The sequence below is a fragment of the Streptomyces sp. BJ20 genome, assembly GCF_022869105.1.
GTDB classification, from domain to species: Bacteria; Actinomycetota; Actinomycetes; order Streptomycetales; family Streptomycetaceae; genus Streptomyces; species Streptomyces griseoincarnatus.
The window spans coordinates 6,261,538-6,374,840 of sequence record NZ_CP094918.1 but is presented as its reverse complement, the minus strand read 5'-3'; the positions used below and the strand labels follow the sequence as shown (position 1 = coordinate 6,374,840).

Here is a 113,303-nt window from a genome sequence, read left to right as displayed (position 1 = left end):
GTACGGCTCTCCACCAGGGCGCGGATCTCCCGCTCGGCGGCGGTCAGCGCGCCCAGCCGGTCGTCGGCCTCCACGCCGTCCTCGGCGGCGGCGAGCGCCGTACGCGCGCGGTCGTAGCGCTCGATGGCGGGGGCGAGCAGCTTGTTGTCGAACGCCGGGTCGGTGGCCGGGCCTGCGGGCGGGCAGATCAGCTGCCCGTCGTCGTCCCGCGCCAGCTCCGCCTCCTCGGCGGCCTCCGCTCCGGAGCGGCCCTCGGGCGGGTCGATCCAGGCGAGGAGCGCCCCCAGGTGCTGGTCCTCCAGCGTGGACTGGCCGGTCGCCCAATGCCGTCCCAGCACGTCCGTCATCGCGAGCAGCAGACAGGATCCCGGCACCCGGGCCCGCTCCCCGAAGTGCGTCAGCCACCGGCCGAGCAGCGGCACCCTGGGCGGCGCCGGGAACGGCGTCTCCGGGTCCTGCTCCGCGGTGCGCCGGAACCGCATGGACCGGCCGAGGAGTCGCACCAGGTCGACGCCGGCCCGGCTGGGCACGAGCATCTGCGGCGCGTCCGCGCACAGCTCGACCTCGACCTTGACCCGCTTGCCCGTCTCCGGGTCGGTCTCCGAGCGCTCGGCGGCCTCCACGGCGTCCGCGAACCCGTCCACGTAGGGCAGGACGACGTCCGCGAGCTCGGCGAGGAACGCGAACCGCAGCTCGCGGTCGCGCGGCTGCGGTACCACCAGCAGCCGCGGCGCGTCCCGGTCGGTGCCCACCAGCGCGCCGAGCGGGGCGCCCGCCTCACCGGCGGTGATGAGCGGCACGAACACCAGCGGCCGCTCGGACAGATGCCGGTGCCGGACGGTCGCGGCGGGCTGCGCGCGGCCCGTGTCGACCGCTTCGAGCCGGGCGAGGGTGGAGATCAGCGACATCCGGCCACCTCCCGCGCCCCCTCGGCGGCCGACGCGAGCGCCTCCGCGCGCAGGGCGGCGGCCCGGCGCAGCGCGGCCACCGCCGGATCGTCGGGGTCGCCCGCCTCGCCGCGGGCCGCCGCCAGCACGTCCCCGACCGTGGTCAGGCCGCCCAGCTCCGCCCGCACCGGGCGGCCCAGGGAGGTCACGGCGCCGGCCGTGCGGGAGCGGTCACGGCAGTGGAAGGCCAGCTCGCACGCGGACAGGCACTCGGGCGCGTACGTCGCCGGGACGGACTCCACGGACCACTCGAGCTGCTCGGGCGGCAGCTCCGGGGCGAAGCACACACCCTCGGGCAGCGTCCCGGCGATCTCCTCGATGCGGGTGAGCCGGGCCAGCTGGCGCGAGGTCACCGCGCGCTGCTTGCGTACGTCCACGGCGGAGGCGGTGGGCAGGTTGGAGAAGTCCTTCGGGCACACCAGCAGCACACGGTGGCGCACCCGGGGTGGCGGGTCGAGCCGCTCGGCGACCCGCTCCAGCGCCAGCACGTACACCGCGGCCTGGCGGGCGGCCGCGCCGACCTTCGCCGGATCGGCGGCCCCGTCCAGCATGGGGAACGACTTGATCTCGACGACCGTCCAGCTGCCGTCCGGGTGGACCACGACCGCGTCCGGCTCCAGGAACGCGGGGGAGCCCGCCACGTCGAGGGCCAGCATCGGGTGGTCGAGGAGAGTCCAGGCGCCCCGCTCCGCGGCGGCCTCGCGCAGCGCTTCCTCCGTGCGCCGCGTGCGGCCCTCGGAGTCCTGTGCGCCAAGATCCGGCAGACGCGCGCCCATGGGCGGCTCGGCCGTACGGTCCAGTTTCTCGGCGGCGAGGCGCAGCAGCTCCGTGCCGCCGTCGGCCTTGACCTTCGCCTCGAAGGCGTTGCCCCGGACGAAGGCGAACTGCGACTGGCCGAAGACCGAGGGCGAGCCCAGCGAGCTCGCCAGCTTCGCCTTGTCCACCCCGGCGCCGTCGAGGATCGCACGCCGTCTGCAGCCCGGGTTGGCGGCGAGGGCGGCCAGGGCACGGGCGTCCAGCGCCCTGGGCTTCACCTCGGGACCGCGCAGCTCAGCGAGCCGGTGCCGGAGCCCCTTCTCCGGCGTCCGTGGGGGAGGCACCCGGTTCGGCTCCGTACCGCGACTCGGGCTGCCGCTGCCGTGGAATTCGCTCACCCGCGGAAGTCTGGCATCCGTCACTGACAATCACGGCATCCGTGCCGGACGAGACCGCGGGGACGGCCGTCGCACCGCTGCGGATCCGGGCCTTGACCATGTCCGCGTACCGCATCACATGGGGGGCCAGCAGGTAGCCCGCGCCCATCACGGCGGCGCCCGCGAGCGCGTCGAGGAAGTAGTGGTTGGCGGTGCCCATCACCACGATCGTGGTGACCAGCGGGTAGACGACCGCGGCCGTCCTGGCCCAGCGTCCGCGCCCGTACTTCCAGAGGATCACCCCGCACCACAGGGCCCATCCGACGTGCAGGCTGGGCATCGCCGCGTACTGGTTGGTCATGCCGCCGAGGCCGCGCGGGGCGCTCGCCTCGCCGCCCCACCAGCCCCACGAGCTGTAGTAGGCCATCGTGTCGACGAAGCCGTGGCTGGGGTCGAGCAGCCGGGGCGGGCAGGTGGGCAGCAGGGTGAAACCGATCAGGCCGATGAACGTCGACGTCATCAGCCAGGTCCTGGCCGCCCGGTAGCGCACGGCGCGGGAGCGGAACAGCCACACGAGGAGCGCGGGGGTGACCAGGTAGTGCAGGGAGGCGTACCAGAAGTCGGCGGGTATGCCGATCCACGGTTCGCGGGTGAACAGGCGGTTCAGCGGGTGCTCGGCGTTGAGATACAACGCCTTCTCTATGCGCAGCAGCGCCAGGCCGTGATCCACGGCGTCGGAGACGTCGCCGCGGACGACGAGGCGTCCCGCGGAGTAGCAGGCGTACACGAGGAGGATGAGCGGCAGCTCCGTCCACCAGCGCATCCGGGTCGCCGGGACCGCCTCGGTGCCCGGTGTCTCGGCGTGCGGCATCCGATCGCTCCCCCTTCGTCCTCGCGCTGTCCTGGTCGGCGGCCAGCCACTCTACGGTGTGTGCGCGTCTTCCCGCGTACACGGTCCTGGAACCGGGAAGACGTCTGGATCGCCCCCTGGGTTGCCCCCGACCAGGGTGAGCGATGATGGACGGGTCCCGCCTGTGAATTCCCGGAAGGTTCCCCATGGCTCCGCGCATCCTGCTGGCCCGGCACGGACAGACCGCGTGGTCGTTGTCCGGAAAGCACACCGGCAGGACCGACGTGCCGTTGCTGGAGGAGGGCCGCCAGGGGGCGAAGCTGCTCGGCGAGCGCCTGCACCGGCAGCCGTACGGCGGGCTGCCGGACGTCGAGGTGCGCACCAGCCCGCTGTCCCGCGCGCGGGAGACCTGCGAGCTGGCCGGTTTCGGCGACCGCGCCCGGCACTGGGACGCGCTCCTGGAGTGGGACTACGGCGCCTACGAGGGCATGACCCCGGCGGAGATCCAGGCGGTGCGCCCGGGCTGGCTCATCTGGCGGGACGGCGTCCCGGAGGGCGAGACGCTCGCGGAGGTGACGGCCCGCGCGGACGAGGTGGTCGCCTGGGCGCGCTCCGCCGACCGTGACGTGCTCGTCTTCGCCCACGGGCACATCCTGCGCTCGATCGGCGCCCGCTGGCTGGGCCTGCCGCTGGACTTCGCGGCCCGTATCCGCCTCCACCCGACGTCCCTGTCGGTCCTGGGGTGGGCGTACGGCGAGCCGGCCCTGGAGAGCTGGAACGACGTGGGGCACCTCGTCCCCTGACGGTGCGCCCACGCGGGACGGTGCGCCCACGCGCGCGTGACGCGCATCTCCTCGCGCGCGTCAGGCGCGTGACGCGGGGGCGCCCGTGGTGAGCAGCGACTCGACGCCGCTCAGGAAGGTCTCGCAGACCAGCTCGGGGTCGAAGAGGCAGCCCGCCGCCATCGCGCCGTCCCTGAGCATCACGAAGTGCCGTCCCGTCGCGTCGGCGGGTTCGAGCCCCGCGCGGCCGAGCAGCCCGGTGACGGTCTCCAGGAACCACTGCCGGTGCGCCAGCACGGCCCGGTGCACCGGGTGGTCCGGGTCGGGATACTCCGCCACCGCGTTGAGGAACGCGCAGCCGCGGAAGCCGGGGGAGCGGATGCCGTCGGCGATGGCCCGCGCGACCGCCCGTACGTCGTCCTCCGGCGAGGCGTCCGGCGACAGCGCGCCGGTGATCTGCGCCCGTATGCCCTGGTCCGCCTGGTCGAGGTAGGCGAGGACCAGCTCCTCCTTGCCGGTGAAGTGCCGGTACAGCGTGGCCCGGGTGACCTGGGCCTCCTCGATGACCCGGTCGACGCCCACGGAGTGGATCCCCTCGGCGTAGAAGATCTTCGTCGCTGTTCCGAGCAGCCTGGTCCGCGCCTCGGACGGCTTGCCGCTTCGTGTGCCCCGGCTCATGGGTGCGAGCGTACCAAAGGCGTGAGGGAGAACGTTCGGTCTTGACGGGCGGGCGGCGTTGGTCTTCAATCGAGGGAGACCGAACGTTCTCCATCACCTGCTTCGCCCATCGAGAGGCACTCCCGTGGACACCCTCGTCACCACCGCCCCGGCACCCGCACGCACCGCCGCTCCCGCGGCCCTGCGCCGGCTCTACTTCGTGCGCTTCGCCTTCGCCGCCGTCTGGGCCGCCCTGCTGTTCGCCACCGCCGACACCCTCGGTCCGCTCAGCGCGACGCTCCTCGTGATCTATCCGCTGTTCGACGTCGCCTGTGCCGTCGTCGACGTACGCTCCGCCGCCACGGACGGCGGTCCCGTACGGCACCTGTACCTGAACATCGCGCTCAGCGCCGCCACCGCCGTCGGCCTCGCCCTCGCCGCGACCTCCGGCATCCCGGCGGTGCTGCGGGTCTGGGGCGCCTGGGCGGTCACCGCCGGCCTGGTCCAGCTCGTGGTGGGCGTCGCCCGGCGCCGTATGGGCGGGCAGTGGGCGATGATCGCGAGCGGCGGCATCTCCACCTTCGCCGGTGTGTCCTTCGCCGCGCAGGCGGGCGGCGCCGACGCCTCCCTGAAGACCCTGGCGGGCTACGCCTTCCTCGGCGGCGTCTTCTTCCTCGTCTCCGCCCTCCGCCTGGGCCGCGCCGCCAAGGGCGCGTGACCCGCCCCGGACCCCGCGGGGCCCCGCCGGCGTTCCCCCTGCGCCGGCGGGGTCCCGCGACCTGCGACGTCACACCATGCGCGGCAGCGAGGCGTGGCGGTCCAGGAACTCCGAGACGCCGGGCGTACGGCGGTGCGGCAGCAGCACGCGCGAGGTGCCGGACAGCATCGAGCGGACGCGGGACGACTGGACCTCGCCCAGCAGGTCCAAGGCCCGCATCCCCGCCTGCGCGGCCTCGTCGGGATGTCCGCCGCGGGCCAGGTCGTCGGCCAGCTCCGCCGTGTACAGCGCGATGTTGCGGGTGAAGTGCGGGTCCTGGAGCTCCGCCGCCCGCCGGGCGTGCCGCGCCGCGCGCGTCCAGTCGCCCAGTGTGGACCAGCACTGCGCCTTCAGGCCCTCCAGCTCGGCCTCCCCGTAGAAGGTCATCCACTCGGGGTCCGCCTCCGCGGGCCCCCGGTCGAAGTACGCCTGGGCCCGGACCAGCGCCTGCTCGCACCCCGTCCGGTCGGCGAGCCCGGCCCAGCCGCCCGCCTCGCGCAGCGCCAGCAGCGACATCAGCCGGGGCGAGCCCAGCGGCCGCGCCGCACGCTGGGCAGCCTGCGCCGCCCGCACCGCCTCCCGCGGGCGGCCCGCGTCCCGGGCGAGGAACGCCGTGTTGCAGAACGCGTGCGCCTCCAGTGCCGCGTCGCCCGTCACCCGGGCGGTCGCCAGCGCCTCCGCGTAGTGCGAGCGCGCGTCGTCGAAGCGGCCCGAGTCGTGCGCCAGCCAGCCCACCGAGATGGCCAGCTCCCCGGCGCCCGCGTACAGCCGGTCCGCGGTGCGCTGCCGGGTCGTCCCGGCCTCCAGCAGTTCGTACGCGGTCCGCAGCGGGGCGGCCGCACGGCGGTACAGCCCGTCCGCCCCGTGGCGGTCGTCGAGCACCCGGATCCGGCGTACGGCCTCCTCCAGGGCGCACGCGTCCGACGTCCCCGCACGGCGCACCGGGCGCTGTGCCGCCGAAGCCTCCGGGGCGAGCCCGTACGGGCTCAGGACGGCGGCCACCGTGGCGCCACCGCCGGTCATGAATGCGCGACGCAGCACGTCGCTCTCCTCGTGGTCGTGCGGGTCGAACTCGTCGTACGGGTCGTACCTGTTGTGCGTCTCATACGGCTCGGACGCCCCGCTGGTCTCACTCGTGGCGTTCGCCGGGTTCTCGGGACGGGCCGCGGGCCGGTCCCCGGCGGCCCCGGCCCGGCGTCCGCGGACCGACGAGCGGGGCGCGAAGCCCAGGTCGGTCAGCGTGCGGCCGGGGAACATGTGCAGGAAGACCCGTTCGTAGGCGTAGTTGGGGCAGCGGATCTCGCCCGCCTCCACCCGGTGCACGTACCGCGCGTCACAGCTGACCCGCTCGCCGATCTCACGGGCGGCCCGCCGTACCGCCGCGGCGAACTCGGCCGGCGAGCGCGATCCGCGCAGGTGCCGGAAGACGAGATTCGGCCGCGACGGCCGAGCTGGCTGGGACGAGGGCACCGTTGACGACGCCATGGCCGGGTCCTCTCTGCGAACCGTCGAACCATGCCGGAGACGGGGCGGCTTGTCCGAGTGCCACCCTGTTTCCGGCGGGCATGAACGTACCTGCTGTGACGGGCTGGGTACGCTGAGTTTGGCCACATGCCGGACATGTCATCCGTGATCTGCCATGAAGTGCCATCCTTTGCGGCGTACTTCCGGCGTAGCCCTTGACGGAGCGGCTCGTTGAACTCTGTGGACCGGGAGCCCCCCGACTCCCGACCCCTCGTCCGAGCGTGATCCGTGTGGTGGAGGCCGGGATGATGACGACCAGCCGGAAGAACGACCCTCTCGAACCCGCCGGCCCGGACTGTGACGTGGTCACCGTCCCGGCCCGGCAGGGCCTGGAGGCGGTGGACATCCTGCGGCGCGGAGCCGGAGAGGCGGTGGGTCCGGTGCTGCACGACGGCGGGTGCGACACCCTCGGATTCCTGGTGCCGCCGGGCACCGCGGCCGCCTGGGACGTCCCCGGCAGCGTCTGTACGGAGACCGACGGCCGCGGCATCTGTCTGACGCCCGACCGCCCGGCGGAGGGCTCCGACTGGCTGGTGCCGCCCGGCGAGGCCGACCTGGCGACGGACCCCGCGGTGCTGCGCGAGGCCCTGGGGCAGGCGCAGCGGATGATCGAGGCGGCCGACAGCTGCAGTTGAGGGGCGGGCCGGGCAGCGGGCGACCCGGGCTCTAGGACTGGTGGAGGCATCGGTGGCGGTGGCGGTGCCGGTAGCGGCGGCGGTGCCGGTGCCGGTGGCGGCGGAAGGCGCGGTTCCTGAGGGCCCTGGGGCGGGCGGTGGGCGGCCGGGCTCCTGGCCTGGGGGCGGTGCGGGCGGTGGGCGACCGGGGTCCCGGCCCTGAGGGCGGTGCGGGTGGCGGGTGACCGGGGTCCCGGCCCTGAGGGCGGTGCGGGTGGCGGGTGACCGGGGTCCCGGCCCTGAGGGCGGTGCGGCGAACGGGCACCGGCCCTGGCGGAGGTGTGGGCGGCGGGCGGCCGGGCTCCCGGCCCTGGCGGAGGCGCGGGCGACGGGCCACCGGTGCCGGGCCCCGGCGGAGGCGCCGGCGGCGGGCGAACGGTGCCGGGCCCCGGCGGGGTGCGGACGCGCCGGCTGGGACAATTGGCCGCATGGCACGGGGCAGGAGCAGCGGACGGGGACAGGTGGCCGTCGAGGCCGTCACCGAGCAGGTCGACGGAGGGACCGCCCGGCTCGTCCCGGACCGCGACCGGTCACGCGCCTGGACGCTGCTGATCGACGACGCTCCCCAGTCGCACGTCGACCTGGACGACCCCTCCCGTCTGTCCTTCGAGTACCAGCGCCGCTTCGGGCACGTCGTCGACCTCGCCGCCCCGCCCGGCAAGCCCCTGCGGGCCGTGCACCTCGGTGGCGGCGCCCTCACCCTCGCCCGGTACGTCGCCGTCACCCGCCCCCGCTCCACCCAGCAGGTCGTCGAGCGTGACGGGGCGCTGGTCCAGCTGGTCCGGCGGGAGCTGCCCCTCGACCCCCGGGCGCGGATCCGGGTGCGCACGGCGGACGCCCGCGAAGGGCTCGCCAAGGTGCCCGACGGCTGGGCCGACCTCGTCGTCGCCGACGTCTTCAGCGGCGCCCGCACCCCGGCCCATCTGACCTCCACCGAGTTCCTCGACGAGGTCCGCAGGGCGCTCGCCCCCGGCGGGGTCTACACCGCCAACCTCGCCGACGGGCCGCCGCTCACGCATCTGCGCGGCCAGATCGCCACCGCCGCCGCCCGGTTCGCGGAACTCGCGCTGATCGCCGACCCGGCCGTGCTGCGCGGCAAGCGGTTCGGCAACGCGGTCCTGGTCGCCTCCGACGCGCCGCTGCCGCTCGCCGAGCTGACCCGCAGGGCCGCCTCCGACCCGCACTCCGGCCGGGTCCTGCACGGCCGGGACCTCACCGACTTCACCGGCGGCGCGGTCCCCGTGACCGACCTCGAGGCGGTCGCGTCCCCGGCGCCGCCCGCCGACGCGTTCCGCTGAACGCGCCCGAACCGGCTGGAGCGCACCGAACGCGGCCCCCGCGCGCGGAGCGCGCACTCACCCGCGCCGAACGCGGCTCCTACGCGGAGAGCGCGCACCCACCTGCGCTGAACGCGGCTCCTACGCGGAGAGCGCGCACCCACCCGCCCCGAACGCGGCCCCTACGCGCGGAGCGCTCACCCACCGCGCGGAGCGCTCACCCACCCGCGCCCAACGCGCCCCGCTGCGGCGTCAGTACGTGGCGACCTCCACCCGCGGCGGGCCGTCGTGCCAGGTGCAGAACACCGTCACCCGGTCCGCGCCCGAGGCGAACTCCACCCGGATCCACGTCTCCGTCTTCCACACCTGCATCGACCAGCCGGCCCCCGGCGTCGCCGACACCAGGGACGCGGACGCCTCCCCGATGTCGAACACCGCCCGGCCACCCCGGGTGTCGTAGCTCTTGACCTCGCCGGCAGCGGTCGTCTCCGGGGCCGACGGTGTCCTGGACGGGGAAGCGGTGCGCGAGGGCGTCGGGTCCGGCGGGGCGGACTCGCCGGCCGGAGTCCCCGACGGCTCGCGGGACTTCTCGGTCCGGCTGCTGTCCCCGTCCCCGTCCCCCGAGGGCCCGGGGGACGGGCGGCGCGTGGACGACGACACCGCCCGCGCCTTCTCCTCGCCCGCCGGGATCGGCAGGGCACGCGGCGGGTCGTAGGCCGTGCCCTCCATCACTGTGCTGACGCCCCACCACGACAGCGTGACCGCCGCGCCCGTGGCGAGCAGCCAGGCCAGTACGTGTAGGAGTCCTCTGCGCATCGTCGGCCCATAGTGCCCCACCCGCCCCACCCGTGTCGCGCCCCCCGACGGCCGGGACCGACCGTCCACAGGCCTTCGAGAAGCTCGTCCGGAGTTGTCCACAGGGCCCGGCCGCCCCCGCCCGGCATGGCGTACGGTGCGGCCCATGGCAAGTGTTCTCGTGGTCGAGGACGACCAGTTCGTACGCTCGGCGCTGATACGGCAGTTGACCGACGCCTCGCACACCGTGCGCAGCGTCGGGACCGCGCTGGAGGCGCTGCGCGAGGTCGCCCATTTCCGCTTCGACGTGGTCGTCCTGGACCTCGGGCTGCCGGATCTCGACGGCTCCGAGGCCCTGAAGATGCTCCGCGGCATCACCGACGTCCCGGTCATCGTCGCCACCGCCCGCGACGACGAGACGGAGATCGTGCGGCTGCTCAACGCCGGCGCGGACGACTATCTGACCAAGCCGTTCTCGGTGGAGCACCTCTCCGCCCGGATGGCCGCCGTGCTCCGCCGCGCCCGCGCCGGAGGCGGCGAGGCCGCGCCCTCCCCGGTGATCCGGGTCGGCGGCCTCACCGTCGACCCGCTGCGCCGCCAGGCCGAGCTGGACGGCGCGCGACTGGACCTGACCAGACGCGAGTTCGACCTGCTCGCGTTCCTCGCCGGGCGGCCCGGCGTGGTCGTGCCCCGCCGCGAGCTGCTCGCCGAGGTGTGGCAGCAGTCCTACGGCGACGACCAGACCATCGACGTCCATCTGTCCTGGCTGCGCCGGAAGCTGGGGGAGACCGCCGCCCGCCCCCGCTACCTGCACACCCTGCGGGGCGTCGGCGTGAAGCTGGAGCCCCCGGCCGACGCGGCCGGACCCCTGCACGCGCCCGGAGCGGAGCCGCCGCGATGAGATGGGCACTGGTGAAGGTGTCGCTGGCGGTGACCGCGATGGTCGTGGTGGCCTTCGCCGTCCCGCTCGGACTGGTCATCCGCGAGATGGCCCGCGACCGCGCCTTCGCCGGCGCCGAGCGGGAGGCGGCGGCCGTCGCCCCCGCGCTGTCCATCACCACCGACCGCGCCCAGCTGGAGCGGGTCGTCGCCTCGGCCGGCTCCGGCACCGCCATGGCCGTGCACCTCCCGGCCTCCGGCAGTGAACGGCCCCTGGACATAGGGCGGCGGCGGACCTCCGACGAGGACATCGCCGCCGTGCGGGAACTGGGCCGCGCCTCCACCTCCACCGTGCCCGGCGGCTCGGCGCTGCTCCAGCCGGTCGCGCTCAGCTCCGGCGAGATCGCCGTCGTCGAGGTGTTCGTCCCGGAGTCCGCGGTCACCAACGGCGTCGGCACGGCCTGGGCGGTCCTCGCGGCCGTCGGCGCCGCCCTGATCGTCGGCTCGGTCGCGGTCGCGGACCGGCTGGGCGTGCGCATGGTGCGCCCCGCCCAGCGGCTGGTCGAGGGAGCGCACGAACTGGGCGAGGGCAAGCTCGGCGCCCGCGTGCCCGAGGAAGGACCGACCGAACTGCGGCTGGCCGCCGTGGCGTTCAACTCCATGGCCGACCAGGTCGTCCAGCTCCTCGCCAACGAGCGGGAGCTGGCCGCCGACCTGTCCCACCGGCTGCGCACCCCGCTCACCGTGCTGCGGCTCAACGCCGCCTCCCTGGGCGACGGCCCTGCCGCCGAGCAGACCAGGGCGGCCGTGGAGCAGCTGGAGCGCGAGGTCGACACCATCATCCGCACCGCCCGCGACGCCAAGCCGCAGACGGCCGCCGCCGGACCCGGCGCGGGCTGCGACGCGGCCGAGGTGGTGCGCGAGCGGATGGCGTTCTGGTCGGCGCTCGCCGAGGACGAGGGCCGCAAGTGGCGGGTGGCCGGGGCGGACCGGCCGGTGCGCATCCCCGTGGCCCGCGCCGACCTGGCCGCGGCTCTCGACGCCCTGCTCGGCAACGTCTTCCGGCACACCTCCGAGGGCACCGCCTTCGCGGTCGACGTGCACAACGGCGAGGACGCGGTGATCGTCCTCGTGTCCGACGCGGGCCCCGGCATAACCGACCCCGAGGCGGCGATGGCGCGCGGCCGGGGCTCCGGCACGGACGGTTCCACCGGGCTCGGCCTGGACATCGTGCGCCGCCTCGCCGAGTCCACCGGCGGCGACGTGCGGATCGGCCGGTCGGTGCTCGGCGGGACCGAGGTGCGCATCTGGATCCAGCTCGACGGCCGCGACCGGTCGCCGCGGCGGCGCGGGCACCGGGGGAGCGTCCGCCGCCGCAGGACGGGCCGCGGCGCCCTGTCCTTTAACCGCTCCCGATCCCTTCCTTAAGCGGACCCTAAGGTTCCCTGCCGCCGTCCGGATCAGGCGGGTTGTCCGGTTCCGGCTCACTAGCGTGCTGCCGCACCCTCCCCCCACGAACGGCAACGAAGGCAGGCATGCGATGAGCACGCACCGGCGCAGGATCAGCGGCAGGAACAAGGCGATCGGCGCGGTGGCGGCCGCGGCCGTCGCCGCCGGCGGAGCGTTCCTGTTCACGAACACCGCACTGGCCACGGGCGGGACGGCCGACGGTTCCACGAAGGCGGCCGGCGCGGGCTTCGCCCCGTACGTCGACACCTCCCTCAGCCCGGCGTTCGACCTGCTGGCGAGCGCCGAGGCGACGGGCGTGAAGGAGTACTCCCTCGCGTTCGTCACCGACGGCGGCGGCTGCACCCCCAGGTGGGGCGGCACCGGCGGCCTGCGCGACAACCCGGTGGCCGCGCAGATCGGCGCGCTGCGTGAGACGGGCGGCGACGTCCGTGTCTCCTTCGGGGGCGCGGCCGGCTCCGAACTCGGCACCACCTGCGGCTCGGTGGAGGCGCTCACCGCCGCCTACACGGAGGTCGTCGACACCTACCGGCTCACCAAGGTCGACTTCGACGTCGAGGGCGGCGCGCTGCCGAACGCGGAGGCCAACACCCGCCGGGCGCAGGCGATCGCCGCCCTGCAGGAGTCCCACCCGGACCTCGACGTCTCCTTCACCCTCCCGGTGATGCCGGAAGGGCTCACCCAGGACGGTGTGAACCTCCTGGCCGACGCCAAGGAGAACGGCGTGCGCGTCGACGCCGTCAACATCATGGCGATGGACTACGGACCGGCGTACAGCGACGACATGGGCACCTACGCCGAACAGGCCGCCACCGCCACCCAGGCGCAGCTCAGGGACGTCCTCGGGCTCGGCGAGGCCGAGGCGTGGAAGACGGTCGCGGTGACCCCGATGATCGGTGTGAACGACGTCGTCACCGAGATCTTCACGGTCGAGGACGCCACCCAGCTCGTGGAGTTCGCCAAGGCCAAGGGGCTGGGCCGGCTGTCGATGTGGTCCGGCACCCGCGACCAGCAGTGCCCCGAGGGCGAGAAGCCGGCTGCCGACGCCACCTGCAGCTCGATACTCCAGGACACGTTCGCCTTCACGAAGGCGTTCGCGGCCTACAACTGAGCCACCGGGCCCTTGAGGCCACCGGGCCTCCTGAGGCCGCCGGGCCCCTGAGGCCACCCGGCCTCCTGAAGCCACCGGGCCTCCTGAGGCCACCGGGCCACCCGAAGCAGTCGAGCCACTTGAAGAAACGGGGAACGCGTGCCCCGGCCGGACCTCCCCCCACCCGGCCGGGGCACCCGTGCGTCCGGCGACAGGCCCGGAGCGGCCTGTGTGGCAGGGCCCGGACGCACACGGGCGGGGCGCGGCACCCTCCCGGGACCGCCGCGCCCCGCCCCCCCCGTGCCCCGCGCCCCGTTCCCTCCGGACCACGAGGACGGGTCAGATGCCCTCGGGGTCCGGAAGCTCACCGGCCTTGGCCGCACGCGCGTACCACAGCGCGCTCGACTTCGCCGTCCGCTTCTGGCTGACGTAGTCGACGTACACCGCGCCGAAGCGCTTCTCGTAGCCGTACGCCCACTCGAAGTTGTCCAGCAGCGACCACAGGAAGTAGCCGCGCACCTCGGCGCCGTCGTCGATGGCCCGGCGCACCGCGGAGAGGTGGCCGTGCAGGTAGGCCACGCGTTCCGGGTCGTGGACCTTGCCGTCGGCGTCCGGCTTGTCGTCGTAGGCGGCGCCGTTCTCCGTGATGTAGAGGGGCAGGCCGGGAGCCTCGCGGTGGTAGCGCATGATCAGCTCGTGCAGCCCGGTCGGGTCGACCGACCAGCCCATCTCGGTCTGCTCGCCCGGCGACTGGTGGAAGGCCACGTCGTCGGCGGCGGGCCACGGCGAGTGCTCGCTGGCCCCGTGACCGTCGGCGCGCGGGCCCTTGTCGTCGGGGTCGGCGGCCGACACCAGGGTCGGCGTGTAGTAGTTGAGACCGAGCGCGTCGATCGGCTGGTGGATCGTGTCCAGGTCGCCGTCCTGGATGCACGACCAGTCGGTCACCGAGGAGGTCGCCTCCAGCAGCGTCTCCGGGTAGGCGCCGTGCAGGATCGGGCCGTGGAAGATGCCGCCCGACAGGTCGTCGATCTTGCGGGCCGCCGCCAGGTCCGCCGGGGACCGCGGGTTCAGCGGGCGGACCACGGAGGTGTTGAGGCTGAGGGAGATCTGGTTGCGGGCCGGCATCACCGAGCGCAGCGCCTTGGTGCCGAGGCCGTGCGCGAGGTTGAGGTGGTGGGCGGCCTTCAGCGCGGCGGCCGGCTCGGTGCGGCCGGGGGCGTGCACGCCGGAGGCGTAGCCCAGGAAGGCGGCGCACCAGGGCTCGTTGAGCGTCATCCACGTCTCGACGCGGTCGCCGAGCGCCTCGCCCACGATCTGCGCGTATTCGGCGAAGCGGTAGGCGGTGTCGCGCTCCGGCCAGCCGCCCGCGTCCTCCAGCTCCTGCGGCAGATCCCAGTGGTAGAGGGTGACGGCCGGCTTGATGCCCTTCTCCAGCAGTTCGTCGACCAGCCGGCGGTAGAAGTCCAGACCGCGCTGCACGGCCGGGCCGCGGCCGGTGGGCTGCACCCGGGACCAGGACACGGAGAAGCGGTAGGCCTGGAGGTTGAGGTCGGCCATCAGCGCCACGTCGTCGCGGTAACGGTGGTAGTGGTCGACGGCGACGTCACCGGTGTCGCCGCCCGCCGTCCTGCCCGGCGTGTGACTGAAGGTGTCCCAGATGGAAGGGGTACGTCCGTCCTCCCGCACCGCCCCCTCGATCTGGTACGCGGAGGTCGCGGCGCCCCAGAGGAAGGCCGGAGGAAAGGTCACCGGGGTCGCCGGCGTGGCGGAGTCAGACATGGAAGCGCTCCCATAGAGGTCGCTAGGGGTCGTGGAAGACCGACGGATACATGAGAGGAAGGAAGGGGGCCGAGACGGCGGCGACCCGGCCCCACCGGATTCGGGTACGGGCGTCAGCCCTTGACCGCGCCCTGCATGATGCCGCCCACGATCTGCTTGCCGAAGATCGCGAAGACGAGCAGCAGGGGCAGCGTGCCGAGCAGCGCACCCGCCATGATCAGGGACTGGTCGGGGGTGTACCCGCGGCCGAGACCCGCGACGGCGACCTGAACGGTCGGATTGCCGGTCTGCGTCAGCACCAGGAACGGCCACAGGAAGTCGTTCCACGCCTGCACGAACATCAGCATGCCCAGCACGGCCATGGCCGGCCGCGCGGCGGGGAACACCACGTGCCACACCACGCGCCAGCTGCTCGCGCCGTCCACCCGCGCGGCCTCGATGACCTCGTCGGGCAGCGCCTGGAGCAGGTACTGACGCATGAAGAACACGCCGAAGGCGCTCACCAGCGACGGGAAGATGACCGCCTGGAGCTGGTCCGTCCAGTCCAGCTTCGCGACCATCATGTACAGCGGGATGATGCTGAGCTGCGGCGGGATCATCATCGTGCCGATGACCACCAGCATCAGGGCGTTGCGGCCCTTGAAGCGCAGCTTGGCGAAGGCGAACCCGGCGATCGTCGACAGCACCACGATGGTGACGGCGGAGGTGCCCGCCACGATGGTGGTGTTGAGGAACGCCTCGCCGAGGTTGGCGTCGTTCCAGGCGATCTCCAGGTTCTTGAACAGGTTGGAGCCGAACCAGAACGGCGGCGGGGTCTCCGCCAGGCGCTGGTTGTCGCGGGACGCGGCGATCGCGGTCCACACCAGCGGGAACAGCGACACGATCATGAACACGGCGAGGATCGCGTACGCGAGCGGCCCGCCGTGCAGGGTCCCGCCGGCCCGCGCCGACTTCGGCAGGCGCGAGCGCTTCTGCTCCTTGACGATCGGTGTCTCGGGGGGCGTCACAGTCGTCGTCACGGCCACACTCCTTAACTGCTGGCGCGCAGCCGGCGCGAGATGAGCTGGTTGATGAGGCCGATGACGATCAGGATCGCGAACATGGTCCAGGCGATCGCCGAGGCACGGCCCAGGTGCTGGTTGATCCAGCCCTGCTCGTACAGGTACAGGCCGAGCGTCTGGAACTGGTGCTCGGCGCCGCCCGAGGCGCCCTTGTTCGGGTCGAACAGCAGCGGCTCGCCGAAGACCTGGCTCGCGCCGATGGTCGAGACGACGACGGTGAACAGGATCGTGGGACGCAGCGAGGGCAGCGTCACGTGCAGGAACTGCCGCCAGCGGCTGGCGCCGTCCAGCGCCGCCGACTCGTACAGGTCCTGCGGGATCGCCTGCATCGCGGCCAGGTAGATCAGCGCGTTGTAGCCGGTCCAGCGCCAGATGATGATGGTCGAGACGGCTATCTGGCCGGGCCACTTGTCGTCCTGCCAGCCGATCGGGTCGATGCCCACCGCGCCGAGCGCCCAGTTGATCATGCCGTAGTCACGGCCGAAGAGCAGCACGAACACCAGGGTCGCGGCGGCGATCGAGGTGGCGTACGGCGCGAGCATCGCGACCCGCCAGAACGTGGACGCCCTCAGCTTGTAGTTGAGGATGTGGGCGATGCCCATGGCGATCATCAGCTGCGGAACGGTGGAGATGATGCCGATGGTCAGCGTGTTCTGCGCCGCGTTCCAGAAGAAGTCGTCGTCGAAGATCCGTGTGTAGTTCTTCAGACCGACCCAGTTCATGTCGGTCGGCGCGGTCAGCTCGACCTGGTGCAGCGAGGCCCAGCCGGTGTAGATCAGCGGGAACAGGCCGAAGGCCGCGAACAGCAGGAAGAACGGGGCGACGAACGCGTAAGGGCTCCAGCGGGCGTCGCGCTGCCAGCGGCGCGACAGCTTGGCCCTGCGCCGGCCTTCCTTGTCCGGGGAGTGGCTCCCGGGCGTACGGCCCGGGGCCGCGCCCCCCTTGACGGGGGACGCGGCGATGTCGGAGCGGGTGGCCATGCGGGTCACTGGTCCAGGTTGTTGTCGATGGTCTTGGTGGCCGTCTCCCACGCCTCGTCGGCCGACTTGCCCTTGGTGACGAGGATGACGCCGTTGTCGGTCAGACCCTGCTGGATGATCTGGTCCTTCGGGCCGATCACCTGGACCGGGATCTGCTTGGCGGCCTCGGAGAAGATCTCACCGATCGGCGCGTCACCGGTCATCTCGTTGGTGGCGCCGGTCACCTCCGGGCTGTCGTACGCGGCCGGGGCGCTCGGGAAGGAGCCCTGGACCTTGAACAGCTTGGCCTGCTGCTCGGGCGCGGTCAGCCAGGCGACCAGCTTCTGCGCCTCCTCGACGTTCTTGCCGCTCTTCGGCACGCCCAGGAAGGAGCCGCCCCAGTTGCCGGACTTCGGGGCCACGGCGACGTCCCACTTGCCGGCCGCGTCGGGCTTCGACTTGCCCTTGATGTAGCCGAGCATCCACGGCGGGCAGGCGACGGTGGCGAACTTGCTGTTGGCGATCGTGGTGTCCCAGGCGGGCTGGAACTGCGTCTGCGACTGGACCAGGCCCTTCTCGGCGGCCTCGGCGGTCAGGTCGAAGGCGTCCTTGACGGCCGGGTTGGTCTTGTAGATGACCTCGCCGGAGGCGTCGTAGAACTTCTCCTTCTCACTGCTGAGCACGGCGTTCAACAGGCCGCCGGGGGAGTCCATGAAGAAGGTGTCCTTGCCGGCCGCCTTCTTGTACTTCTCACCGGTGGCGATGAACTTGTTCCAGTCGCCCGCCCAGAGCTTGCCGACCTCCGCGCGGTCGCTCGGCAGCCCGGCCTTCTCGAAGAGGTCCTTGCGGTAGCAGATGGCCATCGGGCCGACGTCCGTGCCGAGACCGATGGTCTGGCCGTCCTTGGTGGTCGCCTGCTCCCACTTCCAGGGCAGCCAGCCTTCCTTCTTCACACCCTCGACCTTGGACATGTCCGTGAACTTGTCCGCCTGGGTGCCCACGACCTCGGCGATGTTGGCGACCTCGACGGCCTGCACGTCCATCAGCCCGCTGTTGGTGGTCAGGTGGTTGACGAGAGCGGGGTAGTAGTTCTCGTTCCGCTCGACCACGTTCTCCTGGATCTTGATGTCCGGGTTGAGCTTCTCGTACTCGGCGTAGAGGCCGGCCTCCTTGAAGCCCATGGTGCCGAACAGGCCCAGGGTGATCGTGGTCTTGCCCTCGCCGGACGAGGAACCACCGGAGCTGTCGTCGCCGCCGTCGTCGGCGCAGCCGGCCAGCAGCCCGGTGCCCAGCGACACGACGGCCGCGACGGCCAGCGCCTTGCGGGCGAAGGGCTGCCCCCCGCCCGACCGCTGCCTGGTGAGGGGCAGGGTACGTGCTCGCATTGCGTCCTCCTGTTGCCCTGACGTGCCGACCCCCCGGCCAACGGCGTTGTTGACCCGTATTCTGCGCGTTGCGGCTCGGGCGGGGAACGTGCGGGTTGTGTATGTGTCAGGTACTGTGGGAGCGCTCCCACAAGTGATGTGTTGAAGAGTCGCGGGTCCGGGCGGGGGTGTCAAGGGAACAGACACGGCAAAGTGCCTTCAGTTATCTGCCCGTTAACTTGACCCGGAGGTCCGCCCCCTCGGAACGCCGGGGTCCGCGCGGACGCCCTCGCGGGTGGTCACCGTCACTGCCGGGGCTGTTACATTCCAGGCCAGGGTGACACAGAAGGAAGGCGGGGGCGGATGGCAAGCCACGGAGTGCGGGGCCGAAGCGGTGGCCGCCCCACCCTCGAAGAGGTGGCAGCGCGGGCCGGAGTGGGCCGCGGCACCGTGTCGCGCGTGATCAACGGCTCCCCCCGGGTGAGCGAGGCCACCCGCGCCGCCGTCGAGGCGGCCGTCGCCGAACTGGGCTACGTCCCCAACACGGCGGCCCGCGCGCTGGCGGCCAACCGCACCGACGCCATAGCGCTCGTGGTGCCCGAGCCCGAGACCCGGTTCTTCACCGAGCCCTACTTCTCCGACATGCTCCGCGGTGTCGGCGCCGCGCTGTCCGACACAGAGATGCAGCTGCTGCTGATCTTCGCGGGCAGCGACCGGGAGCGGCAGCGGCTCGCCCAGTACCTGGCCGCGCACCGCGTGGACGGCGTGCTGCTGGTCTCCGTGCACGCCGACGACCCGCTGCCCGACATGCTGTCCCAGCTGGAGATCCCCGCCGTGATCAGCGGTCCCCGCTCCGCGGACGAGACGCTCACCTCGGTGGACTCCGACAACTACGGCGGCGCCCGGCAGGCGGTGGAGCACCTCATCTCCCGCGGCCGTCGCACCATCGCCCACATCACCGGCCGCCTGGACGTCTACGGCGCCGAGCGCCGCGTCGACGGCTACCGGGACGCGCTGCGCGGGGCGGGTCACCCGGTGGACGACCTGCTGATCGAGCCGGGCGACTTCTCCGAGGACGGCGGCCGCCGCGCCATGGAGGCCCTGCTGGAGCGCCGCCCCGACCTGGACGCGGTCTTCGCCGCCTCCGACGTCACGGCGGCCGGCGCCCGTCAGGCGCTGCGCGAGGCGGGCCGCCGCATCCCGGACGACGTGGCGCTGGTCGGGTACGACGACTCCGCGATCGCCCGGCACATGGAGCCGCCGCTGACCAGTGTGCGTCAGCCGATCGAGGAGATGGGCCGGGCGATGACCGACCTCCTGCTGGCCGAGGTCGCCGACCGCCGCCCGTCCGCGACGCGGGAGCTGGAGCGGCGTCAGATGGTGCTGGCGACGGAACTGGTGGAGCGCGCGTCGTCCTGAGCGCGCCTGTCCGGCCGGGACGCGGGGGACGCCGCCCGCGCCCCGGCCGGAAACGCCGGAAGCCGCGTACGCGAGCACCACAACCTCACACAGCTCGAGGTGTGCGGCCGGTCCGGCGTCGACGCCGTCAGCTACAGCCGCATCGAGAAGGGCCACTCCTCGCCCCTGCTCGACACCCTGATCCGCATCGCCGACGCCATCGACGTCCCACTCGCCGACCTCGTGCGCTGAGCGACCCGCAGCACCATGGCGGCTCCCAGTGACGGGCACTGGGAGCCGCGGTCTCGCCCTGGCGGGCCGGTTGGTCTCAGGGCTTGCGCAGGACTACGAACCCCCGCACAGGCCGCGGTTCCTGCGGGCTGCGGGACTCCGGCTGCTGCGCGCGCTTCCACACCGCGACCAGCTCCGCGTACCGCGGGTCGATCCACTCGGACATGGCCACCTCCAGCCGCTCAGGCTACGGGCTCACACGACCGGGGGTTCCGGTTTCGGCATCGGTCGGACGGTGCAGTCCGGTGCGTGCTGGCACTTCGCCGCGACCGGGACGAGCGTCTCGCCGAACGGCGGCCCCCACAGCTCCGGGTCCGCTTCCCAGCCCAGCGCGGCGATGGCCTCGCGGGTCCGGTCCAGGATGGACGGGTCGTAGTTGGTGGGGTCGTAGCCGGGGTAGTGGTGGACGAACATGCCGCCGAGGTTGGTACACAGCTCGGCGTACATGGCCGTGTGCAGGATCAGGGCGTGCCAGCCCTCGTCGACGATCCGTGACGGCGCCAGCCCGGTGCCCGGATTGCGAGAGCAGGCCGCGACGAACTTGATGCCCTCTTCGACGATCCGGCCGGCCATCTCCTCGCTCATGCCGGGGTTGGCGTCCATCACCGTGCTACGGCAAGACGCGAACCGCTCGTCGGCGATGAGCATGCGCGCGAGGACGGGCAGGGCGGGGTTATCGGGCGGGTCCATGGGGCCCGGAGGTAAGGTCACAATCATTCTCCTTCGCTGATCGCGGATGGGGATGGCCCCGCCTGGCCGGGTGTTCTTCGCGGGATTCAGCGGCCGGGCGGGGAGTTTCTACGGGCGCCGTCCCTGGCGAATCAGCCGGTACAACGCCAGGCCGATCTCGCAGCGGCTCACCTCGTCCGTGCACTGCTCGCACAGCGGTGCGTGCTCGAACAGGCCCCGGTGCGCCCAGGCCGCGGCGCAGCGCAGGCAGGCGCGCGGGAACCAGGAATCTCCCGCCAGGGTCTTCTGCTCACCGAAGTCGATGGCTGTCTCAGCGTTCAGGGGCCCGGTCTCGCACCAGATGCAGTCGGCGCCGCGCAGCTGGTCCTCGGTGGCGTCCTCGGGAGACGGCAGTAACAGGACGGCCAGGACGTCGGCGGCCACTTCGAGTAAGGCGGCTCTGGGGGATCCTGACGGCGGGGGCGCTGCGGCGGTACGGTGCGTCACGTCGACTCCTTGGCGGTCGGCCGGCCCCGGGGCCGTTCGCGCGGTCGCCGGGGCGCTTCCCGACTATGGAATCGCCGAGCTACACAGAGTGACAGGGACGGTGCGTCCTACTTTCCCGACGCTATTCGCTGACCCCCAGGAAGTCCGCCAGCGCCCCGAGCCCCGGCGGATGATGGGGCAGCGCCCACAGATCACGCACGATCGCCACGGCCAGCGTGTGGTGCTGCATCCAGGCAGGCGCCACCCGCCGCAGGGATTCCAGGGTCTTCACCGCCCCGGCCGCATCTCCGATATCAGCGTGAGCACGGGCGACGTCCAGCAGCAGCCACGTTCGCCACGACGGGGGAGTGTCCTTGCTGAGTCGCATCCCCTTGGCGAGCGCCAGAGCGTCACGCGGATGCCCGTACTGGACAGCAAGCCGCACCCGTTCGACACGGACCGACGAAGGGCTGAACACGCTCACCATGCGTTTGTCGCCGCCGTCCGGCATCTTCGAGACGCGGGCGGCTTCCTTCTCGGCTGTCTCCATCATCGCGGCTGCGCGCTCGTAGTCGCCGCTACGAGCAGCTGACGTGGCGGCGCTCATGGTCAGCCCGCCCCAGACCTTCAGGCCGTCGGCTGTACCAGTGAGGCCAAGGTCGGCCATGTTGTCGGCAGCTCGGAGCGCGATGCCCAGCGCGTCCGCCAGACGGCCTTGCCTCTGGTACGTCCACGCCGTGGAGTTGACGATCATCGGCAGCAGCAGCGGATCAGACGACTGTTCGGCAGCGTCTATGGCCCGCTCAAGACTGATCAGAGCAAGGTCCGTCTTGCCCATCCGCACGGCTACGTGCCCGGCCAACTGAAGCACCTTGCCCAGGGCCGCGTAACCAGCTCCGCGCTCATCCTCGCTACCCGATGCGGCGGCAGAGCGCGCATCAGAGATCAGGTCGGGAATGGCTTTCATCACCGTGTCGAACTCAGCGGCGTGGTACTGCGTCCAGCCGTCGGCGATCTGCCCGCGTAGCCCATCCAAGGTGAAGTCCGGCCCTGGCGGCGGCGGTTCCGGTCCCCAGAGAGCAGGCATGATGGCCCGGCGCACAGCCACGAACTGCGGCCCGTCGTTCTCACCGGACGAGGAGACTGCGGGCGGATCACCCAGCAGCGTGGTCAGCTCCACGCCCAGCCCGTTGGCCAGGGCGTGCAGCGTCGGTAGCCGCGCGGAGTGCTTGCGGCGCTGCTCAAGTTGGCGGATCACGTCGACGGAGACGCCCGAGCGGGAGGCCAGCTCCTCTTGGGTGAGGGAGGCCAGCCGGCGTAGGCGGCGGAGGGTGCGCCCGAGGTCGTCGTTTGCCACGTTGCCACGGTACGCCGCAGGACCAGGGGCAGAGCTCCCCACCAGGAGGTTGGGCCAGGCATGACGAAACGACCCCGCCCTCCCACAGGGGAGAGCGGGGTCGTGATCACCGCGCGAAGAGGGCTGTCGCACCTGCGCCCGCCACACCGGCGAGGACGCCGATGGTGGGGAGCGGCCAGCGGGCTCGCTCGAGGGTGCGGAGCCTGGTCTCGTGGTGGGCGACGTCCTTCCCGAGACGTCACCTGGTACGTGGTGTCCCCCGACTTCTTCGGGCGGGGAACGATGCTCGCCCTGGAGGGAAGATATGGCCCGAATCGGGCGGCTGACAGGGCTCCGTGTTCCCACAAGTTCCCAAAGTCCGGGCATGACGAAGGGCTGACCCGTTTGCACAGGTCAGCCCTTGATCATTCAGGGTGAGTGACGGGACTTGAACCCGCGACATCCTGGACCACAACCAGGTGCTCTACCAGCTGAGCTACACCCACCACGGCCTGTTTCCGGGAGGTCAGTGACTTCCCCGACCGGCCGAGAAAAAGTGTACAGGGTCCGAAGGGGTGCTCGCGCACGCCTTTCCGCGCCGCTCCCCCGAGCCCCCTCGACGGCCCTAGTGAGCAGGCAGGACGTGCTTCGCCGCGATCTTCTTAGCGGTGTCGGAGTCGGGTCCCGGCTGCGGCACGAAGACGGCCTCGCGGTAGTAGCGCAGCTCCGCGATGGACTCGCGGATGTCGGCGAGCGCCCGGTGGTTGCCGTTCTTCTCGGGGCTGTTGAAGTACGCCCTCGGGTACCAGCGGCGGGCCAGCTCCTTGATGCTGGACACGTCGACGATCCGGTAGTGGAGGTAGCTCTCCAGGGTCGGCATGTCGCGCAGCAGGAAGCCGCGGTCGGTGCCGACGGAGTTCCCGCACAGGGGCGCCTTCCCGGGCTCCTTGACGTGCTCCTTGATGTACGCGAGGACCCGCTGCTCGGCGTCCTCGAGCGTCGTGCCGTTCGGCAGCTCGTCGAGCAGCCCCGACGCGGTGTGCATCGCGCGCACCACCTCCGGCATCGTCTCCAGGGCCCGCTCCGGCGGGCGGACGACGATGTCGACACCCTCGCCGAGCACGTTCAGCTCGGAGTCGGTGACGAGGGCGGCCACCTCGATGAGCGCGTCGTCCGACAGCGAGAGGCCGGTCATCTCGCAGTCGATCCACACCATGCGATCGTTCATGTGTCTCACCCTACGGTGCGTGACGCCGGGCGTGACCAGGTGGTGAAACGGGGATTCCCGCGATCTTCCGTACGGCGGTGAGGTCGCCCGGCGCAGGGGTGAGGGCCGGGGGCACACGGCCTCCGGCCCTCACGACGGTCACCTCAGGGCGCGCTGCGCTGCCCCGGGACGCCCGGCGCCGACGCGGTCAGGGGCGACCCCAGCGCGCCGGCCGCCGCCGACCGGCGCGCCTGGTGCGGGACCCCTCCGTCCGAGTGCAGCTGCTGCGGCATCGAGTGCCCCGCGGGCTCCGGCCGGCCGGCCGGGACGCCGCCCGCCGGGGCGCCCTGCGCGGTCCCGTCGCCCTGGCCCCGCTCGGCCTGCGGACGCCGTGCCCGGTACGCGGCCCGGTAGGCGGCCGGGGACGAGCCGAGCTGGCGCCGGAAGTGGCCGCGCAGCGCCACGGGAGAGCGGAAGCCGCAGCGTCCGGCCACCTCGTCGACCGAGTAGTCCGACGTCTCCAGCAGGCGCTGCGCCTGGAGCACCCGCTGCGTGATCAGCCACTGGAGCGGCGCGCTGCCGGTCAGCGAGCGGAACCGGCGGTCGAAGGTACGGCGGCTCATGTACGCGCGGGCGGCGAGCGTCTCCACGTCGAACTGCTCGTGGAGGTGCTCCAGTGCCCAGGCGACGACCTCGGCGAGCGGGTCGGCGCCGATCTCCTCCGGTAAAGACCGGTCGAGATAGCGCTCCTGGCCGCCGCTGCGGCGCGGCGGGACCACCAGGCGGCGGGCGAGCGCGCCGGCCGCCTCGTTGCCGTGGTCCGTGCGCACGATGTGCAGGCACAGGTCGATGCCGGCCGCGGTGCCCGCGGACGTCAGCACGTCGCCGTCGTCCACGAACAGCTCGCGTGGGTCGACGTGCACCGACGGATAGCGCTTGGCCAGCGTCGGCGCGTACATCCAGTGGGTGGTCGCCGGACGGCCGTCCAGCAGTCCCGCCGCCGCGAGGACGAAGGCGCCGGTGCACAGCCCGACGATGCGGGCGCCCTCCTCGTGGGCCCGGCGCAGCGCGTCCAGGGCGTCGTCCGGCGGCGGGGAGGTGATCGATCGCCAGGCCGGCACCACGACGGTGCCCGCCCGGGATATCGCCTCCAGGCCGTGTGGCGCGGTGAGTTCCAGGCCCCCTGTGGTCCGCAGCGGGCCTTCTTCGCCGCCGCACACCAAGAGGCGGTAGCGCGGCACGCCGGCGTCCTGGCGGTCAACCCCGAACACCGACAGCGGTATGGAACTCTCGAAAATGGGGCCGCCGCTGAACAGCAGCACCGCGACGATCTCCTTGCGGCGGCGCCCGGAGAGTTTCCGGGCCGCGTTTTCCGGCGCGGCAGTGGAGTCGTGGCTCATCCTGCTAAGCCCCCCTCGGTGGTCGCGGCTCCTCGGTTGTGTCGCTCCTGCACGTTTCCCCTCGGTCCTGCACGAGTCCCCCGCCGTAAGACAGTCAAGATCGAATCTACTGTGTCCCGTCGCGCACCGGTGGCCAGTTCGGCACCCGGTGCATTGTCGACTTGACAACTTGGCGTAAAGCATTCGATCACGAAGCGTTGCACTCGCGCGCCGTGCAGGGAAGTGCGCCTCGTCGCGGTGGCCAAACCGCGTAGGGTGCGCGGGGCCCGCGAGGTGCTTTCCGTGCAGGTGGAACGGGGGTTGGGGGGTGGTCATGCCACCGGGTGCGCCACAACCGGAAGTTGGCTGAAAAGAGACGGGCGGGGGTGCGGAAACCGGTCAACCGGCCGGTGAGTCTACGGCGTCCTGCGGGGCGCGCGCCCGCGCGTGGGGAGGGGCGCCGACGCGCCGGGAGAGGGGGCCGGCGCCGAGGTGCGGGGGCCGGCGTCGAGATGCCGGGGACGCGGCAGGGCGGCCAGGCGCCGGGAGCGGCGGATCAGCATGCGGGACGCGGCCGCGACGGCTGCCAGGCCGCAGGCCACGCCGGCCGCTGTGAGGAAGGGCGCGCCGCGCCACAGGAGGACCGCGGGGGCCAGCAGGCACCCGAGCGCCGCCCAGCGCAGGAGATCGTCCTCAGGGGGCCGGACGGGGGCGTGGGCGGGGCGGGGCATCGGGGCGCTTCCTGTCGTGGGGGAGTCGTCGTGGTTCCACCATCCCAACGTGCGGGCCGCCCGTCGGTCACCGTGCGAGGCGCCCGGTGCGGATGGTTCAGATGTCAAGCGAATACCCCGCAAACCGCCTGTACAGGCCAGCAACCGTTGCGTCGTGGGCGGACCCTCGTGCATGCTCCGGGGAACCCGCCTCCCGGTTCGCGCGGGATCTGGGCCAAGGAGGCGTGCCGCCGTACCCTTGGGGGTATGGGGTTGGGAAGACACTTCCCGGACACAGCTCCGCCGCACACTGTCGTCCCCGTAAAAGGATCACTACCCCGAGACAGCCATGGCCGGTCACGAATTCTTCGAACCCGCGGACCGCAAGCGGCCGGTCGCCGATCCGACGGCGTCCGAACCCCTGGCGGCGGAGGACTCGCGCCATGCGCGCGACCCCGCCTTCCGGCACGGGGTGGTGGTCGGCTTCGACGGTTCCACGTCCAGTGAACGAGCCCTCGCGTACGCCATCGGCATGGCGCGCCGCTCCGGGTCCGGGCTGATCATCGTCCATGTGGCGAACCGACTGCCCACCACGGTGTGGGCGGGGTGCGAGCCGCCGGTCTTCGTGGACGTCCCGGACCACCGTACGGAGGTGCTGGGGCTGGAGCTCGCCTGTGCGGACTATCTGGCCGAGGTGCCGTGGATCCTCGTCGAGCGGGGCGGGGACATCTGCCACGAACTCGAAGAGGTGGGGCGGGAGTACGAGGCCGACGCGATCGTCGTGGGTTCCACCCACGGGCTTGTGGGACGGCTTTTCGGGTCGGTCGCGGGGAGGCTGGCGAAGCGGGCGCAGCGGCCGGTTGTCGTCATTCCATGACGTGAGGCGGGCCCCCATGTGTTGAGTGGCAACACATGGGGGCCCGTTCCTGTTCGCACGGCCTGTGCGGGTGCGTGGGGGCTGATCGCGCAGTTCCCCGCGCCCCTTCGGGGGCGCTGACCCTGAGGCGTGTCCTATTCGACCGTGACCGACTTCGCCAGGTTGCGGGGCTTGTCGATGTCCCGGCCGAGGGCCAGGGCCGTGTGGTAGGCGAGGAGCTGGAGGGGGATGCCCATGAGGATCGGGTCCAGCTCGTCCTCGTTCTTGGGGACCACGATCGTGTGGTCCGCCTTCTCCTGCTCCTGGTGCGCCACGGCGACGATCCGGCCGCTGCGGGCCTTGATCTCCTCCATGGCCGCGCGGTTCTTCTCCAGCAGGTCGTCGTCCGGGACGATGGCGACCGTCGGGAGGGCCGGCTCGATCAGGGCCAGCGGGCCGTGCTTCAGCTCGGAGGCCGGGTAGGCCTCGGCGTGGATGTAGGAGACCTCCTTGAGCTTCAGGGAGGCCTCGCGGGCCACCGGGTAGCCCCGGACGCGGCCGATGAAGAGCATCGAGCGGGCCTCGGCGTACTCCAGCGCCAGCTTCTTGATCTGCTCCTCCTGCTCCAGCATCTCGGCGATCTGGGCGGGGAGGCGGCGCAGACCCTCGATGATCCGCTTGCCGTCGCGCACGGAGAGGTCACGGGTGCGGCCCAGGTGCAGGGCGAGCAGCGCGAAGGCGACCGTGGTGTTGGTGAAGCACTTGGTGGAGACGACGCAGACCTCCGGTCCCGCGTGCACGTAGACGCCGCCGTCGGCCTCGCGGGCGATCGCGGAGCCCACCACGTTGACCACGCCGAGGACCCGGGCGCCCTTGCGCTTCAGCTCCTGCACGGCGGCCAGCACGTCGTACGTCTCACCGGACTGGGACACCGCGACGTACAGGGTGTCGGGGTCGACGACCGCGTTGCGGTAGCGGAACTCGGAGGCCGGCTCGGCGTCGGCGGGGATGCGCGCGAGCTCCTCGATCATCTGCGCGCCGATCATGCCGGCGTGGTACGAGGTGCCGCAGCCGAGGATCTTCACACGGCGGATGCGGCGGGCCTCGCGGGCGTCCAGGTTGAGGCCGCCCAGGTGCACGGTGGAGAAGCGGTCGTCGATCCGGCCGCGCAGGACGCGGTCCACGGCCTCGGCCTGCTCGTGGATCTCCTTGTGCATGTAGGTGTCGTGGCCGCCCATGTCGTAGGAGGCGGCCTCCCACTCCACGGTGGTGGGCTCGGCGGTGGTCCGCGTGCCCTCCGTGGTGTAGGTGCGGAAGTCGTCGGCCTTGAGGGTGGCCATCTCGCCGTCGTCGAGGGTGACTATCTGGCGGGTGTGGGCGACCAGCGCGGCGATGTCCGAGGCGACGAACATCTCCTTCTCGCCGATGCCGAGGACGACCGGCGAGCCGTTGCGGGCGACGACGATGCGGTCCGGGAAGTCGGCGTGCAGCACGGCGATGCCGTAGGTGCCCTCGATCAGGCGGACCGTCTCACGGACCTTGTCCTCGAGCTTCTCGGCCTGCGAGCGGGCGATGAGGTGGACGAGGACCTCGGTGTCGGTCTCGGAGAGGAACTCGACGCCGTCCGCCTCCAGCTTGCGGCGCAGGTCACCGGCGTTGTCGATGATGCCGTTGTGGACGACGGCGACCTTGCCCTCGGCGTCCAGGTGCGGGTGGGCGTTCACGTCGGACGGGGCGCCGTGGGTGGCCCAGCGGGTGTGGGCGATACCGGTGGTGCCCTTGAAGCGCGCCGGGACCTTGGCCTCCAGGTCGCGCACCCGGCCCTTGGCCTTGACCGTCTTCAGGGTGCCCGTCTTCGGGGAGGTCACGGCGATGCCCGCCGAGTCGTAGCCGCGGTACTCCAGACGCTGGAGGCCCTCGAGCAGCAGGGGGGCGACCTCACGCCTGCCGATGTAACCGACGATTCCGCACATACAGGTATGTTCCTAGCCGTAGACGATGCGGCGCAGCTGCCGGAGCGAGAGCTCGGGCGGCGCCACCGCGCGGTATCTCAGGTCCGCCTCGATCCGTTGGAAGATCGTCGCGTTCACCAGGCCCTGGGCCTGGAGCTCGCGGTGGCGGCGACGGACGTACTCCTCGGTCGTCTCGTCGAAGTAGGCGAGCACGTCCTGGATCACACGCAGCGCCTCGCCCCGGCTGAGGGGCGTGGACCGCGTCAGATGATCGACAAGTTCGTCGTGCACCCGATGATCCTGAGGTACCGACGGCCGTTTCGCAAGAAACGTGCCCGATTTCGGGCAGGGTGGAGTAGGTGGCCCCTACATCCGCTTCAGGACGGCCTGCTTGGCGAGGGCGAACTCCTCGTCGGTGAGGATCCCGGACCGGTGCAGCTCGCCCAGCTCCCGCAGTCGGCGCAGCAGCGCGTCGTGGTCGTCCTCGGCGGGGCCGGGCGGCGCGGGCCGGTCGGTCTCGGGTTCGCGCGGGCCCTCCAGGGCCGGGGCGGCAGGGGTGGACGGGTGCGGCAGACGGGCCTGCACGGCGGCGGCCACCAGCGCCATCAGCGGGTCCTTCTTGAACCCCCACAGCTCCACCGCGTTCGGGTCGTACTTGGCCGGGACCTTGGTGGGGGCGTGCCGCACGAGGAAGCGCAGATGGCCGTTCTCCAGCCCGGCCGCCGGCTGCCAGTCCACGCCCTCCAGGCCGGCCACCGCCAGGGTGCGGGGTCCCGCGGCGGCCTTGGCGTCCTCCGTCTTCCAGTTCCACTCCAGCCGGACCCGCTCCCCGTCGAAGCTCACCGTGCCGTCCCCGGCCGACACGGACAGCGGCAGGGGCGGGCCGGGCAGCAGATAGCCGGTCACCGGTCCGGAGGGGATCTGCTCCAGCAGCAGCGCGGTGCGGACCTCCTCCGTGAAGTACTCCGCGACGCCGTAGCGGTCGGACTCGACGGTGAGCTGGTACGGGTCGTGCGGTTCGGTGAGGCGGCCACCCGTCGCGTGCAGCAGCGGGTCGGCGCCGTCGCGCAGCCGCAGCCTGAGCCGGCCCGACTTCTTGCCCTGCTCCAGGGAGACGCCCGCCAACGCCTCCAGCGGCAACGCCAGTTCACCCAGCGTGCGGCGGAGCAGGCCGACGTTCTTGTCGCGGCCGGGGGTCAGGCGCAGGGTTTCGCCGTCGAACGTCCACGTGCCGTCCTTCTGGATGATTTCCGCCATGGGGGGATTGTTCCATCGCCACGTTCCCTGGCGGGGGCGGGAGTTGGAGGAGGTGTGGCTGGGGAGGGCGGGTGCCCGGCCGTGGGTGGGGGCCGGGCGCGCCCGCGCGGAGGAGCCGCATGCCGGCACAGCCCCGCGCCCCTGATGGACGTCGCACCTGAGGGTGTGACGAAGCCCCCGGAGGACCGTACTCCGGGGGCTCGTCCGTCCGATGCGGTCAGAAGGCCGCCAGGGGGTTCTTCAGGGTGCCCACGAGCTGGAGGGCGCCCGAGGGGTCCGCCAGGTCGACCATCTGCTTGTTGTCGCGCAGCTGGAGGCGGTTCAGGCAGGACAGCGCGAACTCCGGGGCGAACAGGTCGTACCGGGCGAACTTGTCCGTCAGCTCCGGCACCGACGCCTGGTACTCACGGGTGACCTCCGCGACCGTCCGCCAGAAGCCGTCCTCGTCGAGAACGCCCTCCTCGGCGAGGTTCGCCGCGAGGAAGCGGAAGAAGCAGTCGAAGACGTCCGTGAAGATGGACAGCAGCTTGGTGTCGTCGGGGACCTCGACGCGGATCCGGGACACCTCCGGCGGCAGTACCGCGTCCGGGTCCATCACCGCGATCTCCTCGGCGATGTCCTTGTAGACCGCGCGCTTCACGGCGCCGTCCTCCAGCACCAGGATGACGTTCTCGCCGTGGGGCATGTACACCAGGTCGTAGGCGTAGAAGCTGTGCAGCAGCGGGACGTAGTAGGCCCGCAGGTAGCGCCGCAGCCACTCGGCCGGGGTGAGCCCGGAGCGCTCGATCAGGGCGGCGGCGAAGGACCGGCCCTCGTGGTCGACGTGGACCAGGGACGCCATGGTGGCGAGCGACTCGCCGTCCTCCAGGGACGTCACCGGGCTCTCCCGCCACAGCGCCGCCAGCATCTTGCGGTACGGCGAGTAGCGGTCGGTGGCCTGCTCGTACTCCAGGTGCCGGTACCCCACGGCGGCGCGCTCCCGGATGATCGACAGTCCCGTGGACCGCAGCACCGGGTCGTTGTCGATCAGGCGGGCCAGCCAGTCGTTGATGGCCGGGGTGGCCTCCATGTAGGCGGCCGACAGGCCCCTCATGAAGCCCATGTTGAGGACGGACAGGGCCGTCTTCACGTAGTGCTTCTCCGGATGGGAGCGGTTGAAGAAGGTACGTATGGACTGCTGCGCCAGGTACTCGTCGTCGCCCTCGCCCAGCAGCACCAGGTGCCGGCGGGCGACCTCGGCGGCGAAGGTGACGGACAGCTTGTTCCACCACTGCCAGGGGTGGACGGGGACCAGCAGGTAGTCGGCGGGGTCCAGGTCCTGCGCGCGCAGGACGTCGTGGAACCGGTCGACGGTCTCCTCGCCCAGCTCCTGGCGGACGAACGACTCGTACTCGATGCCGACGCCCGCCGTGAACGCGGCCCGCGAGCGGTGGGCGGCCAGCCACACCAGCCGCACCGGGTTCGCGGCCTCCGGGGCGTACTGCCGGTACTCGTGGACGCCGAAGCCGAGCCTGCCGTTGTTGGCGACGAAGCAGGGGTGGCCCTCGGTCATGCCGGTCTCGATCGCCTGGAACCCGGCGTCGACCAGCTCGGCCGAGGTGACCTCCGGCTTGGTCAGCTTGTAGCAGGTGCCGGAGAGGGTGGAGGAGATCTCCTCCAGGTACACCGGCAGGATCTCGTCGCTCAGCCCCAGGGACTTCTGCAGCTCGATGAAGAAGTCCAGCGCGGCGAGCTCGAGTTCGACGCCGTCGCGATGACGGGTGATGGAGCCGGCGTCGACCTGCCAGTGGTCCAGGCCGCGAAGCTTCGCGGTGAAGGTGTAGCGGGTCTCGCCGTCGTCGCTGCGGACGACGTACCGGCCGTCGCCGGCCGGCTCCGGCGTGACGAGCCGCTCGTGCGCGAACTCGGCGAGCGCCTTGCGGATCAGCAGACGGTTGGCCCGCGCCCAGCGGTGGGGGGACAGGTGCGCCACGGCGTCGGACAGGGTCATGCGGAAGCTCCTCGGGCGGCCTCGAACTGTTCACGCGTGCAGAAGCTCAGCAGCGCGCGCTTCTCCGGCTTGTCGATCTCGCGCTCGGGTTCAAAGCCCACGGCCTCGTTCAGAGCGTGCACGGCCTTGTTGCCGACGTCCGGCTCCACCACGACCCGGCGGGTGGCCGGGTCGGCGAACAGCTCCTCCATCACGGCGGTGATGACGGCGCGGGTGAAGCCGTGGACGGGGCGGTCGGTGGGGGCGACCAGGAAGTGCATGCCGACGTCACCGGGCTCGGGCTCGTAGAGCCCGACGAGTTCGACGTGCCGGGGGTCGTACTTCTCCATCAGGAAGGCGGGCTCGCCGTCGTGCAGGCCCAGGTAGGCGTGGTGGTGCTCGTGGGCGGCGATGCGCATGTACTCGCGCTCGACGTCCTCGAGCCTCGCGTCCTGCATCATCCAGAACGCGGCCTTGGGATGCGTCACCCAGCGGTGCAGCAGCTCCGCGTCCTTCTCCGGGTCGAGCGGGCGGATCGTGAACGTACCGATGGTGCTCATACGGCGAACTCCTGGAAGGCGATGCTCTTCTCGACCGGGTAGTACTCGGTGCCCAGCAGCTCGCGGATGATCGAGGCGTTGCGGTAGGCGCCCATGCCCAGGTCGGGGCTGGTGATGCTGTGCGTGTGCACGCCCGCGTTCTGCAGGAACACGCCGCGCCCGGTGACGTCGATCGCGTAGTTGCGGGCGACGTCGAACCGGCCGTGGCCGTCGAAGCGCAGCCGGTCACGCACCGGCTCCAGGAAGGCGGGCTGCTCGTAGTGGTAGCCGGTGGCCAGCACCAGGCCCTCGGTGGCGATCTCGAAGTCCTTGCCCTGCTCGTCCTGGCGGAAGCCGAGCGTGTAGGTGCCGTCCTGGTACCGGGCGGTGGTGAGCGAGGAGTTGGTGAGCAGCCGGGTGGGCACGCCGCGGCCGCCGCTCTCCACGTTCTTCTGGTACAGCAGGTCGAAGATCGCGTCGATCAGCTCCGAGTTGATGCCCTTGAACAGGCCCTTCTGCTGCTTCTCCAGGCGGTAGCGGGTGTCCTCGGGCAGCGCGCGGAAGTAGTCGATGTAGTCCGGGGACGTCATCTCCAGGGTCAGCTTGGTGTACTCCAGCGGGAAGAACCGCGGGGAGCGGGTGACCCAGTTGAGCTGATAGCCGTGGGCGTCGATCCCGGAGAGCAGCTCGTAGTAGATCTCGGCGGCGGACTGCCCGCTGCCCACGATCGTGACCGACTTCTTCTCCAGCAGCTCCGCCTTGCGCCGCATGTACTGCGCGTTGTGGAAGAGGCCGCCCTCCAGCCCCCGGCACGCCTCGGGCACGAACGGCACGGTGCCGGTGCCGAGCACCAGGTGCCGGCCGCGGTAGGTCGTACCGGTGGACGTGGCCACGACGTACACCTCGGCCGTCTCGTCCCACGTGACCTCGGTGACGGTGGTGCCGAAGCGGATGCTGCTCAGCTGTGCGGCGGCCCAGCGGCAGTAGTCGTCGTACTCGACGCGCAGCGGGTAGAAGTTCTCCCGGATGTAGAACGAGTACAGCCGGCCCTTCTCCTTCAGGTAGTTGAGGAAGGAGTAGGGGGAGGTCGGGTCGGCGAGGGTGACCAGGTCCGACATGAACGGCGTCTGCAGGTGCGCGCCGTCGAGGAACATCCCCGCGTGCCACGCGAAGTCCGGCTTGGACTCCAGGAAGACCCCGGCGAGTTCGTCGACGGGCTCGGTCAGGCAGGCCAGCCCAAGGTTGAACGGGCCCAGCCCGATGCCCACGAAGTCGTAGGTCGGTTCCGTGGTGTCAGCAAGCGCGGTCAAGGGACTCTCCCAGGTACTGCTCGGCGTGGCCGGCGATCAGGTCGAGGACGGCCGTGATGTCGGCCGTCGTGGTCTCGGGGTTGAGCAGGGTGAACTTCAGGTAGTGGCGCCCGGACACCTTGGTGCCCGCGACCACCGCGTCGCCGGAGGCGAACAGGGCCTTGCGGGCGTACAGGTTGGCGCGGTCGATCTCGCCCGGGTCGGTGACGGCGGCCGGGATGTAGCGGAAGACCAGGGTGGAGAGGCTCGGCTCGACCACCACGTCGAACCGGGGGTCGGCGGCCAGCAGCTTCCAGCCCTCGGCGGCGAGGTCGCACACCTCGTCGAAGAGCGCGCCGATGCCGTCGGCACCCATCACGCGCAGCGTCATCCACAGTTTCAGCGCGTCGAAGCGGCGGGTGGTCTGGAGGGACTTGTCGACCTGGTTGGGGATGCGCTCGGTCACCATGCGGCGCGGGTTGAGGTACTCCGCGTGATAGGTGGCGTGCCGCAGCGTGGCCGCGTCGCGCACCAGCACGGCCGAGGAACTGACCGGCTGGAAGAAGGACTTGTGGTAGTCGACGGTGACGGAGTCGGCGCGCTCGATGCCGTCGATGCGGTGCCGGTACTTGCGGGAGGCGAGCAGTCCGCAGCCGTAGGCGGCGTCCACGTGCATCCAGGCGCCGTACTGCTCGCACAGGCCGGCGATCTCCGGCAGCGGGTCGATCGAGCCGAAGTCGGTGGTGCCGGCGGTGGCGACGACCGCCATCGGGATCAGCCCCGCCTCGGCGCAGCGCTCCAGTTCGTGGGCGAGGGCGACGGTCTGCATCCGCTTGTCGTGGTCGACGGGGACCACCACCACGGCGTCCGGGCCGAGGCCGAGCAGCTTCGCGGACTTCTGCACGCTGAAGTGGCTGACCTCGGAGGCGAAGACGCGCAGCTTCGTCAGCTCCTCCGTCTTGGTCTCCTCCCGCGCCAGCAGCAGCGCCTGGAGGTTGGACTGGGTGCCGCCTGAGGTGAACACGCCGTCGGCGGCGGGGCCGAGGCCGATGCGGGCGGCCGTCCAGTCGATCAGTTTCCGCTCGATCAGGGTGCCGCCGGCCGACTGGTCCCAGGTGTCCAGGGAGGAGTTGACGGCGGAGAGCACCGCCTCGCCGAGCACGGCCGGGATGACGACCGGACAGTTGAGGTGGGCGAGGTAGCGGGGGTGGTGGAAGTAGACCGCGTCCCTGAGGTAGACGTCCTCCAGCTCGTCCAGCGCCGCGGTGGTGTCGCGCAGCGGCCGGTCGAGGTCGATCGCGTCGATGCGCGGGGCGAGGTCGTCGGCCGTGACGCCGGTGAACGGCCGGTCGGTGGCGGCGAGTTTGGCGGCCACCCGCTCGACTCCTTCGGTCACGGAGCGTCGGTAGTGCTCCGCGGTGGTGTCGTTGAGCAGGTGCGAGCGCATGTGGGGGTCCTCCGGTGGGGACGGTCCGGTGCGGGGAGAGGTCCAGTGCGGTTGAACTTAGGTTAGCCTAACCAAACTTTTCCGAGGGTATTCCCGCTTCCTTCGTGACCGTCGTCACGTCCTCGGCGGGACGCTGCGGAGCGTCAACTCGCTTGTGGCTCAGACCTGTTCACGGAGCTGTTCCTCCGTCAGGCCACGCCGCCAGTAGCCCACGAACGTCACCCGCCGGCGGTCGACCCCACGCTCACGGACGAAGTGCCGGCGCAGCTGCTTGACCCGGCCGGACTCCCCGGCGATCCACACGTAGGCACGCTCGGGGGAGGGGAGGGCGGTCTGCCGGACGGCGTCCAGGGCCGTCGGGGTCTCCGGTGCGGTGACGCCCTCCCGCACGAACCAGGTGATCTCCGCGTCCGCCGCGGTCGGCAGCTCCTGGACGTCCCCGGCGTGCGGCACCTCGAGCCAGACCTGGGCGCGGATGCCGGCCGGGAGGGACTCCAGGACGGCGGCCGCGGCGGGCAGGGCGGTCTCGTCCGCCCACAGCAGCACCGTCGAGGCGTCCTCGGGAGGGCGGAAGCGGATCGCGCGGTTGTCCGCGATCGCGGGGCCGAGCAGCAGCACCCGGTCGCCCGCGGCGGCGCGGGCGGCCCAGCGGGACGCGGGACCGGCCTCGGCGGACGGGCCCGCCTCGCCGACGCCGTGCAGCACGAAGTCGACGTCGATCTCGGCGGTCCGGCCCAGGGCGTCCGCGCGCAGCGCCCGCAGCGTGTACGAGCGCATCACCGCCCGTACGTCGTCGGGCAGTTCGCGCCAGCCCTGCCACCAGTCGTCACCCAGCTCCAACGGCACGACCGGCGCGTCCTGCCCCGGGTGGGGCAGGAACAGCGACAGGGACTGGTCACGCCCGTCGGAGCGGAAGTCGCGCAGCTCCGGCCCGGTGAAGGTGACCCGCACGAGCGACGGGCCGAGCCGCCGCGTCCCGGCGACCTGAAGGGCGAAGAAACGGAACGGGGCGGCCACGGCAGTCGTCACGGCGTACTCCTGCGAGTCGGGGGCGGCTGAACCTTGCGAGGGGGCCTGTGAGAGGGGCCTTGCCAGGGGGTCAGCTGACCTTCCTGGCCTTCTCGATGGCCTCGGCGAGCGCCTCCACCGGCGCCACGCACTTGTCGTAGGACAGGATCGGCTCGGTGGAACGGGCGATGACCTGGCCGGCCTTGACGGCGGGCAGCTGCTTCCAGGTCGCCTCGGTGATGTCGGCGGGCTGGATGGCCGAGGAGCGGTCGTCCATCATGATCACGTCGGCCTTGTGCTTGTCGACGTTCTCCCAGCTCAGGCTCTCGAACCAGCCGCCGGTGGCCTTCTTGGCCGCCTCCGTCGGCTCCACGAAGTTCACACCGAGGGCCTTGAAGTACTCCAGGTCGATCGAGAGGTTGCTGCCCGAGACGTAGAACAGCTCGGGGCTCGCGGAGCCGACCAGCACCTTGATCTCCGGCTTGGCCTTGGCGGCCTTGCGCAGCCGCTCCGAGGCCGCCTCGAACCGCTTCTTGGCCTCGGTGACCTTCGCGGCCGTCATGTCGGCGCCGAGCGACTCGGCCAGCTCCCACATCCGCTGGAGCGGGGCGGTGAGCTGACGGTCGAACACGGAGATGCCGACGCTGGGGGCGAGCTTGGCGATCTTGTCCTTGGACGCCTCGGGGACGTACCAGAGGGTGCCGGCGTCGTCGAACATCGTGGAGATGAGCACGTCGGGCGCGAGGGCCGCGTACTTCTCGACGTTGAACTGGTCCCAGACGTTGCCCAGGACCGTCACCTTGCTGACGTCCATGTCGCCGGCCTGGACGTCGGCCTTGCCGTCCTTGGTCGTGGTCGGGCCGAACACGCCCTTGACCTCGATGCCGTAGTCGTACAGCGCGGCGGCCACGCCCGTGAACGCGACGATGTTCTTCGGCGCCTCGCCCAGCTTCACCGTGGTGCCGCGGTCGTCCTTGAAGCTCCAGGGGCCGGACTTGGCGGCGCCCTTCGTGTCCGCGCCGCCGTCCTTCGCGTCGTCGTCCCCGCAGGCGGTGAGCACGGCACCGAGGCCCAGGGCGCCGCCGGCGGCGAGCAGTCCACGACGGGAGAGGCGGGCGGTTGTGGCGTTCGGCATGGAAGGGTCTGCTTTCGTGCGTACGGGACCGATGTACAAACAGCGTTAGGTTAGCCTAACCAAACGATCTGTCCAGAGGGCGTCCCGCATCCATGTCCGGCATGCGCCGGTTCCACCCCGTGATCCGGGTCACCCGGCGGCACGGCGACGGCCCGCGCCGGGAGCGGCGCGGGCCGTCACTGAGAAGGGGGCAGGCTCAGCCCGCCAGGCCCAACTCCCGCGCGATGAGCATCCGCTGGACCTCGCTGGTGCCCTCGCCGATCTCCAGGATCTTGGAGTCGCGCCACATCCGGGCCACCGGGTACTCGTTCATGAAGCCGTAGCCGCCGTGGACCTGCGTGGCGTCGCGGGCGTTGTCCACGGCCACCGTGGAGGAGTAGAGCTTGGCCAGCGCCGCCTCCTTCTTGAACGGCTCGCCCGCCACCAGCCGGCTCGCCGCGTCCCGCCACGCCAGCCGCGCCGTGTGCGCCTTCATCTCCATGTCGGCGATCTTGAACTGGATCGCCTGGTTGGCTCCGATCGGACGCCCGAACGCGTGCCGCTCCCTGGCGTACTTCACCGACTCGTCCACACAGCCCTGCGCGAGCCCCGTGGCCAGCGCCGCGATGGCGATGCGGCCCTCGTCGAGGATGCGCAGGAACTGCGCGTAGCCGCGGCCCTCCTCGCCCAGCAGGTTGGCCGCCGGGACGCGTACGTCCTGGAAGGACAGCTCACGGGTGTCCGAGGCGTTCCAGCCGACCTTCGAGTACGGCGCCGCCACCGTGAAGCCCGGGGTGCCGGACGGCACGATGATCGCGGAGATCCGCGGCTTGCCGTCGGGCCCCCGGCCGGTGACGGCGGTGACGGTGACCAGACCGGTGATGTCCGTGCCGGAATTGGTGATGAAGCACTTGGTGCCGTTGATCACCCACTCGCCCGTCGCCTCGTCGAGACGGGCCGTCGTGCGGGTCGCGCCCGCGTCGCTGCCGCCGTCCGGCTCGGTGAGGCCGAACGCGCCGAGTATCTCCCCCGAGCACAGCCGGGGCAGCCACTCACGCTTCTGCTCCTCCGTGCCGAACAGGTGCAGCGGCATCGCGCCCAGCGAGACGCCCGCCTCCAGGGTGATGGCCACCGAGGAGTCCACCCGGGCCAGTTCCTCCAGGGCGACGCCGAGCGCGAAGTAGTCGCCGCCCATGCCGCCGTACTCCTCCGGGAACGGCAGACCGAACAGGCCCATGCGGCCCATCTCCCGCACGATCTCGTACGGGAACTCGTGCCGCTCGTAGAAGTCGCCGATCTTCGGCGCCACCACGTCGTGTGCGAACTCCTCGACCGTGCGGCGGAGTTCCTCGAGTTCGGGGGAGAGCTTGTGGTCCATGTCGTCACTGCTCCTGGTGGGAGAGGGCTCGTACGGTGCGGGACGGGCTGGGTCGGCCCAGGTGGGCGGCCATCCAGACGCTTGTGGCGACCAGACGGCCGAGATCGACGCCGGTGTCGATGTCGAGGCCCCGCAGCATCCACACGAGGTCTTCGGTGGCGAGATTGCCGGTGGCGGACTTCGCGTACGGGCAGCCGCCCAGCCCGCCGGCCGAGGCGTCGACCGTGGCGACGCCCTGCTGGAGCGCGGCCAGGGTGTTGGACAGCGCCTGGCCGTAGGTGTCGTGGAAGTGCACGCCCAGCGCGGGGACGGGCACGCCCGCCTCCGTGAGCGCGGCGATCAGGGCCGTCACATGACCCGGGGTCGCCACCCCGATCGTGTCGCCGAGGCTCAGCTCGTCGCAGCCCATGTCGAGCAGCGCCCGGCACACCCGCACCACCTGGGGGGCCGGGACCGCGCCCTCCCAGGGGTCGCCGAAGCACATCGACAGATAGCCGCGCACATGGACGCCCTGCTCCTTCGCGCGGGCCACCACCGGCTCGAACATGGCCAGCGCCTCGTCCACCGTGCGGTTCAGGTTGGCCTTGGCGAAGGACTCCGTGGCGCTGGCGAACACCGCCACCCGGCGGGCGCCCAGCGCCAGTGCGCGGTCAAGGCCGCGCTCGTTGGGCACCAGCACCGGCAGCTCGACCGGCAGGTCCGAGACCGCCGGGTACAGCTCCTCGGCGTCCGCGAGCTGGGGCACCCACTTCGGGTGCACGAAGCTCGTCGCCTCGATCGTGGTCAGCCCCGTGCCGGCCAGCCGGCGGACGAACTCCGCCTTCACGGCCGTCGGCACGGTCGCCTTCTCGTTCTGCAGGCCGTCGCGGGCGCCCACCTCGTGGATCCGCACCCGCGCGGGCAGCCCCTCGGTTGGCACGGCCATGGGCAGGCCCAGCTCGCTCGCGTTCATGCCGTCTCCCCTTCCGCCGGTGCCGCGGTCTCCACGGGCGCGATGACCGCGAGCACCTGGTCCATGGCGACCGTCGTGCCCGGGGACACGTCCAGCTCCGTGACCGTGCCGGCGTGCGGGGCGGAGATGACGTGCTCCATCTTCATCGCCTCCACCACCAGCAGGCTCTGGCCCGCGTCCACCTCGTCGCCGACGGCGACCTTCACCACCGTCACCGTGCCCGGCATCGGCGCGGTCAGCGAGTCGGCGCCCGCCTGACCCGCCCGGGTGAGGGACGCGGCGACCGGGTCGTGGTCCCGCACCTGCCAGGCGTCGCCGTCCCGGCCCAGCCAGGTGCCGTCCGGCAGAGCGGCGAAGGTGTACGCGACGCCGTCGAGCGCGCAGGTGAACCGGTGCCCCTCCAGCGGCCCCGCGGACGCCCGCACCGGGGTGTCCGCGCCGGGCAGCAGCAGCTCCGTGCCGCCGTCGGCCGCGGCCCGCACCCGCACGGTCACCGGGTCGTGGCCCGCCGCCCGCAGATGGTGCGCCGTCCAGGCCCGGCCACCGCCCATCCGCCAGCCGTCGGCGGCGTCGAACGGGTCACGCCAGCCGGGTGCCGCGGCGGGTTCGAGGGCGGCCTGGCGCAGCAGCGCCGCCGCCGCGTACACCTCGGCCGGCACCTCGCCGCCGACCAGGGAGTCCGCCTCCCGCTCCACCAGACCGGTGTCCAGCTCGCCCGACACGACCGCCGGGTGCGCCAGCAGCCGCCGCAGGAAGCCCGCGTTGGTCTGCACGCCCAGTGTCACCGTCTCCGCGAGCGCCGCCCGCAGCTTGCGCAGCGCGGTCGCCCGGTCGGGGCCGTAGGCGATGACCTTGGACAGCATCGGGTCGTAGAGGCTGCCGACCTCCGTGCCCTCGGACAGCCCGGAGTCGGTGCGCACGCCGTCGCCCTGCGGCTCGCGCAGCCGCAGCACCGTGCCGCCCGAGGGCAGGAAACCGCGCGCGGGGTCCTCGGCGCACAGTCGCGCCTCCACCGCGTGCCCGGTGAGCCGTACGTCGTCCTGCCCGAACGCCAGCCGCTCGCCCGCCGCGACCCGCAACTGCCACTCCACCAGGTCGAGCCCCGTGATCAGCTCGGTGACCGGGTGCTCCACCTGGAGCCGGGTGTTCATCTCCATGAAGTAGTACGCCGACGGGTCGTCGCCCGGGACGATGAACTCGACCGTGCCCGCGCCCCGGTAGCCGCAGGAGCGGGCCGCCTGCACGGCCGCCTCGCCCATCGCGGCCCGCGTTCGGTCGTCGAGGAGGACACTGGGCGCCTCTTCGACGATCTTCTGGTGCCGCCGCTGGAGCGAGCACTCGCGCTCGCCCAGGTGCACCACGTTGCCGTGGCCGTCGGCCAGCACCTGGATCTCGATGTGCCGGGGCCGGTCGATCCACCGCTCCACCAGCAGCGTGTCGTCGCCGAAGGAGGCGCGGGCCTCACGCCGGGCGGCGGCGATCTCGTCCGCAAGACGCGTCTCGTCCCGCACCAGCCGCATGCCCTTGCCGCCGCCGCCCGCCGACGGCTTCAGCAGCACCGGCATGCCGATCTCCCGGGCCGCGTAGACGAGCTGCTCGTCCGTCAGCCCGCTGCCGCTGGAGCCGGGCACCACCGGCACCCCGGCCGCCTTCACCGTCTCCTTGGCGCGGATCTTGTCGCCCATCAGGGCGATGGCGTCCGCGGGCGGGCCGATGAACGCCAGTCCCGCCGCCTCGCAGGCCCGCGCGAACTCCGCGTTCTCCGCGAGGAAGCCGTACCCCGGGTGCACCGCACGCGCGCCGGTGCGGGCGGCAGCCTCCAGCAGCCGGTCCGCCGACAGGTAGCTCTCCGCGGTCGGCGCCGGGCCGATCCGCACCGCCGTGTCGGCCTCCCGGACGTGCCGGGCGCCCGCGTCCGCGTCGGAATACACCGCCACCGAGCGCACGCCCAGCGACCGCAGCGTGCGCACGACGCGGACGGCGATCTCGCCCCGGTTCGCCACCAGCACCGTGTCGAACATCTGATCAGTCATCGTCAGGGGTCCCCTCACATCCGGAAGACGCCGAACTGGGGGTCACCCAGGGGCGCGTTGGCGCACGCGGTCAGGGCCAGCCCCAGCACCTGCCGGGTGTCCATCGGGTCGATCACGCCGTCGTCCCAGAGGCGGGCCGTCGCGTAGTAGGCGTTCCCCTGGCGCTCGTACTGGGCGCGGACCGGGGCCTTGAAGGCCTCTTCCTCGTCCGCGGGCCAGTCCTCGCCGCGCGCCTCCAGCTGGTCCCGCTTGACGGTCGCGAGCACCGAGGCGGCCTGCTCGCCGCCCATCACCGAGATCTTGGCGTTCGGCCACATCCACAGGAAGCGGGGGGAGTAGGCCCGGCCGCACATCGAATAGTTGCCCGCGCCGTAGGAGCCGCCGACCACGACGGTCAGCTTCGGCACCCGCGTGCAGGCGACGGCCGTGACCATCTTGGCGCCGTGCTTGGCGATGCCGCCCGCCTCGTAGTCCTTGCCGACCATGAAGCCCGAGATGTTCTGCAGGAACAGCAGCGGGATGCCGCGCTGGTCGCACAGCTCGATGAAGTGGGCGCCCTTCTGGGCCGACTCGGAGAACAGGATGCCGTTGTTGGCGACGATCCCCACCGGGTGGCCGTGGATGTGCGCGAAGCCGGTGACCAGGGTCTGCCCGTACTCCGCCTTGAACTCGGCGAACCGGGAGCCGTCGGTGATCCGGGCGATGATCTCGCGGACGTCGTAGGGGGTGCGGGAGTCCACCGGCACCGCGCCGTACAGCCCCGCCGGGTCCACCTTGGGCTCGGCGACCGGCTCCACCCGCCAGGGCAGCTCGCCGCGCCCGGGCAGCGTGGAGACGATCTGGCGCACGATCCTCAGCGCGTGCGCGTCGTCCTCGGCGAGGTGGTCGGTCACCCCGGACACCCGCGAGTGGACCTCGCCGCCGCCCAGCTCCTCCGCCGTGACCACCTCGCCGGTGGCCGCCTTCACCAGCGGCGGGCCGCCGAGGAAGATCGTGCCCTGGCCCCGCACGATCACCGCCTCGTCGCTCATGGCGGGCACGTACGCGCCGCCGGCGGTGCAGGAGCCGAGCACCGCCGCGATCTGCGGGATGCCGGCGCCGGACATGCGGGCCTGGTTGTAGAAGATGCGGCCGAAGTGGTCCCGGTCCGGGAAGACCTCGTCCTGCATCGGCAGGAACGCCCCGCCGGAGTCCACCAGGTAGACGCAGGGCAGCCGGTTGTCCAGGGCCACCTCCTGCGCGCGCAGGTGCTTCTTCACGGTCATCGGGTAGTACGTGCCGCCCTTGACCGTGGCGTCGTTGGCGACGACCACGCACTCGCGGCCCGCGACCCGGCCGATCCCGGCGATCACCCCGGCCGCCGGCGCCTGCCCGTCGTACATCCCGTCGGCGGCCAGCGGGGCCAGCTCCAGGAAGGGCGAGCCGGGGTCCAGGAGGGTGTCCACCCGGTCGCGCGGGAGCAGTTTCCCGCGCGCGGTGTGACGGGCGCGCGCCCGCTCGCCGCCGCCGAACGCCGCCGCGGCCAGCTTGCCGCGCAGCTCCTCGACGAGGGCGCGGTGCGCCTCCTCGTTGGCCCGAAAGGCCTCCGACGCGGGATCAGCCGCGCTGTGAAGCTCCGGTGCCTCATGCATCCTGCGGGTCCCCTCACCTTGTTAATGAGCGTTAACGCATTTCCTCCAGGTTAACGACCGCTAACCTCCCTGTCTAGAATCGTCTTCATGGCCACCAGAACCGACGCCCCCACCCGCCGCGAGCAGATCCTCAAGGAGGCCGCGCGGCTCTTCGCCGAACGGGGCTTCCACGGGGTCGGTGTCGACGAGATAGGCGCCGCCGTCGGCATCAGCGGACCCGGGCTCTACCGGCACTTCGCGGGCAAGGACGCGATGCTGGCGGAGCTGCTCGTCGGCATCAGCGAGTCGCTGCTGACGGGTGCGAAGCGGCGGCTCGCCGAGGCGAACGGGGCGGGCGGGGTGGCTCCCGGGGCGGTCCTCGACTCGCTGATCGAGGGGCACATCGACTTCGCGCTCGACGACCGCCCGCTCATCACCCTGCACGACCGTGAGCTGGACCGCCTCCGGGACGCCGACCGCAAGCTCGTGCGCCAGCTCCAGCGGCAGTACGTCGAGCTGTGGGTGGCCGTGGTGCGCCGCCTCTACCCGGACCTCGCCGAGCCCGCGGCCCGCTCGGCGGTCCACTCGGTCTTCGGCCTCCTCAACTCCACGCCCCACCTCACCCGCCCGGGCTCCCTCCCGGACCGTGCGGGCACGGCGGAGCTGCTGCACCGGATGGCGCGGGGGGCGTTCGCGGCGGCGGGCGCCTGAGTCTCCGCGGGGCCGCCTTCAGGGCCCCCCGGAGTGACGAGCGTTACGGGGCGTCCGGTCTGGACGGCTGTGGATACTCGCCGGTACCTTGTTCTGAGCAAGCGCTTAGCCATGCGGGCCGCAGCCATCAATTGAGGAACCCCGACGGCGAGCGCCCAGGTACGCGAGAGCGGCGCCGGTTCAGGCGCAGGGATTGGGGTGGCGGACAGTGCGCCGTACGGTTTTCAACGAGGATCACGAGGCGTTCCGGGAGACCATCCGCGCCTTCATCGAGGCCGAGGTCGTCCCCGTCTACGACGAGTGGTTCGCGGCGGGCCAGGCGCCCCGCGACTTCTACTACAAGCTCGGTGAGCTGGGCATCTTCGGCATCAGCGTGCCGGAGGAGTACGGCGGCGCGGGCATGGACACCCACAAGTTCGAGGCCGTCCTCTACGAGGAGACCGCCCGCGCGGGCGTCCAGTTCGGCGGCTCCGGCGTGCACGTGCTGCTCGCCCTGCCCTACATCAAGATGCTGGCCACGGACGAGCAGAAGAAGCGCTTCCTGCCGAAGTTCGTCTCCGGCGAGGAGATGTGGGCCATCGCGATGACCGAGCCGGGCACCGGCTCCGACCTCGCGGGCATGAAGACCACCGCCAAGCTGAGCGAGGACGGCACCCACTACGTCCTCAACGGCGCCAAGACCTTCATCACCGGCGGCGTGCACGCCGACAAGGTGATCGTCTGCGCCCGCACCGCGGCCCCCACGGCCGAGGACCGCCGTCACGGCATCTCCCTGTTCGCCGTCGACACCAAGTCCGAGGGCTACTCTGTCGGCCGCAAGCTCGACAAGCTCGGCCTGAAGACCTCCGACACCGCCGAGCTGGCGTTCGTCGACGTCAAGGTCCCCGTCGAGGACCTCCTCGGCGAGGAGAACAAGGGCTTCTACTACCTCGGCCACAACCTGGCCTCCGAGCGCTGGGGCATCGCCTTCGGCGCCTACGCCCAGGCCAAGGCCGCCGTCCGGTTCGCCAAGCAGTACGTGCAGGAGCGCACCGTCTTCGGCAAGCCGGTCGCGCACTTCCAGAACACCAAGTTCGAGCTGGCCGCCTGCCAGGCCGAGGTGGACGCCGCCGAGGCCGTCGCCGACCGCGCCACCGAGGCCCTGGACGCCGGCGAGCTGACCCCCGCCGAGGCCGCCAGCGCCAAGCTGTTCTGCACCGAGGTCGCCCACCGCGTCATCGACCGCTGCCTCCAGCTGCACGGCGGCTACGGCTACATGAACGAGTACCCGATCGCCCGCCTGTACGCGGACAACCGGGTCAACCGGATCTACGGCGGCACCAGCGAGATCATGAAGTCGATCATCGCCAAGGACATGGGTCTGTAAGGTCCCGGAAATCCCTGCCGTATACAACTGATTCCATGAGTCAGGCTCTTCAGGAACTCCTCGATCTGCTCGACCTCGAGCAGATCGAGGAGAACATCTTCCGCGGCAGCTCGCGCAGCGCCGTCGTCCCCCGCGTCTTCGGCGGGCAGGTCGCGGCGCAGGCGCTGGTCGCGGCCGGGCGGACCGTCCCCGAGGACCGACCCGCCCATTCCCTGCACGCGTACTTCCTGCGCCTCGGCGACCCCGGCGCGCCGATCGTCTACACCGTCGACCGGATCCGCGACGGCCGCTCGTTCACCACCCGGCGGGTGGTCGCGGTCCAGCACGGCAAGCCGATCTTCCACCTCTCCGCGTCCTTCCAGACGTACGAGGAGGGCCTGGACCACCAGGACCCGATGCCGGCGTCCCCGGACCCGGACGCGCTCCCCACCTCGGAGGAACGCCTGCGCGGCTACGCCCACCTCGACCCCGAGGTCGTCGACCGCTTCCTCGAGGCACGCGCCGCCGTCGACCTGCGCTACGTCGACGAGCCGCCCTACGGCCGCTTCGGCGAGCCCCGCGAACCCCACTCCCAGGTGTGGTTCCGCACCAACGGCAAGCTGGCCGACGACCCTCTGCTGCACGTCGTCCTCGCCACGTACGTCTCCGACATGACGCTCCTCGACTCCGTCCTGCTCGCCCACGGGCGCGGCGGCTGGGCCGTCGGCGACGTGGTCGGCGCGTCCCTGGACCACGCGATGTGGTTCCACCGCCCGTTCCGCGCCGACGAGTGGCTGCTGTACGACCAGCAGTCCCCCTCCGCCCACGGCGGCCGGGGTCTGGGCCAGGCGCGCATCTACACCCAGGACGGCAGGCTGGCGGTCTCGGTCATCCAGGAGGGCGTGGTCCGGGTCCCGCGCGAGGACTGACGGCCCGGGTGGAAACCCCGGTGACCTCACCGGGACGGCGGCCTACGCTGCCCCGGTGGGCAAACAACAGCAGCGCAGACTGCGCACACTCGTCGTCGATGGCGCGGTCCGGCGCTGGACCGTCCGCCAGCGGGTGCTCCCCGCCTACGACGACTGCCGGCTGTCGCTGTCCTTCTTCACCGAGGGCCACCGCGCCGGGGCCGGACGCAGGCTGACCCTGGTGTTCGCGCCAGGACCGCTGCGGATCGTGTCCGACACGACGTACTTCGAGGCCGGAACGGTGGTACGGCTCCCCGACCGCGAGTACCTCAACCTCCACGAGCCCGGGACGGCCCGACGCCTGCTGCACGCGGCGGCGCCCGCCCTGGACCGCCACCCGGCCGTGCGGGACGTCGAGGTGGACGGCTGGCCGTACTTCGACCGGGTGGTGGACGGCCGTCCGGCGGCCGGGGCTCAGCTCAGCCCCGCCTCCGCCAGCAGGTAGGCCGTCATCGGGTCGTAGTGGCGGGGGCTCGTCACATGGTCGTCCAGGGGGACCGTCACCTGGACGGTGCCCTCGGCCTCCGCGAGGAACAGCGCCGGGTCGTTGCAGTCGGCGTACCCGACGGAGTCCACGCCGTACTGGCCGGCGGCGCCCGCCCAGCCGTGGTCGGCGACCACCAGGTCGGGCAGCGGTCTCCCCTCCCGCTCCAGCGCCGTGAGGATGGTCTTCATCGGGGCGCCCGAGTGGGTGTGCCACAGCGTGGCCCCGTGCTCCAGCACCGCCACGTCCGCGAACTGCATCACGTAGCCCTCCTCCGTGGTGAGCCCGTCCGGGATCACCACGATGTCGCAGCCCGCCGCCCGCAGCGCGGCCGCCGTCGCCCGGTGCACGTCCAGCAGGCCGCCCGGGTGTCCGGTCGCCAGCAGCACCCGTTGCCGGCCCTCCGCCGCTTTGCGCAGCCGCCCCGCCATCCGCTCCAGGCCGTCGACCGTCAGCTCGGGGTCGATGGTGTCCTGCCCGTACCGGTGCTCCGGGTCGTCGTTCACGCCGACCCGCTCGGCCATCACCGCGAGCACGTCCTGCTCGTCGGTCCAGCGCTCGCCGAGCTCCAGGCCGAGCCAGTAGTGCCGGTCGCCGTTCGCCAGCTTCCGGTAGTGGGAGAGGTTGTTCTCGCGCGGCGTGGCGACCTCGCCCGCGATGCGGGTGGCGACCAGGTGTTCGACGAGTTCGGCGCGGCTGGGGGTCCCGGGTATCGGCATGCGTCCATTGTGAGGCAGGGAACAGGGGGCGTCCCTGGCGTATCGCGCGCTGGGACGTGCGTCACGTACTCAGCCGGCTCCGTACGGCTACTCACGCCGTCGGCGCGAAGGGATGCTCACGTCCGCCCCAAGGCGAACCACAGCTCCATGCGGACGTCCGGGTCGTCCAGGTCCGCGTCCAGCAGGGCCGCGCAGCGGGCGATCCGCTGCCGGACCGTGTTGCGGTGGACGTCCAGGGCGACCGCCGTGCGGTCCCAGCTGCCGTGGAGGGAGAGCCAGGTGCGGAGCGTGTCGACCAGGGCCGGGGATTGCTCTATGGGGGCGAGGAGCGCGCGGGCGTGGGCGTCCGCCTCCGCCGGCGGGACCAGGTCGGTCAGCGCGGTCGGACGGTCGCCGTGGCGGAGCAGCGGGGCGCGGGTGGCGCGGGCGCGGGCCAGGGCGCGGGCGGCCTGGGTGTCGGCGGCCGGCCAGTCCCGGGGGGCCGCCGCCGCGCTGACGCCGAGCGTCCAGCCCGGCACCCGCTCCACCGCCCGCCCGTCGGGCACCAGCACCCGCACCACCTCGCCCGCCACGTCCACCAGGGACGAGCCGAGGGCGGCGCCCAGCGCGGAGGCGGTCACCGCGTCCGGCGCCGCCCGCCCGTCCGGCCTGCCGTGCACGACCCGCCACCGGTCCCCGCCGAGCAGCGGCGCCACCTCCGCGGGCGCCGCGCCCAGCAGCAGCCGTACCAGCGCGGAGGAGCGGCCGGCGCCCGAGCCGCTGTGCCGTTCGCCGGTGAGCAGCGAGAGCAGCACGGCCGCGACGGACGCGATGGTGTGGTCGCCCGCGTCCCGCTGCGGGGCGGCCGTCCCGAGCACGAACCCCTCGCCGTTGCCCAGCGCGTGCGCGACCAGCCGCACCCCGGCCACCGTGTCGGACGCGGAGGAGGGACGGGCCGCGAGGTCGGCGTGGAGGTCGCCCGGGCTGCCGGCCGGGGCGTCCGGGCCGGATCCGACCCGGTGTCCGGGCGAGGACGCGCGCGTGTGCCCGGCCGAGGGCGGGCGCGGGCCTTCGGGCGACGGCGTCCGGAGGTGTCCGGTTGACCGCGGGCGCACCACCTCGGCGAGTTTCGCCAGCGCCGTCCGCACCTCCTCGCCCGGCTCCGGCCCCGCGCCCGCGAGCCGTGTGCCCTCGGGGCCGTACAGCACCGCGTGGCCGCCCAGGCGGCGCGCGAGCTGCTGGAGGACGGAGGGGACCGGGTCGGGGCGGGCGGCGGCGGTGGCCAGGCTCTGCTGGGCCTCCGTGACCCGCCGCAGCTCGGCCGTGCGAGCCTGCGCCATCAGTTGCCACAGCGCCCGCGCCACCGCCGAGAACGTCGTCCGGGGCGGGACCTCGACGAGCGGCAGGCCGTGCATCTCACACGCTTCCACCAGCGCCCCGGGCACCGTGTCGTGCACCGGCGCGACACCGAATCCGAGGGCCGCCCCGCCCGCCGCGACGATCCGCGACACGTACGCGTCGAAGTAGCCCGCGCCCGCCCCGTCCGGGACGTGCACACCCGCCGACAGCAGCAGTTCGCCGCCCAGCAGGTACGGGTAGGGGTCGGCCATCTCCGAGGTGTGCGCCCAGTGCACCACGACCGCCGGGTCCGCGGGCCCCGCGATCCGGCGCAGGCCCAGGTCCGCGCGGGCCAGCAGCGCGTCCAGGGGGACGGGAGGGGTGGGCGGAACAGCGGGGTCCGGCATGGTGGACGTTTCCTCCATCCCAGGATGTCGATCTGGATGAAACGTACACTTCGCAGTCGCTTTTCGGCCACCTAGGGTCGGGTCACCGGCAACCCGCGGGTACGGGCGGATGTCCCCGCGCGGCGCCGGTGAGCACGATCCGTCTGCACGACACGCCACCGACAGTGCGCGAAGGAGGCCCCCGCATGGCCGTGGACTACCTGGTCATCGTCGTCTATCTGGCCGGCATGCTGGCCATGGGCTGGTGGGGCATGCGCCGCGCCAAGTCCAAGAGCGAGTTCCTGGTGGCCGGCCGGCGGCTCGGCCCCGCCATGTACTCGGGCACCATGGCCGCCATCGTCCTCGGCGGCGCGTCCACCATCGGCGGGGTGGGCCTCGGCTACCAGTACGGACTGTCCGGCGCCTGGATGGTGTTCACCATCGGGCTCGGCCTGCTCGCCCTGAGTGTCTTCTTCTCCGCCCGCATCGCCCGGCTGAAGGTCTACACCGTCTCCGAGATGCTCGACCTGCGCTACGGCGGCCGGGCCGGCGTCATCTCCGGCCTCGTCATGTGGGCGTACACCCTGATGCTCGCGGTGACCTCGACGATCGCCTACGCAACGATCTTCGACGTCCTCTTCGACATGAACCGCACCCTCGCGATCGTCCTCGGCGGCTCGATCGTCGTCGCGTACTCCACGCTCGGCGGCATGTGGTCGATCACGCTCACCGACATGGTGCAGTTCGTCGTGAAGACGATCGGCGTGCTGCTCCTGCTGCTGCCCGTCGCCGTCGTCAAGGCGGGCGGCTTCAGCGAGATGAAGGCGCAGCTGCCCACCGAGTACTTCGACCCGCTGGGCATCGGCGGCGAGACGATCTTCACCTACGTGCTGATCTACACCTTCGGCATGCTCATCGGGCAGGACATCTGGCAGCGCGTGTTCACCGCCCGCAGCGACCGCACGGCCCGCTGGGGCGGCACCGTCGCCGGCACCTACTGCCTCGCCTACGCCGTCGCCGGCGCGGTCATCGGCACCGCCGCCAAGGTGCTCTACCCGAACCTGGCCAGCGCCGACGACGCCTTCGCCACCATCGTCAAGGACGAGCTGCCCATGGGCGTGCGCGGCCTCGTGCTGGCCGCCGCCCTCGCCGCCGTGATGTCGACGTCCTCCGGCGCGCTGATCGCCTGCGCCACCGTCGCCAACAACGACATCTGGGCGCGGCTGCGCGGCATCGTCCGCACGGAGGGCGATCAGCACGACGAGGTGAAGGGCAACCGCGCCTTCATCCTGCTGATGGGCCTCGCCGTGATCGCCACCGCCATCGCCCTCAACGACGTCGTCCAGGCGCTGACCGTCGCGTACAACCTGCTGGTCGGCGGGCTGCTCGTGCCCATCCTGGGCGGGCTGCTGTGGAAGCGCGGCACCGCGCAGGGCGCCCTCGCCTCCGTCGCCGTCGGCGGCCTCGCCGTGATCGGCCTGATGGCCGCGTACGGCATCCTCGCCAACGAGCCCGTCTACTACGGCCTCCTCGCCTCCCTCGCGGCCTACGTCGCCGTCTCCCTCGCCACCCGCCCGACCGACGCGGCCGTCCTCGCCGCCTGGCGCGAGCGTCTCGCCGGACGCGCCCCCGAGCCGGGCACGTCGTCCGAAACCGTGTCCGAACAGGTCCCGGCCGCCCAGTAGCATCGTGGGCAGTCCGCACATACGCGACGAAGCGTAGGAAAGAGAGCAGTCCTTCATGAGCAGCAACGAGACGCCCCGCGGCCCCGTCGACTCCTCCCGCGTGCCGCGCTACGCCGGCCCCGCGACCTTCGCCCGGCTGCCCCGCCTCGACGAGGTGGGCCGCGCCGACGTCGCCGTCGTGGGCGTGCCGTTCGACTCCGGCGTCTCGTACCGGCCGGGCGCCCGCTTCGGCGGCAACGCCATCCGTGAGGCGTCCCGGCTGCTGCGCCCCTACAACCCCGCGCAGGACGCCTCCCCCTTCGCCCTCGCGCAGGTCGCGGACGGCGGCGACATCGCGGTCAACCCGTTCAACATCAACGAGGCCGTCGAGACGATAGAGGCCGCCGCCGACGACCTCCTCGGCACCGGCGCCCGCCTGATGACCCTCGGCGGCGACCACACCATCGCGCTGCCGCTCCTCAGGAGCGTCGCGAAGAAGCACGGCCCGGTCGCGCTGCTGCACTTCGACGCGCACCTCGACACCTGGGACACCTACTTCGGCGCCGAGTACACCCACGGCACGCCGTTCCGCCGGGCCGTCGAGGAGGGCATCCTCGACACCGAGGCCCTCTCGCACGTCGGCACCCGCGGCCCGCTCTACGGCAAGCAGGACCTCACCGACGACGAGAAGATGGGCTTCGGCATCGTCACCTCCGCGGACGTCTACCGCCGCGGCGCCGACGAGGTCGCCGACCAGCTCCGGCAGCGCATCGGCGACCGCCCGCTGTACATCTCCATCGACATCGACTGCCTCGACCCCGCCCACGCGCCCGGCACCGGCACGCCCGAGGCGGGCGGCATGACCTCCCGCGAGCTGCTGGAGATCCTGCGCGGCCTCGCCTCCTGCAACCTGGTCTCCGCCGACGTCGTCGAGGTGGCGCCCGCGTACGACCACGCCGAGATCACCTCGGTCGCCGCGTCCCACACGGCGTACGAACTGACCACGATCATGTCCCGCCAGATCGCGGAGGCCCGCGCCAAGTGACACACGACCACGACCTGGAGCTCCGTCCGACCGCCGCCCAGACGGAGGCGGCGCTGAACCCCCCGCCCGGCCGCACCGGCGGAGACCTGGTCGTGGAGACCCTGGCCGGGCTCGGCGCGACCACCGTCTTCGGCCTGCCCGGCCAGCACGCCCTCGGCATGTTCGACGCGCTGCGCCGCTCCGACCTGCGCTACATCGGCCTGCGCGTGGAGAACAACGCGGGCTTCGCGGCGGACGCGTACGGCCGGATCACCGGCGAGGCGGCCCCGCTGCTGCTGTCCACAGGACCCGGCGCCCTCACCTCGCTGGCCGCGCTCCAGGAGGCGGCGGCCGCGTCCGCGCCGGTGCTGGCGATCAGCAGCCAGGTGCCGACCGCCGGCCTCGGCGGCGGACGCCACGGCTATCTGCACGAACTCCCCGACCAGTCCGCCTCGTTCCGGGGCGTCGTGAAGTCCGTGCACACGGTCCGCACCGCCTCCCAGATCCCGTCGGCGATCGCGGAGGCGTGGAAGTCCGCGCTCACCGTCCCGCACGGGCCCGTGTGGGTGGAGATCCCGCAGGACGTGCTGCTCGCCGAGACGATGCTGCCGGTGGTGACGGCGATGGACGCCACCCCGGACGAGCTGCCCCCGCGCCCCGAACTGACCGCGCTGGCCGCGCACCTGCTGTCCGGCGCGGAACGCCCCGCGATCGTCGCGGGCGGGGGAGTGATCCGCTCGGACGCCTCCGGAAAGCTGCGGCAGCTCGCGGAACGCCTCCAGGCGCCGGTGGTGACCACCCCCGGTGGCAAGGGCGCCTTCCCGTGGACCCACCCGCTGTCCCTCCAGTCCTGGATCGAGGACCGCCACACCACCGACTTCCTCGAGGACGCGGACGTCCTGCTCGTCGTCGGCTCCGGACTCGGCGAACTCTCCTCGAACTACCACACGTTCAAGCCGCGCGGCCGGGTCGTCCAGATCGAGGCCGACCTCGGCAAGCTGGAGTCCAACCACCCCGGCATCGGCGTCCACGCGGACGCCCGCCTCGCCCTCCAGGCGCTCCTGGAGACCGTCGAGCCGCGCGCGGACGAGACCGCCCCCGCGCGGGTGCGGGAGCTGCTGGACCGGGTGCGGGCCCGTATCGACGGGCAGGACCTGGCGCTGGAGCAGCAGGTGCTGACGGCCGTGCGGCGCGCCCTGCCGACCGGTTCGCCGTCCTTCTGGGACATGACGATCCTCGCCTACTGGGCGTGGTCCGCGTTCGACGCGATGGGCCCCAACCACCTGCACTCGGCGCAGGGCGCCGGCGGCCTCGGCTACGGCTTCCCCGCCGCCCTCGGCGCGGCCGTCGCCGACCCCACGCGTCCGGTGCTGGCGGTCTCCGGCGACGGCGGCGCGCTGTACTCGATCGCCGAGCTGGCCACGGCCCGCCAGTACGACCTGGACGTCACCTGGCTGATCGTCGACGACGGCGGCTACGGCATCCTGCGCGAGTACATGACGGACGCCTTCGGCGAGCCCACGGCGACGGAGCTGACCCGCCCGGACTACGTGGCCCTCGCCGAGTCCTTCGGCGTCCCGGGCCTGCGCACCAGCCCGGACATCTTGGAGGAGGACCTCGCCAAGTCCCTCTCCACCCCGGGCCCGTCGGTGGTCGTCCTCCCGGCGGTGCTCCGCATGTTCGCGCCGACGCACCTGGGGAGCTGAGGCGCGGGCTCCTGCGAGATCGCCCGCAGCCACGCGGAGGGCGGTGGTGTCCGGTCCGGGGCAGCAGGCGCCCGGGCCCACCCCGTCGATCCGGCCGCCGAAGGCGCCCGGGTCCACAGGCCGTGGAAGCGGGGCGGTTCTCAAGGCCTCGGGCTCCCCGGCCAGGCCGCTGACGTGTGCGGCCACGATTCTGAGCACGGAGAGGGACCGCGGTGGGGAGCGGTCAGGCGGAGACGGAGAGGCTTCCGTCCTTGACCGCGGTGACGAACGGCGTCCAGCCGGCCGGCCGGAAGAGCAGCGCGGGGCCCTCAGGGGCCTTGGAGTCGCGGACAGGGACACCTGTGGGGTGGTCGTCCAGGACCTCCAGGCAGCTGCCGCCCTGGTCGTTGCTGTAGGAGGACTTTCGCCAGCCCTCCAGTGCTCCTGCGTTCGGTATCGCTCGGTCAGCCATGATGTCCGTAGTCCCTCGCTGTTGCCCTGAGCAGAGCCAGTGATTCCTTGAGCGGCAGCGCGTTGCCCAGTGCGAAATCGTAGCGATGCTGCAGTTCCTGAACGACTGATGGGCTGTCGTGGATCTTCCCCATGTACAGGCCCTCCCCGTAGGCCACGGGCGGCTGATCCTCGAACCACATCAGCGTGAGCATGTTGCTCAGGAGGGGATGCATGCCCAACGTGAACGGCAGAAGGTGAAGCTGGATCCGCTCGGCCTCGGCGAGTCTGACGAGGTGGTTGATCTGCTCCGCCATGACGTCCGGGCCGCCGATCCGGCGTCGTAGCACCGCTTCATCGAGGAGCGCCCACACTACGGGTGTCACTGGGTCGGCAAGGATTTTCGCGCGCTCCAGGCGTGTGACAAGGCGTCTGTCACGCTCCTGTTCACTCGCCGGAGGGAACGGCATGCTCAGAACCGCACGTGCGTACCTTTCCGTCTGGAGGATGCCGGGAACGAACGACAGGGCGAACTCCCTGATCATCGTCGCCTGCTGTTCGAGCTGACGGGCCGCCTCGAAGTACCCCGCGACAGCGGCGTCCTCGTCCGGCAGGAAGCTGCTCAGCACATCGCCCGTGTTCAGCGCCCTGTCGAGGCGTCTCGCGTCCTCCTTGGACGGGGTGCGCCGGCCCGCCTCGATGTGTGCGATGTGCGAACGCGTCATGACGGCGGCTGTCGCCAGCTCCTGCTGTGTCAGCCCCGCCGCCTCGCGCTGCGTCTTCAACCACTCCCCATAGATGTTGCTCAACGTCAACTCCCGTGTGACAGATGCGTTGTCACATCCGACCCTCTGGCGAGCCTAGCCCGACCCGTCTCACTCTGTGAGTGGATCGCTACACAGCGACGTCCATGCACATCAACCTGCCTCGGGCACGGAAGACCCCCGCGACCGCTACCGACGGCCCGGGGGCATGGCCCTCAACCGCAACGGAGTTGAAGACGTGTTGCACCGTATCGCCTGTCTCCTCGAGCCGCTGCTGCGGCTCCTGTGGCCCGCCTCCGGGTGCCACCGGCACGGAAACCGGCACCGCGCCGGGGGAGCGGCGCCGGTCCCCGAGCCGGCCGCCCCCGTCGCACCCGGTCGCCGCCCTTCCCCGCACGAGGCCCCCCTCCGCGGCGAGGACTCCCGGCTCGTCCGCCCCTACCTCCTCGCCCGTGAACGACGTGCGCAGGCCAGGCAGCAGCGCGCCCGGCGCCGGACCCTCTGGCTCGCCGTGCACGGCATCGACGTAGGGCCACGGCGTATCCACGGTGTCGACGTCGGCTCCCGCCGCGTGCGGGGCAGCGAGGTGACCGCCGCGTGATCCACGAGAGCCGAGACGTCACCGCCACCCCGGCGACCCGGCCCCGCCTCCTCCCCTGGTCCAACCTCGACGGCAACCCCTGCTACCTCGTCACCGACGACACCGGCACCGGTCGTCTCTCGCGCCTCGCCGACGAGATCGAAGCCGTCCAGCTCGGCATGGCGGACGACCTTCTCGGCCACGCCGTCGACCTCCTGGGCGACACCAGGGCCACCGCGCCCCAGCTCCGTTACCTCGCCGCCTGCCTGGCCGAGGCGCTCCACGACGTGCACCGCATCGCCCGCAGCAGGGGAGCGCGTCTCCCCGTGCCCCCCGGCGACGAGGAAGACCTGGACGCCGTACCGGAAGGGGGCCCGGGCAACTGACCCACCGCTGGGGCGGGCCGGCCGCCCTCTCCGTCTGAGGGAGGCCGGCCGAGGTGAGGCCTACCAGATCGACTCGACCCACTCCGGGTGGTCGATGAACGGGTTGCGGTTGTGCTGGTACGACTCGAAGATCACGTCGTTGCGGCGCTGCTCGAAGGAGTCCGGCGGGTCCTGCTCGTGCCACTCCTTGAGCACGGAGAGCTTGCCGATGTACGGGGCGGAGCCGTTGCTCACGCTGTTGTTGGGCTCCAGGTCGGGCCAGCCGTCGGTGCCCTCGTAGCGGACCGCCATGTAGAGGATCATGCGGGCCACGTCGCCCTTGACGGCGTCGCGGGGCTCGAAGGAGTCGGAGTCGGTGAGGCTGCCGCCGCCGTTGGTGACGGCGCTGCCGCCGTTGTCGAAGTCCTTGTTGCCGCGGATGCTGTTGACCTGGACGTCCGACGGGCGCAGATGGTGGATGTCGGTGCCGGGGCCGGTGGAGGTGCCGAAGTCGCCGTGGGACTTGGCCCAGACGTGCTCGCGGTTCCAGTCGCCCACGTCACCGCCGTTGAGCGACTTGCTGCGGGAGGCGCCGGAGTACAGCAGGATCACGTTCCCGCTGTTCGACGGGTCCTCGTCGGTCTCCTTCAGGGCGTTCCAGACGGCCGAGTACGAGAGCTTCGTCTGGTCGCTGATGATCGAGTGGAGGGCGGACTTGAGGGCCTCGCCGGTCTTGCCCTCGGCGCCCTCGTAGTAGTCGGCGTAGGCGGTCACCGCGGCCACGCGGCCCTGGGCGGCGGGTGCCTCGTGGGCGGGGGCCGAGGCGCCGGCGGTGGCGGGGGTCAGGGCGGGGACGGCGAGTCCGGCGAGGACGGCGGCGCTCGCCAGCGCCACCGCCTTCCGGCGGCGTATGCGCACAGCAGGCATGTGGGGTGTCCGATCTACGCGGGTTGCACAAGGGAGATACCCGAGAGAGTGGCATGGACATGCAGTCAAGCGCGTGGAGACAGCGTGTCGATTGCGTGACGGGAATCCGACGCCGCGTAGAGAGCGCGCACCCCCGGAATATTGCGGAGGGATGAAATCCGCTTCCGGCGGCGTTGGTGCCTTGCGGAAGATCAGGACGATCGGAGGACACCGCGTGACAGCGCAACGGGGATGGGCACGACGACTGGCCGCCTACGCGTGGCGGCACCCCAGGAACGTCGTCCTGGCCCTCGGCTCCTCCCTCGCCGGCATGGCCGTGATGGCCCTGGTGCCGCTGATCACCAAGGTGATCATCGACGACGTGATCGGCGACAAGACCCGTGACATGGGCACCTGGGCCGGCCTGCTGGTCGGCGCCGCCCTCGCCGTCTACGTCCTCACCTACATCCGCCGCTACTACGGCGGAAAGCTCGCCCTCGACGTCCAGCACGACCTGCGCACCGAGATGTTCGGGTCGATCGCCCGGCTCGACGGCAGACGCCAGGACGAGCTGTCCACCGGGCAGGTCGTCGGCCGTGCGACCAGCGACCTCCAGCTCATCCAGGGCCTGCTCTTCATGCTGCCGATGACCATCGGCAACCTGCTGCTGTTCGTGATCTCCCTGGTGATCATGGCGTCGCTGTCCCTGCCGCTCACCGCGATCGCTCTCGCCGTGGCGCCCGCCCTGTGGTGGATCGCCAAGCGCAGCCGCACCCGGCTGCACCCCTCCACCTGGTACGCCCAGGCGCAGGCCGGCGCCGTCGCGGGGGTGGTCGACGGCGCGGTCAGCGGCGTCCGCGTGGTCAAGGGCTTCGGCCAGGAGGACCAGGAGACCGGCAAGCTCCGCGAGGTCGGCCGCAGGCTGTTCGCGGGACGCCTGCGCACCATCAAGCTGAACTCCCGCTACACCCCCGCCCTCCAGTCCGTGCCCGCCCTCGGACAGGTCGCGATGCTCGCCGTCGGCGGCTGGCTCGCGGTCCGCGGCCACATCACGCTGGGCACCTTCGTCGCCTTCTCCACCTACCTCGCCCAGCTCGTCGGACCGGTCCGGATGCTCGCCGTCGTCCTCACCGTCGCCCAGCAGGCCCGCGCCGGCACCGAGCGGGTCCTCGACCTGATCGACACCGAGCCGACCCTCACCGACGGCACCAAGGCCCTGCCCCCGGACGCCCCGGCGACCGTCGAGTTCGACGACGTCGCCTTCGGCTACGACCCCGAGCGGCCGGTGCTCGACGGCCTGTCCTTCGAGATCCGCCCCGGCGAGACCCTCGCCGTGGTCGGCGCCTCCGGCTCCGGCAAGTCCACCGTCTCCCTGCTGCTCCCGCGCTTCTACGACGTCACCCGCGGCGCCGTCCTCGTCGGCGGGCACGACGTGCGCGAGCTGACCACCGAGTCGCTGCGCGCCGCCATCGGCCTGGTCCCGGAGGACTCCTTCCTGTTCTCCGACACCGTCCGCAACAACATCGCGTACGGCCGCCCCGACGCCACCGACGAGCAGATCCGGGCCGCCGCCCGCGCCGCCCAGGCCGACCGCTTCATCGACGAGCTGCCCGACGGCTACGACACCACCGTCGGCGAGCACGGCCTGACCCTCTCCGGCGGACAGCGCCAGCGCGTCGCCCTGGCCCGCGCCATCCTCACCGACCCGCGCCTGCTCGTCCTGGACGACGCGACCTCCGCCGTGGACGCCCGCGTCGAGCACGAGATCCACGAGGCGCTGAAGAGCGTCATGCGGGGCCGCACGACGCTGCTGATCGCCCACCGCCGCTCCACCCTGAACCTCGCCGACCGCATCGCCGTCCTCGAGAACGGCCGCCTCGCCGCCATCGGCACCCATGACGAGCTCCAGCGCCGCTCCCCGCTGTACCGGCGGCTGCTCACCGACCCCGACGAGCTGGGCGCCGTCTCCCCGGGCCACACCCCGCCCGCCGGGCCGGTCGAGGAGGACACCTCCGTCCGCGCCGAACTGGACGCCGAGTTCGACGCCGAGCGGGGCGTCACCCCCCGCCTGTGGACCGGTGACCGCGAGCCCAGGGACACCGCCCTCGACGGCGCCCCCGCCACCCCGGAACTGCTGGAGCAGGTCGCCAAGCTGCCCCCGGCCGACGACGTGCCGGACGTCGACGAGGCCCGCGCCGTCCGCCCCGAGGACTCCTACGGCCTGCGCCGCCTGCTGCAGGGCTTCCGCACGCCCCTGCTGATCAGCCTCGCCCTGGTCGCCGTGGACGCCGGGATGGGCCTGCTGCTGCCGATCCTGATCCGGCACGGCATCGACGAGGGCGTCACCCGCGCCGCCCAGACCGCGGTCTGGGCCGCCGCCCTGCTGGGCCTGCTCACCGTGCTCGCCCAGTGGGCGGCGCAGACCGGCGAGATCCGCATGACCGGACGCACCGGCGAACGCGTCCTGTACACGCTGCGGCTGAAGATCTTCGCCCAGCTCCAGCGGCTCGGCCTCGACTTCTACGAGCGCGAGCTGACCGGCCGGATCATGACCCGGATGACCACGGACGTGGACGCGCTGTCCACGTTCCTCCAGACCGGCCTGGTCACCGCTTTCGTCTCGGTGGTCACCTTCTTCGGCATCATGGTCGCCCTGCTGGCGCTCGACATCGGCCTCGCCCTCGTCGTCTTCGCCTCCCTGCCCCTCCTGGTCGTCGCCACGTACTTCTTCCGCCGGGCCAGCGTGAAGGCGTACGAGCTGGCGCGGGAGCGGGTGTCGGTGGTCAACGCCGACCTCCAGGAGTCCGTCGCCGGGCTGCGGATCGTGCAGGCCTTCCGCCGTGAGGGGGACGGCGCCCGCCGGTTCGCCGAGCGCAGCGCCGCCTACCGCAGCGCCCGTATCCGCGGCCAGTGGCTGATCTCCGTGTACTTCCCGTTCGTGCAGCTGCTGTCCTCGGTCGCCGCGGCGGCGGTGCTCGTGGTCGGCGGCGGCCGGGTCGACGACGGCACGCTCGCCATCGGCTCCCTGGTCGCCTACCTGCTCTACATCGACCTGTTCTTCGCGCCCGTGCAGCAGCTCTCCCAGGTCTTCGACGGCTACCAGCAGGCGTCCGTCTCCCTCGGCCGGATCCAGGAGCTGCTGCGCGAGCCGACCTCCACCAAGGCCCCCGAGAAGCCGCTCCCGGTGACCTCCCTGCGCGGCGAGATCGCCTTCGAGGACGTGCACTTCTCCTACGGCGACGGCGAGGAGGCCCTCAGCGCGGTCGACCTGACCGTCCCGGCCGGGCAGACCGTCGCGTTCGTCGGCGAGACCGGCGCCGGCAAGTCCACCCTGGTCAAGCTGGTCGCCCGGTTCTACGACCCCACCTCCGGGCGGGTCACCGTCGACGGCACCGACCTGCGCGACCTGGACCTCACCGCGTACCGGCACCGGCTGGGCGTCGTACCGCAGGAGGCGTACCTCTTCCCCGGCACCGTCCGCGACGCCATCGCCTACGGCCGCCCCGACGCCACCGACGCCGAGGTGGAGGCCGCGGCCCGCGCGGTCGGCGCGCACGAGATGATCGCCACCCTCGACGGCGGCTACCTCCACGAGGTCGCCGAGCGCGGCCGCAACCTGTCGGCGGGCCAGCGCCAGCTGATCGCGCTCGCCCGCGCCGAACTCGTCGACCCGGACGTGCTGCTGCTCGACGAGGCCACCGCCGCCCTCGACCTCGCCACCGAGGCGCAGGTCAACGCGGCCACCGACCGCCTCGCCGGCCGCCGCACCACGCTGGTGGTCGCCCACCGGCTGACCACCGCCGCCCGCGCCGACCGGGTGGTCGTCATGGACCACGGCCGCGTCGCCGAGGACGGCACCCACGAGGAACTGCTGCGCAAGGGCGGCCGGTACGCCGCGCTGTGGCGGACGTTCGTCGGCGAGGACGTCCCCGCACCGGCCTGATCCGGCCGTACGCCACCGGCGCACACCGGCTCGCGCAACCGTGCGACCTACGCCGTGCGTCCGTACACGCGTACGCCGTCGTACGGCGGGCGCGGTACGGGAGGACGACTGTGGGCAGTGGAGCGATACACCGGCGGCTCGCGCCGGTCCTTGCGGTGCTGACCGCGTCGGGGCTGCTCGCCCTGGCGGCGCCGGCCCAGGAGGCGGAGGCGGCCGCGCTGTGCCCCGGACGCAAGGTGCGGACCCTGCCGTTCTCCACCGGGTCGGTGCTCGTCTACAAGCGCGGCGGATACGTCTGCGCCGTCACCGTCGCCAAGAAGCAGGGCGTGAAGCGGAAGATGGCGGTGAGCGTGCGGGCGCGCGGCGGACGGCCCGTGGTCGACGAGGGGCAGTTCGCGTACCACGCGGGCCCGGTGACCGTGCACGCCGGACGCCGCTGCGTCTGGGTCACCGGCCGGGTCGGGGCGGACTCCGTCAGCTCCGGCTGGATCCTCTGCTGAGCCCTCCACTTCGCGGACGTGCACAGGGTTTTCCCTATGTCCCCTGGTGCGGTGACGAGTTGGTCGAGTAGCTTCCGGCGCACATCTGTCTCACAGGGGAGTGCGCATGCGCAAGGCGCTCAGATGGCTGCTGGCGCTCACGGTGCTCATAGGCACACTGGGCACGGCCGGGGCGGCCACCGCCGCCGAGCCGGACGCCACCGGCACCACTGACATCAAGGAGAGGCTGCTCGAGATCCCGGGCATGAGCCTCATCGAGGAGAAGCCGTACACCGGGTACCGCTTCTTCGTCCTGAACTACACGCAGCCGGTCGACCACCGCAGGCCCGGCAAGGGCACGTTCCAGCAGCGGATCACCGTGCTGCACAAGGACACCGCGCGGCCCACCGTCTTCTACACCGGCGGCTACAGCGTCTCCACGACGCCCCGCCGCGCCGAGCCGACCCAGATCGTGGACGGCAACCAGGTCTCCATGGAGTACCGCTTCTTCACCCCGTCCCGGCCCGAGCCGGCCGACTGGAGCAAGCTGGACATCTGGCAGGCCGCCAGCGACCAGCACCGCATCTTCACCGCGCTGAAGAAGATCTACAACGAGAACTGGCTCTCCACGGGCGGCTCCAAGGGCGGCATGACCGCCACCTACTACGAGCGCTTCTACCCGAAGGACATGGACGGCGTCGTCGCCTACGTCGCCCCCAACGACGTGGTGAACAAGGAGGACTCGGCCTACGACCGCTTCTTCCGCACCGTCGGCACCAAGGAGTGCCGCGACCGGCTGAACGGCGTGCAGCGCGAGGCGCTGGTGCGCCGGGAGCCGCTGAAGGAGAAGTACGAGGCGCTCGCCGCCGAGAACGGCTACACCTTCGACACCATCGGCAGCCTGGACCGCGCCTACGAGGCGGTCGTCCTGGACTACGTCTGGGGCTTCTGGCAGTACAGCACCGTCGCCGACTGCCAGGGCATCCCGGCGGACGCCAAGAACGCCACCGACGACGAGATCTGGAACTCCGTCGACACCATCTCCGGCTTCTCGTTCTACACGGACCAGGGCCTGAGCCCGTACACGCCGTACTACTACCAGGCCGGCACCCAGCTGGGCGCGCCGACCATCCACTTCCCGCACATCGAGAAGAAGTACGTCCGCTACGGCTACCAGCCGCCGCGCAACTTCGTGCCCCGTTCGATCGACATGAAGTTCGAGCCGTGGGTGATGCGCAGCGTCGACACCTGGGTCCGTCACAACGCCCGGCAGATGCTGTTCGTGTACGGCGAGAACGACCCGTGGGGCGCCGAGCCGTTCCGCCTCGGCAAGGGCGCGCGCGACTCGTACGTCCTCACCGCGCCCGGCATGAACCACGGCGCGAACGTGGCCGGCCTGGTCGAGAAGGAGAAGGCGCTGGCCACGGCCCGCATCCTGGAGTGGGCGGGCGTCGCCCCGAACGCCGTCCAGGCGGACCCGGCGGCCGCGAAGCCGCTGGCGAAGTTCGACGCGAAGCTCGACAAGCGGGACGTCGAGCCGCGGCACGCGCTGCGTCCGTGAATCCCGGGCGGGGTCACACCGGGACGGCGCAGCCCACCGGTGAGGCCCCGCCCAGCCGCACGTAGAGGGCCGTGGACGCCGGGCAGCCGGACCGGGCGTCCACGGCCTTCGTCACCTTGAACTCCGGCCTCCTGGGCCCGCTTCCGTCGCAGGCCGTCTCCCGTACCCTGCCGCCGTCGAGGGCGTACACGCAGTCGCCGACGACGGTCCGCGGACCGCCCCCGCCGCCCGGGTCGCCCGGGTGCGGCGGCTGGAGGCTCCGCATGCAGGCGTGGCCGCGCGGCACCATCCCGTCGCCGTCCTCGTCGGCGGCGGGCCACTGCTCGCTGATGTGCAGCACGAAGTCGGTGGTGGGCGGGCACGGCGGGCCGTCGCGCGTGGTGCCGTCGTGCCGGGCCACCACCCGGGCCGCCGCGCGCTCGCTCCGGCAGGACACCTCGGTGAAGCTGGTGCGCCCGAAGGAGCTGCACTCGCCGACGTCGAGGAACACCGCCCCGTACCCCGACGGCCGCACCGGCGACGCCACGGCCGCCGTCCCGCCCGCCGCGTCCGGCGGCGCCTCCCGGCACCCGACGAGCAACACCACCCCCGCCAGGGCCCACACGGCCCCCGGCCCCCATCCGCGCACCCGCATCGTCGTCCCCCCGGAAGATCCCCGCCACCAGCCTGACCTCCCGCCGCCCGGACACGCCAGACAAGTGGGGTCGTTTGCGCATATGGGGTGTGATGGGTCGGCCGGGTGTCGTAGGAGGGTTACGCCCGGCCGGGGAGACGCCGTGACCGCGGGTGACCAGGGCGCCTCGCCCGGACCGTCCAGGGATCATGGTCCGGACGAGGCATGCCGGGTGTCAGTACGTCAGCCCGTGCCCCACCGGGTACAGGACCGCCGTCGGGTCGTCGGCGCGCTGGACCGGGACCGGGAGCGTGCCGCGCGGGCGGACCGTGCCGGCGATCGCGCGGGCCGCCGCGCGCACCTCGACGTCGGTCCAGGAGTACGACGCGAGGAACGCCTTCACACCGGGCAAGTGGGCCACGTCGTAGGGGTTGCGGATCGCCACAGCGACGACCGGCTTCCCGGTCGCCAGCAGCTGCTCGACGAGCGTCTTCTGGTTGCTGGACGCGGTGACGTTGTACGTCCCGACGACCACCGCGTCCGCGTCCCGCGCGGCCGCCACGGCCTTGGCGACGGTCGCCGCGGAGGGCGCCGTGCCGGTGGACAGGGCGGTCGCGGTGAAGCCCAGCTCCGTCAGGGCGTCCGCGAGCACCCCGGTGGGCGGGCCCGTGGTGCCGGACGGGGACGCCGGGTCGGCGCCGACCACCAGCACCTTGGGTGTGCGGCGGCGGGACAGCGGCAGCAGACCGCCCTCGTTGACCAGCAGGGTCGTTCCGTGCTCGGCGATCCGGTCGGCGGCGGCCAGGTGCGACCGGGTGCCGACGGCCCGGTCCACGCCCGCGTGGCTGACGTACGGGTCGTCGAAGAGGCCCAGACGGGCCTTCAGGCGCAGCACACGCAGGATCGAGGCGTCGAGGCGCGCCTCCGTCAGCTCGCCGTCCCGCACCGCCTGGAGCACCGCGTTCCACGCGACGTCCAGGGACGGCGGGTTGAGCAGCTGGTCGACGCCCGCCTTCAGCGCCAGCACCGGCACCCGGTCGTCGCCGTACTTGGTGCGGACGCCCTCCATGCCGAGGGAGTCGGTCACCACGACGCCGTCGTAGCCCAGCTCCTCGCGCAGGATGCCGGTGAGGATCGGGTGGGACAGCGTGGCCGGGTCCTCGGCGGCGTCGAGCGCCGGGACGACGATGTGCGCGGTCATGATCGAGTCGATGCCCGCGGCGATCGCCGCCCGGAACGGCGGCGCGTCCAGCTCCTCCCACTGCTCGCGGGTGTGATGGATCCACGGCAGGTCCTCGTGGCTGTCCGTGATCGTGTCGCCGTGCCCGGGGAAGTGCTTGGCGGTGGCCGCCAGGCCGGACGACTCGTAGCCCTTCACCTCCGCCGCGACCAGCTCGGCGACCGCGTGCGGGTCGGAGCCGAAGGAGCGCACGCCGATGACCGGGTTGGCCGGGTCGACGTTCACGTCGGCCACGGGGGAGTAGTTCTGACGGATGCCCAGGGCGCGCAGTTCACGGCCCGCGATCCGGCCCAGGTTGCGCGCGTCGGAGCGGGAGCCGCCCGCGCCGACGTTCATCGCGCCCGGCATCAGCGTCGCGGGCTCGCCCACGCGTGCCACGATGCCGTGCTCCTGGTCGGTCGAGATCAGCACGGGCAGACCGCGCGGCAGACCGAGGGACGCCTTCTGGATGCCGTTGGACAGGTCGGCGATCTGGTGCGGGTCGCGGGTGTTGTGCGCCCAGGCGAAGTAGATGATGCCGCCGACCCGGTACTTGGCGACCAGCTCGGCGGCCGTGCGCACCCCGATCTCGGACAGGTTGGCGTCGACGTCGGCCTGGTCCGGGTCGGTGGCGGAGTGGCCGTAGACCCGCATCACGAAGAGCTGGCCGACCTTCTCCTCCAGCGTCATACGGGAGATGAGGGCGCGCAGCTTGCGGTCGTCGGGACGGTGCGCGCCGGTGGCCGCGTGGACCGTGCCGCCGGCCGCCAGGACGGAGGTGACGCCTGCCGTCGCGGCAAGGACGGTACGTCTGGACGGACGGGCGGTGCTTGCCGTGGATCCGGGGCTGCTGTCGGGCACGTGCGCTCCTTTGGGAGGTGATCCGCGGGGGACCGGGGATCCGCTGAAGGAAACTGCCAGGAGGCCACGAATATCCGGGAAGTTTCTGCCAGTCAAGGGCGTGTGCAGCATCCGGAGGGGGCCGAGGGGGCCGTCGTCGGCGCGGCGGGAGGGGGCGGCGCCGACGACGGCGGGCCGCCGGCCGGGGCGCGGCGCCGAGGGGGGACGGCGGCCGCGGCCGGCGCGAGGGGCCGGCACGGTCTTCCCGGGGGTTCGCCCGGCAGCCGGGCGTTGGACGTACGAGCGCGGCGACGGGTTCCACCCTCTTCCGCCGACCTCTCCGGAGGGCGTCGGACGGCCGTCCCGCGTCAGCGGGGTCCGTGCGCCGACACGGCCGGCCAGTGCGCGACCAGGGTGCGGACCGTCTCCGCGATCGCCGGGCGCCGCGCCGCGCCCGTGCGCCACAGCGCGTACAGCCGTCGTACGGGCATCGGGTCGAGCGGCACCTCGACGACCCCGGCGGGCAGCGGACCGCGCCCCAGCCGGGGGATCAGCGCGATGCCCAGACCGGCCGCGACCAGGGCCACCAGGGTCGGGTTCTCGTCGGCCATGTGCACGATCTCCGGCTCCTGCCCGGCCGCCCGCAGGGTCCGCACCAGCCACTCGTGGCAGACGCGCCCCGGCGGCTGGCAGATCCACCGCTCCCCGGCCAGTTCCTCCCGCCGTACGCCCGTCCGCCCCGCGAACCGGTGGTCCTCGGGCACCAGCAGGTCGCACAGGTCGTCCCCGATCACCGTCTGCTCCACGTTCGCCGGGGCGGGCAGCGGCGCGATGTCCCAGTCGTGCGCCACCACCAGGTCGACGGCTCCCTTGGCGACGAGATCCACGGACAGATGCGGGTCCACCTCGGTGAGCCGGGTGTCCAGCGCGGGATGCCGGCGGGCCAGGTCGGCCAGCACCGGCGGCATCAGCCCGCGCGCGGCAGAAGCGAACGCCGCGACGGTCAGCCGCCCGGCCGGCACCCCGCGCCGCTCCTCCAGCTCCGTCTCCGCGCGCTCCACGATGGCGATCAGCTCCCGGGCCGCGCGCACCAGTTGATGCGCCTCGTCGGTGAGCCGCACGCCCCGGCCCTCGCGCTCCAGCAGCACGGTCCGCGTCTCCCGCTCCAGCTTGGCGATCTGCTGCGAGACGGCGGACGAGGTGTAGCCGAGCGCCGAGGCGGCGGCGCCGACCGTGCCGTGCACGGAGACGGCGTGCAGGGCGCGCAGACGCTGGAGGTCGAGCATGACCGCTCCCCTGATCGGATCGCCTCTGATTGATTAGCGACGCTTCATCCAACCATGCAGGGATCGTCGCTGGTGCTGAAGTGTCGTCTCCGGTGATGCTCGACGCATGCGACCTGCACACGTCCTTCTCGCCGTCCTCGTCGCCGCCGTGTGGGGAGTGAACTTCACGGTCATCGAGGTCGGCCTCGGCCACTTCCCGCCGCTGCTCTTCTCCGCGCTGCGGTTCCTGGTCGCGGCCCTGCCCGCGGTGTTCCTCGTCGGCCCGCCGAAGGTCGCCTGGAAGTGGATCGTAGGGGTGGGACTGGCCCTGGGCGTCGCCAAGTTCGGCCTGCTCTTCATCGGCATGGACGTCGGCATGCCGGGCGGCCTGTCCTCCCTGGTCCTCCAGATCCAGGCGGTGTTCACGGCCTTGTTCGCCGTCGCGCTCCTCGGCGAGCGTCCCACCCGGGTCCGTGTCGCGGGCATGGCGGTGGCGCTGGCCGGCATCGGTGTGGCGGCGGTCGACGAGGGCGCCTCGGGCCCGCTGACCGGCTTCGCCCTCGTCGTCGCGGCGGCGGCCTGCTGGGGCGTCTCCAACATCCTCACCCGCAAGGCGTCCCCGCCCGACTCCCTCAACTTCATGATCTGGGTCAGCACGGTCCCGGTGCTCCCGCTGCTCGCCCTCTCCCTGCTGCTGGAGGGCTGGTCGGCGGACCTGGCGGCCCTGCGCTCCCTCGACTGGTCCGGGGCGGGCACGGTCCTCTACGTCGCCTGGGGCGCGACGGTCTTCGGCTTCGGCGCCTGGGGCTGGCTCCTCCACCGCCACCCGGCGTCCACGGTGGCCCCGTTCTCCCTGCTGGTCCCGGTCTTCGGGATGACGTCGGCGGCACTGTTCCTGGGCGAGTCCATCACCCCGCTACGGTGGTGCGCGGCGGCGCTGCTGGTGGGAGGGGTGGCGTTGACCTCCCTCACCCCCAGCAGGCCCCGCCACAAGACACTGGCACTGACAACCCCCTCCTAGGGGCGCGGGGAACCGCGCGCTCAGCCCTCGCGCGCCCGCACCCGCGATCGGCGCACGACCACCCCTTCAGGGGCGTGGGGAACTGCGTGCTCAGCCCTCGCGGGCCCGCACCCGCGAACGGCGCTGAACGACCCCTTCAGGGGCGTGGGGAACCGCGCGCTCAGCCCCCACGCGCCCGCACCCGCGATCGGCGCACGACCACCCCTCCAGGGGCGCGGGGAACTGCGCGACCAGCCACAACGCACCCGCACCGGCGAACAGCGCACAACCCCGCCCCCCAGACACCCGCGTCAGCGAAAGCTCACGCCGACTCGTTCAGCAACCGCGCCAAGTGCTCCCGCCCCGCCCCCAACAAACCAGGCAGCGGCTCCGCCGCGTCATACCACCGCGCTTCGTACTCCCAGCACACCCACCCGTCCCACCCGTTCCGCGACAACACCTCGACGACGTCGGTCAACGGCAGCACCCCCGCCCCCAGCGCGACAGGCGTCGTGTCCTCCGCCGAGGCGATGTCCTTCACCTGCACATACCCCAGGTGCGGCGACAACGCCGCGAAGCTGTCCACCGGCTGCTCGCCGCCGAGCCACGTGTGCATCACGTCCCACAGCGCCCCCACCTGCCGGTGCCCGACCAGCCCCAGCACCCGCATGGCGTCCGCACCGGTGCGGTGGGAGTCGTGCGTTTCCATGAGGATCCGTACGCCCCGGTCCGCCGCGTACTCCGCCGCCGCCCCCAGCCGCCGCGCGGCCGTCGCGTCGGCCTCCTCCGCGCTCTGTTCGTCACCGCCGCCGGGGAACACCCGTACGTAGGGCGCGCCGATGTCCCGCGCGAGGTCGACCAGCGCGCGGACCTCGGTGAAGACGGGCTCGTCGTCGCCGGGCGCGGCGACGCGGGCGTACCCGGCGACCCCCAGGATGTCGAGCCCGGCCGCCTTGAACGCGGCGGCCACGTCGGCCCGCTGCTCGGCGGTGAGACCCGTGTGGACGGGCTCCTCGGGGTGGGCGCGCAGCTCCACGCCGTGGTAGCCGTGCGCGGTCGCCAGGGCCGTCACCTCGGAGAGGGGGAGGCCGGGGACACCGAGGGTGGAGAACGCCAGTTTCATGGATACGGGAGTACCCCCGGGGCGCGGGGACGACTCCTCCCCGTCACTCCGGTGCCGCAGGCTTCTTCGGCGGTCCGCCGGGTGTAGGCCGGTGGGGGCTGGTCGCGCAGGTCCCCGCGCCCCCGGGGGAGGCGGTTGCGCCCGGTTCGCGTGTGCGGGTGCGTGGGGGTTGGTCGCGCAGTTCCCCGCGCCCCTTAGGGCGCGCGTTGTCGGGTGCGGGCCGGTGGGGGCCGGTCGCGCAGTTCCCCGCGCCCCTGGAGCGCGTCACACCCCCGCGCCCGAAAGCGCACCCCTTCTTCAGCCCCGCGGCCCCGCCGTGGACCCCCGTACCATCAACTCCCCCCGCACCGACGCGATCCCGCCCGGCGGCGGCTCCTCCCGCCCCATCGCGATGCGGCCCGCCCGCGCCCCCGCCTCCGTGAGAGGGAGCCTGACCGTGGTCAGCGCGGGCACCGCGTCGATGCTGAACGGCAGGTCGTCGAAGCCGGCCACGGACACGTCGTCCGGGATGCGCCGTCCCGACTCCCGCAGCGCCGCGCACGCGCCCAGCGCGACGGAGTCGTTCGCCGCGACGACAGCGGTCAACGACGGGTCGCGGCGCAGCAGTTCCAGCGTGGCCTCGTACCCGGAGCGCCGGTCGTACCGTCCGTGGACGGTCCAGCGCGGGTCCTCCTCGATGCCGTGCGCGGCCAGCGCGTCCCGGTGGCCCTCCAGACGGTCCCGGGTCGTGGTGCGCTCCTCGGGGCCCGCGATGTACCCCAGTCGCCGGTGCCCGAGCCGGATCAAAAGCTCGGTGAGCTCCTGCCCGCCGCCCCGGTTGTCGAAGGTGAGGGCGATCGCCCCGGTCTCCGGCGCCTGCGGACGCCCGCACAGCACCACCCGCGTCCCGGCGTCCGCCAGCTTCCTCAGCTTGGCGTCCATCGCCGCCTTGTGCTGCGCGTCCTCGATCGCGCCGCCGGTCAGCACCACGGCCGCCGCGCGCTGCCGCTGGAGCAGGGTGAGGTAGGTCAGTTCCCGCTCGGGGGAGCCCCCGGTGTTGCAGACGACGGCGAGTCTCTCCCCGCCCGCGCGCCCGCCCGGGCCGCCGATCTCCGACTGGATGGCGCTCGCCATGATCCCGAAGAACGGGTCGGCGATGTCGTTGACGAGGATGCCGACCAGGTCGGAGGTGGCGGCGGCGAGGGCGCTGGCGGGGCCGTTGAGGACGTAGTCGAGCTCGTCCACGGCCTTGAGCACCCGCTCGCGGGTGGACGCGGCCACGGGGTAGTTCCCGTTCAGCACACGCGACACCGTCGCGGGGGAGACCTGCGCCCGCGCCGCCACGTCCGCCAGGGTCACCGTCATAGTCTCGTCCTCCGCCTCGCCGCCGCGCCGTCCGCCCGTGCCGTACGCCGTCGTACACACCCGCGCCCACACCGGTGGTTCCGGCCGAGCTGTCCGACCAGACCTTAAGGCCATCCGCGCCGTTGTTCGCCCCCTCGAACAAGCCGGGACCGGCAGTGGTCTTGTCCACGCGCGGCCCAGAGGCTAGCTTCTGTCTACATAGAAAGCGCTTGCTGTCGCGTCCACCAGTCCCCCCGCCTCCTCCCGGGGCGCGTGGGTCGGGTGCGGCGTACGCGGCGCGTGAACCCGCGTACGAAGGGAACGACGTGACACGCAAGACGGTGCGTATCGCCATGAACGGTGTGACCGGACGCATGGGCTACCGCCAGCACCTCGTCCGCTCCATCCTGGCCCTGCGCGAGCAGGGCGGCCTCGACCTCGGGCACGGCACCGTGCTGTGGCCCGAGCCCGTGCTGATCGGCCGCCGCGAGCACGCGCTGCGGGCGCTGGCGGAGCGCCACGGCCTCGAACACTTCTCCACCGACCTGGACGCGGTCCTCGCCGACGACAGCGTCGACATCTACTTCGACGCCCAGGTGACCTCCGCCCGCGAGGAGGCGATCCGCAAGGCGATCGCCGCCGGCAAGCACGTCTACACCGAGAAGCCCACCGCCACCGGCCTCGACGGCGCCCTCGAACTCGCCCGTCTGGCGAACGCCGCCGGGATCAGGCACGGCGTCGTCCAGGACAAGCTGTTCCTCCCCGGACTGCTCAAGCTGAAGCGTCTCGTCGACGGCGGCTTCTTCGGCCGCATCCTGTCCGTGCGGGGCGAGTTCGGCTACTGGGTCTTCGAGGGCGACTGGCAGGAGGCCCAGCGCCCGTCCTGGAACTACCGCGCGGAGGACGGCGGCGGCATCGTCGTCGACATGTTCCCGCACTGGGAGTACGTGCTCCACGAGCTGTTCGGCCGCGTGCGGTCCGTGCAGGCACTCACCGCCACCCACATCCCGCAGCGCTGGGACGAGAACGGCAAGCCCTACGACGCCACCGCCGACGACGCCGCCTACGGCGTCTTCGAGCTGGAGGGCGGCGCGATCGCCCAGATCAACTCCTCCTGGGCGGTCCGCGTCCACCGCGACGAACTGGTCGAGTTCCAGGTCGACGGCACCGAGGGCTCCGCCGTCGCCGGACTGCGGGGCTGCCGCGTCCAGCACCGCTCCGCCACCCCCAAGCCGGTCTGGAACCCGGACGTCCCCGCCACCGAGGTGTTCCGCGACCAGTGGCAGGAGGTGCCGGACAACGGTGAGTTCGACAACGGCTTCAAGGCCCAGTGGGAGCTGTTCCTCAAGCACGTCTACGCCGACGCCCCCTACCACTGGGACCTGCTGGCCGGCGCCCGAGGCGTCCAGCTCGCCGAACTCGGCCTCAGGTCCTCCGCCGAGGGCCGCCGTCTCGACGTACCGGAGATCGCCCTGTGACCCTCCACCTCCCCGACGCGCACGGCGCCCTGCGCGCCTACGAACCCCGCACCGAGCCCCTCGCCCTCACCCCCGGAGCCCCCCTCACCTCCCGCACGGTCTTCTCCGCCGCGCACGTCGTCGCCGACCCGTACGCGGACACCACCCCCGACTCGCCCGCCGCCGTCGACTGGGACGCCACCCTCGCCTTCCGCCGCCACCTGTGGGCGCACGGTCTTGGGGTCGCCGAGGCGATGGACACCGCGCAGCGCGGCATGGGCCTGGACTGGGCGGGAGCGGCCGAGCTGATCCGCCGCTCCGCCGCCGAGGCGAAGGCGGCCGGCGGCCGGATCGCCTGCGGGGTCGGCACCGACCAGCTCACGGGCGGTCCGGCGACCGTCGCCGAGGTCCGCGCGGCCTACGAGGAACAGCTCGCGGTCGTCGAGGAGTCGGGCGCGCAGGCCATCCTCATGGCGTCCCGCGCCCTCGCCGCCACCGCCCAGGGCCCCGAGGACTACCTGGAGGTCTACGGCCACCTCCTCCGCCAGGCCGCGGAACCGGTGATCCTGCACTGGCTAGGCCCCATGTTCGACCCGGCGCTCGAAGGCTACTGGGGTTCGTCCGGCCTGGACGCGGCGACGGACACCTTCCTCGACGTCATCGCCGCCCACCCCGACAAGGTCGACGGCATCAAGGTCTCCCTGCTGGACGCCCGGCGCGAGGTCGACCTGCGCCGCCGCCTCCCGAAGGGCGTCCGCTGCTACACCGGCGACGACTTCCACTACCCCGAACTCATCGCGGGCGACGAGCAGGGCTTCAGCCACGCCCTGCTCGGCATCTTCGACCCGCTCGGCCCGCTCGCCGCCGAGGCGGTCCGCGTCCTCGACACCGGTGACACGGACGGCTTCCGCGCCCTCCTCGACCCGACCGTGGAGCTGTCCCGCCACCTCTTCCAGGCGCCCACCCGCTTCTACAAGACCGGCGTGGTGTTCCTGGCCTGGCTGGCCGGTCACCAGAGCCACTTCACGATGGTCGGCGGCCTCCAGTCCGCCCGCTCCCTGCCCCACCTGGCCCGCGCATACGAACTCGCCGACGGACTGGGCCTGTTCCCCGACCCGAAGCTGGCCGAGGACCGGATGAGGAGCCTGCTGCGCCTGTACGGAGTGACCCCGTGAGCGACCTGACCCGCTTCAGCATCAACCAGATGACCGTCAAACAGCTCACGCTCCCCGAACTGGTCGCCGCCTGCCGAGACCTGGGCGTCCCGGCGGTCGGCCTGTGGCGCGCCCCGGTCCAGGAGTACGGCGTGGAGGCGGCCGCGGGGCTCGTACGGGACGCGGGCCTGGCGGTGACGACGCTGTGCCGGGGCGGCTTCCTCACGGCGGTCGGCGCGGACGAGCGGGCGGCGGCCCTCGCGGACAACCGCCGCGCCGTCGACGAGGCGGCCGCCCTCGGCACGGACACCCTGGTCCTGGTCTCCGGCGGCCTCCCGCCCGGCACGAAGGACCTGAAGGCGGCCCGCGAACGCATCGCGGACGCCCTGACGGAACTCGCCCCCTATGCCGAGGACCACGGGGTGAGGCTGGCGATCGAGCCGCTGCACCCCATGTTCGCGTCCGACCGCTGCGTCGTCTCCACGCTCACCCAGGCCCTGGACCTCGCCGAACGCTTCCCGGCGCACCAGGTGGGCGTCACCGTGGACACGTACCACATCTGGTGGGACGACACGGCCCCCGAGGCCATCGCCCGCGCCGGCGCCCAGCACCGCATCCACACCTTCCAGCTCGCGGACTGGATCACCCCGCTCCCCGAGGGCGTCCTCAACGGGCGCGGCCAGATCGGCGACGGCGCGATCGACATGCGCGAGTGGCAGGGGTACGTGGAGACGGCCGGCTACACGGGCCCCATCGAGGTGGAGCTCTTCAACGAGGAGCTGTGGGCCCGCGACGGCCGCGAGGTCCTCGCCGAGACGGCCCGGAGGTTCTCGGAGCACGTCGAACCCTGAGCACACCCCGATCGGGGCCCGTGTGCGACGCGCTCCGGGCCCCGATCGGGAGGAGGAAATAGGAGGGTGGCGCGGGCCGGGGCGGTGAGCCGGACGTGCGGCGGGGTGACGATCTGCAGGGCACGGTCCGTCTCCGAGGTGCCGCGCAGCACCTCCGACAGCCAGGTGGTCAGGGCCAGGACGGGGCGGTCGGCCAGCACGACGGACGTGGTGCCGGTGAGGACGTCGACGACCGGCTGCCCGTCGTCCGGCGCGACGGCCGCGCGTACGTCCACGACGTCGGTGCCCGCCGCGTCCTCGGGCCAGGTGCCGCCGCCCAGGAGCAGGGCGAGCCGCCCGCACACCGAGGCCGCCAGCGGCCCGGCCTCGGGCACGGCGCCGGAGGCGCGGGCCTCGGTCCACCAGTGCGGCACGGGCATGTCCCGCCCGAGCAGCCGTTCGGCCTCCCCGGGGACCTGGACGAGCAGCGGGGCCTCCACGGACACCAGGGGCCTGCCGTCCGGGGCGCACAGACGCAGCACCGCGCCCCTGGCCTCGGCGGTGACGGCCGCTTGGGCCGCCCGCGTACAGGCCGGCCAGCAGCGCCCAGGTGTCACGGTGTGACACGATCCGGACATCACCGCGGCCGGGAAATTTTCTTGTGCCGGCCGTACAACCCTCCCCCCACCTCGCGGGTCGAACTTCGCGTCAGGACTTCTGGGTGGGGACCCGGGGGGGGGATCGGGGAGTTCTGGCAGGGGGAGGGAACCGAGGGGGCCCGGTCGACGGACCGAGCCCCCTCGAAGTCTCTCCGGCCGGCGCCCCGGACGGGAGTCAGGGCGTCAGAAGAACACGCCGCAGCGCAGCAGGACGTTCGCGTACGGCCGTGCCTCGCCGGTGCGGACGACGAGCCGTGCTCCGGCGCTCAGTTCCTTCAGCCGCTCGTGCGGCACGAGGGAGAGGGCGGGGAAGCAGCCGTCCAGCAGTCCGGCCGCCGCCGGATTGGCCTCGCGCACCTCGGTCGCCGCCGTCGCGCCCTCCACCACCAGCTCGTCGAGCAGCCCTTCGAGCACCTCGGCGAAGGAGGGCACCCCGGCCCGGAAGGCCAGGTCCACCACGTGCGGCCCCTCGGGTATCGGCATACCGACGTCGCACACCAGTACCCCGTCCCCGTGCCCCAGGCCGGCCAGCGCGCCGGAGAGCCCGCGGTTCAGGATTCCGTGCTTCTTCACAGGGCGGCGACCTCTTCCGCCGTCGGGAACGACACCTGCGCGCCCTCCTTGGTGACCGTCGCCGCGCCCACCCGGGCCGCGTAGGCGGCGGCCTCGGCGAGCGGTTCGCCCGTGCCCAGCCGCCACGCCAGCGCCGCGGTGAACGCGTCCCCTGCGCCCGTGGTGTCCACGGCCTCCACCTTCACCGACGGCACCCGCGTCACCCCGGCCGAGGACACCACGAGCGCGCCCTCCCCGCCGAGGGTGACGACCACCGAGCGCGGGCCCTTCGCCAGCAGCAGCCGCGCCCAGTCCTCGGGTGCGTCGCTCACCCCGGCGCTGTCGCCGAGGATCACCTTCGCCTCGTGCTCGTTGACGATCAGCGGGTCGCAGGCCGCCAGCACCTCCGACGGCAGCGGCCGCGGAGGCGACGGGTTGAGGATGAAGCGGCTGTCCGGCGCCAGGCTCCGCACCACCTCCACCACCGTCTCCAGCGGGATCTCCAGCTGCGTCGACACCACCCGCGAGGCGTGGAAGAGGCTCGCTGCGGCCCGTACGTCCGACGGGGTCAGCCGGCCGTTCGCGCCCGGTGAGACGACGATGCTGTTGTCGCCCGACGGGTCCACCGTGATCAGCGCGACACCGGTCGGCACCCCGCCCACCAGCACGCCCACCGTGTCCGCCCCGGCCTCGCGCAGCGAGTCCAGCAGCAGCCGCCCGTGCTCGTCGTCCCCGACCCGCGCCAGCAGGGCGGTGCGCGCGCCGAGCCGGGCGGCGGCCACCGCCTGGTTCGCGCCCTTGCCGCCCGGGTGCACGGCCAGGTCGGAGCCGAGCACCGTCTCCCCGGCGCCCGGCCGGCGCTCCACCCCGATCACCAGGTCGGCGTTGGCCGATCCGACGACCAGGAGGTCGTAGTCGTACATGAATTCGCTCCCCGATCCGCTGAGGAGGGCGGGCGGCCTCGTGACCGCCCGCCCGTGTGCCCCTGAGGCCGCGGTGCCGGTGTGGCTCCCGCGCCTCCGTGCCGGTGTCAGCCTTCGAAGCCGGCCACGTTCTCCTTCGTGACCACCTTCACCGGCACCTTCACCATCTTCTCCACCTTTTCGCCGTCGGCGGCCCGCAACGCGTTGCGTACGGCGATCCGGCCGAGTTCGCTGGGCTGCTGGGCGACGGAGGCGTACAGCGTGCCCGCCTCGACGGCCTTCAGCCCGTCCGGGGTGCCGTCGAATCCGACGACCTGCACGGACTTCCCGGCCTTGGGGCCGAGCGCCTTGATCGCGCCGAGCGCCATCTCGTCGTTCTCGGCGAAGACGCCGTCGATGTCGGGGTGCGCCTGGAGCAGGTTCGTCATCACGTCCAGACCCTTGGTGCGGTCGAAGTCCGCGGGCTGCTTGGCGACGACCTTGATGCCCGGGTAGTCCTTCAGGCCCTCCGCGAAGCCCGCCCCGCGCTCACGGCTCGCGGAGGTGCCGGCCTGGCCCTGGAGGATCACGATGGTGCCCCTGCCGCCGAGCTTCTCCGCGAGCGCCTTGGCGCCGAGCGCGCCGCCCTCGACGTTGTCGGAGGCGACCAGCGCGGAGGTGTCGGCCTCGTTGACGCCGCGGTCCACGGCGACCACCGGGATGTCCGCCTTGTTCGCGCCGCGCACCGAGGGACCGGCCGCGTCGGAGTCCACCGGGTTGACGACGACGGCGGACAGCGAGCCGCTGGTGAAGTTCTGCAGCTGGTTGGCCTGCTGGGAGGCGTCGTTCTGCGCGTCGGTGACGGTGAGGTCGACGCCCAGCTTCCTCGCCTCCTCCTCGGCGCCGTCCCGGATCTGCACGAAGAACGGGTTGTTGAGGGTCGACAGGGAGAGGCCGATCTTCGGCTTGGCCGCAGCGGACGAGCCGCTGTGCAGCAGGGAGGTGGCACCGACGACCGCGACGGCGACGACGGCCGCGATCACGTACGTCAGTGCCTGCTTGCCCCTCTTCCCGCCGCCGGAGGCGCCGGCCGCCGGGGCGCCCACGCCCGCCTTGCGGCGCACCGTGTCGAACAGCACCGCCAGCGCGATGACCACACCGATGACGACCTGCTGCCAGAACGCGGACACCGACAGCAGGTTGAGGCCGTTGCGCAGCACCGCGAGGATCAGCGCGCCGATCAGGGTGCCGGACGCCTTGCCGGTGCCGCCCGCGAGGGAGGCGCCGCCGATGACGACCGCGGCGATCGCGTCCAGTTCGTAGCCCTGCGCGGCCTGCGGCTGCGCGGACGCCAGCCGGGAGGCGAGCACGATGCCCGCGGCGGCGGCGAACAGGCCGGAGAACGCGTAGATGGCGAGCTTCTGCCTCTTCACCCGCAGCCCGGACAGCCGCGCGGCCTCCTCGTTGCCGCCGATGGCGTACATGGAGCGGCCGATGTACGTGCGGCCCAGGACGAACGCCGTCAGCAGACCCATGACGACCATCACGAGCACCGGCACCGGCAGCCAGCCGCCCAGCGTGTCACCCAGGTGGGAGACCGAGTCGGGGAAGGCGATGGGGGAGCCCTGCGAGATCACCAGCGACAGACCGCGCGCCACCGACAGCATCGCCAGGGTGGCGATGAACGGCGGGAGTTTGCCGTACGAGACGAGGAAGCCGTTGACCAGTCCGCAGGCGATGCCGGTCACGACGGCGAGGACGACCGCGAGGGCCACCGGGATCCCGGCCTCCGTCGCACTCCACGCCAGGACGGTCGCGGACAGCGCGGCGACCGAGCCGACCGACAGGTCGATGCCCGCCGAGACGATGACGAAGGTGACGCCGAACGCGAGGATCGCGGTCACGGCGGCCTGCACGCCGACGTTGAGCAGGTTGTCGGCGGTCAGGAAGTCCCCGGACAGCGCCGACATGGCGATGACGAGGACGATCAGCGCGGTCAGCGCGCCGTTGTCGAGGAGCAGCCGGCGCAGGCCGCCGGTGGCGCCGCCCTGCGCGCCCGGCTTGCTCTTGAGCGTGTCAGTGGCCACCGGGGGCCTCCGTTCCGTTGCTGGGGGAAGTGGTGCCGACGGCGAGGGCCATCACGGCGTCCTGGGTGGCGTCGGCGGCGTCGAGTTCGCCCGCGAGCCGGCCCTGCGCCATGACCAGGACCCGGTCGCTCATGCCGAGCACCTCGGGCAGGTCGCTGGAGATCATGAGCACCGCGGCGCCGGCCGCCGTCAGCTCGTTGACCAGCTGGTAGATCTCGACCTTCGCGCCGACGTCGATGCCGCGCGTCGGCTCGTCGAGGATGAGCACCTTGGTGTTCGCCAGCAGCCACTTGCCGATGACGACCTTCTGCTGGTTGCCGCCGGACAGGGTGCGCACGTGCTGGCCGAGACCGGCCATCCGCACGCCGAGCTGCCCGGCGATGCGGGCGGCGGCCTCGCGCTGACCCTTGAGGTCGACGAGCCCCGCGCGGGAGGAGGACCGGAGGGTGACGAGTCCGAGGTTCTCCTCGACGGAGGCGTCGAGGACGAGCCCCTGCCCCTTGCGGTCCTCGGGCACCAGCCCGACCCCGGCCGCCATGGCGGCGTTCACGTCGTGGCGGCGCAGCGGGGTTCCCGCGACGTGCACGCTTCCGGCGTCGTACGGGTCGGCCCCGAACACCGCGCGGACCACCTCCGTCCGCCCGGCGCCGACCAGCCCGGCGATGCCGACGACCTCCCCGGCCCGCACCTCGAAGCTGACGTCGTGGAAGACGCCGTCGCGCGTCAGCCCCTCGACCTTGAGCAGGGCGTCCCCGGCGTCGGCGCGCTCGCGCGGGTACTGCTGGTCGATGGACCGCCCCACCATGAGCCGTACGAGCTCGTCCTCGGGCGTGGAGGCGGGCACCTGCCCGACGCTGCGCCCGTCCCGGATGACCGTGACCCTGTCTCCCAGGGAGGCGATCTCCTCCAGGTGGTGGGTGATGAAGACGATCCCGACGCCCTCCTCGCGCAGCCGCCGCACGATCGCGAACAGCTTCTCGACCTCCTCGGAGGTCAGCACGGCGGTCGGCTCGTCCATGATGAGCACGCGCGCGTCCAGGCTGAGCGCCTTGGCGATCTCCACCATCTGGAGCCGGGCGATGCCCAGTTCCCGCACCCGCGCCCGGGGCGACACATCCACCCCGACGCGCTTCAGCAGCACCTCGGCGTCCGCGTCCATCCGCCGCCGGTCGATCATCCCGAACCGGCGCGGCTGGCGCCCGAGGAAGATGTTCTCCGCGACCGTCAGATCGGGGACCAGGTTGAACTCCTGGTAGATGGTGGCGATCCCGAGCTTCTCGGAGTCCTGCGCACCGCCGATGCGCACCTCCTCGCCGCCGACGGTGATCCGTCCGGCGTCGGGCGTGTAGGCGCCGGAGAGCATCTTGATCAGCGTGCTCTTGCCGGCGCCGTTCTCGCCGAGCAGCACGTGCACCTCGCCCCGGCGCAGGTCGAAGTCGACGCCGTCGAGCGCCACCACGCCGGGGAAGGTCTTGCGGATGCCCTCGATGCGCAGCAACTCGTCAGGACTGCGGCTGCTCACGGCGTACTCCTTCGTACGGGGGAGGGGGATTCCGGGGAGGCCGGCTCACCGCAGGAACGGCGGACGACCAGCCGTGCCGGGAGGGTGACGGACGCACCGGTCCGGCCCTCGATCCGGTCGACCAGCGCGCGCACGGCGGCGCGTCCCAGCTCACCGGTCGGCTGGGCGATGGCGGTGACCGGCGGATCGGTGTGCACGAACCAGGGGATGTCGTCGAACGCGGCGAGCCCGATGTCGTCGGGGACCCGCAGCCCGCGCGCGCGGATGGCGTCCAGGGCGCCGAGCGCCATCAGGTTGTCGGCGGCGAAGACGATCTCGGGCGGTTCGGCCAGGTCGAGGAAGCCCTCGGTGACCCGGCGCCCGCTGCCGGCCTGGAAGTCGCCCTGCCCGATGTAGGCGTCGGGGAGTTCAAGGCCGTGCGCGGCGAGCGCCTCACGGAAGGCGTCCACGCGCTCCCGGCCGGTCGTGGTGGCGGCGGGCCCGGCGATGATCGCGAGCCGCCGGTGCCCGAGCGCGTGCAGATGCGCGACGAGGTCGCGTACGGCGGCCCGCCCGTCCGACCGGACCACGGGCACGTCGACGCCCGGGATCCACCGGTCGACGAACACCATCGGCGTGCCGGCCCGCGCGGCGCCGAGCATGCCGGGCGAGCCGCCGTCGGTGGGGGAGACGAGCAGGCCGTCGATCCGGCGGTCCAGCAGGGTGGTGACGTGGTGGTCCTGGAGGTCGGGCCGCTCGTCGGCGTTGCCGATGATCACGCTGTACCCGAGCGCGCGGGCCTCCTCCTCGACGGAGCGGGCCAGCTCGGTGAAGTAGGGGTTCATCACGTCGCTGATGACCAGCCCGAGGGTGCGGGTCTGGTCGGTGCGCAGCGACCGGGCGACGGCGTTCGGCCGGTACCCGAGCCGCTCGACGGCGTCGGTCACCCGACGCCGCGCGTCCTCGCTGACCGACGGATGCCCGTTGAGCACCCGCGACACCGTGGCCACGGACAGCCCCGCCTCGGCGGCGACGTCCTTGATGCCCGCCATGGCCGATCCACCTCCTCGTGGAATCGATTACACGGAGGATTGGAATCGATTACACGGATGGCTGACAAGAGGGGGAGGAGTGGCCGGAACCGAATCGTGATGTGGCCGGTGAGTGGAGGTGGGCGCGGAGGGGGTGTGTGCTCGGCCGACTGGATGCGTGGCCGTCGGGCCGCTCGCTTCTTGGCCAGTGTCGTGCTTCCGCGGCCCGGGTAAAGGGCGCTCCGCTGTCGCTGCGCGTCGCCTTCGGCGATGGCCCTGCGGGCCACCCTTGACGCGGTCCGCTCCAGCACGGGGGAGAAGCGAGCGAGCGGCCGGAGGGAAGCGGGGGCCGGGCACGTTCACGGTTCACCGTGGGCTGTGTATGTGGCGTGGGTCGGCGGGCGCGGTCGCGTCCCGCCTGCACGCCGGGCCGTCTCGGCGGCGAACGGCTGGTGGGGCGGGAGGGGAGGCTGGGGGAGGGGTGGCGTGGGGTGAGATGTGGCGGTGGCGGAGGAGTCGAGGAGAGGGAGGCCGGGCCGGGGGTTCGGGGGGTGGTGTCGGAAACCGTGAACACTTCGGCCTCAAGTGTTCACGGTTTTCGAAGGGGGTGCCGGGGAGGGACTGTGCTGTCCTGCTGCCCTCCACTCGCCGATGGCCGCCGAGACGGCCCGGCGTGCTTGCGAGGCGCGAGCGCGCCCGCCGGCGTCTGGTGAGCGGGCAGTGTGCCAATGAAGCGAGTGGCCCAACGGCCACTTCTCCCACGCCCTGCGCGGCACCCAGCTCGCACCATACGATCTTGCCCCGACTGCCGTCCCGGACCAGCGGCTGCCAGCCTCACACGTCGGCACACGCCCGCACCAACGCGAGGCCCCGCCCGTCTTCCCGCTCCACCGCCCGCTCGAACGGCTCCGGCGGCCGGGGTGGTTCGGGGTCCGCGTCCCACGCCCCGATCCGCAACGTCCCCGGCGGCGACCAGCGCACGCGCAGCGCGGCGGGGCCTTTGGTGTGCCGTACGGCGTTGGACACCAACTCCGTCGCGAGCAGTTCGGCCACGTCCACCAGACGGATCAGTCCGTGCATGGTGAGGACCAGGCGCAGCGTGCGGCGGCTGATCGTGACGACGGGCCAGAAGCGCTCCCCGGCTACGTGCGGCGCGCAGACGGCACTGGTGGGGACGATCAAGTGGGACGATCTGAGGTCGGGCATCACGGCTTGCGTGGTGACGGCGGAGCGGCGCTGGGCCTGGGCCGAGGTACGGACGTACTCTCCCGACCCTCTGCAGCTCACCGTGGGCGTGGTCGTCTGGAACGCGGTGGCCTCCACGTCTGATGAGACGTGGCCCGGGAACCGCGGACACGGTGGATGACGGGCAGCCGCGGCGGCACCGCCGCCTGGCCTGCCACGGGGCCCGTACGGTCGGCCGCGTCTCCAGCGACGTGAACGGCACGCCCTCGCCGTCACCGTTCGCGACGGCGGGCCGAGTACGGCTCACCCCCTGTCACACCTCACCGGTACCGTCGGATCATGTCCAACCAGTCCGCAGCCGCCGCCCCCGGCGAACGCCGGCTCGCCACGCTCGAAGGCGTGTTGGAGCGCATCACCTACGCCAACGAGGAGAACGGCTACACCGTCGCCCGCGTCGACACCGGCCGCGGCGGCAACGACCTGCTCACCGTCGTCGGCGCGCTGCTCGGCGCCCAGGTGGGGGAGTCGCTGCGGATGGAGGGGCGGTGGGGGTCGCACCCCCAGTACGGCAAGCAGTTCCACGTCGAGAACTACACGACCGTGCTGCCCGCCACCGTCCAGGGCATCCGCCGCTACCTCGGCTCGGGGCTGGTGAAGGGCATCGGGCCCGTCTTCGCCGACCGGATCACCCAGCACTTCGGCACGGACACGCTCCGCGTCATCGAGGAGGAGCCGAAGCGGCTCATCGAGGTCCCCGGGCTCGGGCCCAAGCGGACCAGGAAGATCGCCGACGCCTGGGAGGAGCAGAAGGCGATCAAGGAGGTCATGCTCTTCCTCCAGACCGTCGAGGTCTCCACCTCCATCGCCGTGCGCATCTACAAGAAGTACGGCGACGCCTCCATCTCCGTGGTGAAGAACCAGCCCTACCGGCTCGCCGCCGACGTCTGGGGCATCGGCTTCCTCACCGCCGACAAGATCGCCCAGTCGGTCGGCATTCCCCACGACAGCCCGGACCGCGTGAAGGCGGGCCTCCAGTACGCCCTGTCGCAGGCCACCGACCAGGGGCACTGCTACCTCCCCGAGGAGAAGCTGATCGCGGACGCGGTGAAGCTGCTCCAGGTGGACACCGGCCTGGTCATCGAGTGCCTCGCCGAACTGGCCGCCGAGCCGGAGGACCCGGGGGAGGACCCCGGTGTCGTACGGGAGAAGGTGCCCGACCCGGACGGCGGCGACCCCGTCACCGCCGTCTACCTGGTGCCGTTCCACCGCGCCGAAGTCGCCCTCGCCTCCCAGCTGATGCGGCTGCTGCGCACCGATCAGGACCGGATGCCAGCGTTCCGGAACGTGGCGTGGGACAAGGCGCTCGGCTGGCTGCGCGGCCGTACGGGGACGGACCTGGCGCCCGAACAGGAGGCCGCGGTCAAGCTGGCGTTGACGCAGAAGGTGGCCGTGCTGACCGGCGGGCCGGGTTGCGGGAAGTCCTTCACCGTACGGTCGATCGTCGAGCTGGCCCGCGCCAAGAGGGCGAAGGTGGTGCTCGCCGCGCCGACCGGCCGCGCCGCCAAACGGCTCGCCGAGCTGACCGGCGCCGAGGCGTCCACCGTGCACCGGCTGCTGGAGCTCAAGCCCGGCGGGGACGCGGCGTACGACCGGGACCGGCCGCTGGACGCCGATCTCGTCGTGGTCGACGAGGCGTCCATGCTGGACCTGCTGCTGGCGAACAAACTGGTCAAGGCCGTGCCGCCGGGCGCCCACCTGCTGTTCGTCGGGGACGTCGACCAGCTGCCCAGCGTCGGCGCGGGCGAGGTGCTCCGGGATCTGCTCGCCGACGGCGGCCCCGTCCCCGCCGTCCGCCTCACCCGCGTCTTCCGTCAGGCCCAGCAGTCCGGCGTGGTCACCAACGCGCACCGGATCAACGCCGGCAAGCACCCCGTCACCGAGGGCATGAAGGACTTCTTCCTCTTCGTCGAGGACGACACCGAGGAGGCCGGGCGGCTGACCGTCGACGTCGCGGCCCGGCGCGTCCCCGCGAAGTTCGGCCTCGACCCGCGCCGGGACGTGCAGGTCCTCGCCCCCATGCACCGCGGCCCGGCCGGCGCGGGCACGCTCAACGGGTTGTTGCAGCAGGCCGTCACCCCCGCCCGCCCCGACCTGCCCGAGAAGCGGTTCGGCGGCCGGGTGTTCCGCGTCGGCGACAAGGTCACCCAGATCCGCAACAACTACGAGAAGGGCGCCAACGGCGTCTTCAACGGCACCGTCGGCGTCGTCACCTCGCTCGACCCCGTCGACCAGCGCCTGACCGTGCTGACCGACGAGGACGAGGAGGTGCCGTACGACTTCGACGAGCTGGACGAACTGGCGCACGCCTACGCCTTGACCATCCACCGCTCCCAGGGCAGCGAGTACCCGGCGGTCGTCATCCCCGTCACCACGGGTGCGTGGATGATGCTCCAGCGCAACCTGCTCTACACGGCGGTCACCCGGGCCCGGAAGCTCGTCGTCCTGGTCGGCTCCCGCAAGGCCATCGGCCAGGCGGTGCGCACGCTGTCCGCCGGACGCCGCTGCACGGCCCTCGACATGCGTCTCGCCGGTTCCACGTCGTCACGCGGGGGACCCGGAGGGAACCGCCTCTCGGCGGGGGCGGACGCCGCTGTGAGGGCACCGTCACCAAAAAATGATCGATCAAACGAGTCGTGAAGGTCACAGAGGGCTTCCGGATGGGGAACACAGGGGGCAGGATGGGCAAGTTGGCGGCACTCAGTGCCGCCAATAGGCCCGATGGTCGACCCCGAGTGCACTCTCCTGAGCCGAGTGGGGGATGGTAGAGACAGTCAGGGCACCTCGAAGATGAGGCACAACGTCGGTGAGGGAAGACGTGAGCGACAACTCTGTAGTACTGCGGTACGACGGCAGCGAGTACACCTACCCGGTGATCGACAGCACCGTCGGTGACAAGGGCTTCGACATCGGGAAGCTCCGCGCCCAGACCGGTCTGGTGACGCTGGACAGCGGCTACGGCAACACCGCCGCCTACAAATCCGCGATCACCTATCTCGACGGCGAGGCCGGCATCCTCCGGTACCGCGGCTACCCGATCGAGCAGCTGGCCGAGCGCTCCACCTTCCTGGAGGTCGCCTACCTGCTGATCAACGGCGAGCTGCCGACCGTCGACCAGCTGGCGGGCTTCAAGGACGACATCACGCAGCACACCCTGCTGCACGAGGACGTCAAGAACTTCTACCGGGGCTTTCCGCGCGACGCCCACCCGATGGCCATGCTGTCCTCGGTGGTCTCCGCGCTGTCGACGTTCTACCAGGACAGCCACAACCCGTTCGACGAGCAGCAGCGCAACCTCTCCACCATCCGTCTGCTCGCCAAGCTTCCGACGATCGCGGCCTACGCCTACAAGAAGTCGGTCGGCCACCCGTTCGTCTACCCGCGCAACGACCTCGGCTATGTCGAGAACTTCCTGCGCATGACGTTCTCCGTCCCGGCGCAGGAGTACGAGCTCGACCCGGTGGTCGTCTCCGCCCTGGACAAGCTGCTGATCCTGCACGCGGACCACGAGCAGAACTGCTCGACCTCCACGGTCCGCCTGGTCGGCTCCTCGCAGGCGAACATGTTCGCCTCGATCTCCGCCGGCATCAACGCCCTGTGGGGCCCGCTGCACGGCGGCGCCAACCAGTCGGTGCTGGAGATGCTCGAGGGCATCCGCGACAACGGCGGTGACGTCGACACCTTCATCCGCAAGGTGAAGAACAAGGAGGACGGCGTCCGCCTGATGGGCTTCGGCCACCGGGTCTACAAGAACTTCGACCCGCGCGCCAAGATCATCAAGGCTGCCGCGCACGACGTGCTGTCCGCCCTCGGCAAGTCCGACGAGCTGCTGGACATCGCGCTCAAGCTGGAGGAGCACGCGCTCTCCGACGACTACTTCGTCTCGCGCAGCCTCTACCCGAACGTGGACTTCTACACCGGTCTGATCTACCGGGCCATGGGCTTCCCGACCGAGATGTTCACGGTCCTCTTCGCCCTCGGCCGCCTGCCGGGCTGGATCGCCCAGTGGCACGAGATGATCAAGGAGCCGGGGTCGCGGATCGGGCGCCCGCGTCAGATCTACACGGGTGTGGTCGAGCGGGACTTCGTGCCCGTCGAGGAGCGCTGACACCTGCCGGTGCGGGTGTTGTGCGCGTAAGCGCCTAAGGGTTCGTCGCTGAAGGGGTGTGGGCGGCTGCGGGTCGGCTTCGGCTTATCGCGCAGTTCCCCGCGCCCCTTTGGGCGCGTTGCACCACTGCGAAGAAAAAGGACACGAGAGGAAAAGGCGCCCCGGCCGCCGGTCCCCCCACGGGCCGACGAACCAGGGCGCCTTCCCATGTCCCGGTGCGGATTCCCCCCACGGGATCCGGCCGGGCGCTTGTGAGGACAGCGCCTGAATCGCTGTGTGAGCACGGACGGACCTGAACCCGTCGCACTCGTCGGTGTGCGGTCTGCCGGGACAACGCACGTCGGGAGGGCCGCTCAAAGCTTCCCTGGCACGTGCCCCGGCAACGCAATCTCTGGAGAAGTCCCCCAAGACATCTCCAGATGTCAGGAAGCGCCCCCCAAGACGCTGCCCGACATCGCCAACTTAGACCTTCGAACCCCTTCGATGGTTACGTTCAGATCACTGTGATCTGCGTCTCTTGCATCTGTCCCCACAGTGCGCAGGAGCCCGCAAACCTCTCACGAGACCCAAGCGTAAGGAAGATGCGCGAGGCTTGTGAAGAGCTTATGTGAGGGTCTTACCGGACTCCAGGGGTACTGCCCAACTTGAGACATCAATGAAATGACCGGAGCCGCAGACTGTTGGTCACCACGAAGACCGACGAGAAGGCCATGGCGGCCCCGGCGATCATCGGGTTGAGCAGTCCGGCCGCGGCCAGCGGCAGTGCGGCCACGTTGTAGCCGAAGGCCCACACGAGGTTGCCCTTGATCGTGGACAGGGTGCGCCGGGACAGCCGTATCGCGTCCGCCGCCACCCTCAGGTCGCCGCGGGCCAGGGTCAGGTCGCCCGCCTCGATCGCCGCGTCCGTGCCGGTGCCCAGGGCCAGACCCAGATCGGCGACGGCCAGCGCGGCCGCGTCGTTGACGCCGTCGCCGACCATGGCGACGCTGCGCCCCTCGTCCTGAAGCCGCCGCACCACGTCGGCCTTGTCCTCGGGCAGCACCTCGGCGATCACCCGGTCCTCGTCGATGCCGACGGTGCGTGCGACCGCCTCGGCCACCGCCCGGTTGTCGCCGGTCAGCAGCACCGGCGTCAGGCCCAGCGCCCGCAGTTCGCGGACCGCCTCGGCGCTGGTCTCCTTCACCGTGTCGGCGACGGCGAGGACGCCGCGTGCCGTCCCGTCCCAGCCGGCCACCACCGCGGTGTGCCCGGCACGCTCGGCGTCCTCCTTGGCCCGCGCCAGCTCCGGCGGCAGCTCCCCGAACACCTCGGACAGCCGCCCCACGGCCACCTCGCGGCCCTCCACGCGCCCGCGCACGCCCCGGCCGGGGACGTTCTCGAACCGCTCCACCTCGGGCAGCGTGCCCACGCGCTCCTCGGCGCCCGCGGCCACCGCACGGGCCACCGGGTGCTCGGAGGCGTGCTCCAGGGCGCCCGTGAGCCGCAGCAGCTCCCGCTCATCGGTGCCCTCGGCGGTGTGCACCGCCCGCAGGGACATCCGGCCGGTGGTGACGGTGCCTGTCTTGTCCAGGACGACCGTGTCCACGCGCCGGGTGGACTCCAGCACCTCGGGGCCCTTGATGAGGATGCCGAGCTGGGCGCCCCGCCCGGTGCCGACCATCAGCGCGGTCGGCGTGGCGAGGCCGAGCGCGCAGGGGCAGGCGATGATCAGTACGGCGACGGCCGCGGTGAACGCGGCGACCGTGTCCCCGGTGTTGCCGAGCCACAGCCCGAAGGTGGCGGCCGCGATCAGCAGTACCACCGGCACGAACACCCCGGCGATCCGGTCGGCGAGCCGCTGCACCTGCGCCTTGCCGGTCTGCGCGTCCTCCACCAGCTTCGCCATCCGCGCGAGCTGGGTGTCCGCGCCGATCCGGGTGGCCTCGACGACCAGCCGGCCGCCCGCGTTGACGGTGGCGCCGGTGACGGTGTCGCCGACGCTCACGTCCACCGGCACGGACTCGCCGGTCAGCATGGACGCGTCCACGGCGGAGGAGCCCTCGACGACCGTGCCGTCGGTGGCGATCTTCTCCCCGGGGCGCACCACGAACCGGTCGCCCACGGCCAGCCGCTCGGCCGGCACCCGCACCTCACGCCCGTCCCTCAGGACGGTGACGTCCTTGGCGCCCAGCTCCATCAGTGCCCGCAGCGCGGCGCCCGCCTGACGCTTGGAGCGGACCTCCAGATAGCGGCCGAGCAGGATGAACGTGGTGACGCCGGCGGCGACCTCCAGGTAGATCATGGAGGCCCCGTCGGCGCGGGACACGGTCAGCTCGAAGGGGTGCCGCATGCCCGGCTCGCCCGCGTCGCCCAGGAACAGCGCCCACAGCGACCAGCCGAACGCGGCCAGCGTGCCGACGGAGACCAGGGTGTCCATGGTGGCCGCGCCGTGCCGGAGGTTGGTCCAGGCGGCCCGGTGGAAGGGGGCGGCGCCCCACACCACGACCGGCGCGGCGAGGGTGAGGGAGAGCCACTGCCAGTTGTCGAACTGCAGGGACGGAACCATCGCCAGCAGGACGACCGGCAACGAGAGCAGCGCGGAGACGACCAGACGCGCGCGCAGGGCCGCCGTCTCCGGGTCGGCCCCCGAGACGGTGTCGCCCTCGTCGTCCTGGCGCGGGGGCGCCGGCTCCTCGGCGGTGTAACCGGTCTTCACCACCGTGGTGATCAGATCGGCGACCTCGATGCCCGGCGGATACGAGATCCGGGCCTTCTCGGTCGCGTAGTTCACCGTGGCGGTGACGCCGTCCATGCGGTTGAGCTTCTTCTCGACGCGGGCCGCGCAGGAGGCGCAGGTCATCCCGCCGATGAGCAGCTCGACCTCCGAGAGGGCCGGCTGCCCGGCGGCGGCGGGCGCCTCGGGTGCGGTGGTGCTGGTCATGTCCGTGCTCCTGGGACGTCCGGGATGCGGGCGGCGGCGGGCCGGGCCGGGCTCCGGGTGGCCGGTGCGGCCCGGCTCACGCCGCGCGGGGTGCTGTCGGAGGCGTGCGGCTCCGGATCAGACCGTGCCGGCCAGCTCGAAGCCGGCCTCGTCGACGGCGGCGCGCACGGCGGCCTCGTCGAGCGGGGCGGCGGAGACCACGGTCACCTCGCCGGAGGAGGCGACGGCCGTCACCGAGCTGACGCCGGGGAGCTGGGAGATCTCGCCGGAGACGGCGCCCTCGCAGTGCCCGCAGCTCATCCCGGTCACCTTGTAGACGGTGGTGACGGAACCCTGGGTGTCGGTCTGGGACGTCATGTCGTTCTCCTCGTCGGGGCGTTGCGGGTGTGCAGGGGGTCAGGAGGGGGTCCTGAGGACCCCGCACTTCCACACTATACCCCTAGGGGGTATGAATCCAGGTTGAGGGCGGGCGCCCGTCCGCCGTCTGGACTGCGCGCTCGGGCGCGCCCCGGCGATGCCCTGAGGTGCTCCGGTCGCCGGCACCCCGGGGGCCCCGGGAGTCCGTCCCCGCCCTCGTGGGCGCGCGAGGAACCCCGCGCCTGTCCGGAGGATCCACGCGCCTGTCCGGTCGTCCGTGCGTGCGGGCGGCCCCCGGCCCGCACGCACGGACGCACGAGCGGCCGGGGAACCGACCGGGGACGCCCGTGGCCCGCACTCCGCGGCAGCGGGATAGCGTTCCGCCGACAGCGGCGATCACCGGAAGGCGGGACCTGGCATGCGAGCGGTGGTGTTCGAGCGGTACGGGGAGCCGGCCGAGGTGCGTGAGGTCGCGGACCCGCAGCCGGCGGAGCACGGGGTCGTGGTCCGCGTGGAGGCCACCGGCCTGTGCCGCAGCGACTGGCACGCCTGGCAGGGCCACGACCCGGACGTCGTCCTCCCGCACGTCCCCGGCCACGAGCTCGCCGGAGTGGTCGAGGCGGTCGGACCCCGGGTCGTCCGCCGGCGCGCCGGGGACCGGGTCACCGTGCCGTTCGTCTGCGCCTGCGGCTCCTGCCCCGCCTGCGCGGCGGGCGATCAGCAGGTGTGCGAGCGCCAGACCCAGCCCGGCTTCACCCACTGGGGTTCCTTCGCCCAGTACGTGGCCCTCGACCACGCCGACGTGAACCTGGTCGCCGTCCCCGACGGCATGGCGTACGCCACCGCCGCCTCCCTCGGCTGCCGTTTCGCCACCGCCTACCGGGCCGTGGTCCAGCAGGGCCGGGTCGCGGCGGGCGAGTGGGTGGCGGTGCACGGCTGCGGGGGCGTCGGACTGTCCGCGGTGATGATCGCGGCGGCGGCCGGCGCACGCGTGGTCGCGGTCGACGTGTCGCCGGGCGCCCTCGATCTGGCCCGTAGGTTCGGCGCGGCGGAGTGCGTGGACGCCGCCGCGGTGGACGACCCCGCCGCCGCGGTCCGTGAACTGACCGGCGGCGGCGCCCACCTCTCCCTGGACGCCCTGGGCGCGGCCGTCACCTGTGCCGCCTCGGTGAACGGCCTGCGTAGGCGGGGCCGGCACGTGCAGGTGGGCCTGCTCCCCTCGGAGACGGGCACCACGCCCGTGCCCATGGCCCGCGCCGTCGCCCTGGAGCTGGAGATCCTCGGCAGCCACGGCATGGCCGCCCACGCCTACCCGCCGATGCTGGACCTGGTGCGCGCCGGGGTGCTCCGCCCCGACCTGCTGGTGACCTCGGTGATCGGTCTGGACGCGGTGCCCGAGGCGCTGGCGGCGATGGACACCGCCCCGGCCGCCGGGGTGACGGTGATCGAACCCTGGCGCTGAGCGCACGCACGGACGCGGTGCCTACGCGTGGTCGACGCGATGGACACCGTTCCTGCCGCCGGGGCCGGGACCGGGGTGACGGTGATCGAACCCTGGCGCTGAGCGCACGCACGGACGCGGTGCCTACGCGTGGTCGGCGCGATGGACACCGTTCCTGCCGCCGGGGCCGGGACCGGGGTGACGGTGATCGAACCCTGGCGCTGAGCGCACGCACGGACGCCGTGTCCCCGCGTGGTCGGCGCGGGGGCACGGCGTCCTCGTGCCGCGGTGGTCAGCCCCGGCGGTTGCTGGGACGCGCGGCGACCCAGCGGCGGACCGTGTCGGGATACCAGTAGGGCTTCCCGCCCTCCACCCGGTCCGGCGGCGGCAGCAAGCCGTGCTTGCGGTAGGAACGCACGGTGTCCGGCTGCACCTTGATGTGGGCCGCGATGTCCTTGTACGACCACAGCTCGGTCATGTGTGCACCTCCCCGCGCCCGCCACGGCGGCGGCCGGGGTGGCCGTCAGGGGGAGCCGGGCGTGCGCTGGCGATCGACAGCGTCGTGCGGGAGAACGAGCCGGTCCGCTCACGGAGAGGGCTCGTGCGCGGGTGTGACGGAAGGGCCGCCCGCGTGTGACGCCCGTGACGCGACGGGAGTGTTTGTGACAGGAGTGACGCACAGGCGCACACCGGCACACCGGCGGGGCGCATTGACTCCCGGACACCCGAGCGCGTACCGGCGGCGCCTTCCGGGCCGACGCCCGAGTACATATCGGTGCCGCCTTCCGGGCCGACGCCCGAGCACGTTCCGGCGCCCCCTTCCGGCCGACACCCGAGCGCGTACCGGCGCCCCTTCCGGGCCGGAACCGGAACCCCTTCCGGACTCCTGCCGGAGCGCCGTCCGGCCGCTCCCGCACATGTTCTCGTCCGAATGTCCGGACAAAACATTGACAGGGCTTCATGGGCGGGGCTAGAACCGGGGAGAGCCCTCGGACCCCGCAGGGCGGACGAGACGTCCGAAGGGAGCGTCATGGCGAGCCTCCACCGCCGCCGGGCGCTTCCCGGCCGTCGGGGCGTCCACGGTGTCGCCCCGTCACAGATCGCCTCCGGCGCGGGAGGCCGCCTCGCTTTGGCAGGAGCGAGGTGCGAGCGACAACTCCCCGCCCGCCGCGGCCCCGCGCCGGAGGCACCGTCCCGGACGCCCGCCCCCGGGACCCATGTGTCCACTCGGGGACCCGAACGGCCGACACAGTGTCGGGCCCGCCCGGCACCCCGGCCCTGGTGGGATGGACCCGTGGCCGCCGCCGCGGCGCGCCCGCCCGCGGCACCACCGCACGAGCTGTACGAACGGCACGTCTCCACCCGACGCCGCCATCTGCGAAGGAGTTCTCGGTCATGACGAAGATCGTCAACCACTGGATCGGCGGCAAGACCGCCGAAGGCGCCTCGGGAACCTACGGCCCGGTGACGAACCCGGCGACCGGCGAGGTCACCACCAAGGTCGCCTTCGCCTCCGTCGAGGAGGTCGACGCCGCGGTAGCCGCCGCCAAGGAGGCGTTCCGCACCTGGGGCCAGTCCTCCCTCGCGCAGCGCACCTCGGTCCTCTTCAAGTTCCGCGCCCTGCTCGACGCCCACCGCGACGAGATCGCCGAGCTGATCACCGCCGAGCACGGCAAGGTGCACTCCGACGCCCTCGGCGAGGTGGCGCGCGGCCTGGAGATCGTCGACCTGGCCTGTGGCATCAACGTCCAGCTCAAGGGCGAGCTGTCCACCCAGGTGGCCAGCCGCGTGGACGTGGCGTCCATCCGCCAGCCGCTCGGCGTGGTCGCCGGCATCACCCCGTTCAACTTCCCGGCGATGGTTCCGATGTGGATGTTCCCCCTCGCCATCGCCTGCGGCAACACCTTCGTGCTGAAGCCCAGCGAGAAGGACCCGTCCGCCTCCGTCCGCCTCGCCGAGCTGCTCGCCGAGGCCGGACTGCCCGAGGGCGTGTTCAACGTCGTGCACGGCGACAAGGTGGCCGTGGACCGCCTGCTGGAGCACCCGGACGTCAAGGCCGTGTCCTTCGTCGGCTCCACGCCCATCGCCCGCTACATCCACACCACCGCCTCCGCCAACGGCAAGCGCGTCCAGGCGCTCGGCGGCGCCAAGAACCACATGCTGGTGCTGCCCGACGCCGACCTCGACGCGGCCGCCGACGCCGCCGTGTCCGCCGCCTACGGCTCGGCCGGCGAGCGCTGCATGGCGATCTCCGCGGTCGTCGCCGTCGGCGCGATCGGCGACGAGCTGGTGGAGAAGATCCGCGAGCGCGCCGAGAAGATCAAGATCGGCCCCGGAGACGACCCCGCCTCCGAGATGGGTCCGCTGATCACCGCGACCCACCGGGACAAGGTCGCCTCCTACGTCGCCGGCGCGGCCGACGAGGGTGCCGAGGTCGTCCTGGACGGCACCGGCTACACCGTCGACGGCCACGAGAACGGCCACTGGATCGGCATCTCCCTGCTCGACAAGGTGCCGACCACCGCCAAGGCCTACCAGGACGAGATCTTCGGCCCCGTCCTGTGCGTGCTGCGCGCCGACACGTACGAGGAGGCCCTGGACATCGTCAACGCCTCGCCGTACGGCAACGGCACGGCCATCTTCACCCGCGACGGCGGCGCCGCCCGCCGCTTCCAGCTCGAGGTCGAGGCCGGCATGGTCGGCGTCAACGTCCCGATCCCGGTCCCCGTCGGCTACCACTCCTTCGGCGGCTGGAAGGACTCCCTCTTCGGCGACCACCACATCTACGGCAACGACGGCACGCACTTCTACACCCGCGGAAAGGTCGTCACCACCCGCTGGCCCGACCCGGCGGACGCGCCGTCCGGCGTCGACCTGGGCTTCCCCCGCAACCACTGAGCCCGCTCAGGGGGGGTGTGGCCGTGTACCGCGACCGCGGTACGCGGCCACACCCGCGTACGCCTCCGGGAGGTCCCCCGGTTCGGTCTCCGGTCGACAACGGACCGACAGGGAGACCCCGTACGGTTGACGCATGGATCTTCGACTGCCCCGCCTCCGGCGGCCGCGGCCCCGGCGTGCCCTCGCCGCCGCGGCCGCCGTGGTCGTGCTCGCCGGGGCCGGCACCTGGACCGCCGTCGCCTCCGACGACCCGCCCCAGGTACGCCGCGCCGACCGCGTCATGGCCACGGACGACGGGGTGCGCATCGACACCTCCTTCTTCACCGCGGGCCCCGAGGGCCGCCGCCCGGCCGTGCTGCTCGGGCACGGCTTCGGCGGCAGCAAGGAGGACGTCCGCGCGCAGGCCGAGGACCTCGCCCGCGACGGGTACGCCGTCCTCACCTGGTCCGCGCGCGGCTTCGGGAAGTCCACCGGGAAGATCGGGCTGAACGACCCCGAGGGCGAGGTCGCCGACGTCTCCCGGCTCGTCGACTGGCTGGCCACGCGCCCCGAGGTCCGCCTCGACAAGACCGGCGACCCCCGCGTCGGCATGGCCGGCAACTCCTACGGCGGGGCCATCGCCCTCCTCGGCGCCGGGTACGACGACCGCGTCGACGCCGTCGCCCCCGCCATCACCTACTTCGACCTCGCCGAAGCCCTCTTCCCGGGCGGCGTGTTCAAGAAGCTGTGGGCCGGCGCCTTCGTCACGTCCGGCGGCGGCTGTGCCCGCTTCGAGCCCGAGCTGTGCGCCATGTACGAGCGGGTCGCCGAGTCCGGCGTCCCCGACGCACAGGCCCGCACGCTCCTCGAGGCGCGCTCCCCGGCCGCCGTCGCCGACCGCATCGACGTGCCCACGCTGCTGATGCAGGGGCAGACCGACTCGCTGTTCCCGCTCGGCCAGGCCGACGCCGCCGCTCGCGCGATCCGCGCCAACGGCGCCCCCGTCACGGTCGACTGGCTGGCCGGCGGCCACGACGGCGGCGACCCCGAGACCGACCGCCTGCACGCGCGCGTCCGCGCCTGGTTCGACCGCCACCTCAAGGACGACGAGAGCGCCGACACCGGCCCCGCCTTCCGCGTCACCCGCACCGGGGGCGTCGACTCCACCGACGGTCAGGCCCAGTTGCGCGGCGCGAGCGCCGACGCCTACCCGGGCCTGCACAGCGGCGAGCGGTCCGTGCGGCTGACGGGCCGTGAGCAGCGCTTCGCCAACCCGGCGGGCGCCAGCCCGCCCGCCGTGTCCGCCCTGCCCGGCATCGGCGGCTCCGGCGGCCTCTCCCAGCTCTCCTCCCTCGGCATCGGCGTCTCCCTCGACTTCCCGGGCCAGCACGCCCGTTTCGAGTCCGCCCCCGTCACCCACGACCTGCACATCACCGGCTCCCCGACCGTCACCGCACGGGTCAGATCCACCAGCGACGACGCCGTCCTCTTCGCCAAGCTCTACGACGTCGGCCCGGACGGCCGGCAGCAGGTGCTGCCCTCCCAGCTCGTCACCCCCCTCCGCGTCGAGGACGCCCGCGCCGGCCAGGACGTGCAGCTCACCCTCCCGGCCGTCGACCACGAGATCCGCAAGGGCCACCGGCTGCGCCTGGTCCTCGCCTCCACCGACCTCGCCTACGCCTCCCCGGCCGCCCCGGCGACGTACACCGTGTCCCTGAGGAGCGACCTCACGGTGCCCACCGCACCCGGCGTCACCACCGCCGCGGCCCCGCTGCCCGCATGGGTGGTGTGGCTGCCCGTCGCCGGCGCCTTGACCGCCCTCGCGCTGCTCCTCACCGCCCGCCGCCGCACCACCGCCCCGGCCCCCGACCCGGACCTGGCCGACGTCCCCCTCCAGATCACCGGCCTGAGCAAGCGGTACGCCCGCTCCGCCGACCGGTACGCCGTACGGGACCTGTCGTTCCGGGTGGAGAAGGGCCAGGTGCTCGGCCTGCTCGGGCCCAACGGCGCGGGCAAGACCACCACGCTGCGCATGCTGATGGGCCTCATCAAGCCCGACGACGGCGAGATCCGCGTCTTCGGCCACGCCGTGCGTCCCGGCACGCCCGTGCTGTCCCGGGTCGGCGCCTTCGTCGAGGGCGCCGGCTTCCTGCCGCACCTGTCCGGCCGGGAGAACCTCGAGCTGTACTGGGCCGCCACCGGCCGTCCTCCCGAGGACGCCCACCTCGACGAGGCCCTGGAGATCGCCGGCCTCGGCGACGCGCTCGCCCGGGCCGTGCGCACCTACTCGCAGGGCATGCGCCAGCGCCTCGCCATCGCCCAGGCCATGCTCGGCCTGCCCGACCTGCTCATCCTCGACGAACCGACCAACGGTCTCGACCCGCCGCAGATCCGCGAGATGCGCGAGGTGATGATCCGGTACGCGGCCGCCGGACGCACGGTGATCGTCTCCAGCCATCTGCTGGCGGAGGTCGAGCAGTCCTGCACCCACCTCGTCGTCATGGACCGCGGCCGGCTGGTCCAGGCCGGACCGGTGCACGACATCGTCGGCTCCGGCGACACCCTCCTGGTCGGCACCGTCACGCCCGTCGAGGAGCCCCTCGCCGAGAAGGTCGCCGCGCTGCCCGGCGTGGAGTCCGCCGTCCGCACCGACGAGGGGCTGCTGGTCCGGCTCGGCGCCGACGGCACCGCCCCCGGACTGATCGCGGAACTGGTCCGGCTGGAGGTGCCCGTGACGTCCGTGGGCCCCCACCGCCGCCTCGAGGACGCCTTCCTCACCCTGATCGGAGGATCCGCATGAGCGCGCTCACCGAGCGGGCCGAGGAGTCCACGGCTCCCGGGCCCGCCGCCCCCGCGGAGACCGCCGCCGGCTACCGCGCCGGCCGCACCCTGCCGCCGCGGGTCGAGCTGGTCCGCCAGCTCAAGCGGCGGCGCACCCTCGTCATGGGCGCGGTCCTCGCCCTGCTGCCGTTCGTGCTGGTGGCCGCCTTCGCGATCGGCGGCGAACCCGAGGGCCGCAACACCCGCGTCAACCTGATGGACACGGCCACCGCGTCCGGGGCCAACTTCGCCGCCGTCAGCCTTTTCGTGTCTGCGGGCTTCCTGCTGGTCATCCCGGTCGCCCTGTTCTGCGGGGACACCGTCGCCTCCGAGGCCGGCTGGTCCTCCCTGCGCTACCTGCTCGCCGCGCCCGTGCCCCGGATGCGGCTGCTGTGGTCCAAGCTGATCGTCGGACTGGGCCTGAGCCTCGCCGCGATGGTGCTGCTGCCGGTGGTGGCGCTCGCCGTCGGCACCGTCGCCTACGGCTGGGGCCCGCTGCACATCCCCACCGGCGGCACGCTCGACCCGGGCACCGCCGCCGGGCGGCTCGTGGTGATCGTCGCGTATCTGTTCGTGTCGCAACTGGTCACCGCCGCACTGGCGTTCTGGCTGTCCACCCGCACCGACGCCCCGCTGGGCGCGGTCGGCGGAGCCGTCGGCCTGACCATCGTCGGCAACGTCCTGGACGCCGTCACCGCCCTCGGCGACTGGCGGCACTTCCTGCCCGCCCACTGGCAGTTCGCCTGGGCGGACGCCGTCCAGCCCACCCCCGAGTGGTCCGGCATGATCCAGGGCGCGTCGGTGTCCGTGACGTACGCGCTGGTGCTGTTCGCACTGGCGTTCCGGGGGTTCGCGCGCAAGGACGTGGTGTCCTGACCTCCCGGGCCGTGTGACGGGCACGCGGCCGACCGGGTGAACCTGCGCAACCGATCCCGCGCAGCGGGGTTGGAGAGGGAGACAGGCCACAGGGCAGCCGGGGCCGTGACGCGCGGCCTCGGCCGCCTCTCTCCATGCCGGGGCCGGCCTCCCATCTTCAAGCAGGAAGACAACCACATTGCGACAGACCCTGAGCAGGGGAGTGTTCACGGCGGCCGCTGCCGCCACGGGCATTCTGTCCCTGTACGGAACCCCCGCCCTCGCCGACTCGTTCGCGGGGGGCGGTGCCGAGGATTCTCCCGGTGTGCTGTCCGGGAACAACGTGCAGGCGCCGGTCCACGTGCCGGTGAACGCGTGCGGCAACACCGTCACCGGCGTGGGCGCTTTCAACAGCGCGTCCGACAACACGTGCGTCAACGAGTCCGGCGGCCACGGTGAGAAGGCCGGCGGTGCGCACGCGTCCGGCGGCGCCAAGGGCTCGCCCGGCGTCATCTCCGGGAACAACGTGCAGGCGCCCGTCCACGCCCCCGTGAACGCGTGCGGCAACGACGTCACCGTCGGCGGCGCCTTCAACAGCGCCTCCGACAACACCTGCGCCAACGTCTCCGGGGGCGCGCACGGCGAGAAGAAGTCCTCGGACCGCTCGGCGGACGGCCACCACGAGGCCTCCTCGGGCGTCTCGCACTCCGAGAGCGGCGGGGCCCACGCGGTCGGCGCCGCCAAGGGCTCGCCCGGTGTGCTGTCCGGGAACCTCATCCAGGCGCCGATCCACGTGCCGGTGAACGCCTGCGGCAACAGCCTGAACCTCGTGGGCCTGTTCAACGAGGCGAGCGACAACACCTGCGTCAACGAGTCCGGCCATGAGGAGAAGGAGCCGGAGAAGACGCCCGAGAAGGACAAGCCCGAGCCGCCCACGGTCAAGACGCCGCCGACCCCGGTCGAGCCGCCGGCCGTCCACACCCCGGACGGCCCGCCGCACCTCGCCGAGACCGGCACCGACGGCCTGATGGCCGCGTCCGCCGCCGGCGCCGTGCTGCTCACCGGCGGGGCCATGCTGTACCGCCGCGGCCGCGTCGGCGCCCACCGCTGACGGTCCCGCGGACACCGGGCCCACCCCACCCGGCCTCCGCGCCCCCGGCACGAAGCGTCCCCCGGACCACCCGGTCCGGGGGACGCTTCGTCGTGACGTCCGTCAGCCGCGCACCGGCGTCGGCGTGCCGCCGCGGCCGGCGCCCGCCGGCACCGGCACGCTGCCGCGCACCGGGGCCGCCCGCAGCCGCCTGCGCACCCCCTGCACCAGCGTCGACGCCGTGAACGTCGCGCCGTGCACGAACCGCATCGCGGGACCGAACCCGGGCGCCGTCACCAGACCCGCCAGGAACAGCCCGGGGTAGGACGACTCGAAGCCCCGGTCCAGCACCGGCGACCCGTCGGGCAGCGCCGTCATCGCACCGCGCAGCTCCGCCGACAGCAGCCCCAGCCGGTCACGGTGCGCCTTGAACCCGGTGGCGGCGATGACGTGCTCCGTCTCCATCGTGCGCCGCGCGCCCGACAGGTCGGCCAGCTCCAGCCGCAGCCCGCCCGGCACCGCGGCCGCCGCCGTCACCTCGTGCCCCGGCAGCAGGTCCACCGCGCGCTCCACCCGCTCCCGCACCCACCAGGCGCCCGCAGGACCGAGCGCCGTCGCCGCGATCCGCGTCCGGGTCGCCTCCGGCAGCCGCCGGAACAGCCCTGGCCGCTCCGAGTAGAACCAGTTCCGCCAGCCCGGTCCCAGACCGCTGTGCGGTGAGCGCATCGACTGCCACCACGGGCGCTCCCACGGCGGCGGCACGTCGTTCCAGCGCAGCCGCTCCGCCCGCGCCAGCACCCGCACCCGCGTGCCCTGCTCGGCGAGCAGCGCCGCCGTCTCCAGCGCCGCCTGGCCCCCGCCGATCACGGTGACGTCCTTGCCCTGGAAGGGGCCCAGGTCGCTGTGGTGGCTGCTGTGCGTCACCAGCGTCGGGTGCAGCCCGCGCAGCGCCGACGGCACCTCGATGAACGGCATCACGCCGACGGCGAGCGCCACCGTCCGCGCGTGCAGCACCTCCCCGTCCTCGGCGACCGCGCTGAAGCCCTCGGGGCCCGACGACACCCGCGCGATCATCCGCTCGTCCACCTCGGGCACGGCGTTGCGCGCGAACCACAGCCCGTAGGAGGCGAAGTCCTCCACCGGGATCGGGTGCGCGTGACGGGCGGTCAGCCCCCGCTCGGTGCAGTACGCGTCGAGCCGCCAGCGTCCCGCCGGGTCGGACAGGTTGGACGCCCACGGCTCCGACTTCAGGAACATCCCGGCCGGCATGTGGTCCCGCCAGGACGCCATGGGCCGGCCGAAGACACGCAGGTTCAGTCCGGCGGCCGCCGCGTGCGACGCGATCGACAGACCGTACGGACCCGCGCCCACCACCAGAAGGTCGTACATCATCAGCTGCTCGCTTTCTCGTTGTCGGTCGTCAGGGAGGGCGTGACCGCCCGGGGCGCCGGGCGCTGCGCCGGCACCTCGGCCGCGGCGCCCAGCCGCCGGCGCAGCCGGCCGGACACATGACGGGCCCACAGGGCCCACATCGCGAGGCCCGGGGCGCGGTCGTCGCCCGCCCACCAGGCCAGTTCGCGCCCGCCGGGCGCGGGACGCAGCGCGGCGAGGGGCGCGTAGTTCTCCACCACGAACGCCCTGCCGGTCACCGGATCCCCGTCCGGCAGCGGACGCCCCGTCAGGTCCGCGTGCAGCGCCCGTACGACGTCCAGGCCGGCGCTGTCGGCGAACAGCCGGAACTGGGCGCCGGGGCGCGGGTTGAAGTCGAGGAGGTGGTAGCGGCCGGTGGCGCCGCAGCGACGGAAGTCCAGGTCGAAGATCCCGCGGTAGCCCAGCTCACCGGTGATGCGCTCGGCCAGCGCGATCACCTCCGAGTTGGGCGTCCAGCGGCCCACCGCGGTCAGTCCCGCGCCGCGCGGCCAGGACAGGTGCTTGCGGCCCGGCCCGCCCGCCCGCACGGTGCCCGTGCGGTCGGCGTAGCCGTGGAAGAACCAGTCCCGGTCCGTGCCGGGCGGCAGATACGCCTGGAGCAGCAGCGGGCTGCCCGCCTCCGCGGTGCGCGCGTGCAGCTCCCGCGCCTCGCGGGCGGTGTGCAGCACCTGGGTGCTGCGCAGCCCGGAGCCCGCCGGGAGCAGCCAGGGGCGGCTCCACTTGGCGACCACCGGCAGCCCGAGCCGCAGCGCCTCCTCGGCGGCCCGCGCCGGGGTGTCCGGGACCTCCGTGCGCGGGTGCGGCACGCCCACCGAGGCGCACACGGCTGCCAGTCCGGCCTTGTCGGCGACGCGTTCGGGCAGCGCGGACGGCATCACCGGCAGCAGGTAGGAGCCGGTGAGCTCCTCGCGCAGCCGGGCCGCGGCGATCGCGGTGGCGTCGTCCATCGGCACCAGCACCGCCGGACGCCCCACCTGGGCGGCGACCCTGCGCAGCACGGCGAGGACCTCGTCCGCGGACGCGTCCGGGGACGGCGGGGCGTGCAGCCGGCGCACAAAGCGCGAGCGGGCCACGGGACTTCCCGCGCAGTCGGCGACGACATGCACGTCCACCCCCGCCCGGCCGAGCGACCGGACGGCGCCCAGGGTGCCGTGGTGAAAGGGATTCCGGTCGATCCGCAGCACGACCGCGGGAACCCGGGTGTCAAGCAAGGACACGCATTCTCACTTTCTTCTGGTGCCGTCTCACCCACACGGGCGAGAACGGCACTCGAAAGCCGCAGTGGCAGTGGCACTGTCGTATTTCGTATGGCTGACTTCATATGACTGTTCGTCAACAGCGAGGCATCAGGCACAAGGCGGACGCGAGCGAGAAGAGGAGCAGCCAATGGCCCCACAGCACAGGCGGGTCCGGACCCGCGCCCTGGCCGTGGGCGCGGCGGCGGTCGCCGTGTCGGCCGCCCTGGCGGCGGGCCCCGTGGCCGGCGCGGCGCCCATGGACGACGCGAGGGCCGCGCTGCCGGGCCCCACCGAGCGCCCCACACCGGCCGCGGCCGCCCAGCCCGCGCCGGGCGCCGAGCCCGCCGCGTCGGCCTTCCCCACACCCGACGTCGACATCCCCGCCGTGTCCGTGCCCCAGCTCCCGCCCGTCCCGGATCTGCGGCCGCCGTCGGTGCCCGCCCCGGTGAAGGGCGTGCCGCCGTTCGGCGCCTTCCTCGCCTCCGACGCGCGCGGCGTGGAGCGGATGGAGCAGCTCAGCCGCTGGCTCGGCGGCGCCGAACTGCGCGTCGGCCACACCTACCTGCCGGGCAACCACTGGAAGGACATCGAGGGCGACGTCGGCTTCCTCGAGGCGTGGGCGCGCTGGCGCAACGCCGACGACAAACGGATGCTCGTCCTCAACGTCCCGCTCCAGGAGCGCAACGAGGCGGGCGTGCCCGACGGGGAGGTCCGCGAGCTGCTGCGGCGCGGCGCGGCCGGCGAGTTCGACCACCACTTCCGCACCCTCGCCGAGCGGCTCGTCGAGCTGAAGATCCCCGACACGGTCCTGGTCCTCGGCTGGGAGATGAACGGCATCACCTACACCCACCGCTGCGGACCCGACCCGGAGAACTGGAAGAAGTACTGGAACCGCATCGTCACCACGATGCGTTCCGTCCCCGGCCAGGAATTCCGGTTCGAGTTCACGCCCAACCGGGGCCGTGACGCCGTGCCGTGGACGCAGTGCTACCCCGGCGACGACACCGTCGACATCATCGGAATGGACTCCTACGACCAGCCGCACGGAATGTCCTTCGACGAACAGGTGAAGGAACCGTACGGCCTTCAGGCGCACGTCGATTTCGCCAAGGCGCACGGAAAGCCCATCGCCTATCCGGAGTGGGGGCTTTTCCGCAACGGCGACAATCCCGAGTACATGCGCCGCATGCTCGCCTGGATGCAGCAGCACCGGCCGCTCTACCACACGGTGACCGACTACTGCCCGCACGGCGTCTGGCAGTGCGACGACAACCCGGACGCCTCCCGCGTCTTCCGCAACGCCCTCTGGGGCCGCACCCCCGAGGACCCGCAGACCCCGGCGCCCGCCGAGCCGCCCGCGGGACCGGAGCTGCCGGACCACTGCGCGCCGCTGGACCTCGGACGCTGGGTGGAGCACTGGCTCGGCGGCAAGCTGTGCCTGCGCCTCGACTGGTGGTCGCGCTCCGGGTGACGCCGGGACCGTCCCGGCCCGGCCCGCCGCCGTCACCGCGGAACGTCGGCGGCGGAGGCCGGACCGGGCACGGAGGCGCTGGGCGCCGGTTCCCCGTCGCGGCCGCCGCGGCGGGGCCGGGCCAGCAGCGCCAGCCCGCCCAGCAGCCCGCCCGCGCTCGCACCGACCAGGGCGGTCACCGCGGGTGACGCGGAGGCGGGCGCGGACGGCTTCACCGCGCGGGAGAACTGCACCAGCCGCACCTGGGTGCTGTCCTTGGTGTCCTCCGCGTGCCGGGTCAGCGCCCGCGCCACCGCGTTCGCCATGTCGACCGCCGTACCGGGACGCTCGGAGACGGCTGTGACGGACACCATCGGCGCGTCCGGCGAGGTCGCCGTGCGCACGCTGTCCCGCAGGGTGCGCACCGGCACACCGGCCCACACCTGCGCGTCCCCCAGCACCGCGAGCTGGGTGGCCACCCGCCCGTACGCCTGCGCGAAACCGCGCGCGGACTCCGGGCCGGTCTGGTCGGTGGGGACGGCCACGACGTAACTGGTGGCCGTGTACTCGGCCGGGGTGAGCAGGCCGTACGCGCCGCCGGACAGACCGCCGAGCAGCGTGCCCGCCACCAGCGCGGACCAGGCGGGCAGCCGTCGGACACGGTCCAGGGACGGAAGACGCAGACGGGCGGGGGTGTCGGTCATGAGGACGGTGCTTCCTTGACGTGGAGGGACGGGGACGGGCCGGCCACGGCGGCCGCGTACACGTCCATGAGGCGGGCGGAGCTGCGGGTGATGCTGTAGTGGCGGGCGGCCTCGGCGGCCGTGCGCGGCGCCGGGCCGCCCGCGCGGACCTCGGCGATCGCGCGGGCGTACTCCTCCGGGCCGCCGCGCACCCGCCGCGCGCCGGCCGAGGCGTCCGGCGGCAGGTCCTCGATCGCCGGGCACGACCCGTGCAGCACGGGCAGCCCGGCGGCCAGGGCCTCCACCGCCGCCAGACCGAACGCCTCCTCCGTGGACGGGGAGGCGAACACGTCCATCGCCGACGTGAGCGACGGCAGGTCGGGGCCGGGGGAGCCGTCGGGCACGGCGGGCCGCTCCCCGGTGAACAGCACCCGCCCGGACACCCCGGCCTCGTGGGCGGTGCGGCGCAGCAGGTGCTCCTCGGGACCGCCGCCCACCAGCAGCAGCCAGCAGTCCTCCGGGAGCCTGGCCAGCGCCCGCACCAGCACGTCGAACCGCTTGCCGGGGGCGAGCCGGCCCACCCCGCCGACGACGAACGCGCCGTCGGGCAGCCCGAGCCGCCTGCGGGTGCGCTCCCGCCGCTCCGGGTCGAAGCGGAAGCGGTCCAGCTCGATGCCGTTCGGCACCACCTCGATCCGGGGAGCGGGCACCCCCCACCGCTTCAGCCGGTCCGCCACCGTCGGGGAGACGGCGACCGTCGCCGAGCCGAGCCGTTCGCTCGCCAGGTACAGCGCCCGCACGCCCTGCGTGAGCGCGCGCCCCTCCATCTGGGAGTCGCCCAGCGAGTGCTCGGTCGCCACGACCGCCCGCACCCCCGCCACGCGCGCGGCGAGGCGCCCGTACACGCAGGCCCGGTAGAGATGGGTGTGGACGAGGTCGTAGCCGCCGGAGCGGATCACCCTCACCAGGCGCGGCAGCACGCCCACGTCGCGGTTGCCCGCCATGCCCAGGTGCAGCACCCGAACCCCGTCGGCGCGCAGGCCCTCGGCGACCGGGCCCGGGTTGGTGAGCGTCACCACGTCGCAGGTCACGGGCAGATGACGCAGCAGCAGCCGCAGCTGCTGTTCGGCGCCGCCCACGCCGAGACCGGTGATGATGTGCAGTGCCCTCATCTCACACGCCCTCCACCGGGCGGCGGCGCCAGCGGTGCAGCCGCAGCTTCAGGTGCAGCCGCCACGCCGTGTCGTGCTGCCCGACGTGCGCCCGCGGCAGGGCGTGGGGGCCGGTCAGCGGGCCGGGGTCGATGGCGCAGGCGTACCGGTAGCCGGCCTTGCGCACGGCCGCGACGGCACGCGCGTCGACCGTGCCGTACGGGTAGCAGAAGCCGTCCGCCTCGGCGCCGGTCAGCGCGGCGAGCCGGGCGCGGCTCTCCGTCACCTCGGAGAGGAGCACCGTGTCGTCGGCGCGGGTCAGGTCGACGTGCGTCAGCCCGTGCGAGCCGATCTCCACGCCCTCCCCGGCGGCGCGCCGGATGCCCTCCGCGTCCAGCAGCGGCTTGCGCGGGCCCAGCGGGTCCCAGGCGTTGTCGCCGCCGAGCCGCCCCGGCAGCACGAACAGGGTCGCGTTGCACCGGAACCGCCGCAGCAGCGGCAGGGCGCCGGTGAGGAAGTCGGTGTAGCCGTCGTCGAAGGTCAGGCCGACCAGGTCCCCGCCCTCACCGCGGGCGCGCGCGTCCAGCAGCTCCGCCACGGACACGCCCCGCAGCCCGCGCCGGCGCAGCCAGGTCAGCTGGTGCTCCAGCCGGTCGGGCGTGACGGTGACGCGGTACGGGTCGTCGGAGCAGTCGCCCACCGAGTGGTACATCGCCACCCAGGGGACGGGCGACGGGCGGCGCGCCGCCGGGTGCCGGTCGGCGAGCGGGGATTCAACGGGTGCGGCCATGTGTGAGCCTTCGTGTGACGGTACGGACGGAGCGCCGCACGGTGGCGGTGCCCACGCCCAGGGCGGACAGGGCGATCGGGACGAAGACGGCGGTGACGGCGAGGCAGCCGGCGGCGAGCGCCGCCACCGGCGAGGCGAACCGGCCGGCGGCGAACACCCCGGCGCTGACGGCCAGGGCGGAGGCGAGGACCGGCCGCCCCAGGTCGGCGAGGACCCGGCGGACGCCGACGGTGACGCCCGGCGCGTCGTCGGAGGGTGTGGCGCGCAGGCCGGTCAGCAGTAGGACGGCGGAGACGGTGATGCCGGCTGCGTTGGCCGCGGCGATCCCCGCGACTCCCCAGCGGCCCACGGCGAGCGCGCCGATCAGGGACGTGGCGGCGATGCCCACGCCCATCACGCCCAGCGGGTACCAGCGGGCGCGGCCCGCCGAGAAGTAGCAGCGGACCAGCGCGCCCACCAGGGTCTGGCCGAGCAGCCCGAGTGCGTACACCCGCATCACCTCCGCCGTCGCGGCGGTGTCGGACGCGGTGAACGCCCCGCGCTGGAAGAGCAGTTCGATCATCTGCGGGGCGCAGGCGACCACCGCGCACATGCCCAGCAGCACCACGCAGGACGCCAGCACCAGGTCCCGCTGCACCCGGGCCCGGGCCCGCGCGGTGTCCCCGTCGGCGAGCGCCCGCGCCACCACCGGGAAGGTCACCGTGCACACCATCAGGGACAGCGTCATCGGGATCTGCGCGACCTTCTGCGCGTAGTTGAGGTGCGAGATCGCGCCCGCGGGCAGCGACGACGCCAGGAACCGCTCGACCAGCACCTGCGACTGCCGGCACAGCGCGAACAGCAGCACGGCGGCGATCAGCGTCAGCCGCACCGGCCGCTCCTCGTCCGCGGGAGCGTCGACGGCGGCGTCCTGCGCGGGCGTACGGGAGGTGATCTGCCGCCACAGCGACGGCAGTTGAACCGCCACCATCAGACAGCCGCCCACCGCGACCCCGGCCGCCGCCGCGCGCACCCCCCACTCGTCGCCGAAGGCGAACATCGTCGCGATGATCCCGGCGTTGTAGGCGACGTAGATCGCCGCCGGGGCGAGGAAGCGGCGGTGCGCCCGCAGCGCTGCGCTGCAGTACCCGGCGAGCCCGAAGGCCAGCAGGCTGAGGGCGGTGAGCCGGGTGCAGTCCACGGCGAGCTGCGGGTCCGGCAGCCCGGGCGCCAGCACGGCCACCAGGTACGGCGCCCCGGCGGCGGCCAGCGCGGCCACCGCGGTGAACGCCAGGCACAGCCGCGGCAGGGTGGCCCGCACCAGCTCGCGCACCGGGTCGCCGGGGACGCCCCGGGCGCGCCGGGCCAGCGCCATGCTGAACGCCGGGATCAGCGCGATCGCCAGCCCGTCCTCGATCAGGAGGGTCGCCGCCATCTCCGGCACGGTCCACGCCACGAGGAACGCGTCGGTGTCGCTCCCGGCCCCGAACAGCCGCGCCAGCGACTGGTCCCGGACCAGCCCGAGCAGCGACCCGGCGATGGACAGCGCGGCGGTGACCAGCGCGGCACGGGCGAGGAAACGCCGGGAGGGGTTCGGCTCGCCCTGGCCTCGCGCTCCGGGGGAGGGCCGGTCGCCCTGAGGGCGGGGTGTGCCCGCGGTGCGGGCCTTCGCTCGGGACGGGACGCTCTCCGTGCGGGGGCCGGGCGCGGTGCCCGTGGCCTGGGAGGGGAAGGACGTCATCGGGCCACCGCCTCCTCCACCCGGCCGGGGAGGGTGTCCCGGCGGGTCGCGTCCGTGAAGGCCCGTTCCGTCAGTCCCCACCACGCCGTCAGGCCGAGGGCGACGCCGGTCAGGACGGTCGACGGGCCGCCGATGTCGCCGTACACGTAGTCGACGAGCTGCCACAGCAGCAGACCGCAGGCGATCAGCGCGCAGTCGAGGCCGGCCCCGTCCCGCCGCGCACGCCCGAGCGCGCGCACCGCGCACACCAGCAGCGCCAGCCAGCTCCCCACGAGCGCGCAGAAGCCGAGCAGTCCCTGCTCGCTGAGCACCAGCAGGTACATGCTGTGCGGGGAGAGCAGCGCCTGCTTGTGGTAGGTCTCGCCGGCGCCCTCGATGTCGCTGCCGGAGGACAGCGCGAGCGTGGCGTGCCCGTCGCGGTACTCCGGGAAGTTCTTCAACCCCACCCCGGTCAACGGCTGTTCGCGCCACATGCCGACGGCGGACGCCCACAGCGTGTACCGGTCGACCACGGACTGGTCGGGCGCGTCGGCGACCTGCGTGATGCTGTCGATCCGCTCCTGCAGCATCGCCGTACCCACCCCGAAGCCGCCCACGAGGACCACCCCCGCCGCCACCACGGCCGCCCCCGCCTTCAGCGCCCGCCGCAGCCCCGCCAGGGCGAGCTGAACCGCGCAGGTCAGCGCGGTCGCGATCCAGGCACCCCGGCTGAAGGACACCGCCAGCGGCACCAGCAGCACCACCGCGCACCCGGCCGCCGCCGTCCGCTGCCACGAGGGGGTGCGGCCCAGCGCAAGACCGGTCGCGCAGACCACGCCGAGCGCCACCGCCGTAGCCATGCCCATCACGTCCTGCGCCCCGAAGGTGCCCACCGCGCGGACGGTCTCGCCCTGGTAGGAGGCTCCGGTCCCGGTGACGTACTGGTGCACGCCGACGGCCCCCTGCCACAGCGCCAGACCCACGAACGACCAGGCCAGCAGGCGGAAGTCGGCCCGCCCGCGCAGCAGCACCAGCACGGCCGCCGGGACCAGCACGAACACCTGCAGGTAGCGGGCCATCCCGCCGAGCCCCGCCGCCGCCGAGGCCGCCCCCATGGCGGCGACCGCGAGCCCCGCCACGGGCAGTCCCAGCACCACCGCCGCGCGCGGCGACAGCGGACGCCGCCGCTCGCGCAGCAGCAGGATCACGCTGTACCCCACCACCAGCGCGGACACCGCGTCGGCGGGCTGCGCGCCGTCACCCGCCACCGGCAGGCCCAGCAGCGCGACCACCGCCACCAGGGGCAGCACCGGCGCGAACCGGGCCGACCGGCGCGGCAGAGGCAGCAGGGGGACGTGGCTCACCTGACGTCAGCTCCCCGTCGGACGGATCAGCGTGGCCGCCGTGCGCAGCAGGATGCAGACGTCCTGCCACAGCGACCAGTCGTCGATGTACGCGTTGTCGAAGCGGGCGCGGTCCTCGATCGAGGTGTCCCCGCGCAGCCCGTGGATCTGCGCGAGCCCGGTGATGCCGGTCCGCATCCGGTGCCGGGCCGCGTAGCCCGGGTACGTCTCGCTGAACTGGGCGACGAAGAAGGGCCGTTCGGGGCGCGGCCCGACCAGGCTCATGTCGCCGCGCAGCACGTTCCACAGCTGGAGCAGCTCGTCCAGCGAGGTGCGGCGCAGCATCCGGCAGAAGCGGCGCATCTCGTGCTCGTTGGCCACGCTCCACCGGGTCGCCGACTCGTGCTCGTCGACCGGCCGGTGGGTGCGGAACTTCAGCAGCGTGAACGGCCTGCCGTCCCGCCCGATGCGCTCCTGACGGAACACCACCCCGGGCCCGTCGGTGAGCCGCAGCGTCACCGCGCACACCAGCAGCAGCGGGCTGACCACCAGCAGCAGCGCCCCCGACACCACGATGTCGAGCAGCCGCTTGCCCGCGCCGCCGGCCCGCACAGGCGCGAGGTCCAGCCGCCGGCAGGCGAACCCGGCCACCCGCTCCCGCGCCGGGTACGGAGCCACCTCGGCGTCGACCTCCCACACGACGCACCCCGACATGGCCAACGACCGGAGCAGTCCCGCCTGTTCGGTCCGCACCGACGGCCCGACGGTGAGTACCGCCCGTACCCCGTTCTGGATGACCGCCCGCTCGACCTCCTGGTCGGTCCGCAGCACGGGAACGCCCCCCTCGGCCCCGTCCCCCTGAGTGGCGACGACTCCCACCGGCCGCACCCCGCTGCGCGGATGGCGCAGCACGGCGGCGGCAACACGCTGGGCGGTCGCCGCCGGACCGATGACGAGCGCCGCGCGCGGGTGGCGCAGCAGCGCGGCGCGCCGCCGCCCGTGCACCAGCGCGCGCAGCCCGCCGGCCGCCGTCACCTGCACGGCGAACCCGGTCAGCACGGTGGCCACGGACAGCACGTCCCGGGGATGCAGCGCCGCCCACAGCGCGGCGGCGACCAGCCAGGCCACCGCCACCCGCCCGCACACGGCGGGCAGTTCCTCCAGCAGCGCCGGCACCGGTGTCCGCACGCCGCGCGGGCGCAGCAGCAGCGATGCCCCGGCCAGCAGGGCGAGGAGCGAAGAGGAGTGCCCGGCGGCCGCCCACCAGGCGAGCAGGGCCGCCGCGCCGTCCGCGAGGAGCAGGGGGACGGGGGAGGCGGGACGGTCGGGCGGCCGGGCGGCGGGCAGCCGGGAAGCGGTGCCGGAGCCGCGCGGGGGCATGACGGACAGGGGGGAGGATCCGTGGTCCCGCGGTGCGACACCGGGGGAGGTCACGGTACGTTCGGCGGTCACGAGTGGATGGACTCCCTGTGCTCTGGGTGCTCGACGCGCTGTGTCGTCCGGTCGGCCTCGGCGCCGTCGGCCGTCAGGGGCGAGTGCGCCCCCCTCACGGCCGGCCGGGCGCCGAGGAGATCGCGGTAGACGCCGGTGACCGCCCTCGCGGTGTGCCGCACGTCGTGGAGGGACAGCACATGGCGGCGGGCCCGGTCGCCGAGGGAGGCGCGCAGCGGCGGGTCGAGCAGCAGCGCGGCCACGGTCCGGGCGAGCGCCCGCGGGTCCTCCGGCGGCACCAGGCACTGGCCGGCCATCGACGGCGGCAGGCTCTCGCGTGCTCCGTCGACGTCCGTGACCACCACGGGCCGTGCGCAGGCCATCGCCTCCAGCGGGGCCAGCGCCATCCCCTCCCAGCGGGACGGCAGCACGACGAGATCGGCAGCCTGGTACCAGGGCGCCGCGTCCGCCACGGCCCCGGCGAACACCACGGAGCGCGGCGCGGCCGCCCGCAGCTGCTCGCCGTCGGGGCCGTCGCCGACCAGCACGAGCCGCGCCCCGGGCACCCGCCGCCGTACGGCGTCCCAGGCGCGCAGCAGGACGTCCTGCCCCTTCTGCCGGCACAGCCGCCCCACGCACACCACGAGCGGCGCGTCCGTGTCCATGTCGTGCCGGGCGGCGAGCCGGGCCCTGACCGAGTCCACGTCCTCCGCGGGCCGGAAACGCTCGGGGTCGATGCCGTTGCGCACGACGGTCCACCGGCCGCGGATCCCGGCGTCCACCCCGGTGTCCCGCTCCGCCTCGCTCACGCAGATCACCCGCGAGGCCCAGCGCGCCGCCCACCGCTCCCAGCGCAGGGCGAGCGCGGCCGTGCTCCCGCCGACCGCCTCGAACGACCAGGCGTGCGGCTGGAAAACGGTCGGAATGCGGCCGCGTACGGCGAGCCGCCCGGCCAGCCCCGCCTTCGCACTGTGCGCGTGCACCAGGTCCGGCCGCAAGTGACCGAGAGTGTCGGCGAGTTGCCGCACCTCCCGCACCAGCGAGGGGCCTGGCGAGCGCGTCGCCTCCCAGGTGCGGACGTGCGCGCCGAGGGAGCGCAGCCCGGCGGCGAGCGGGCTGTCCGGGCAGACGGCGGCGACGTCCATGCCGTCCGCCAGCTGCGCCCGCACCAGGTCGGTCACGACACGGGCGACGCCTCCGTCCACGGGCTGGGTGAGGTGCACGACCCGCGGCCGGCGGCCGGGCGGTGTCAGATCCGTGGACACGGCTTCCTCGCTGAGGCAGGTGGTCGGAAGGTGGGGCGGCGGGGTCACGGCCGCGCGTCGACGGCGGCGAAGAGCACGCCGGCCCACGCGGCGTCCCGCTGGGAGGTGAGGCGGACGGACGCCTGGTCGCCGGCGCGCGTGAGGAGACCGCCGAGGTCGAACACGTCGGAGTCGTAGCCGAGGGTGTTGGCGTACGCGGGCACGCGCGAGGAGGGCGCGCTCGCCGGGTTGGAGACGGTGGAGTTCAGCACGTCGTCGGCCGGGTTGGCGTCGTTGCCGAGCGCGGTGGCGGTGTCGCCCGCGGTCAGGACGAGGGAGTCGCCGGCGGTGCCGCGGTCGCCGTTGTAGGCCACCATGCCCACGCGGCCCCCGGCGTCCGCCGGGTACGGCAGGTTCCGCAGCGCGAACGTCGCGCCGGAGTCACCGCCCAGCGGGGCGAAGCCGTCCCACACGGACAGGTGCCGCAGCGGCTCGGCGGCGTTCTCGTACGCCACCACCAGGGTCCAGCCGCCCCAGGCGCCGGCCGTCGACCGTCCGCCGGCCACGTTGATCTGCGCGACCGTGTAGAGCCCGGACCCGCTGTCCCGCACCAGTCGCGTCACGTCGGCGGAGGCCTGGAAGGCGTCCATGCCGCCCGCCGCACGGTGCCCGACGACGGTGTCGGCGAGCAGTTCCTTGTAGTTGCCGCCGGGCTCGGCGACCAGCACGCGCTCGTTGTCCTCGGCCGGCTTCTGCTCGCCGACGAGCAGGTTGCCGCCCCAGTACAGCCGCGCGTACGTCACCCGCGACCCCTGGGGCAGCCGCACCTCCCCCTGCGAGGAGTTGTACGTGTTGGGGTCGTCGTCGACGTCGACGTAGTGCATGTCGAAGTCGCCGTTCACCCCCGGCCGCGTGCCGTTCTGCACCGAGCGGCAGGAGGACGCCGAGGTACGGCAGGTGGCGGAGGAGTTGGCCGCGCGCACGATGCCGCCGTGCTGAAGGGCCCGGTAGCGCTCGCCGAAGGGGAGTGCCTCCGCCTCCGGAGCCGGCGCGGAGGGCGCGGCGGTCGCGGCGACGGCGGTGGGGCCGCAGGGCGCCCAGAGCGCGGTCAGGGCGAGGACGCCCAACGTCGCACGGCGAAGCAGCTGACCCAGGGTTTGGCGCATGACCGTTCGGAGCCTTTCGCAAAAGGGTGGCGGCGGCAGGGCAGCGGGGACGAGTGCGATGCGGCCGCCCAAGGAAGGTGCGTCGGAGCACCGCAACTCTAGTCACGAAACGGACAAACACGTTGAAATTCGCCTAAGGGTGGCAAGTGTGTTGGAATCGTGAAGCCGGGTTTGCCGCGCCCGCGCACCCGCACCACGCCTGATCTGCCGGAACGCGCAGCAGGGTGAGGCGGCCCGGACCGAAAGGCGTACGCCCGGTTGCGGGGCGTCGCGGGCGCTTCGACGGTGGGTCCAAGATCCGAAGCCCGCGAAAGGACTCTCCATGCGCGCTCTGCCGGCCCGGCGCATCGCACTCGGCGCCCTGTGCGCCGCCCTCCTGGTCACCACCACCGGCCCGGCCGCCCTCGCGGCGGGCTCCCACCCCGGGCAGGACCCGGCGGCATCACTCGCCGCGCGGCTGCCGCAGACCGAAACGGCCCGGACGGACCTGGCCCCGGTCACCGACCTGGTCCACGCGGTCCTGTCCGCCCCCGGCGGCCAACTCCCCCTGGCGGAGGCCCAGCGTCTCGCGGCGGCGGCACGGGAGGCGGTCGCCCGGGCGGCGGCCGACGACCCGTCGTCGACGTCGGTCACGGTGATCAACAGCTCCTCGACCCCCGCCACCCCGGCACTGCCCGGCGCCACGACCCCCACGACGGGCGTCCTGCTGCCCACGGCCGAGGAGGACACCACCCCGGCCGCCACCACGGACAGCCTCCTGGGCGCCGTACGGGAGGCCTTGGACAACCTCCTGGACCTGCTGCTCCCGCAGTCCGACCCGGCCGGCGCGGACAGCGCGTCGACCACGACCACCGAGCCCAGCGGCACGTCGACGACGGAGACGGACGACACGAGCACCACGGACATCACGGAGTCGGTGGACGGCTTCCCCGCCGACGAGGCGGTCGACGCGGCGCTGACGTCGACCGACGCGCTGCTGGCACGGGTGGACGAACTCCTCGCCGCCCTGGCCGGTACCGACGTGCAGACCGCCACGACGCTGCCGGCCCCCGCGGCCCCGGCGGCCTCCTCGGATGCGGCGGCCCCCGCCGAGCCCGCTGCGGCACCGGGCCTGCTGCCCGCGCTCACCTCACTCCTGACACCGAATTCCTGACGTACGACCGGAGCGTCGGACACCCCATCAGTTCATAGAACTCGTATGAGGACTCGGCAATCTTCGATTTCCTGGTTTCCGCTCCGGCCGGGGATCGTTGTGCACGGCGACAGAACCACTCCGGCGACTTGCGTTGCCGAAGAAAGGAACACGATGAAGTCCCTGAAGGCTGCCGCCGTCCTTGCCGGGTCCCTGATCGCCGCCGGCGTCGCCGCGCCCGCGTACGCCGACTCGACCGACCTGGCGTCCACCGGCCTCGACACGGGCCTGCGCACCGCGGTTCCCTTCGAGCTGATGCCGCTGCAGGACTCGGACACGCTCGAGACCGACCAGGAGTCGGTGATGGGCACGGCGAAGGAGGCCGCGGCCCTCGTGAACGACGCCAAGCCGGTGCGCGGCGACGTGGGACTGCGCGCCTGACGCCACGCCGGAGAACTGCGGCCCCCGGTGCTCGGCACCGGGGGCCGAATTCTTTTTCACGCGACCGTGGTTGACGTTCTGCACGCGTACACCGGGACGGGAACGTGCAGGAGCCCCGGGGCTCGAGGCCTCCGGGGCTCCTGGGTGCTGCGCCGGGCGTCCCTGGGATCGTGGACCGCCGCGACGTTACTTGTTGACGCAGTAGTTGCCGAAGGCGGGGTTCAGGGCACCGATCACGTTCACGGTGTTTCCGCAGACGTTCACGGGGATGTGGATCGGAGCCTGAATCACGTTGCCCGACACGACGCCGGGCGAGTGGACCGCCGCACCCTCGGCGCCCGAGTGGGCCGAGGCCAGACCGGCGCTGCCCAGAACCACGGCACCGGTGCCGAGAGCGATTGCGCCGACCTTGGCGATGTGAGACATCACGTTCTCCTTACTGACTGGTTAAGCGCGGCAGCACGACTAGCGCCGCACGCACCGCTCAACGCGGGACGGCGGCGCGGGTCACGGGGAATGTCCAGAGATCACTCTTTGATGCGCGTTTGTTCCTGATGGTGAGTCAGGCACACCGTGTCGTTCGCCCGTCTGATGCCATCAGGCACCTCTCTG

96 protein-coding genes, 1 tRNA gene and 2 pseudogenes (1 of these 99 running past the window's edge) are annotated in these 113,303 nt (G+C 72.8%); 37 read left to right on the top strand and 62 right to left on the bottom strand.

What is annotated here, in order from left to right:
- The 3 genes in view from MTR79_RS28710 to MTR79_RS28700 are tightly spaced (each overlapping or abutting the next) and all read right to left on the bottom strand, a layout consistent with a single transcriptional unit that may run on beyond the window.
- Nucleotides 1-908: the 5' portion of a hypothetical protein gene (locus MTR79_RS28710; protein WP_244792275.1), read on the bottom strand. Its footprint begins 694 nt before the window's first position; the window shows 908 of its 1,602 coding nt (coding positions 1-908); the start codon lies at nt 906-908; its stop codon lies beyond the left edge, outside the window.
- On the bottom strand, nt 899-2,047 hold the full coding sequence (locus MTR79_RS28705; protein ID WP_086704712.1) for a hypothetical protein: 1,149 nt from the start codon (nt 2,045-2,047) through the stop codon (nt 899-901). Before MTR79_RS28705 ends, MTR79_RS28710 begins: the two co-directional genes overlap by 10 nt.
- Entirely contained in the window at nt 1,998-2,951 is a 954-nt protein-coding gene (locus MTR79_RS28700) for a phosphatase PAP2 family protein (protein ID WP_244792274.1), read from the bottom strand. The genes MTR79_RS28705 and MTR79_RS28700 overlap by 50 nt, the downstream gene beginning before the upstream one ends.
- A 185-nt stretch (nt 2,952-3,136) precedes the next feature.
- Here MTR79_RS28700 and MTR79_RS28695 point away from each other — a divergent pair, with 185 nt between their 5' ends.
- A complete protein-coding gene (locus MTR79_RS28695; RefSeq protein WP_244792273.1) occupies nt 3,137-3,733 on the top strand; it encodes a histidine phosphatase family protein in 597 nt (198 codons plus the stop codon).
- 60 nt (nt 3,734-3,793) lie between these two features.
- On the opposite strand, the gene MTR79_RS28690 is transcribed toward MTR79_RS28695, so the two are convergent.
- Entirely contained in the window at nt 3,794-4,390 is a 597-nt protein-coding gene (locus MTR79_RS28690; RefSeq protein WP_086704707.1) for a TetR/AcrR family transcriptional regulator, read from the bottom strand.
- Between the two features lie 124 nt (nt 4,391-4,514).
- Between MTR79_RS28690 and MTR79_RS28685 the strand changes: the two genes are divergently transcribed.
- On the top strand, nt 4,515-5,087 hold the full coding sequence (locus MTR79_RS28685) for a hypothetical protein (RefSeq protein WP_244792272.1): 573 nt from the start codon (nt 4,515-4,517) through the stop codon (nt 5,085-5,087).
- A gap of 69 nt (nt 5,088-5,156) precedes the next feature.
- On the opposite strand, the gene MTR79_RS28680 is transcribed toward MTR79_RS28685, so the two are convergent.
- The gene (locus MTR79_RS28680; RefSeq protein WP_086704705.1) at nt 5,157-6,611 is read right to left on the bottom strand and encodes a hypothetical protein; all 1,455 of its coding nucleotides are present in this window, start codon (nt 6,609-6,611) and stop codon (nt 5,157-5,159) included.
- A 284-nt stretch (nt 6,612-6,895) separates the two neighbouring features.
- Here MTR79_RS28680 and MTR79_RS28675 point away from each other — a divergent pair, with 284 nt between their 5' ends.
- Both MTR79_RS28675 and MTR79_RS28670 read left to right on the top strand, forming a co-directional pair.
- On the top strand, nt 6,896-7,285 hold the full coding sequence (locus MTR79_RS28675) for a hypothetical protein (RefSeq protein WP_114876034.1): 390 nt from the start codon (nt 6,896-6,898) through the stop codon (nt 7,283-7,285).
- Nucleotides 7,286-7,752: 467 nt separating this feature from the next.
- The gene (locus tag MTR79_RS28670) at nt 7,753-8,622 is read left to right on the top strand and encodes a fused MFS/spermidine synthase (RefSeq protein ID WP_086705368.1); all 870 of its coding nucleotides are present in this window, start codon (nt 7,753-7,755) and stop codon (nt 8,620-8,622) included.
- A 231-nt stretch (nt 8,623-8,853) separates the two neighbouring features.
- Here MTR79_RS28670 and MTR79_RS28665 read toward each other — a convergent pair whose 3' ends face one another.
- On the bottom strand, nt 8,854-9,417 hold the full coding sequence (locus MTR79_RS28665; RefSeq protein ID WP_244792271.1) for a hypothetical protein: 564 nt from the start codon (nt 9,415-9,417) through the stop codon (nt 8,854-8,856).
- Nucleotides 9,418-9,562: 145 nt separating this feature from the next.
- On the opposite strand from MTR79_RS28665, the gene MTR79_RS28660 reads away from it, so the two are divergent.
- The 3 genes from MTR79_RS28660 to MTR79_RS28650 all read left to right on the top strand — a co-directional run bounded on the left by MTR79_RS28660 (nt 9,563) and on the right by MTR79_RS28650 (nt 12,853).
- On the top strand, nt 9,563-10,297 hold the full coding sequence (locus MTR79_RS28660) for a response regulator transcription factor (RefSeq protein ID WP_189366538.1): 735 nt from the start codon (nt 9,563-9,565) through the stop codon (nt 10,295-10,297).
- Complete coding sequence (locus tag MTR79_RS28655; protein ID WP_244792270.1) at nt 10,294-11,703, top strand: HAMP domain-containing sensor histidine kinase; 1,410 nt, start codon at nt 10,294-10,296, stop codon at nt 11,701-11,703. Before MTR79_RS28660 ends, MTR79_RS28655 begins: the two co-directional genes overlap by 4 nt.
- Nucleotides 11,704-11,815: 112 nt before the next feature.
- On the top strand, nt 11,816-12,853 hold the full coding sequence (locus MTR79_RS28650; protein ID WP_244792269.1) for a chitinase: 1,038 nt from the start codon (nt 11,816-11,818) through the stop codon (nt 12,851-12,853).
- 318 nt (nt 12,854-13,171) lie between these two features.
- Here MTR79_RS28650 and MTR79_RS28645 read toward each other — a convergent pair whose 3' ends face one another.
- From MTR79_RS28645 to MTR79_RS28630, 4 genes are all read right to left on the bottom strand, one after another.
- Nucleotides 13,172-14,611, bottom strand: a complete 1,440-nt coding sequence (locus tag MTR79_RS28645) for a GH1 family beta-glucosidase (protein ID WP_244792268.1) — start codon at nt 14,609-14,611, stop codon at nt 13,172-13,174.
- Nucleotides 14,612-14,724: 113 nt separating this feature from the next.
- The gene (locus tag MTR79_RS28640) at nt 14,725-15,618 is read right to left on the bottom strand and encodes a carbohydrate ABC transporter permease (RefSeq protein ID WP_086705068.1); all 894 of its coding nucleotides are present in this window, start codon (nt 15,616-15,618) and stop codon (nt 14,725-14,727) included.
- A 23-nt stretch (nt 15,619-15,641) separates the two neighbouring features.
- A complete protein-coding gene (locus MTR79_RS28635) occupies nt 15,642-16,652 on the bottom strand; it encodes a sugar ABC transporter permease (protein ID WP_114873831.1) in 1,011 nt (336 codons plus the stop codon).
- 5 nt (nt 16,653-16,657) lie between these two features.
- Nucleotides 16,658-18,016 carry an extracellular solute-binding protein gene (locus MTR79_RS28630; protein WP_086705070.1) on the bottom strand — a complete coding sequence of 453 codons (1,359 nt, stop codon included), beginning with the start codon at nt 18,014-18,016 and terminating at the stop codon, nt 16,658-16,660.
- A gap of 342 nt (nt 18,017-18,358) precedes the next feature.
- Here MTR79_RS28630 and MTR79_RS28625 point away from each other — a divergent pair, with 342 nt between their 5' ends.
- Both MTR79_RS28625 and MTR79_RS33645 read left to right on the top strand, forming a co-directional pair.
- Nucleotides 18,359-19,414, top strand: coding sequence for a LacI family DNA-binding transcriptional regulator (locus MTR79_RS28625; RefSeq protein WP_244792267.1), 1,056 nt, complete (start codon nt 18,359-18,361; stop codon nt 19,412-19,414).
- A 6-nt stretch (nt 19,415-19,420) separates the two neighbouring features.
- Nucleotides 19,421-19,645, top strand: coding sequence for a helix-turn-helix transcriptional regulator (locus MTR79_RS33645; protein ID WP_280518394.1), 225 nt, complete (start codon nt 19,421-19,423; stop codon nt 19,643-19,645).
- 76 nt (nt 19,646-19,721) lie between these two features.
- On the opposite strand, the gene MTR79_RS33640 is transcribed toward MTR79_RS33645, so the two are convergent.
- From MTR79_RS33640 to MTR79_RS28585, 8 genes are all read right to left on the bottom strand, one after another.
- Nucleotides 19,722-19,850, bottom strand: a complete 129-nt coding sequence (locus MTR79_RS33640) for a hypothetical protein (protein WP_279952322.1) — start codon at nt 19,848-19,850, stop codon at nt 19,722-19,724.
- Between the two features lie 29 nt (nt 19,851-19,879).
- Nucleotides 19,880-20,374 (bottom strand): hypothetical protein, encoded by a 495-nt coding sequence (locus MTR79_RS28615; RefSeq protein ID WP_189366535.1) that lies wholly within the window; start codon nt 20,372-20,374, stop codon nt 19,880-19,882.
- Nucleotides 20,375-20,482: 108 nt separating this feature from the next.
- On the bottom strand, nt 20,483-20,860 hold the full coding sequence (locus MTR79_RS28610) for a hypothetical protein (RefSeq protein ID WP_244792265.1): 378 nt from the start codon (nt 20,858-20,860) through the stop codon (nt 20,483-20,485).
- Nucleotides 20,861-20,981: 121 nt separating this feature from the next.
- A complete protein-coding gene (locus tag MTR79_RS28605; RefSeq protein ID WP_086704862.1) occupies nt 20,982-22,196 on the bottom strand; it encodes a helix-turn-helix domain-containing protein in 1,215 nt (404 codons plus the stop codon).
- A gap of 412 nt (nt 22,197-22,608) precedes the next feature.
- A tRNA-His gene (locus tag MTR79_RS28600) sits at nt 22,609-22,681 on the bottom strand.
- Between the two features lie 119 nt (nt 22,682-22,800).
- The gene (gene orn, locus MTR79_RS28595; protein ID WP_086704861.1) at nt 22,801-23,403 is read right to left on the bottom strand and encodes an oligoribonuclease; all 603 of its coding nucleotides are present in this window, start codon (nt 23,401-23,403) and stop codon (nt 22,801-22,803) included.
- Between the two features lie 143 nt (nt 23,404-23,546).
- Nucleotides 23,547-24,782: a helix-turn-helix domain-containing protein gene (locus tag MTR79_RS28590; RefSeq protein WP_199206415.1), complete on the bottom strand. Its 1,236-nt coding sequence runs from the start codon at nt 24,780-24,782 to the stop codon at nt 23,547-23,549.
- 395 nt (nt 24,783-25,177) lie between these two features.
- Nucleotides 25,178-25,492: a hypothetical protein gene (locus MTR79_RS28585; RefSeq protein ID WP_244792264.1), complete on the bottom strand. Its 315-nt coding sequence runs from the start codon at nt 25,490-25,492 to the stop codon at nt 25,178-25,180.
- 328 nt (nt 25,493-25,820) lie between these two features.
- On the opposite strand from MTR79_RS28585, the gene MTR79_RS28580 reads away from it, so the two are divergent.
- Nucleotides 25,821-26,348 (top strand): universal stress protein, encoded by a 528-nt coding sequence (locus tag MTR79_RS28580; RefSeq protein ID WP_244792263.1) that lies wholly within the window; start codon nt 25,821-25,823, stop codon nt 26,346-26,348.
- 134 nt (nt 26,349-26,482) lie between these two features.
- Here the strand turns inward: MTR79_RS28580 and glmS are convergent, their stop codons facing one another.
- The 13 genes from glmS to MTR79_RS28515 all read right to left on the bottom strand — a co-directional run bounded on the left by glmS (nt 26,483) and on the right by MTR79_RS28515 (nt 42,896).
- On the bottom strand, nt 26,483-28,300 hold the full coding sequence (gene glmS / locus MTR79_RS28575) for a glutamine--fructose-6-phosphate transaminase (isomerizing) (protein WP_048457759.1): 1,818 nt from the start codon (nt 28,298-28,300) through the stop codon (nt 26,483-26,485).
- A 12-nt stretch (nt 28,301-28,312) separates the two neighbouring features.
- Complete coding sequence (locus MTR79_RS28570; protein WP_006131553.1) at nt 28,313-28,570, bottom strand: hypothetical protein; 258 nt, start codon at nt 28,568-28,570, stop codon at nt 28,313-28,315.
- A 75-nt stretch (nt 28,571-28,645) separates the two neighbouring features.
- Nucleotides 28,646-29,536: a DUF4429 domain-containing protein gene (locus MTR79_RS28565; RefSeq protein ID WP_244792262.1), complete on the bottom strand. Its 891-nt coding sequence runs from the start codon at nt 29,534-29,536 to the stop codon at nt 28,646-28,648.
- Nucleotides 29,537-29,753: 217 nt separating this feature from the next.
- Nucleotides 29,754-31,526: an IucA/IucC family siderophore biosynthesis protein gene (locus MTR79_RS28560; protein WP_244792261.1), complete on the bottom strand. Its 1,773-nt coding sequence runs from the start codon at nt 31,524-31,526 to the stop codon at nt 29,754-29,756.
- A complete protein-coding gene (locus MTR79_RS28555; RefSeq protein ID WP_048457762.1) occupies nt 31,523-32,065 on the bottom strand; it encodes a GNAT family N-acetyltransferase in 543 nt (180 codons plus the stop codon). Before MTR79_RS28555 ends, MTR79_RS28560 begins: the two co-directional genes overlap by 4 nt.
- The gene (locus tag MTR79_RS28550) at nt 32,062-33,354 is read right to left on the bottom strand and encodes a lysine N(6)-hydroxylase/L-ornithine N(5)-oxygenase family protein (RefSeq protein ID WP_244792260.1); all 1,293 of its coding nucleotides are present in this window, start codon (nt 33,352-33,354) and stop codon (nt 32,062-32,064) included. Before MTR79_RS28550 ends, MTR79_RS28555 begins: the two co-directional genes overlap by 4 nt.
- Entirely contained in the window at nt 33,338-34,780 is a 1,443-nt protein-coding gene (desA, locus tag MTR79_RS28545; protein WP_189366529.1) for a lysine decarboxylase DesA, read from the bottom strand. The genes MTR79_RS28550 and desA overlap by 17 nt, the downstream gene beginning before the upstream one ends.
- 159 nt (nt 34,781-34,939) lie before the next feature.
- Nucleotides 34,940-35,809: a siderophore-interacting protein gene (locus MTR79_RS28540; RefSeq protein WP_244792259.1), complete on the bottom strand. Its 870-nt coding sequence runs from the start codon at nt 35,807-35,809 to the stop codon at nt 34,940-34,942.
- Between the two features lie 70 nt (nt 35,810-35,879).
- Nucleotides 35,880-36,923 (bottom strand): ABC transporter substrate-binding protein, encoded by a 1,044-nt coding sequence (locus MTR79_RS28535; protein WP_086703324.1) that lies wholly within the window; start codon nt 36,921-36,923, stop codon nt 35,880-35,882.
- Nucleotides 36,924-37,119: 196 nt separating this feature from the next.
- Nucleotides 37,120-38,280, bottom strand: coding sequence for an acyl-CoA dehydrogenase family protein (locus tag MTR79_RS28530; protein ID WP_086703323.1), 1,161 nt, complete (start codon nt 38,278-38,280; stop codon nt 37,120-37,122).
- A gap of 4 nt (nt 38,281-38,284) precedes the next feature.
- Nucleotides 38,285-39,232: a hydroxymethylglutaryl-CoA lyase gene (locus MTR79_RS28525; protein ID WP_244792258.1), complete on the bottom strand. Its 948-nt coding sequence runs from the start codon at nt 39,230-39,232 to the stop codon at nt 38,285-38,287.
- Nucleotides 39,229-41,253: an acetyl-CoA carboxylase biotin carboxylase subunit gene (locus MTR79_RS28520; protein ID WP_244793318.1), complete on the bottom strand. Its 2,025-nt coding sequence runs from the start codon at nt 41,251-41,253 to the stop codon at nt 39,229-39,231. The genes MTR79_RS28525 and MTR79_RS28520 overlap by 4 nt, the downstream gene beginning before the upstream one ends.
- Nucleotides 41,254-41,279: 26 nt before the next feature.
- Entirely contained in the window at nt 41,280-42,896 is a 1,617-nt protein-coding gene (locus MTR79_RS28515; RefSeq protein ID WP_189366527.1) for a carboxyl transferase domain-containing protein, read from the bottom strand.
- An 87-nt stretch (nt 42,897-42,983) separates the two neighbouring features.
- Here MTR79_RS28515 and MTR79_RS28510 point away from each other — a divergent pair, with 87 nt between their 5' ends.
- The 4 genes from MTR79_RS28510 to MTR79_RS28495 all read left to right on the top strand — a co-directional run bounded on the left by MTR79_RS28510 (nt 42,984) and on the right by MTR79_RS28495 (nt 46,344).
- Nucleotides 42,984-43,586 (top strand): TetR/AcrR family transcriptional regulator, encoded by a 603-nt coding sequence (locus MTR79_RS28510; RefSeq protein ID WP_086703319.1) that lies wholly within the window; start codon nt 42,984-42,986, stop codon nt 43,584-43,586.
- A gap of 208 nt (nt 43,587-43,794) precedes the next feature.
- Nucleotides 43,795-44,952 (top strand): acyl-CoA dehydrogenase family protein, encoded by a 1,158-nt coding sequence (locus MTR79_RS28505; RefSeq protein WP_048457772.1) that lies wholly within the window; start codon nt 43,795-43,797, stop codon nt 44,950-44,952.
- A 35-nt stretch (nt 44,953-44,987) separates the two neighbouring features.
- Complete coding sequence (tesB, locus tag MTR79_RS28500) at nt 44,988-45,860, top strand: acyl-CoA thioesterase II (protein WP_175449723.1); 873 nt, start codon at nt 44,988-44,990, stop codon at nt 45,858-45,860.
- A 55-nt stretch (nt 45,861-45,915) separates the two neighbouring features.
- Nucleotides 45,916-46,344 (top strand): hypothetical protein, encoded by a 429-nt coding sequence (locus MTR79_RS28495; protein ID WP_244792257.1) that lies wholly within the window; start codon nt 45,916-45,918, stop codon nt 46,342-46,344.
- On the opposite strand, the gene MTR79_RS28490 is transcribed toward MTR79_RS28495, so the two are convergent.
- Both MTR79_RS28490 and MTR79_RS28485 read right to left on the bottom strand, forming a co-directional pair.
- Complete coding sequence (locus MTR79_RS28490) at nt 46,314-47,102, bottom strand: phosphatase (protein WP_102637865.1); 789 nt, start codon at nt 47,100-47,102, stop codon at nt 46,314-46,316. The genes MTR79_RS28495 and MTR79_RS28490 overlap by 31 nt on opposite strands.
- 116 nt (nt 47,103-47,218) lie before the next feature.
- Nucleotides 47,219-48,826: a PucR family transcriptional regulator gene (locus tag MTR79_RS28485; protein ID WP_244792256.1), complete on the bottom strand. Its 1,608-nt coding sequence runs from the start codon at nt 48,824-48,826 to the stop codon at nt 47,219-47,221.
- Between the two features lie 185 nt (nt 48,827-49,011).
- Here MTR79_RS28485 and MTR79_RS28480 point away from each other — a divergent pair, with 185 nt between their 5' ends.
- From MTR79_RS28480 to MTR79_RS28470, 3 genes are read left to right on the top strand one after another with little or no spacing between them, the layout of a single operon-like run.
- On the top strand, nt 49,012-50,490 hold the full coding sequence (locus MTR79_RS28480; protein ID WP_244792255.1) for a sodium:solute symporter: 1,479 nt from the start codon (nt 49,012-49,014) through the stop codon (nt 50,488-50,490).
- A gap of 55 nt (nt 50,491-50,545) precedes the next feature.
- A complete protein-coding gene (gene speB / locus MTR79_RS28475) occupies nt 50,546-51,514 on the top strand; it encodes an agmatinase (RefSeq protein ID WP_033274697.1) in 969 nt (322 codons plus the stop codon).
- Nucleotides 51,511-53,199, top strand: a complete 1,689-nt coding sequence (locus tag MTR79_RS28470) for a thiamine pyrophosphate-binding protein (RefSeq protein ID WP_244792254.1) — start codon at nt 51,511-51,513, stop codon at nt 53,197-53,199. Before speB ends, MTR79_RS28470 begins: the two co-directional genes overlap by 4 nt.
- A gap of 223 nt (nt 53,200-53,422) precedes the next feature.
- Here the strand turns inward: MTR79_RS28470 and MTR79_RS28465 are convergent, their stop codons facing one another.
- Together MTR79_RS28465 and MTR79_RS28460 are read right to left on the bottom strand one after the other, a co-directional pair.
- Nucleotides 53,423-53,650 (bottom strand): DUF397 domain-containing protein, encoded by a 228-nt coding sequence (locus tag MTR79_RS28465; RefSeq protein WP_086703307.1) that lies wholly within the window; start codon nt 53,648-53,650, stop codon nt 53,423-53,425.
- Nucleotides 53,643-54,437 (bottom strand): helix-turn-helix transcriptional regulator, encoded by a 795-nt coding sequence (locus MTR79_RS28460; RefSeq protein WP_086703333.1) that lies wholly within the window; start codon nt 54,435-54,437, stop codon nt 53,643-53,645. Before MTR79_RS28460 ends, MTR79_RS28465 begins: the two co-directional genes overlap by 8 nt.
- Before the next feature lie 193 nt (nt 54,438-54,630).
- On the opposite strand from MTR79_RS28460, the gene MTR79_RS28455 reads away from it, so the two are divergent.
- Nucleotides 54,631-54,993, top strand: coding sequence for a hypothetical protein (locus MTR79_RS28455; protein WP_244792253.1), 363 nt, complete (start codon nt 54,631-54,633; stop codon nt 54,991-54,993).
- Nucleotides 54,990-55,358, top strand: coding sequence for a hypothetical protein (locus MTR79_RS28450; RefSeq protein ID WP_086703304.1), 369 nt, complete (start codon nt 54,990-54,992; stop codon nt 55,356-55,358). The genes MTR79_RS28455 and MTR79_RS28450 overlap by 4 nt, the downstream gene beginning before the upstream one ends.
- A gap of 60 nt (nt 55,359-55,418) precedes the next feature.
- Here the strand turns inward: MTR79_RS28450 and MTR79_RS28445 are convergent, their stop codons facing one another.
- Nucleotides 55,419-56,264, bottom strand: coding sequence for an endonuclease (locus MTR79_RS28445; RefSeq protein WP_244792252.1), 846 nt, complete (start codon nt 56,262-56,264; stop codon nt 55,419-55,421).
- Nucleotides 56,265-56,478: 214 nt separating this feature from the next.
- Here MTR79_RS28445 and MTR79_RS28440 point away from each other — a divergent pair, with 214 nt between their 5' ends.
- The 3 genes from MTR79_RS28440 to MTR79_RS28430 all read left to right on the top strand — a co-directional run bounded on the left by MTR79_RS28440 (nt 56,479) and on the right by MTR79_RS28430 (nt 62,226).
- Nucleotides 56,479-60,186: an ABC transporter ATP-binding protein gene (locus MTR79_RS28440; protein WP_244792251.1), complete on the top strand. Its 3,708-nt coding sequence runs from the start codon at nt 56,479-56,481 to the stop codon at nt 60,184-60,186.
- A 110-nt stretch (nt 60,187-60,296) separates the two neighbouring features.
- A complete protein-coding gene (locus MTR79_RS28435) occupies nt 60,297-60,686 on the top strand; it encodes a hypothetical protein (protein ID WP_086700141.1) in 390 nt (129 codons plus the stop codon).
- A gap of 106 nt (nt 60,687-60,792) precedes the next feature.
- Complete coding sequence (locus tag MTR79_RS28430) at nt 60,793-62,226, top strand: S28 family serine protease (RefSeq protein ID WP_244792250.1); 1,434 nt, start codon at nt 60,793-60,795, stop codon at nt 62,224-62,226.
- Nucleotides 62,227-62,239: 13 nt separating this feature from the next.
- On the opposite strand, the gene MTR79_RS28425 is transcribed toward MTR79_RS28430, so the two are convergent.
- The 3 genes from MTR79_RS28425 to MTR79_RS28415 all read right to left on the bottom strand — a co-directional run bounded on the left by MTR79_RS28425 (nt 62,240) and on the right by MTR79_RS28415 (nt 66,184).
- Nucleotides 62,240-62,860, bottom strand: a complete 621-nt coding sequence (locus MTR79_RS28425; protein WP_244792249.1) for a hypothetical protein — start codon at nt 62,858-62,860, stop codon at nt 62,240-62,242.
- Nucleotides 62,861-63,074: 214 nt separating this feature from the next.
- On the bottom strand, nt 63,075-64,919 hold the full coding sequence (locus tag MTR79_RS28420) for a glycoside hydrolase family 3 protein (RefSeq protein WP_244792248.1): 1,845 nt from the start codon (nt 64,917-64,919) through the stop codon (nt 63,075-63,077).
- 347 nt (nt 64,920-65,266) lie between these two features.
- Nucleotides 65,267-66,184, bottom strand: a complete 918-nt coding sequence (locus tag MTR79_RS28415) for a LysR family transcriptional regulator (RefSeq protein ID WP_048457789.1) — start codon at nt 66,182-66,184, stop codon at nt 65,267-65,269.
- 106 nt (nt 66,185-66,290) lie between these two features.
- On the opposite strand from MTR79_RS28415, the gene MTR79_RS28410 reads away from it, so the two are divergent.
- Nucleotides 66,291-67,184 (top strand): EamA family transporter, encoded by an 894-nt coding sequence (locus MTR79_RS28410; RefSeq protein ID WP_189366513.1) that lies wholly within the window; start codon nt 66,291-66,293, stop codon nt 67,182-67,184.
- A gap of 301 nt (nt 67,185-67,485) precedes the next feature.
- On the opposite strand, the gene MTR79_RS28405 is transcribed toward MTR79_RS28410, so the two are convergent.
- Both MTR79_RS28405 and MTR79_RS28400 read right to left on the bottom strand, forming a co-directional pair.
- Nucleotides 67,486-68,286 (bottom strand): sugar phosphate isomerase/epimerase family protein, encoded by an 801-nt coding sequence (locus MTR79_RS28405; RefSeq protein WP_189365651.1) that lies wholly within the window; start codon nt 68,284-68,286, stop codon nt 67,486-67,488.
- A 297-nt stretch (nt 68,287-68,583) separates the two neighbouring features.
- Nucleotides 68,584-69,630 (bottom strand): LacI family DNA-binding transcriptional regulator, encoded by a 1,047-nt coding sequence (locus MTR79_RS28400; RefSeq protein ID WP_244792247.1) that lies wholly within the window; start codon nt 69,628-69,630, stop codon nt 68,584-68,586.
- A 305-nt stretch (nt 69,631-69,935) separates the two neighbouring features.
- On the opposite strand from MTR79_RS28400, the gene MTR79_RS28395 reads away from it, so the two are divergent.
- The 3 genes from MTR79_RS28395 to MTR79_RS28385 are packed head-to-tail and all read left to right on the top strand — an operon-like array spanning nt 69,936 to nt 73,071.
- Nucleotides 69,936-71,087: a Gfo/Idh/MocA family oxidoreductase gene (locus MTR79_RS28395; protein WP_189365652.1), complete on the top strand. Its 1,152-nt coding sequence runs from the start codon at nt 69,936-69,938 to the stop codon at nt 71,085-71,087.
- Nucleotides 71,084-72,241, top strand: coding sequence for a dihydrodipicolinate synthase family protein (locus tag MTR79_RS28390; RefSeq protein ID WP_189365653.1), 1,158 nt, complete (start codon nt 71,084-71,086; stop codon nt 72,239-72,241). The genes MTR79_RS28395 and MTR79_RS28390 overlap by 4 nt, the downstream gene beginning before the upstream one ends.
- Complete coding sequence (locus MTR79_RS28385; RefSeq protein ID WP_244792246.1) at nt 72,238-73,071, top strand: sugar phosphate isomerase/epimerase family protein; 834 nt, start codon at nt 72,238-72,240, stop codon at nt 73,069-73,071. The genes MTR79_RS28390 and MTR79_RS28385 overlap by 4 nt, the downstream gene beginning before the upstream one ends.
- Here MTR79_RS28385 and MTR79_RS28380 read toward each other — a convergent pair.
- The 7 genes and pseudogenes from MTR79_RS28380 to MTR79_RS28350 form a co-directional block, all read right to left on the bottom strand.
- Nucleotides 72,960-73,667, bottom strand: coding sequence for a DUF6177 family protein (locus tag MTR79_RS28380; protein WP_348538736.1), 708 nt, complete (start codon nt 73,665-73,667; stop codon nt 72,960-72,962). The two genes, MTR79_RS28385 and MTR79_RS28380, sit on opposite strands and share 112 nt — an antisense overlap.
- 225 nt (nt 73,668-73,892) lie before the next feature.
- The gene (gene rbsD / locus MTR79_RS28375; protein ID WP_086703966.1) at nt 73,893-74,282 is read right to left on the bottom strand and encodes a D-ribose pyranase; all 390 of its coding nucleotides are present in this window, start codon (nt 74,280-74,282) and stop codon (nt 73,893-73,895) included.
- Complete coding sequence (locus MTR79_RS28370) at nt 74,279-75,184, bottom strand: ribokinase (RefSeq protein ID WP_244792245.1); 906 nt, start codon at nt 75,182-75,184, stop codon at nt 74,279-74,281. The genes rbsD and MTR79_RS28370 overlap by 4 nt, the downstream gene beginning before the upstream one ends.
- Nucleotides 75,185-75,291: 107 nt before the next feature.
- A complete protein-coding gene (locus MTR79_RS28365) occupies nt 75,292-77,250 on the bottom strand; it encodes a substrate-binding domain-containing protein (RefSeq protein ID WP_244792244.1) in 1,959 nt (652 codons plus the stop codon).
- Nucleotides 77,240-78,772, bottom strand: a complete 1,533-nt coding sequence (locus MTR79_RS28360; protein ID WP_086703969.1) for a sugar ABC transporter ATP-binding protein — start codon at nt 78,770-78,772, stop codon at nt 77,240-77,242. Before MTR79_RS28360 ends, MTR79_RS28365 begins: the two co-directional genes overlap by 11 nt.
- The gene (locus tag MTR79_RS28355; protein ID WP_244792243.1) at nt 78,769-79,803 is read right to left on the bottom strand and encodes a LacI family DNA-binding transcriptional regulator; all 1,035 of its coding nucleotides are present in this window, start codon (nt 79,801-79,803) and stop codon (nt 78,769-78,771) included. Before MTR79_RS28355 ends, MTR79_RS28360 begins: the two co-directional genes overlap by 4 nt.
- 747 nt (nt 79,804-80,550) lie before the next feature.
- Nucleotides 80,551-80,961, bottom strand: a pseudogene (locus MTR79_RS28350) (ATP-binding protein); the annotation flags it as partial.
- Between the two features lie 345 nt (nt 80,962-81,306).
- On the opposite strand from MTR79_RS28350, the gene MTR79_RS28345 reads away from it, so the two are divergent.
- On the top strand, nt 81,307-83,664 hold the full coding sequence (locus tag MTR79_RS28345; RefSeq protein ID WP_244792242.1) for an ATP-dependent RecD-like DNA helicase: 2,358 nt from the start codon (nt 81,307-81,309) through the stop codon (nt 83,662-83,664).
- A 178-nt stretch (nt 83,665-83,842) separates the two neighbouring features.
- Nucleotides 83,843-85,132: a citrate synthase gene (locus MTR79_RS28340; RefSeq protein ID WP_086703974.1), complete on the top strand. Its 1,290-nt coding sequence runs from the start codon at nt 83,843-83,845 to the stop codon at nt 85,130-85,132.
- A gap of 652 nt (nt 85,133-85,784) precedes the next feature.
- Here MTR79_RS28340 and MTR79_RS28335 read toward each other — a convergent pair.
- The gene (locus MTR79_RS28335; RefSeq protein ID WP_244792241.1) at nt 85,785-88,052 is read right to left on the bottom strand and encodes a heavy metal translocating P-type ATPase; all 2,268 of its coding nucleotides are present in this window, start codon (nt 88,050-88,052) and stop codon (nt 85,785-85,787) included.
- Between the two features lie 117 nt (nt 88,053-88,169).
- On the bottom strand, nt 88,170-88,409 hold the full coding sequence (locus MTR79_RS28330) for a heavy-metal-associated domain-containing protein (RefSeq protein ID WP_006136275.1): 240 nt from the start codon (nt 88,407-88,409) through the stop codon (nt 88,170-88,172).
- 418 nt (nt 88,410-88,827) lie between these two features.
- Between MTR79_RS28330 and MTR79_RS28325 the strand changes: the two genes are divergently transcribed.
- Entirely contained in the window at nt 88,828-89,871 is a 1,044-nt protein-coding gene (locus MTR79_RS28325) for a zinc-dependent alcohol dehydrogenase family protein (RefSeq protein ID WP_086703977.1), read from the top strand.
- Nucleotides 89,872-90,142: 271 nt separating this feature from the next.
- On the opposite strand, the gene MTR79_RS28320 is transcribed toward MTR79_RS28325, so the two are convergent.
- Complete coding sequence (locus MTR79_RS28320; protein ID WP_048457812.1) at nt 90,143-90,328, bottom strand: MerR family DNA-binding transcriptional regulator; 186 nt, start codon at nt 90,326-90,328, stop codon at nt 90,143-90,145.
- A 615-nt stretch (nt 90,329-90,943) separates the two neighbouring features.
- On the opposite strand from MTR79_RS28320, the pseudogene MTR79_RS28315 reads away from it, so the two are divergent.
- The 5 genes and pseudogenes from MTR79_RS28315 to MTR79_RS28295 form a co-directional block, all read left to right on the top strand.
- Nucleotides 90,944-91,042: pseudogene (locus MTR79_RS28315) on the top strand (5-deoxy-glucuronate isomerase); the annotation flags it as partial.
- Nucleotides 91,043-91,245: 203 nt separating this feature from the next.
- Complete coding sequence (mmsA, locus tag MTR79_RS28310) at nt 91,246-92,748, top strand: CoA-acylating methylmalonate-semialdehyde dehydrogenase (RefSeq protein ID WP_114873802.1); 1,503 nt, start codon at nt 91,246-91,248, stop codon at nt 92,746-92,748.
- A gap of 133 nt (nt 92,749-92,881) precedes the next feature.
- Nucleotides 92,882-95,527, top strand: a complete 2,646-nt coding sequence (locus MTR79_RS28305) for an alpha/beta fold hydrolase (protein ID WP_244792240.1) — start codon at nt 92,882-92,884, stop codon at nt 95,525-95,527.
- Nucleotides 95,524-96,423: an ABC transporter permease gene (locus MTR79_RS28300; RefSeq protein WP_048457815.1), complete on the top strand. Its 900-nt coding sequence runs from the start codon at nt 95,524-95,526 to the stop codon at nt 96,421-96,423. The genes MTR79_RS28305 and MTR79_RS28300 overlap by 4 nt, the downstream gene beginning before the upstream one ends.
- Before the next feature lie 178 nt (nt 96,424-96,601).
- Nucleotides 96,602-97,513: a chaplin gene (locus MTR79_RS28295; RefSeq protein ID WP_244792239.1), complete on the top strand. Its 912-nt coding sequence runs from the start codon at nt 96,602-96,604 to the stop codon at nt 97,511-97,513.
- Nucleotides 97,514-97,615: 102 nt separating this feature from the next.
- On the opposite strand, the gene MTR79_RS28290 is transcribed toward MTR79_RS28295, so the two are convergent.
- Nucleotides 97,616-98,881, bottom strand: a complete 1,266-nt coding sequence (locus MTR79_RS28290) for an NAD(P)-binding domain-containing protein (RefSeq protein WP_048457907.1) — start codon at nt 98,879-98,881, stop codon at nt 97,616-97,618.
- A gap of 2 nt (nt 98,882-98,883) precedes the next feature.
- On the bottom strand, nt 98,884-100,140 hold the full coding sequence (locus tag MTR79_RS28285) for an ATP-grasp domain-containing protein (RefSeq protein ID WP_244792238.1): 1,257 nt from the start codon (nt 100,138-100,140) through the stop codon (nt 98,884-98,886).
- 169 nt (nt 100,141-100,309) lie between these two features.
- Here MTR79_RS28285 and MTR79_RS28280 point away from each other — a divergent pair, with 169 nt between their 5' ends.
- On the top strand, nt 100,310-101,632 hold the full coding sequence (locus MTR79_RS28280) for a glycosyl hydrolase (protein ID WP_244792237.1): 1,323 nt from the start codon (nt 100,310-100,312) through the stop codon (nt 101,630-101,632).
- A 32-nt stretch (nt 101,633-101,664) separates the two neighbouring features.
- Here the strand turns inward: MTR79_RS28280 and MTR79_RS28275 are convergent, their stop codons facing one another.
- Genes MTR79_RS28275 through MTR79_RS28240 form a run of 8 tightly spaced genes read right to left on the bottom strand, consistent with a single transcriptional unit; the run spans nt 101,665 to nt 111,118 of the window.
- Nucleotides 101,665-102,315, bottom strand: a complete 651-nt coding sequence (locus MTR79_RS28275) for a hypothetical protein (protein ID WP_048457819.1) — start codon at nt 102,313-102,315, stop codon at nt 101,665-101,667.
- A complete protein-coding gene (locus tag MTR79_RS28270) occupies nt 102,312-103,466 on the bottom strand; it encodes a glycosyltransferase (protein ID WP_244792236.1) in 1,155 nt (384 codons plus the stop codon). Before MTR79_RS28270 ends, MTR79_RS28275 begins: the two co-directional genes overlap by 4 nt.
- A gap of 1 nt (nt 103,467) precedes the next feature.
- Entirely contained in the window at nt 103,468-104,235 is a 768-nt protein-coding gene (locus MTR79_RS28265; RefSeq protein ID WP_086705272.1) for a polysaccharide deacetylase family protein, read from the bottom strand.
- Entirely contained in the window at nt 104,219-105,955 is a 1,737-nt protein-coding gene (locus tag MTR79_RS28260; RefSeq protein ID WP_244792235.1) for a lipid II flippase MurJ, read from the bottom strand. The genes MTR79_RS28265 and MTR79_RS28260 overlap by 17 nt, the downstream gene beginning before the upstream one ends.
- Nucleotides 105,952-107,298, bottom strand: a complete 1,347-nt coding sequence (locus MTR79_RS28255) for an O-antigen ligase family protein (RefSeq protein ID WP_244792234.1) — start codon at nt 107,296-107,298, stop codon at nt 105,952-105,954. Before MTR79_RS28255 ends, MTR79_RS28260 begins: the two co-directional genes overlap by 4 nt.
- Before the next feature lie 6 nt (nt 107,299-107,304).
- On the bottom strand, nt 107,305-108,729 hold the full coding sequence (locus MTR79_RS28250) for an exopolysaccharide biosynthesis polyprenyl glycosylphosphotransferase (protein WP_244792233.1): 1,425 nt from the start codon (nt 108,727-108,729) through the stop codon (nt 107,305-107,307).
- Entirely contained in the window at nt 108,726-109,973 is a 1,248-nt protein-coding gene (locus MTR79_RS28245) for a glycosyltransferase family 4 protein (RefSeq protein WP_244792232.1), read from the bottom strand. The genes MTR79_RS28250 and MTR79_RS28245 overlap by 4 nt, the downstream gene beginning before the upstream one ends.
- A gap of 44 nt (nt 109,974-110,017) precedes the next feature.
- Nucleotides 110,018-111,118, bottom strand: a complete 1,101-nt coding sequence (locus MTR79_RS28240) for a DUF3344 domain-containing protein (RefSeq protein WP_244792231.1) — start codon at nt 111,116-111,118, stop codon at nt 110,018-110,020.
- Nucleotides 111,119-111,440: 322 nt separating this feature from the next.
- Between MTR79_RS28240 and MTR79_RS28235 the strand changes: the two genes are divergently transcribed.
- Together MTR79_RS28235 and MTR79_RS28230 are read left to right on the top strand one after the other, a co-directional pair.
- Complete coding sequence (locus MTR79_RS28235) at nt 111,441-112,271, top strand: hypothetical protein (RefSeq protein WP_086704796.1); 831 nt, start codon at nt 111,441-111,443, stop codon at nt 112,269-112,271.
- Nucleotides 112,272-112,424: 153 nt separating this feature from the next.
- Nucleotides 112,425-112,691, top strand: a complete 267-nt coding sequence (locus MTR79_RS28230) for a hypothetical protein (protein ID WP_048457827.1) — start codon at nt 112,425-112,427, stop codon at nt 112,689-112,691.
- Nucleotides 112,692-112,877: 186 nt separating this feature from the next.
- Here MTR79_RS28230 and MTR79_RS28225 read toward each other — a convergent pair whose 3' ends face one another.
- A complete protein-coding gene (locus MTR79_RS28225) occupies nt 112,878-113,117 on the bottom strand; it encodes a chaplin (protein ID WP_033274638.1) in 240 nt (79 codons plus the stop codon).
- Nucleotides 113,118-113,303 lie beyond the last annotated feature (186 nt).

What these genes read in the sequence shown, in the direction of transcription:
- MTR79_RS28555 (WP_048457762.1), bottom strand. Translation starts at nt 32,065, where the DNA reads ATGAGCACCATCGGTACGTTCACGATCCGCCCGCTCGACCCGGAGAAG.
- MTR79_RS28695 (WP_244792273.1), top strand. Translation starts at nt 3,137, where the DNA reads ATGGCTCCGCGCATCCTGCTGGCCCGGCACGGACAGACCGCGTGGTCG.
- MTR79_RS28510 (WP_086703319.1), top strand. Translation starts at nt 42,984, where the DNA reads ATGGCCACCAGAACCGACGCCCCCACCCGCCGCGAGCAGATCCTCAAG.
- MTR79_RS28290 (WP_048457907.1), bottom strand. Translation starts at nt 98,881, where the DNA reads ATGTACGACCTTCTGGTGGTGGGCGCGGGTCCGTACGGTCTGTCGATC.
- MTR79_RS28300 (WP_048457815.1), top strand. Translation starts at nt 95,524, where the DNA reads ATGAGCGCGCTCACCGAGCGGGCCGAGGAGTCCACGGCTCCCGGGCCC.
- MTR79_RS28665 (WP_244792271.1), bottom strand. Translation starts at nt 9,417, where the DNA reads ATGCGCAGAGGACTCCTACACGTACTGGCCTGGCTGCTCGCCACGGGC.
- MTR79_RS28240 (WP_244792231.1), bottom strand. Translation starts at nt 111,118, where the DNA reads ATGCGCCAAACCCTGGGTCAGCTGCTTCGCCGTGCGACGTTGGGCGTC.
- MTR79_RS28370 (WP_244792245.1), bottom strand. Translation starts at nt 75,184, where the DNA reads ATGTACGACTACGACCTCCTGGTCGTCGGATCGGCCAACGCCGACCTG.
- MTR79_RS28655 (WP_244792270.1), top strand. Translation starts at nt 10,294, where the DNA reads ATGAGATGGGCACTGGTGAAGGTGTCGCTGGCGGTGACCGCGATGGTC.
- MTR79_RS28265 (WP_086705272.1), bottom strand. Translation starts at nt 104,235, where the DNA reads ATGGCCGCACCCGTTGAATCCCCGCTCGCCGACCGGCACCCGGCGGCG.
- MTR79_RS28430 (WP_244792250.1), top strand. Translation starts at nt 60,793, where the DNA reads ATGCGCAAGGCGCTCAGATGGCTGCTGGCGCTCACGGTGCTCATAGGC.
- MTR79_RS28690 (WP_086704707.1), bottom strand. Translation starts at nt 4,390, where the DNA reads ATGAGCCGGGGCACACGAAGCGGCAAGCCGTCCGAGGCGCGGACCAGG.
- MTR79_RS28615 (WP_189366535.1), bottom strand. Translation starts at nt 20,374, where the DNA reads ATGGACCCGCCCGATAACCCCGCCCTGCCCGTCCTCGCGCGCATGCTC.
- MTR79_RS28525 (WP_244792258.1), bottom strand. Translation starts at nt 39,232, where the DNA reads ATGAACGCGAGCGAGCTGGGCCTGCCCATGGCCGTGCCAACCGAGGGG.
- MTR79_RS28625 (WP_244792267.1), top strand. Translation starts at nt 18,359, where the DNA reads ATGGCAAGCCACGGAGTGCGGGGCCGAAGCGGTGGCCGCCCCACCCTC.
- MTR79_RS28425 (WP_244792249.1), bottom strand. Translation starts at nt 62,860, where the DNA reads ATGCGGGTGCGCGGATGGGGGCCGGGGGCCGTGTGGGCCCTGGCGGGG.
- MTR79_RS28355 (WP_244792243.1), bottom strand. Translation starts at nt 79,803, where the DNA reads ATGGCGGGCATCAAGGACGTCGCCGCCGAGGCGGGGCTGTCCGTGGCC.
- MTR79_RS28485 (WP_244792256.1), bottom strand. Translation starts at nt 48,826, where the DNA reads ATGCCGGACCCCGCTGTTCCGCCCACCCCTCCCGTCCCCCTGGACGCG.
- MTR79_RS28330 (WP_006136275.1), bottom strand. Translation starts at nt 88,409, where the DNA reads ATGACGTCCCAGACCGACACCCAGGGTTCCGTCACCACCGTCTACAAG.
- MTR79_RS28535 (WP_086703324.1), bottom strand. Translation starts at nt 36,923, where the DNA reads ATGCCGAACGCCACAACCGCCCGCCTCTCCCGTCGTGGACTGCTCGCC.
- MTR79_RS28320 (WP_048457812.1), bottom strand. Translation starts at nt 90,328, where the DNA reads ATGACCGAGCTGTGGTCGTACAAGGACATCGCGGCCCACATCAAGGTG.
- MTR79_RS28445 (WP_244792252.1), bottom strand. Translation starts at nt 56,264, where the DNA reads ATGCCTGCTGTGCGCATACGCCGCCGGAAGGCGGTGGCGCTGGCGAGC.
- MTR79_RS28410 (WP_189366513.1), top strand. Translation starts at nt 66,291, where the DNA reads ATGCGACCTGCACACGTCCTTCTCGCCGTCCTCGTCGCCGCCGTGTGG.
- speB (WP_033274697.1), top strand. Translation starts at nt 50,546, where the DNA reads ATGAGCAGCAACGAGACGCCCCGCGGCCCCGTCGACTCCTCCCGCGTG.
- MTR79_RS28400 (WP_244792247.1), bottom strand. Translation starts at nt 69,630, where the DNA reads ATGACGGTGACCCTGGCGGACGTGGCGGCGCGGGCGCAGGTCTCCCCC.
- MTR79_RS28480 (WP_244792255.1), top strand. Translation starts at nt 49,012, where the DNA reads ATGGCCGTGGACTACCTGGTCATCGTCGTCTATCTGGCCGGCATGCTG.
- MTR79_RS28345 (WP_244792242.1), top strand. Translation starts at nt 81,307, where the DNA reads ATGTCCAACCAGTCCGCAGCCGCCGCCCCCGGCGAACGCCGGCTCGCC.
- MTR79_RS28515 (WP_189366527.1), bottom strand. Translation starts at nt 42,896, where the DNA reads ATGCATGAGGCACCGGAGCTTCACAGCGCGGCTGATCCCGCGTCGGAG.
- MTR79_RS28650 (WP_244792269.1), top strand. Translation starts at nt 11,816, where the DNA reads ATGAGCACGCACCGGCGCAGGATCAGCGGCAGGAACAAGGCGATCGGC.
- MTR79_RS28335 (WP_244792241.1), bottom strand. Translation starts at nt 88,052, where the DNA reads ATGACCAGCACCACCGCACCCGAGGCGCCCGCCGCCGCCGGGCAGCCG.
- MTR79_RS28630 (WP_086705070.1), bottom strand. Translation starts at nt 18,016, where the DNA reads ATGCGAGCACGTACCCTGCCCCTCACCAGGCAGCGGTCGGGCGGGGGG.
- MTR79_RS28660 (WP_189366538.1), top strand. Translation starts at nt 9,563, where the DNA reads ATGGCAAGTGTTCTCGTGGTCGAGGACGACCAGTTCGTACGCTCGGCG.
- desA (WP_189366529.1), bottom strand. Translation starts at nt 34,780, where the DNA reads ATGCGCTCGCACCTGCTCAACGACACCACCGCGGAGCACTACCGACGC.
- MTR79_RS28580 (WP_244792263.1), top strand. Translation starts at nt 25,821, where the DNA reads ATGGCCGGTCACGAATTCTTCGAACCCGCGGACCGCAAGCGGCCGGTC.
- mmsA (WP_114873802.1), top strand. Translation starts at nt 91,246, where the DNA reads ATGACGAAGATCGTCAACCACTGGATCGGCGGCAAGACCGCCGAAGGC.
- MTR79_RS28275 (WP_048457819.1), bottom strand. Translation starts at nt 102,315, where the DNA reads ATGACCGACACCCCCGCCCGTCTGCGTCTTCCGTCCCTGGACCGTGTC.
- MTR79_RS28585 (WP_244792264.1), bottom strand. Translation starts at nt 25,492, where the DNA reads ATGCCCCGCCCCGCCCACGCCCCCGTCCGGCCCCCTGAGGACGATCTC.
- MTR79_RS28560 (WP_244792261.1), bottom strand. Translation starts at nt 31,526, where the DNA reads ATGACCCTGTCCGACGCCGTGGCGCACCTGTCCCCCCACCGCTGGGCG.
- tesB (WP_175449723.1), top strand. Translation starts at nt 44,988, where the DNA reads ATGAGTCAGGCTCTTCAGGAACTCCTCGATCTGCTCGACCTCGAGCAG.
- MTR79_RS28590 (WP_199206415.1), bottom strand. Translation starts at nt 24,782, where the DNA reads ATGAGCCACGACTCCACTGCCGCGCCGGAAAACGCGGCCCGGAAACTC.
- MTR79_RS28490 (WP_102637865.1), bottom strand. Translation starts at nt 47,102, where the DNA reads ATGCCGATACCCGGGACCCCCAGCCGCGCCGAACTCGTCGAACACCTG.
- MTR79_RS28675 (WP_114876034.1), top strand. Translation starts at nt 6,896, where the DNA reads ATGATGACGACCAGCCGGAAGAACGACCCTCTCGAACCCGCCGGCCCG.
- MTR79_RS28415 (WP_048457789.1), bottom strand. Translation starts at nt 66,184, where the DNA reads ATGCTCGACCTCCAGCGTCTGCGCGCCCTGCACGCCGTCTCCGTGCAC.
- MTR79_RS28280 (WP_244792237.1), top strand. Translation starts at nt 100,310, where the DNA reads ATGGCCCCACAGCACAGGCGGGTCCGGACCCGCGCCCTGGCCGTGGGC.
- MTR79_RS28405 (WP_189365651.1), bottom strand. Translation starts at nt 68,286, where the DNA reads ATGAAACTGGCGTTCTCCACCCTCGGTGTCCCCGGCCTCCCCCTCTCC.
- MTR79_RS28520 (WP_244793318.1), bottom strand. Translation starts at nt 41,253, where the DNA reads ATGTTCGACACGGTGCTGGTGGCGAACCGGGGCGAGATCGCCGTCCGC.
- MTR79_RS33640 (WP_279952322.1), bottom strand. Translation starts at nt 19,850, where the DNA reads ATGTCCGAGTGGATCGACCCGCGGTACGCGGAGCTGGTCGCGGTGTGG.
- MTR79_RS28680 (WP_086704705.1), bottom strand. Translation starts at nt 6,611, where the DNA reads ATGGCGTCGTCAACGGTGCCCTCGTCCCAGCCAGCTCGGCCGTCGCGG.
- MTR79_RS28465 (WP_086703307.1), bottom strand. Translation starts at nt 53,650, where the DNA reads ATGGCTGACCGAGCGATACCGAACGCAGGAGCACTGGAGGGCTGGCGA.
- MTR79_RS28260 (WP_244792235.1), bottom strand. Translation starts at nt 105,955, where the DNA reads ATGACGTCCTTCCCCTCCCAGGCCACGGGCACCGCGCCCGGCCCCCGC.
- MTR79_RS28565 (WP_244792262.1), bottom strand. Translation starts at nt 29,536, where the DNA reads ATGGCGGAAATCATCCAGAAGGACGGCACGTGGACGTTCGACGGCGAA.
- MTR79_RS28635 (WP_114873831.1), bottom strand. Translation starts at nt 16,652, where the DNA reads ATGGCCACCCGCTCCGACATCGCCGCGTCCCCCGTCAAGGGGGGCGCG.
- MTR79_RS28230 (WP_048457827.1), top strand. Translation starts at nt 112,425, where the DNA reads ATGAAGTCCCTGAAGGCTGCCGCCGTCCTTGCCGGGTCCCTGATCGCC.
- MTR79_RS28530 (WP_086703323.1), bottom strand. Translation starts at nt 38,280, where the DNA reads ATGGACCACAAGCTCTCCCCCGAACTCGAGGAACTCCGCCGCACGGTC.
- MTR79_RS28325 (WP_086703977.1), top strand. Translation starts at nt 88,828, where the DNA reads ATGCGAGCGGTGGTGTTCGAGCGGTACGGGGAGCCGGCCGAGGTGCGT.
- MTR79_RS28305 (WP_244792240.1), top strand. Translation starts at nt 92,882, where the DNA reads ATGGATCTTCGACTGCCCCGCCTCCGGCGGCCGCGGCCCCGGCGTGCC.
- MTR79_RS28670 (WP_086705368.1), top strand. Translation starts at nt 7,753, where the DNA reads ATGGCACGGGGCAGGAGCAGCGGACGGGGACAGGTGGCCGTCGAGGCC.
- MTR79_RS28235 (WP_086704796.1), top strand. Translation starts at nt 111,441, where the DNA reads ATGCGCGCTCTGCCGGCCCGGCGCATCGCACTCGGCGCCCTGTGCGCC.
- MTR79_RS28270 (WP_244792236.1), bottom strand. Translation starts at nt 103,466, where the DNA reads ATGAGGGCACTGCACATCATCACCGGTCTCGGCGTGGGCGGCGCCGAA.
- MTR79_RS28700 (WP_244792274.1), bottom strand. Translation starts at nt 2,951, where the DNA reads ATGCCGCACGCCGAGACACCGGGCACCGAGGCGGTCCCGGCGACCCGG.
- glmS (WP_048457759.1), bottom strand. Translation starts at nt 28,300, where the DNA reads ATGTGCGGAATCGTCGGTTACATCGGCAGGCGTGAGGTCGCCCCCCTG.
- MTR79_RS28225 (WP_033274638.1), bottom strand. Translation starts at nt 113,117, where the DNA reads ATGTCTCACATCGCCAAGGTCGGCGCAATCGCTCTCGGCACCGGTGCC.
- MTR79_RS28645 (WP_244792268.1), bottom strand. Translation starts at nt 14,611, where the DNA reads ATGTCTGACTCCGCCACGCCGGCGACCCCGGTGACCTTTCCTCCGGCC.
- orn (WP_086704861.1), bottom strand. Translation starts at nt 23,403, where the DNA reads ATGAACGATCGCATGGTGTGGATCGACTGCGAGATGACCGGCCTCTCG.